This window comes from Nocardia sp. NPDC051911 (genome assembly GCF_040681035.1).
Taxonomy (GTDB): Bacteria; Actinomycetota; Actinomycetes; order Mycobacteriales; family Mycobacteriaceae; genus Nocardia; species Nocardia sichangensis.
The window spans coordinates 1-85,377 of the sequence record NZ_JBFAXY010000035.1 but is presented as its reverse complement, the minus strand read 5'-3'; the positions used below and the strand labels follow the sequence as shown (position 1 = coordinate 85,377).

Sequence of the window (85,377 nt, the reverse complement as noted above, 5' to 3'; positions counted from 1 at the left end):
GGCTCCACTTCTACAATCACCACCGAGCCCACTCCGCCATCGGCGGTCGCCCACCGGTCACCCGACTGACCAACCTCCCCGGACATCACAACTAGCCGGACGCGCTGTCGCAGTGCGGGATTCGTTTCCGCACTGCGACGGAGGTCGCTGTCACTCCCGTGATCCGGCAGCTCGCTCCCACGCACCCCGGCGGAGCAGGCGTAGCCCGTTGAGCCCGACGAGGACGGTGGATCCCTCGTGCCCGGCGACGCCGAGGGGGAGCGGCAGGGTCCCGGCGAGGTCCCAGACGACCAGCACGCCGATGCAGGTGGCGGCGATGGCCAAGTTGGCGATCACCACCCGTCGCGCCTGCCGGGACAACGCGATCACCGCCGGGATCGTGGTCAGGTCGTCGCGCACGACGACGGCGTCCGCGGTCCGCAGGGTCAGGTCGGATCCGGCGCCGCCCATGGCGATGCCGACCTCGGCCGCGGCGAGCGCAGGGGCATCGTTGATGCCGTCGCCGACCACGGTCAGTTTCCGCCCGCCGGCTTGCAACTCGCGCACCGCGATCATCTTGTCGTCGGGCAGCAGTTCCGCCCGGACGTCGGTGATGCCGACACATTCGGCGAGCCGATCGGCGGTGGCGGTGTTGTCGCCGGTCAGCAGTATCGGCGCGCTGCCGGTCAGCGCGGTCGTCGCGCGCACGGCCGCCACTGCTTCGGGCCGGAGCTGGTCGGTCAATGCGAGCACTCCGATCGGTTCGTGCTCGCAGGTCACGACCACGGCGGTGTAGCCGCTCGCGTGGAAGGCGTCGACAGTTGTGTGGGCGTCGCGGGTGGGTTCCCACGCGGCGGGGGAGCCGACGCCGATGAGACGGTCACCGACACGGGCGGTCACGCCGCGACCTGGGTGGGCCGTGAATTCGGTGACCTCGGGCAGCCGCAGCTCTCGGGTGCGGGCCGCGCGCACGATCGCCGCCGCGAGGGGGTGCTCGCTCGGGTGCTCGGCCGCGGCGGCGAGCCGAAGCACCTCGGCGTCGGTGAATCGTTGGTCCAGGCAGCGGATCTCGGCGAGTTCCGGGATGCCGCGGGTCAGGGTGCCGGTCTTGTCGAAGGCGACGTGCGTGGTGGCGCCGAGCTTTTCCATGACCACCGCGGATTTGACCAGGACACCGTGACGCCCCGCGTTGGCGACGGCCGCCAGCAGGGGCGGCATGGTGGCCAGCACCACCGCGCAGGGGGAGGCGACGATCATGAACGTCATCGCTCGCAGCAGCGCTCGCCGCACGTTGTCACCGAGCAGCAGCGGGATGGCGAACACCGCGAGGGTGACCGCGACCATGCCGACGGAGTAGCGCTGTTCCACCTTCTCGATGAAAAGCTGGGTGCGCGCTTTGGTTCGGGCCGCCTGCTCGACCAGGGCCGCGATGCGCGCTACCACGGAGTCCCGCGCGCGGCGCGCGACGCGGATGCGCAGGGCCCCCGTGCCGTTGAGGGTGCCCGCGTACACCTCGTCGCCCTGGATTTTGTTCACCGGCAACGGTTCGCCGGTGATGGTGGCCTGATCGACCTCACTGCCGCCGGAGAGGACGGTCGCGTCCGCGGCGATCCGCTCCCCGGGCCGCACCACGAGGACGTCTCCGACGCGCAGTTCGGTGGCGTGGACCGTCTCTTCCTCGCCGTCGCGCGCGACCCGGGTCGCGGTGTCGGGTGTGAGGTCGAGCAGTCCGCGCACCGAGTCCTCGGTCCGGGCGGTAGCCAGCGCTTCCAGGGCGCCGGAGGTCGCGAAGATGACGATCAGCAACGCGCCGTCGGTGATCTGGCCGATGGCCGCCGCTCCGATCGCCGCGGCGACCATGAGCAGGTCGACGTCGAGCGTCTTGTCGCGGAGAGCCTGTAAGCCGGCCCACCCGGGTTCCCAGCCGCCCGCGGCGTAGCAGGCCAGGTACATGCCCCAGCGCAGCCACTGGGGGCCATCGGTCAGCTGCACCGCCAGCCCGGCGCAGAAGAAGACCACGGCCACTGCGGCCCAACGGGCTTCGGGCAGGGTGAACAGCCGGGTCCGGCGCACGGGCACGCGACCGGATGGCGGAGTCGGACGAGTCGGCGCGAGCGTCGGCGCGGCCACGGGTCACCTCCAGAACAGCAACGGACAGACGGCCCGAACCATACCAGAACACATGAACATGTCTTCATTTGTTCCTAGAGTATGCTGTTCAGTCATGGGACACGGCGTCGAAGGCAGGGACCGCCCTGCCGTGCGCTTGGATCCCGAATCGGCCACCCATGTGGCGACCACGTTGCAGGCGCTGGCCACACCGAGCCGCTTGATGATCCTTACCGAACTGCGCCAAGGGCCGCTGCCGGTGAGCGCGCTGGCCGATGCCATCGGCATGGAACAGTCCGCCGTCTCCCACCAGCTTCGGCTGCTGCGCAATCTGGGTCTGGTCACGGGCACTCGCACCGGCCGCAGCATCGTCTACAGCCTCTACGACAACCACGTCGCCCAACTGCTGGACGAGGCGATCTACCACAGCGAACACCTGCGCCTCGGCTTGTCCGACCGTCCTGAGGCCGCAGTCTGACCGACCCCGCGCACTGGCGATCCGGCTGCACGGCAAGTCTTTCACCCGCTTCGGGTGATGTCGGCCCGGTGCGGCGGTGGCACCGTCCAGGAAATGACGGCCCCGGCGATGGTGGACAACCGGTACGAGTTCGCGAATGGCTATCCGATCAAGTCTTCCGCGACTCGGGCATGGGACGACAGCGTGTTCCAGCGCGCCGTGGTCGCGTACCGGTTCTGGTATCCGACCGTGTCGATGGAAGGAATCTTCAACGGCAACAGGGAGATCGGACTGAACGACAACCGCGCGGTCGGAATCGCCTCTACCGGGCCGCGGCATATCGGGTTCACTCTGAATTCCGATACCCCGTATGGCGCCGCGGTGCTGGATCTGTCGGCGGGGCCGATGGTGGTCGAGCTTCCGCCGGGACCGTACATCGGCCTGGTCGACGATCATCATCAACGGTGGATCACCGATCTCGGCATTCCAGGGCCCGACCGAGGGCAGGGCGGCACTTACGTCATCGTTCCTCCCGGCTACGCGGGGGCGCTGCCGGATCGGGCGCACGTCGGGCGATCCGCGTCCTTCAAAGTGCTGCTCGCCGTGCGCGCGCTGCCGCTCGGTGGCGACCTGGCCGAGGCGATGGATGCGCTGCGGGCGGTCCGGGTGCACCCGCTCGAGGAGGCGGGCGCGGTGCTGGACATCATCGACACCACCGAGTTGGCTATGGACTCCACCTGTTTGTGCTGGGAAGCCGACATCTCTTACTGGCGGGTGCTGCACGGGATTCTCGAGACGGAACCGGTGGTGCCGGAGTTCTTGCCGATGTATGGGCTGCTCGGGGCGATCGGTCTCGAGCGAGGCGTTCGGTTCGCGCCCGACCGCCGGTCCGCGGCGCTGTTGACGGCCGCGGCGCGGACCGGGCGCGGTCAATTGCTCGTATCCGCGTTCGCCAGTGGCCGGCCGGACCGCATGGCCTGGCCGGACCGTCGCTGGGAATGGGTGGGACTGGTCGCCGACAACGGCGACTTCCGGACCGCCTCCGGTCTCGACCTCGAAGCGCGCGACCGGTGGTTCGCCCAAGCGATCATCGCCTCACCGGCCATGTTCCGGCGGCAGGTGGGCGGCGGATCGCTGTATTGGCTCGCCATGCGGGACGGGCGAGGGGATTACTTGGACGGTAGTGCCACTTATACCCTCGATATACCGCGGCCGGTGCCGGCCGGGCTGTTCTGGTCCGTGACGGTCTACGACGCGCAGACTCGCTCGCAGATCCAGGCCGACCAGGGCAAGGCCGCCCTCCGGTCGCTGTTCGAGTTGTGCGACCTCCCGCCCGACGGCCCCGTGCGGCTGCACTTCGGCCCCATTCCTCCTGACGGCGACGAGACCCGCTGGCTGCAAACCGTCCCCGGCCGCGGATGGTTCGCCTATCTGCGCATCTACGGACCCGAGGAAGCGGCGTTCGACCAGACTTGGCGGCCCGGCGATTTCGAGCGCGCGAGCTGATCGAGTGTGGCGACGGCCCTCGTGGCTCGGCCTATGGGGCGGGATGGCAGCGCATGCGTCTCTGGTCCGGGATTTCCGCGCGGAGCAACTCGATCAAGCCGGGGAATCGGTGCTGGAGTTCGGCTCTGCGTAGCTGGGCCATATTGCTGTTGCCGCGATCGACCTGACGGATCAGCCCGGCCTGGCGAAGAATCCGAAAGTGATGTGTGAGTGTCGCTTTCGATACCGGGAGGCCGAACGAACTGCAATGGCGCTCGGTGCCGTCGGGCTCGGCGAGGAGCGTGAGGATCACCTGGCGGCGATGCCGATCGGCGAGCGCGGCGAACACCGAACCGAGTTCCATCTCCTCCGGTGCGGGCTGATCGCTGCCGGGCACGGCGAACCTCCTCCATAGGTACGTCTTGCATCGTACCTCAGTGGCCGCTAGCGTCCGAGGTATGAGGAATCTCGTACCTGATCACGCGCCCTACGTCCTCGTCGGTTTCGCCCACCCCAAACCGGAGCGCGCGGCGGAACTGCGTGAGTTGCTGTTGTCCTTCGTCGAGCCCACGCGCGCCGAAGAAGGTTCGTTGGAGTATCACTTCCACGAGGACAAGGACCGGCCGGGCATGTTCGTCTTCTACGAGGTATGGCGGTCCAAGGAAGATCTCGATCGTCATTTGGCCCTGCCGCACATGCGGGCGTTCTGGGACAAGCGCATGGACTACCTCGAACGGGATCTCGACATCCGCTGGCTGTCGATGCACAGCCCGTATCCGCGCCCGGTCGCAGGTTGACAACCCGATCGATCCGCTGCTTGACCTGGAGCGCACTCCAGCGCTTAGGGTGCGCTCATACAGGGTTGTCCAGCAGAAGGGATCACTTCATGGAGCTCGGTTTTCACATACCAATCTTCGATATCGACGGTGGCACCACCGCCATCGCCGGTGAGCTGGCAAGGGTGGGCGCGGCGGCGGAAGAATCCGGCGCGACGTGGCTGTCGTTCATGGACCACTACTTCCAGATAGAGCCGACCGGCCTGCCCGCGGAGGCGAACATGCTGGAGGGGTACACGACCCTCGGCTATCTGGCCGCGCACACTTCGCGCATCGACCTCGGACTGCTCGTCACCGGCGTGACCTACCGTCACCCCGGTCTGCTCGCCAAGATCGTCACCACCCTCGACGTCCTCTCGGGCGGCCGGGCGGTCCTCGGGATCGGCGCCGCGTGGTTCGAGCGCGAGCACCGCGGGCTCGGTGTGCCGTACCCGCCGACCGTCGAACGGTTCGAGCGGCTGGAGGAGACGCTGCGCATCTGCCGCCAGATGTGGGACCCGCAGGACAACGGGCCGTTCGACGGGAAGTACTACCAGCTGGCCGAGACGCTGTGCTCGCCGCAGCCCATCAACCGGCCGAAGGTGCTCGTCGGCGGCGGGGGAGAGCGCAAGACGCTGCGGTTGGTCGCGCAGTACGGCGACGCCTGCAATCTGTTCGGCTCCTCGCCCGGGGACGTCGAGCACAAACTCGACGTGCTGCGCAGGCATTGTGATGACGTCGGCCGCGACTATGACGAGATCCGTAAGACGATCATCGCCAACAACCCGCGGCCGAGCCCGGAAAACCGCGACGAATTCGTCCGGCAGATGGCCGACTACGCCGAACTCGGCATCGAGACGGCCATCGTCACTCCGACCACAGGCTCACCGGCGGCGTGGATCGACGGCATGGCGCCTGCCGTCCCGCAACTGGCGGAACTCGGCTGAGGTATCCGGCGCGGGCCCGGATCGCTTGCGGGATTCCGGGCCCAGCCGGTGCGCCGACCATCGGTGCGCGCCGTACGAACCGGCGGGGCAGCGGTCCTACAGTTTGTAGCCGATCTGACGCAACAGCTGCTTCCGGGCCGCCTGGTCGTCGGCATCTTCCACGCCGAGCGGCGGCGAACCGTCGATCACTCCGATGATTCCTCTGCCGAGTTCGGTTTCCGCGATCAGAACCTCGACGGGATTGGCTGTGGCGCAGTAGATTCCGCAGACCTCCGGGACCTGCTGCACGGCGTTCAGCACGTTGACGGGGTAGCCCTCGCGGAGAAAGACGATGAACGAGTGTCCCGCACCGATGTCGACCGCGTTCTTGGTGGCGAGCTCGACGAGTGCGTCGTCGTTGCCGGAGCGGCGGACCAGGCGCGGTCCGGAGGCCTCGCAGAACGCCAGCCCGAAGCGCAGGTGCGGACCGACTCCGACCAGCGCCTCGTGCAGGTCTTCGACGGTCTTGATGAAATGGGACTGTCCGATGACGACGTTGAGATCATCCGGTTTGTCGATGCGCACGGCTGTCAGCTCCACAGCGACATACTGCGCCCCGACGACGTCGATTCATAGCATTTCGACATTTGTTCCGCGCGTCGCGAACGGTCCCGGAATCACCCACCGTAGGTGCCCCCCGGCCGGAAAGGCAGGTCCACGACCAGTGCGGTGGCGTTGTCCCTTCCACCGGCCAGGAGGGCGGCATCCACCAAAGTGTTCGCGATCGTGGGAGCCGCGTCGCCCCGCGCGAGGATGGCTTTGACCGCGGCTATGCCGAGTGGCTTGTGTACGCCGTCGGTGCTCAGCAGCAGTCTGCCCGTGCTCGAGCCGGTGGCGGCGTATCCGATCGCGTCCGGCCGCACGGTGCGCGCCGAGGTGGTGACCAGATGATCCATTCGCGGGGTGGAGGCGAGCCCGCGGGTGCGGTACAGCTCGGCGACGGTGTGGTCCGTCGTGATCTGGTGCAACACTCGCCCGTTCCACCGATACGCGCGACAGTCGCCGACCCACGCCACCTCGCAGGGGCCATCGGGTTGATCGGCGGCCGGAAGCACCGCGACCACGAGCACGCTGTCGGCCGAAGGCTCCGGGACCTCGCGCAGGAGTTCCTCCTGGGCCGCGAGAATTCCCGCGCGCGCTCCGTCGGCGGCGGCGGAGCGCGCCGCCGCGGCGGCGACCGTGCGTGCCGCGCGGGCTCCGAGCAGATGATCTCCGACGCCGTCGGCGACGACGTACGCCCTCGCTCCGGTCACGGCGTCGGTCTCGATCGCCACCGCGTCGGCGTTGATCGACCGTGACGCGCGCCGACTGGCCGAAGCGCCGGTCGTTCCGCCCAGCCGCGGTGTCTGGATCCGCGGCATGCTCGCGGTGGTACCGGTAAACACGAACTGGTCTCCTCGTAGCTGGGCTCTGAGTGCTGCCGACCAGCACCCTTCAAGGACACCGCATCAGTATTTGGACTTGGCGAGAGTCCGTTGTGTGAACGCTGAGAATTCGCTCTCGATCAGGTCACGACGGGCGTCCCGGCTAGTGGCGCTGCCCGCCTTCCGGCCGGAGCAGACGCTGTCGCGTGCTGCCGCCGGCGGGCGGACGAAGGGCGCATTGATCGATCACCGCTGTACCTTGTGCCGCAGTCCACAGCGCGGGACGCATTTCGCAACATTGTTTCTGGATTCCGGCAATCGATCGGCTCACTGTTCGTTGCTCGGCGCATTTACGTTCTCCGCTGTGAAGCAGGGATGCACGCAGCGCGCAAATCACCGAAGCCGGTCACGTTTGTCCGATTTGTTCGGCTCTCGCCGCACAATTCGACGGATATCTGTGGCGACCGCAAATTCGGAGCCGTCGGCTCGTTACGTCCCAGCGCGGGTGCCCGACCGGTGCGTGTCCACGTCTGTTCGGCGCTGACGCAGCCGACAACCGCTCTGCCACAGATCAATCGACGCGCCGAGTCGGGCCGTGCAGCGGATCCGCCGGCGTCCGACAACGCGCGCCGCCCCGGGTACAGGCGTGTTCAGGAACGGAGTACTACGTGGTCATCAGTCCCGCCGAGGACGCCTCCCTACGATTCGCGCCGCGGCTGATCCCGCCGCGCGGAGGTGTGCCCACCCCGGTGCTCGTGGTCGCCGCGATGGTCAGCATCCAGCTCGGCGCGGTCATCGCCAAGCACCTGTTCACACTCGCGTCGCCGGTAACGGTCGCGTGCGGCCGGATCATGCTCGCGGGCGTGTTCGCCGTGCTGCTGTGGCGGCCGTCGCCGCGGCTCGAGCGCAGGGCCCTGCTGCCGGTCGCCGGGCTCGGCGTGGCCATCGCGGGCATGAACCTGTGCTTCTATGCGGCCCTGGACCGCATCCCGCTGGGCATGGCGGTGACGATCGACTTCATCGGTCCGCTCGCCGTCGCCATGATCGGGTCGCGGCGCACCCGCGACGCGCTGTGGGTGACGCTCGCCGGAGCGGGCGTTCTGCTGCTGGTCGACAGCGAAGGGCCGGTCTCGTGGAGCGGGGTGCTGTTCGCGGCGGCAGCCGGTGCGGGATGGGGCGCTTACATCACGTGCGGCGCCGTGGTGGGCAGGCACACCGCCGGACACGACGGACTGGCGTTGGCCATGGGCCTCGGCGGACTGCTCGCCGTGCCGGTGGTGATCGCGAATGACGCTGTGGCGCTGACGGATCCGGTGTTCCTGGCGGCCGCGGCGGCGTTGGCCGTGCTCTCGTCGCTGCTGCCGCATGCCATCGAGATGGCGGCCTTGCGCCGGATCACGCCCGCGGTGTTCGGCGTCATGATGAGTTTGGAACCCGTGGTGGCCGCGGGCGTCGGGCTGCTGTTGCTCGGCGAGCAGATGCGGGCGGCGCAGTGGTCGGGTATCGGCCTGGTGGTCGTGGCGTGCGCGGGAGTGGCGCGCGGTTCCCGTGCCGACGCCGTCGGCGATCGGGCGTATGCCGAAATGGCGGTGTCCAGCGCTGTAGACAAAACCACCTAGGTTTTCCGGATGTCGGCAGCGCTCACGTATTTCCGTCGCGGCTGCCGACAGACATGATGACTAGGCAGAATGCATTCCGCACGCGACGATTTCGCTAGAGGGAGAAGTTGTCGGTGACGTAGACAACATCCGAAACTCGGTTGAATTCCCCGCCTTACCGGCGGGTACGTGATCGAATGCTCTGCAACTGATGTCGCGAACCCGTGTGATGCACCGGTTCAGTAATCCGGGAGGTTGTGGCTGTGGCCGACGCAAGCGTGCCCACGCTGCGTCCGTCCGAGCTGGAGAGGTTGGCTCAGCTCGACGAACACAACGAACTCTCCGCCGACCAGGTGCGATCGAGCTCGCAGCGGATGGGCGTGCCGGAGGAGGACCTGTGGCGGTGGCTGGAGGACCGCCGCAGTGCGTCCGCGCCCACCAGACGCATCGATGTCCCCGAGCGGCCGACCGCCCACGTCGAGGTTCCCGACCCGCCGACCGCCCACGTCGATGTATCCGACCCGACCACCACACGCGTCGATGTTCCCGACCCGCCGACCACGCGCATAGATGTCCCTGATCCGCCGACCACCCGGATCGATGGCCCTGAGCCACCGACCAGGCACGTGGGGTACGGCGAGATCAACCACCGGCAGTCCCGCATCATCACGCTTCCCGAAGCGGCCGGAGGCGGGCTGCTGCCGCAGATCTCCGACGGGGACGTCACCACTTTCCGGGCCGATGCCTACCGGAGCCTGCCACCGGAAGAATTCGCGCGCATCGACGCCGTCTACGCCGACGGGATCCAGCTGGCCTGCCGGTGGCTGGCCGAACACACCGGGCGATCGTGCAGGCACGACCTGAACCAGAACGGCGTCGGCAGCTGGCTGGGGCCGCGCGGGGCAGGCCTGGCCGAATACATGCTCTCGGTGCTGCAACCTCGCCTCAGCGTGCCGGACCGCTTCCAGCAGGGCGCCGGTTTGGTGGACGAGTGGAACGACATTCTGAGCCTGTACCGATTCCTCGGCGGCCTCGTCGCCGACAGCCCCAGCCGCGGGCACACGATCACGCGCCTGCGCGGCGCCCAAGCGGCGTTCCTGCTGCACGGGATGCGCCTGGATCTGCCGCCGGACCTGGCCTACTCGGTCGGGCCGGGGCTGACGACGGTCCCGATCGATGACGACCTGGTCGCCCGGGTCCGGGCCAGGACCGCCGATCCGGTGGACGCGGCGGCGATCGTCACCGCGCTCTTCACCGGCGCCACCGCGATGGAACTCAACGCGATCCCCTGCGTCGCGCTCGCCGCGGACGCGCTGATCTTCAACGGCCCGATCGGTTACACCCACGCTCCGGACCTGTACGTGTGGGTGATTCCGCCGTCGGCGCGGCCTCTGCTGTACGAAGCCCGCGTCCACCAGGAATCACGCCCCACACCGAACACCAAGCTGTTCGCCGGCGCCATCGGCGGAGCGGGTTTCCGCCTCCGCAGGCTCGCCGCGGCGTGCGAGGTGACGCTGCCGGATCTGTACCACTGGCATCACAGCTGGATCCGCGAAGCGGGACTGCTCCGGAAGTCGGAACAATCGACACCGGTCCGCAATACCGATCTGCTCTTCGGTCTGAAACTCGCGCCACGGCCACGCCGCCGCCGCGCACGCTGACGCCGGGGCGTCGAGCAGGTCACCCGGCGTCGTCGAGCAGATGCCGTGGTGCGGCCTGCCGCCACGAGTCGTGCACGATGGCTTCGAGTTCCTCCCGGTCGTCGAGGGCGGTCAGCCGCGCACGGACCCAGGCGTTGCCTGCTTCGTGCGCGGCGATCCAGAACTTGTCCGGTTCGGCGACGACGAGTTCGTCGCGGTCGGCGATGGGGCAGCGGACCGCCATCGAGGTCTCGGACTCGGGAAGGGTGAGGAACAGCTTGCCCGCGACCCGGAAGGTCGGCATCCCCCAGGTGAATTGTTCGGATGTCTCCGGCAGCGACAGCGCAAAGGCCCGGACATCGTCCCCGGTGAAACTCATGCACCGAATCCTGCCAGCTCGCAAGGGAAGTCTCGGACCCGGTCGGATCACGGCGGAGATCGCCCACGCGATGCCGGGCCGATCCATAGGGCACCGTGCCAACGCGGCCGTCCGCGCGTTGTGAGCTACCCAGTAATCGACTCGGCGCCACGGCGTTCGCCGTCCAGCCCCCTATCGTCTGCGCAACAGCCAGTGAGGTCGAGAGGCAGTTTCGGATGGTCGGCACGCGCGAGAAGTTGGAGCAGTTGCGGGGCACCCTCGCGATCGCCGAGGAGCCTGCCGGTGCGTCCGGCATCGCGAAACGACAGAACAAAGGCATCCCCAGCGCCCGCGAGCGGGTGCGATCGCTGCTCGACCCGGGAACGTTCGTCGAGATCGGCGCACTCGCGCGCACGCCGGGAGCGCCGGACGCGAAGTACGGCGACGGAGTGGTCACCGGGCACGGTCGCATCGACGGGCGGCCGGTCGTGGTCATCGCGCACGACCAGACGGTCTACGGCGGCTCGGTCGGCGAGATGTTCGGCCGGAAGGTCGCCCACATCCTGAAGTTCGCCTTCGAGAAGGCGTGCCCGGTGGTGGCGATCAACGATTCCGGTGGCGCCCGGATCCAGGACGCGGTGACTTCGCTGGCCTGGTTCGCGCACATGAGCCGCCGCCAGGAACGGCTGTCCGGGTTCGTTCCGCAGGTCTCCATCATGCTCGGCAAGTGCGCCGCCGGTTCGGTGTACGGCCCGGTGAACACCGACGTGCTCGTCGCTACCGAGAACTCCTACATGTTCGTCACCGGACCCGAGGTGATCAAGACGGTGACCGGCGAGGACGTGACCGCGGAGGAGTTGGGCGGCGCCCACGTGCAGGCGCGCAACGGCACGATCCATCACGTGACCGCCACCGAGCAGGAGGCGTTCGACTGGGCCCGCAAATACCTGAGTTACCTGCCGTCGAGCTGCTTGGAGCAGGCGCCGATCGTGAACCCGGGTCTGGAACCCGAGATCACCGCCACCGATCTCGAGCTCGAGTCGATCATCCCGGACTCCGACCGCGAGGGATACGACATGCACGAGATCCTGCTGCGCATCTTCGACGACGGCGATTTCCACGAGATCCGTTCGGCCACCGCGGCGAATCTGATCACCGGCTTCACGCGCGTGGACGGCCGCAGCGTGGGTGTCGTCGCCAACCAGCCGCTGGTTCTCGGCGGCGCGGTCGACGCGAAATGCTCTGACAAGGCAACGCATTTCATCAGGCTGTGCAATGCCTTCGGCATTCCCCTGGTGTTCGTGGTCGACACTCCCGGCGTGCTCCCCGGCGTGGAGGAGGAGCGCAACGGTGTCATCGTCCGCGGCGGTCGCGTGTTCCGCGCGATCATCGAGGCGACCGTGCCCATCATCAACGTGGTGGTGCGCAAGTCCTACGGCGGCGCGTACGGCTTCATGGCGTGCAAGCAACTCGGCGCCGACATCAGCCTCGCCTGGCCCACCGCCCGCATCGCGGTGATCGGTGCGGAGAGCGCGGTCGACATCGCGGGCAGGCGTCAGCTGTCACAGGTGCCGGAGGAGCAGCGCGCAGCCGTACGAGAGTTCATGATCGACCAGTACAACGCTACCGTGGCGACGCCGTGGATCGCGGCGGAACGCGGATACATCGACGCCGTCATCGAACCTTCCCGGACCCGGCTGGAAATACGGCACGCGCTGCAGCTCCTGCGGGACAAAGAGGCGGCTGCCGAACACAACCCGCGCAAGCACAGCCTGTACCCGATGTAGTAGCGGTTTCCCTGCCGCCGGGCCGGGTATGCGCCCGGATGGGAACGAAGGTCCGCGGTCGGAGGAGTTGCGGGCATGGACTGGTTCACCGCATCCGAATATTGGTTGAGCAGGCAGCTGCTGACTCGCGGTGTCGCAGCCGTCTATCTGATCGGCTTCGTGGTCGCCGCCCGCCAATTCCGGGCGCTGATCGGGGAGCACGGCATGCTGCCCGTGCCGCGCTGGCTGGCCCGGCGCTCCTTCCGGCGCACGCCGAGCATTTTCCATGTCCACTATTCCGACCGGTTCTTCGCCGTCGTGTCGTGGTTCGGTGCGGCGTTGGCCGCGGCGATGGTGGCCGGCGCCGCCGATCTGGTGCCGCTATGGGCAGCGATGCTGATGTGGGCGCTGTTGTGGGTGCTCTACCTGTCGATCGTCAACGTGGGGCAGGACTGGTACGCGTTCGGGTGGGAGTCACTACTGCTGGAATGCGGGTTCCTGGTGATCTTCCTCGGCAACGACCGCACCGCGCCGCCGGTGCTGGTGCTGTGGCTCGCCCGCTGGTTGCTGTTCCGGGTGGAGTTCGGCGCCGGACTGATCAAACTGCGCGGTGACCGGTGCTGGCGCGATCTGACCTGCCTGTATTACCACCACGAGACGCAGCCGATGCCGGGGCCGCTGAGCTGGTTCTTCCACCATTTGCCCAAGCCGCTGCACCGGGCGGAGGTACTGGGCAACCACTTCGCGCAGCTCGTCGTGCCCTTCGGGTTGTTCGCGCCGCAGCCGGTGGCGAGTATCGCCGCGGCCGTCGTCGTCATCACCCAGCTGTGGCTGGTGCTGTCGGGCAATTTCGCCTGGCTGAACTGGCTGACGATCGTTCTCGCGTGCAGCGCCGTGAGTGGGTCCGCGGCCTCGGCGGTGCTCCCGGTGCCCGCAGCGCCGTCGCTGCCGGGACCGCCGGCGTGGTTCACCGGCCTGGTCATCGCGTTCGCCGCGTCGGTGGTCTTCCTGAGTTACCGTCCCGCCCGCAATCTGATCTCGAGTCATCAGGCCATGAACCGGTCGTTCGACCCCTATCATTTGGTCAACACCTACGGAGCGTTCGGCAGTATCGGCGACACCCGTTACGAGGTGGTCGTGGAAGGCACCGACGAGCCGGCCGTCACCGACCGGACGCGGTGGAAGGAATACGAGTTCAAGGGCAAGCCCGGTGATCCGCGCCGGCTCCCGCGCCAATGGGCCCCGTACCATCTGCGGCTGGACTGGCTCATGTGGTTCGCCGCCGCCTCACCGCGTTACGCGCAGTCGTGGCTGGGCCCCTTCTTGACACGACTGCTGGAAAACGACGCGGCCACGCTGCGACTGCTACGGAACAATCCGTTCCCGCAGGCCGCACCGCGCTTCGTCCGGGCGCAACTGTATCTCTACCGCTTCACCACACCTCGCGAATTGGCTCGCACCCGAGCGTGGTGGGACCGCACGCTGGTGACCCGATACGTTCCGCCCCTCTCACTGGATGACCTGCATTACCGCAGCCGTTCCGGTCGGCAATGACGCGTTGGTCGGCGCCACCGCAGGCCGAGAATCGGTGCCGGACAACGGCTTGCGCTCGAAGCACAGGCCGGGGGTGGCATTCGCCACAACGGGCGTGGCGACGATCGACGGAGAAACCGGGTATGCGCCCGAATGACGCAATCGACCGAAGGAGGATGTCATGTCCATCTCGGCCTCGCGCTCGCAGTATCGCGCCGCCCGACGCGGCGGCAGCGGCTATCCCGGCACGGAGCTGCCCGTCGAATGGACCATCGCGGCATGGGTTTTGGTGTTGACGGTGCTGAGCCTCGCGCTGGCGCTCCTGTAGGAACGCCACCCGGCGAAGAGCGGGGACCAGCTGAAGGCCCGCTTCGCTGGAGCAGGAAGCTCAGCATTGCACTCACCTACGCGGGAGCTGAGCGGCATCGTGCGCTCGAGAATACTGGCGGTGCGCTACCGATGCGGCGAAAAGTTCTGCACCGCGGCAGGGTGAGTGGACGAGGAGAAGGAGTTCGATCCGTTGGAGGAAATACTACGGCCGCTCATCGTGCTTCTCGGTACGGTGGCCATCACCGTGACGGCCGGTCTGCTGTTCGATCGCTTACTGCGTTACAGCGCCCGTAGACGCCCGGGCAACCAACTTCCCACTCTATTGCGCCGGGTGCAATTGCCTGTGCAGGTGTTGCTCGGCGCGATGGCCTTGCATGCCACCTACCCGTTGACCCACCTGGATTTGCGCCAAGACGAGATGATCAGGACCGTCCTGGCGACGGCGGCGATCATGGCAGCGGCATGGGGCGTCATCCGTGCCGCCGACGCGGTCGCGGAGAACACGCTGCGCTCGTATGCCCGGCGCACCCAGGACATCATGCGGGTTCGGCAACTGCGCACCCAGCTCGGCCTGGTGCGCCGGATCGTCACCTCGGTCCTGGTGGTCACGACCGCCGCCGTCGTGATCCTGCTGCTGGTGCCGAGCCTGCGGACCCTGGGCACCTCGCTGCTGGCCTCGGCGGGGGTGATCGGCATCATCGCCGGTGTCGCCGCCCAGTCGACACTGAGCAACCTGATCGCCGGATTGCAGATCGCGTTCGGGGACTCGGTCAAGATCGGGGACACCGTTGTGGTGGAGGGAGAGTGGGGCATCGTGGAGGAGATCACCCTCGCATTCCTCACCGTCCGGATCTGGGACGACCGCAGACTGACCATGCCGGTCTCCTACTTCAACAACAAGCCGTACGAGAACTGGTCGCGTGGCGGGGCGCAGATCACCGGTACGGTTTTCCTGTACCTGGACCACAGCACACCGGTGCCGCTTTTGCGTGAGCACTTGCAGGAGTATCTGCGAACGCGCGCGGATTGGGACGGTCGCGCCTGGGGTCTGCAGGTCACCGACAGCACGCCGACGAACATCGTGGTGCGCGCGACGATGTCGGCCGCCGACGCCGACGACGTGTGGAACCTGCGCTGCGCGGTCCGTGAGGAAATGCTCGACTGGCTCGGCCGCAACCACCCCTACGCCCTGCCCAAGATCTCCACCGCGATCACCGAGACCGCCACCGATCGTCATCTGGCGCTGGCGGGCGACCGCGGCGACTGAGCTACCGTCACCGACACGTTGCTGGCGATCGACCCGGGCGGATGTTTCATCGAACCGGTGACCCTGGAAGTGCTGACCGCGACCAGGCGCTGAGGCGAGTGCGCACCGTGGGAAGCCGGCGTTCGGAGTGCGGTGCGCCGAGAGGTCAGCGGTTCGGAACGGTGTGCAGCGTTACCCCGCTCAGCCGCCCGGACTGTATCCGCGCGGTGAGATAGGTGTGTTCCGGTTGGCGGCGGCGGTCGGTGGGCGAGCCGGGATTGAGCAAGCGCAACCCGCTGTCCGCGACGCTGTCCCACGGAATGTGGCTGTGGCCGAAGACGAGTACGTCGGTATCCGGGAAGTCCCGGGCGCAGCGTTCCTCCCGGCCCTTCGCGGGTCCGGTTTCGTGCACCACCGCCAGCCGGAGTCCGTCGAGTTCGGCGCGGGCGACCTCGGGCAGCCGCGTACGCAGCTCCGGACCGTCATTGTTGCCGTAGACACCGACGAGGCGCGCGCTACGTGCCTCCAGGCGGTCCAGCAAGGCGGCCTCCACCCAGTCGCCCGCGTGTACGACCACGTCGGCGGCGTCGATCTCGCGCCAGAGCAACTCCGGCAGATCCCGCGCACGCTTGGGCACGTGCGTATCGGAGATGATGAGCAACCGCATGGTGACCGGTCTACCACGGTTGCGGCGGAGCGCCGATTGTCCCGGTCATGGGGCAGACGACATGGCAGATTGCTTGTGTGATATCTATCACACCCCCTCGGGCTGCCCGGTCGAGATTGGACCTCCGGTCGTGGGTATGCCGGGCGTGACGGTGACGCAGTACAGCGCACCGGTGCGACAGTTTCCATCGCGTTGTCCGGGAGGGCTTGTGTCTTCGATGCTTTCGTTTCTCATGCTCATGCTGATGCTGCCGGGGATGGCGACCGTCGCTGCGTATGTGACGGTGGCGATCAGTGTGTGGCTCGAGGAGCGTCGCGACGCCGCCGACCCCGCGGTTCGGGTCGAAGCGCGCCGCTCGTAGGCCGCGGCCGGTCCGAAATCAGGGCCGGCCTATGCGCGTCACCGGCGCAACCAGCGCGTTACCCGCCGGCGGCGAGGTGCGGCCCTCCAGTCGAGACCGGTGGCGGTCGCGAAGGCGGCGGCGTCGGCGGAGGTGGTCGTCTTCGGGTGATTCCGTGCCCATGCCGTGAAACGGGCGGTGAAGTCACCCTCGCACGCGTGCACCAGCAGCGGGAAACGGCGTGCCACCTCGCCGGCGCGCTTGCGCAACAGCGCCTCCGCCGCGGCGCCGACGGCCTCGGCATCGAATCCGGGCGGCACCGTGGCTCCCGCGACGAGCGCACGCACCAGCGCTGCTTGCCGCTGGGCCAGCGTCGCGTCGTCAGGCGGCCGCGCCGGTCGGGACGCGGCGCTCACGCCAGTATCGCCCTGGCGCCCGCGGTGATCGGCGGGCGGTCGACGGCGGCCGCGATGGCGTCCAGTTCATCGAGCAATTCGGCCGCGAGCGGATAGTTGCCGTCGCGCTCCAGCATGATCGGCGCCGGACGATGCGCGGTGTATTCCGCCACGAGCGCGAGAACTTCGCCGGGAACCGGGTCGGTGTGGGTGTCGTGATAGCGGCCGCCGGATTCGTGACCGCCCGCGACGTGGCAATACGCCACGTGTTCGGCGGGCAGGCGAAGGAGCTCGGCGAGCGGGTCGCGACCGCGGTTGCGGGCGTTCGCGTAGACGTTCGCGAGATCGAGCAGCAGCCATACCCCGGTGCGTTCGACGAGTTCGGACAGGAATTCCGCTTCGGTGTATTCGTCGTCGGGCCAGTCGAACAGCGTCGCGATGTTCTCCACCGCGAGCGGGACGTCGAGCGCCGCCTGGGTTCGGGCGATATTGCGGGTGAGTGCGTCCAGCGCTTCGCGGGTCCGCGGTACCGGTAGCAGGTGACCTGCCTCCAGGCCGCCCGCGCGTACGAAAGCGATGTGCTCGCTCACCAGCGGAGCCGCCACCGCCGCCGCGCAGGCCGCCAAATGCTCGACGCGATGGCCCGCGACCGGCTCCGCGCCGCCGAGCGACAGCGAGATGCCGTGCGGCACCACGGAGACGCCGCGCGTCCGCAGAGCGGCCAGTTCCTCGGGGACGGCGAGCTGCCCGGCGTGGCGGGGGTCCCGGGGTAACGACTCCGCGATGACCTCGCAGAATCCGAGCCCCGCCAAGGCGGCTATCACCCCGCAGATCTCGGGTCGCCAGCCGATACCGAGCGCGTCCGGTGGCAGCGGGCCGGGGCGCTCATCCACCGCAGCCGCCGCAGCCGCCGCCACATCCGCCGCCACATCCGCCTCCGTCCCCGCCACTGTCCCCGCCGCTGTCGCCCCCGCCGTCCCCACCGCCCGACGCGCTCGGCGGCGCGACTGCCTGGGCAAGTCCGGGATCGAGCGCGACGAGCGCACCGATGCCGAAAACAGCTGCCGCGAGTGCCGCGCTCTCGGCGCCATAGGTCGCGTAGGAAGGCGAATTGCTCGGCCGCAGATACCGATTGCGGTCCGACGCGGCGTCCCGGGCACGCACACCCAGCGCGGTGAGCCGGGGCTTGCGCACCACCAACCAATAGCCGAGCGCCTGCGCGATCACCAGCACCACCAGCCCCCCGACCGGGTTCCCGTGCGAAGCGCCCGCGATGATCCGCACCACGCCGAGCGCGCCGGTGAGGAGAAGCGGCATGCCCGCGTCACGCAGACCGTGGCGCATGTCGGGCCCGGGGAAGTACCCGAGGTCGACCATCCTGGTGCGCAGCGCGTCGAGCGACCCGCCGACGATCGCGCCGACGGTCTTGCGCTGCCCCGCCGCCAGCCGGTCGTACACCGACACGGTGAACGGATCCAGCTGCCCACGCTCCTGCGCGGTGAGTGCGCGAACCGGCGCGGCGCCAGAATCGATCGCGTCGACGCCGCGCAACCGCGCCATCGCCGCGAGTACGGCGTTCTGGTCGCCGTACAGCATTCCCAGCTCGGGCGAGGTCAATTCCGCGCCCGGCGCGGCGACCGCGTCGGTTTCCGGATCCGCGCCCGTCACCCGCGATCGCAGCCAGATCCCCACGAACAGGGCCACCAGCACGAGCGGTATATAGACGGCGAGGAACTGCGGCCCGGAAATACCCCAGGTATCACCGGCAGCGACAAGTCCGTCCGAGCCCACCCCGATCACTTTCATGTCCCACCTCGGAATCGGTCCAACCTGCTCCAAGTATCGGGCCGCTGCGGCTCACACGCCACAGCGAATCGCCGTGGCGCGCATCGGCAGCGGTCGTGACCCGACGGCCCGGCTCACTTCACGCGGCCGAGGCCGAGTTGCTCGGCGAGCATCAGGGCGATCTCGGTCTCCAGCCGATTCACCGTCAACGGATGACCGAGCACCTCCTCGGCCCTGCGTATCCGGTAATGGACGGTGTTCTTGTGGACGTGCATGCGCGCCGCGGCGTCGGTGAGGCTGCCGCGGGCCTCCAGATACGTCTGCACCGTCTCGCGCAGACGAGCGGTGGTCTCGTCGTCGCGCATGAGATCGCCGAGCACCCGGTGGACCCACGCTCTCGTGTCGGGCAGATGGTCGATGAGCAGGCTCGCCAGCGCCACCCGGGAGTGCACGGTCAGCGGACGACCGGGGTCGGCGAGCAACGCGAGGCCACGAGCGCGCTGGGCATCGCGGAAGGTCTGCCGGAACCCGGCCAGTCCGGGGCCGGGATCGCCGATCGCGACGCGAATTCCCGGGCGGCGGCGCAGTTCTCGCTCGAGCCGGTCGGCATCCAGTGACGGTTTGCCGACCGACGATATCCACGCCCAGCAGTTCTGCTCGTCGACCAGGACCGTCAGCGGGTGTTTGCCGGTCGCGGTGGCGAGCATCGACGTACCGGCGCGCAGCAGTTCGATCGATGCCGCGCCGGGTTCGGGCACCCAGAGGACGGCGGCCATATGCCACCCCCGCAGCGAGGCGGACAACATCTCCTCCGCGGAGGCCACGTCGAGGTTCTCGGTGTCGAGCACCGCGCGGATCTGGGCCGCGCGGGTGGTGTCCGAGCGCGCGTCCCAGCGGCGTCGTTCGCTCTCGTAGATGTCGATGACACCTTCGATGACCTGGTCGATGTAGCTGTTGACCAGCACGGCGACCCGGCTGGTGGTCGCCAGGGCGAGATCGGCGGGTGTCTCGGCACGCCGGAGCGCGGCGATGGTCTGCTGCATGAACATGTGTTCGCCGAGGCGGTACGCGCGCAGCAGGGCCTCCAGGGACATCCCGTGCTGGGCGAACCGGCGAGCGTACTCGGCGGCGGCGGGCGGCACGGTGATGTCGTCGCGCGAGATGCTCAGCATGAGCATGTCGAGGATCGCGGTGAGGTTGGACGCGGTGCTGGCGATCATCAGCCGTCGCACTTCGTCGTCGTGGCGGAATTCCGGGATCACCTCGGCGAACATCGCGGTCATCTCGGCGGTCAGCCGGTCCAGATCGGCTTTGACGCGTCCGGCGACATCGCGGATGGTCGTGTCCACGTCAACGCTCATGCCGGGACCGTACCGGAACCGGCGCGGCGGCTCCGACGCATTCCGCTTTCTTTTGTGCCATCGGCACAAAGCCCGCCGAAAACTCTGGGATGCGGGCCCGTAGCCGGGTTCTCGCACCCGATCTAACTTGGATTGTAATCCCCGTCACCCCGAAGTAGGTGAGGACATAAGTGCAGCACGTTGTGGAAATTCCGGAGGTCAGGGCGACCTGGAATCCGTCCGGCCCCTGTATTGCGGACGACCGCGAGCAACTCGACAATCAGACTTTCGTGAAACGGGTACGTACGGCCGCAGCCGTCCTGTACGCGAATGGCGTTCGTGAAGGCGACGTCGTCGCGGTCGTATTGTCGAATCGACTCGAATTCGTCGTCATTCTTTTCGCGGCATGGCGGCTGGGTGCCGCGGTCAGCCCCGTGAAGCCGGATTCGACCGTCGAGGAGGTGCGTTATCAGGTCGAGGACTGCCGGGCGAAGGTGGTCGTGACCGAAGGCGGACGCGAAGGTGCGACGCTGGATGTGACCGAGGTGGCCGGACCGGGCGCCGAGGTCGCCGGGCCCGAATCGGCGCCGGCGGATCCAAGCGCCGCGGCGCTGATCATCTACACCAGTGGCACCACCGGGCAGCCGAAGGGCGTCGTGCTCGACCACGCCAATATCGCCGCCATGTGCGCGATGCTGGTCGGGGCACTGGCATTGAACGACACCGACCACAGCTTGCTGATCCTGCCGCTGTTCCACGTCAACGGGATCGTGGTGAGCGTCCTGTCGCCGCTGCTCGCCGGTGGCCGGGCCACCATCGCGGGCCGATTCTCGGCTTCGGCGTTCTTCGGCATCGTGGAACGTGTTCGTCCGACCTATTTTTCGGGCGTTCCCGCGATCTACGCGATGCTCGTCGCGCAGCCGGAGAGTTCGGCGCCGGACACGTCGTCGTTGCGCCGTGCGATCTGCGGAGCCGCGCCGATGCCCGCGGAACTGATCGCGCGGTTCGAAACGCGTTTCGGTGTTCCGATCGTCGAAGGCTACGGACTGTCCGAGGGTACCTGCGCGTCGACGCTGAATCCGCCCGGCGGACCGCGGAAGCCGGGCACGGTCGGGCGGCCACTGCCAGGGCAGACCGTGGCGATCATGGATGGCGACGGTCGGGTCGTGCCCGCCGGGACGAGCGGGGAAGTGGTCATCCGGGGTGCGAACGTGATGCGAGGCTATCTCGGCCGACCCGAGGCGACCGCGCACACGGTGGTCGACGGTTGGCTGCATACCGGTGACGTCGGCTATTTCGACCCGGACGGATACCTGGTGCTGGTCGACCGGATCAAGGACATGATCATCCGGGGTGGCGAGAACATCTATCCCAAGGAGATCGAGAACGTCCTGCACGCCCATCCCGCCGTTCTGGAAGCCGCGGTGGTGGGGGCGCCCGATCCGGTCCTCGGCGAGGTACCGGTCGCGCATGTGGTGACGATGCCCGGCGCGCGGGTCGATGCCGCGGATCTCGTCGAGCACTGCCGGAGAACTCTCGCCCGCGCGAAGGTTCCGGTGTCGATCGAACTCACCGAAGCGCTGCCACGGAATCCGGTCGGCAAAATCGACAAACGAAAGCTCCGCGCGCTGGTCGCCGACGCGATCGTCACCACCACATAGAAACAATCCGCTCGGCGGTGAGCGGAACTCCCATGATCCGAACCGCATTCGGCCGGGTCCTCGCATGCGCTTTATTCATCGGATAAGAAAGGTCCGAACAATGGGATTCAAAACAGCGGATTTCCCGCCCGTCGACGTGACGACGTTCCTCGATCAGCCGTTGCGGGAGCGGATGAGAACTTTGGCCCTGCATTGGGTCGAATTCGGTTTCGGCTCGCCGAGGATGATCCACACGATCTATCTGCTCAAGGTTCTGCTGGTCTCGGCGCTGGGCGGCGTCGCCGTGGCGACCTGGAGTTCCGGCGTCGGCCCGTTCTGGGATGTCGCGGCCTGGTGGAACGAGCCGATCGTCTACCAGAAGCTGGTGCTGTGGACCGTCTTGATCGAGGCGCTCGGCATCGCCGGGTCGTGGGGGCCGCTCGCGGGCAAGTTCAAGCCGATGACCGGCGGAATCATGTTCTACGCCCGCCCCGGCTCGATTCGCCTGCGGCCGTGGCGACGGGTGCCGTTCACCGGCGGTGACACCCGCACGGTGGCGGATGTGCTGCTGTACCTGGCGTTCCTCGGGACGCTCCTGGCGGCGATCGTGCTGCCCGGCGTGCCGAGCGCCTCGCTCAGCGCGGCGCTGCCGGACAACACCTCCGGCCTGGTGAATCCCGCGCTGCTCGTCGCTCCGATCGTGCTGTACATACTGTGCGGCTTGCGGGACAAGACGATCTTCTTGACCGCGCGCGGCGACCAGTACCTGCCCGCATTGGTGTTCTTCGCGGTGCTGCCGTTCGTCGACATGATCATCGCCGCCAAGTTGCTGATCTGCGCGGTGTGGATCGGGGCGGGCGTGTCCAAGTTCGGGCAGCACTTCACCAACGTGGTACCGCCGATGATCTCCAACAGCCCGGGCGTGCCCGCCAAGTGGATCAAGCGGCTGCACTACCGTGACTTCCCCAGGGACATCCGGCCGTCGAAGGTCGCCTCGTTCATGGCCCATGTCGGAGGCACGACCGTCGAGATCGTCACGCCGCTGGTGTTGCTGTTCTCCACCAACCACTGGCTGACCCTGGCCGGAGTGGTGCTGATGGTGGTCTTCCACGCGTTCATCACCTCGACGTTCCCGCTGGCGGTGCCGTTGGAGTGGAACGTCCTGTTCGCCTACCTGAGCATCTTCCTGTTCCTGGGCTTCCCCAACGGGGGCGGCTACGGTCTGGCCGACATCTCCTCGCCGTGGCTGGCCGTGGCGATCGTCGCGGCGCTGGTGTTCTTCCCGATCCTCGGTAATCTGCGCCCCGATCTGGTGTCGTTCCTGCCGTCGATGCGCCAGTACGCGGGCAACTGGGCCTCGGCCCTGTGGGCCTTCGCGCCCGGTGCGGAGGAGAAGCTGAACACCATCGCGCACCGGCCCACCGTGAACCAGATCGACCAGCTGCGTGCGATGGGTTACCCGCCCGAGGTCGCGGAGATCACCATGCAACAGACGATCGCGTGGCGCTCGATGCACAGCCAAGGCCGCGGCCTGTTCTCCCTGCTGTACACCCACATTCCCGACATCGATCGCTGGACCGTGCGGGAAGCGGAATTCGGCTGCAACTCGCTGATCGGGTTCAACTTCGGCGATGGTCACCTGCACAATCTGGACCTGATCGAGGCCGTGCAGTCCCGAGTGGGATTCGCTCCGGGAGAATGGATCGTGGTGTGGGTGGAATCGCAGCCGATCCACCGCGGCGTCCAGGAGTATCAGGTCATCGACGCGGCGCTCGGCGTCGTCGAACGCGGCACCTGGCGAGTGCGCGACGCGGTCGAGGCGCAGCCGTGGCTGCCCGACGGCCCGATCCCGCACGAGGTGACGTGGCGGCGCGCGGGCTACACCGTGCCGACGCCGCTGGAGGAATCGACTCGGGTGCTCGCGCCGCAGACGGTCGGCTGACGGTCGGCCACGAGGGACGGAGAGCGACATGAGCAGTGCAGTCGTGGTCGGCGGCGGCCCCAACGGTTTGGCCGCGGCCATCACCTTGGCCCGAGCCGGTTGGGACGTCACCGTGCTGGAGGCCGCCGACGAGATCGGGGGCGGCACTCGCACCGGCGAGGCGATCGTGCCCGGTCTGCTGCACGACCACTGCTCGGCCATCCACCCGATGGCGGTCGGCTCTCCTTTCCTGCGCGGTCTCGACCTGGAGCGCTACGGATTGACCTGGGCCTGGCCGGAGATCGACTGCGCCCATCCGCTCGACGACGGCACCGCGGGCGTGCTGCTGCGCTCGGTCGCGGAGACCGCGGCCGGGCTCGGCGGTGACGGCCGTGCGTGGCGACTGCTGTTCGAGCGGACGGCGGCGGGCTACGACCGGATGAGCCCCGACATCATGCGGCCACTGCTGCGTGTGCCGCGCCACCCGGTGCGGCTGGCGCGCTTCGGGATTCCCGCCGTGGTTCCGGCCACGCTGCTCGCCGGACTGTTCCGCACCGAGCAGGCGAGGGGGTTGTTCGGCGGCGTCGCCGCGCATGCCTTCCACCCGCTGCACCGGCCGCTCAGCGCGAGCATCGGCCTTGGCATCCTCACCGCGGGCCACGCCTACGGCTGGGCGGTCGCCGCGGGTGGATCGCAACGGATCACCGACGCCATGGCGGCGGCCCTCGGCGACCTCGGCGGAAAGATCGAAACGGGCGTGCGGGTGCGGTCGGTGTCCGATCTGCCGCCGGCGGAACTGACCATGTGGGACCTGGCGCCGACCGCGGTCGCGGAGATCCTCGGCGACCGCCTGCCGCCTCGAATCCGGAAGTCGTATCAAGACTTTCGTTACGGCCCGGGTGCCTGCAAAGTCGACTTCGCGGTGCACGGCGGCGTGCCGTGGACGGCGGAGGCGGCGCGCCGGGCGGGGACGGTGCACCTCGGCGGCACGTTCGCCGAGATCGCCGCCACCGAACGCGAGATCCATCGCGGTCGCATGCCCGAACGACCTTTCGTACTGGTGGGGCAGCAATATCTCGCCGATCCGCAACGTTCGGCGGGCGACATCCATCCGATCTGGGCATACGCTCATGTCCCGCACGGCTATCCCGGCGACGCCACGGCGGAGATCACCGCCCAGATCGAACGCTTCGCCCCCGGTTTTCGCGACCGCATAGTCGGAACCAGCGTGCGCAGCGCGGCGGAATTCGCCGAATACAACCCCAACTATGTGGGCGGCAACATTATGACCGGCGCGAAGGACATCACACAGCTGCTGTTCGGTCCGCGTAAGACCCTGCAGCCCTATGACGTAGGCGTGCCGGGTCACTACCTGTGCTCGGCGGCCACACCGCCGGGCCCAGGGGCGCACGGGATGTGCGGCGTGAATGCCGCGCAGCGGGCGCTCCGGCGTTGACGAGCCCGGCCATCGTCTCGATCCTCGCCCTGGCCTGACGCTGCCGCGGCGACACCACCGGCTGGTCCGGGGTGACCAGCGGTTTCCCGCGGGATCACCCGGGCAATCGGTCACCATGGATGCGGAAAACACCAATGCAGCGGACACGTCGTCGAGCAGCGCACAGCGTTTCGGCCGAGTCACGGCGGATGATCTACGCCGGTTGCTGGCCACCGGCCAACCGGACGCGTACCTGGTCCTCGAGGAGGGGCAGATCAGAATCGAAGGTGCCTTCGGGTCCGAGCCGCAAGGAATGCTCATCCTGTCGCGGGCCGAACTGGCCGCCCGGATCGGAGAGGACCCGGACGCCGCCGCACTGACCGAGACCGCCGCCGAACTGGACACCGAAGTTCGTCTCCGGGGTGCCTGAAACGTCGGCGGCCCGTGCGGCCGGCTATGGATCTGCCGGAAATCGCTTTGCACGGTCACGTGCCGGATGGCCACGATATCGGTATGAGCATCGAACCGTGCTCGGCGCTCGCACCGGGCGTCGTGCCACCGGAACGGATCGAACTGGACGAGCTGCTGTTACGGCGATGGCAGCCGGAGGACCTGCTGCCGCGACTCGAGGCGATCAACGCCTCCTTCGACGAGATCCACCCCTGGATGGACTGGCTCGCCGAACCGGCGACACTGGAGAGTCAACGCGCTTTCGGCCGGGAGACGGACGAGAGCTGGCCCAGCGCCGCGGGCAGTTTCAACTTCGGCATCTTCGCCGCCGACGGCAGCGTGCTCGGCGCGGTCGGTCTGCACGATCGGCTCGGCTCGCGAGCTGTGGAGATCGGCGCTGCCGGGCGTCGATCGTGTCGAGATCCACTGTGACGAGGCGAATGTCCGCAGTGCCGCGGTAGCCCGGCGGCTCGGCTACCGGCTGGACCGGATCGAGCCACGCGAAAAGCGTGCGCCCGCGGAGTCCGGTCGTGGGATGTACTGGGTCAAGGAGCGATGATCAGCCGCCGGTTCGCTCAGCCGGTGGCAACCGGGGCGGCGACAGGCCCGGCGGGTTCGTGGACATCCGGGCCGAGGTCAGTTGCGTAGAGTCCGGCGATTTCGGTGGCGTATTTCTCGGCGATCACCCGGCGCTTGAGTTTCATCGTAAGGGTGACTTCGTCGCCGCCCGCTTCCCAGAAGGTGGGCAAGACGCGGAACCGCTTGACTTGCTCCACCCGCGAGAGCTTCGCATTGCCCGCGGCGATGCCTGCGGCGATCTGCTCGATGACGCCGGCGTCGGCCGACAAGGCCGCTGCCGAGCAATCGGGCAGGTCGTGCCGCTCGGCGTACGGTCCGGCGGTTTCGGCATCGAGGACGAGGAGCGCGGTGTTGTAGGGGCGGCCGTCGCCGATCACCGCGATCGCCCCGATCAGCGGTGTCGCCGCCTTGATCGCGTTCTCGATGTTGGTGGGGGACATGTTCTTCCCGGCGGAGTTGATGATCAACTCCTTCTTGCGGTCCACGACCCTCAGATATCCGGCGTCATCGATGGTGATCACGTCGCCGGTGCTCAGCCAGCCCTCGGAGTCGACGGCCTCGGCGGTCTTGCCGGGCTCACCGCGATAGCCCTTCATCACGAGCGGGCCGCGGACGTGGAGTTCACCGTCGTCGGCGATCCTGGCCCGCATGCCGGGCAACAGTTTGCCCACGGTGCCGAGCCTGGCGTCGCCGGGGTGGCTGACGCTGCAGATGCAGGTGAGTTCGGACATGCCCCAGATCTCGGCGATCGGGATCCCGAGCCCGGCGAAGAATCCGAGCGTTTCGGCGGGGATCGGCGCGGCGCCGGACATCGCCCAGCGGACGCGGTCTAAACCGAGTTTCGCGCGCAGCCCGGACAGGACGAGTCGATCGGCGCGTGCCCACTCGGCGGCGACGGATTCGGGGACCGGCTCCCCGGCCGATTGATGAGCGCTGCGCTGGGCGGCGACCGCCAACGCCCACCGCAACGCGGCCTGGCGCTGCTCGCCGGGCTCGTTGGCGACCGCGAATTCGATTGCCGCTTTGAGCTTTTCCCATACCCGGGGCACGGCGCCCCAGATCGTGGGGTGCAGGTCGGCCAAGGCGGCGCTGATCCCCGTCGGATCGGCGACGCAGGTCACCTGGGTGCCGAAGACCTCCTGGAAGTACAGCGCGGTCAGCCGGTCGGCGATGTGCGCGGTGGGCATGTAGGACGTGATGGTGTCCCCGAATCGGATGCCCAGCACCTGATCGACGGCGTAGCACTCGAACATCAGGTTCGCGTGCGTGGTCTCCACCCCTTTGGGATCGCCGGTGGTGCCCGACGTGTAGATCAGCGTCGCGACGTCATCGGGCTGGACCGCGCGCCACGCGGCGTCGAAGTCGAAGTCTCGCTCACCCGCGGCGATCACGTCAGCGACCGACAAAGTGCCCTCCGGGGCGTCGTCGACGCATACGATGTGGTCGAGTTCGACGCCGCTCGCGCGGACTTGTTCGACATATCCGGGCTCGCAGATCAGCACGCGCACACCGGCGTTGCCCAGAACGTACGCGATCTGCTCCGGCGACGCGGTGTTGTACACGGAGAAACTGGTGGCGCCGAGATGCTGCGCCCCGACCTCCAGCGGATAGAACTCGATGCGGTTGGACATCATCAGGGCCACCGTGTCGCCGCGCCGGACGCCCAGTCCCGACAGCCCGGCGGCGATCAGACGGACCCGCGTCGCGTACTCGCGCCAGGTGAGGGTGGCGGCGTCGCCGGGAGTGCGGAGCGCGACCGCGTCGGGATCGACGGCCGCGTTGTGCTGGAAGGCGGCGGGGAGCGTGTCGAAGCGTGGAGTGCTCACGAAAGGGATTCCTTCGGGTCGGACGGCGCATGCTGCGGCCGGACCGTGCTGAGTGGAGATGCGATGGGCGACCTGGAGCCGTCGTGACCGGCATACGGCGACGGTGTCGTGCGCGCTTCGACCCTGCGCAGCAGGTCGTGGACGCGGCGGTCGTGAGCGAGTGCGCTGTCGAGCACGACATTGACCGCCCCGCGCAGCAGCGCGTAGGGCTCCCACCCTGCCGGTGCGATGGTGCGCGCGGCGCGACGCTCGATGCCGTCCGCGATGGTCCTGGCCGCTTGCGCCGCCGAGATGCGCGTGTTCAACGGCCACGGCAGCAGGTCGTCCAGCTCACGGCCGAGTTCGTCGTGATCGAGGGTGTCGTGGGTCATCCGGGTGTCGACGATGCCGAAATAGGCGATGCCCGCCGAAGCGCCGAACGGCGCCAGTTCTACACGCAACGCCCGACCCAGCTGTTCGACCGCGGCTTTGCTGATCATGTACGGGGCTCCCGCCATGCCGGGAGCGAACGCCGCGCACGACGACACCACGACCACATGACCTTCGGCGGCGACGACGTGATCGAGCGCCGGGCGCAGGGTGTTGAACACACCGGTGAGGTTGATGTCCATCACCCGGTCGAAGTCCTGCCCGTCGAGCGTGCGCACCGTCGCCGGGCGGGGCACCACGCCCGCATTGGCCACCACCACGTCCAAGCGGCCGAAATGATCGGCGGCCCGGTCGACGACCGCCCGCATCGCCGAGCGGTCGGCGACGTCGGCGGCGATGGCGAGGGTTCGATCGCCCAATCCGGCGGCTGCCGCGTCGACCGCGTCCCGGTCGAGATCGACCAGCACGACCGAGGCCTGCTTGTGGTGCAGCAGCGCGGCCAGTTCGCCGCCGATGCCGCGCCCCGCGCCGGTGATCAGCACGACCCTGCCCGCGACCGAATATCCGCGCCGCCCCCTGGCGATCCGGAGCATGTCGCCGATCACCGGATCACCTCGTAGGCCGCGGTGTCGAATCGGCTGGTGCGCTGCCGGTATTCGAAGCTCCAGTTCGGGTAGAGACCGGCATTGAGCCCGTCCGGCGTCTGGTAGTAGCTCTGGCATCCGCCTGTGAGCCATACCGTCGACGAACTGCGGCGAGCCATCTCCGCGACGAAATCGGCCTGCGCTGCCGGTCGCACCTCGATCCGGCGCGTTCCGCGGGAGCGCGCGTCGCGCAAGGCGTCGACGATGTAGGCGATCTGGGATTCGATCATGTAGATCGCGGACTGGTTACCGGCGGCGCCGAACGGACCGAGCGTGCAGAAGAAGTTGGGGAACCCGGACAGCGCGACACCGAGATAGCTCTGCGGTCGTTCCCGATAGAGCTGCGCCAGCGTTCGCCCGTCGCGCCCGACGTAGCGCTCGTAGGCGGTCGGGATCGAGGTGAAACCGGTTCCGAAGATGAGGGTATCCACCGCGTGCTCACTGCCGTCGCGCAGCAGAATCGAGTGCGGCCGGATCTCGGCGATCGGCTGGGTGACCACGTCGACGTTCGGCTGGTCGAGTGCCGGTAGGTAGGTGTCGGAGAAGATCGCTCGTTTGCAGCCGATGACGTAGTCGGGGGTGAGCTTCTTGCGCAGCTCCCGGTCGCGGACCTGCCGCAGCAATTGCAGTCGGCCCAGCGCCTCGTACGGGTGCCGGAAGCGCTGATCGACCAGCGAGATGAGCCCGAAGGTCTCGATCGCCGCGTAGAACCCGCCGCGAATGGCGCGCTGCGCCAGCGGGATACGGCGCAGCAGCCGTCGCTCGAGTTCGAGGGTGCGGCGATCCATGCGCGGGACGATCCAGGGGGCCGATCGCTGGAACAGCAGCAGCTGGGCCACCTTCGGCTGGATCTCCGGCACGAACTGCACCGCCGAGGCGCCGGTGCCGATCACCGCGACCCGCTCGCCGGTGAGATCGTGATCGTGGTTCCAGTGCAGCGAATGGAAGGACGTGCCCGCGAAGGAGTCGATGCCGGGCAGCCGGGGATACTTCGCCTCCGCGAAGAGCCCGGTGGCCGATAGCAGGAAGTCCGCGGTCAGCGTGCCGCGCGAGGTCTCGATCCGCCAGAGCGAACCTTGCTCGTCCCACCGGGCGTCGAGCAGTTCGGCGCCGAACCGGATGTGGCGGACGACATCGTGTTCGATGGCCACCGAGCGGATGTAGTTCAGGATTTCCGGCTGCCGTCCATAGGTGCGCGACCACTCCGGATTGGGTGCGAAGGAGTAGCTGTAGAGGTGGGACGGCACATCGCAGGCACAACCGGGATAGGTGTTGGCCCGCCAGGTGCCGCCGAGGTCGTCGGCGCGTTCGAGGACCACCAGATCGTCGAATCCGGCCTCGCGGAGTTTGATCGCCAGGCCGATGCCGCCCAGACCCGCGCCGACGATCGCGATGGGGGTGTGTTCGATCGGATCGGAGGTCACTGGCGCTTCCTTCCGTGTAGGACCGCGATGAGCAGGTCGACGACCATGTCCACGCGGTGGTCGCGCCGGAACGAGGTGAGCGGCAACGGGGACGGGAAACGCTGGCGCGTGGTGGCTTTGGCGTAGGTGAATTCCCTGAGCCCGTCCGGCCCGTGCACGCGGCCGAATCCGGAGGCGCCGACGCCGCCGAGCGGCAGCGCGGGAATGGTGGCGTGCGCGACGAACGCGTTGATGGAAATGCCGCCCGCCCGGATGCGGTCGGCGATGTCGCGCCCGTTGCGGCGGGCGAACACGGTGCCGCCCAGCCCGTAGGCGCAGCGGTTGACCAACTCGACGGCCTGGTCCATGTCCCTGACCTTGGTGACCGTCAGGGTGGGACCGAAGGTCTCCTCCGTCACCGCGGACGCGTCCTCGGGGACGTCGACGAGGATGGTCGGTTGGACGAACTGACGATCGAGGGCATCCGGGCCGCCGAGCACCGCCCGGGCACCGCGTGCGACGGCGTCCTCGATGTGGCGGCGAATGATCGCGAGTTGCTTCGGCATCGTGATGGGGCCGATCTTCGAATCCGACCTACCGGCGTCGATCTGTCCCGCCGCCGCCACCAGTTCGGCGAGGAAGTCGTCGTAGACGTCGGCGTGGACGTAGACGCGCTCCACGGCCAGACAGGTCTGCCCCGCGTTGGACAACCCGCCCCACACCGCCGCGTCGGCGGCGGCGGAGAGGTCGGCATCGGCGTCGACGATCAACGCGTCCTTGCCGCCGCACTCCATCAGCACCGGCGTGAGGTTCTCCGCGCACGCCGCGAGGACGAGTTTGCCGGTGGCCGTGGATCCGGTGAACCCGATTTTGCCGACGCCGCTGCGGCACAGAGCGTTTCCGGTGTCGCCGAGCCCGGTGATCACTTGCAGCACCGGCTCGGCGGGCATGGTGCGTGCGAACGCCTCCGCGAGCCACAGCCCGACGCCGGGGGTGTACTCGCTGGGTTTGAACACCACCGCGTTCCCGGCGGCCAGCGCGAAGGAGATGGAGCCGAGCGGAGTGAAGACCGGGTAGTTCCACGGTCCGATCACGCCGACCACGCCGAGGGGAAGGTATTCGACCGTGGCCGCGTGGTTGAGCGTCAGCATGCTCGACGGCACGGAGCGACGGCCGAGCACCTTCTCGGCGTTGCGGGCCGCCCATCGCAAGTGTTCGAGGGCCATCGCGATCTCGAGTTTGGCGTCGGAGACCGGCTTGCCCATTTCCCGGTGGATGATCTGGGCCAGTTCGTTACGGCCGGTGGCGATCTGGGCGCGCCAGGCGCCCAGATGCCGAGCGCGTCCGGCGAAGCCGAGATCGTGCCACCAGGTCGCGGCCTCGTGGGCGGCGGCGACGGCGGTGTCCACGGCATGGCGGTCGTGGACCGGGTAGGTTCCGACCACCTCGCCGGTGGACGGATCGTGCACGTCGAAGGTCGACACGACCGACGGTGCGTGATTGTCGGTGGAGACGCTCATCGGGTCGTCTCCCTCGATCGGCAACGCATAGACAACGCTGTCCCTTTCCTATGACGGTCTCAGAGGTCGACCACGAGGTGTTCGCCCGCGGCGCGGGAGACGCAGACCAGCATCTGGCTCTCGCGTTCGGCCGCGGTGAGCACGCGATCACGGTGGTCGACGGCGCCGGAGACGACCGCGACTTTGCAGGTGCCGCAGAATCCCTGCCGGCAGGAGTAAGGGGTGTCCGGCAGTGCGCGATGAATCGCGGTGAGCGCCGTTTCGTCGGCCGCGACCCGGACGGTGGTCGCAGTGCGCGCCAGAGTGAGGTCGAATTCCGCGCCGTCGACGACCGGCAGCGCGGAGAACCGTTCGGTGTGCAGCGAGGCCGTCGGGTTGAGTGCGAACAGGCACCGCCGCGCCGCATCGAGCATCGGCGGCGGCCCGCATACGTACACCGCCGCACCGGGTTCTGCGCGCGCCAGCAGTGCGGCGACATGCGGAGGGCCGAATTCGTCGTCCGGCCTGACGTCGGCGTCGGGCAGGTCGGCCAGGAACGGCATGGTCTCGCGTGAGCGGCCGACGTACACCAGGCGTCCACGCGCGCCCGCGGCCTCGATCATCGGGATGATCGGGGTGATGCCGATGCCACCGGCCAGGAACAGATACGACGGCGCCTCGACGAAGGTGAACGCGTTGCGCGGCCCGCGAATGCGCAGACGGTCGCCGACTCGCAGCGAATGATGGATCTCGCGCGATCCGCCGCCCCCGTCGGGAATGAGCCGCACCGCGATGCGATACCGGAACCGGTCGCTCGGGTCGCCGCACAGCGAGTACTGGCGCTGCCGTCCCGAGGGCAAGAAGACATCCACGTGCGCGCCCGGCCGCCAGGTGGGCAGCGGACTGCCATCGGCCGCGCGCAGTGTCAGGCTCACCACGTCGGCGGCTTCGCGTTCGATCCCGGCGATCGTGACGTCCGTATCGAAGCCCTTGCGGCGCACCGTGTTCGGGCGGGACAGGAGCGCGGCGGTGCGTCCGGTGACGAACACCTTCCGATAGATGTCCATGACATCGCCGATCAGGCGCAGTCCCCCGGGCGCCGAGCGCTCGGCCAGGGTGGGTGATCCGTTCATCGGTGCGCCGCCCGCGCGGCAGGCGAGTGCGCCAGATAGCGCAGGGCCTTGTCCATCGGACCCAGCTGGGACGGATGGAAACCCGGCCGCAGGTACCGCGGCATCTCGGTGACGAAGACCGTCCACTTCGGGATGACGCCACGCCGGGTCGCGCTCCAGAACTGCAGGCCCCAGAACCGGCCCTTCTGCGGCGACGGATCCTTCCGGTAGAGATAGGCGGTGGAGACGATGAACAGCGGAAGCAACGTCGCGCTGGCCAGGATCGCCGTGCGGGCTCTCCGTGCGTAGCTGCCGTCGATATGCATGAAAGCGTCGTAGACGACGCTGCGGTGCTCCACCTCTTCGGCGCCGTGCCACCGGACCAGGTCCAGCATCGCCGGATGCATGCCCTTCTCCTCGAGGATGTCCGCGTTGAGCAGCCATTCCCCGAGCACCGCTGTGTAGTGCTCCATGCCCGCGAACAGACCCAGCCGTTCCTTGAGCCACTCCTCTCGCGCCCGGCCGGTCAAGCCGTGGTCACCGAGGATGCGATCGACCAGCCAGGCGACTTTGCCGACGTAGGAGTCGACGTCCAACCCGATCGATCGCAGGTGGGCGCGCGCGGCTTCATGACTGTTCGCGTGCATGGTCTCCTGCCCGATGAACCCCGTCACCTCCTCCCGCAATCGTTCGTCGTCGATGTGCGGCAGGGCTTCGGCCAGTGCCTGCGCCATGGCTCGTTCCCCTTCGGGCAGCACCAGGTGCATCACATTGACGATGTGGGTGGCCAAGGCCTCGCCCGGCACGTAGTGCATGGGCACGGAGTCGAAATCGAAATGGACGTCGCGCGCATGGATGGCATGCGCTTCGTCGCGATACCGGCGCTGCGTCGCGCCTGCCTGCTCAGCCATGACCCGACCGTACAGAACAACAAATCGCATTGCAATGTTGCAGCAACAACTCGGGCTGAATGTTGCAGGATGGATCCGTTTTGCTAGCGTTGGCCCATGCCCACCGCGTCGAAGGCCACTGCGAGCAGCGAGAATGTCGCCGGTACCCTCGTCACCCGGATCCTGGACGCGGCTCTGGTCCTCTTCGAGCAGGTCGGCGTCAAGAAGACGACGATCGAGGAAGTGGCGCGGAAGGCGGGCGTGGACCGGGTGACGGTCTATCGCCATGTCGGTGGCCGCGACGACCTGGTGCAAGCCGTGATCAGTCGAGAGGTGGCCGCGGTGCTCGCCGAGATCACCCAGATCGCCGACCGGCACGACGAACTCGGCGATCTCGTCGCCGACATGTTCGTCACCGTGATCACCCGCTGGCGCACGAATCCGCTCGTCGACCGCATGCTGGCGCTGGAACCGGCGCGCGTTGTCCTGAAACTCACCGTCGATGGCGCGGGCCCGTTCGCGATGTCCGTCCACGCGACGGTCACCGCGCTAGAGCGCGCTGTCGAACGGGGAATCCTGCCGCCCGCAACGGATCTGACCACTCGTGCGGAAATCGTGTGCCGGATCGTCCACTCGCTGATCCTCGCGCCGCACGGGCTCACCGAACTCCGGACCGACGGGCAACTCGACGATTTCGCGCGCACATACCTGGTACCGGTGGTGGCCGGACCGAACGTCGCGCCCCGCTGACACCGGACGCACCGGACCGGTCGCTCCGTGGAATGCCGCGCGCGGATGTCCAACGGGCGAACGCTCGGTTGTACCGCGGCAACCGCTGTCGATTTCGTCCGGTGTTCCGCGAAAAACGCTGCGCCGGAATTCGTTCAGAAGACGCCTTCGTCCACTTGGCGATCCCGGATGTGCCGTTGACCAGCGCCACGTCGAATCCGTCGCGTTCGGCGAAACGGTCCTCGGCATCTCCCCGCGCTCTCGTTGCGACGAGACGATCGGCCGTACCTGCGACAAGGCCCGGCAAAATAGCGGAGAGTGTGCTATTTGGCAGGCGATCGATCGCGACTGACCGCGTGGTGAATGGGGGACCGCGACCGTCAGCGGATCGTCGAACATCGTCCCGTTGATCATGTGATGCGCGGTGTTTCACTGTGGCTCCGTACTTCTGGCCTACACCGTCCAGCGGTCAGCCACTCGGAAGTGTTTCCATCCAGAAGCCTTCAGCCAACGAAGAGATGAGGTAGCTGCATGTTGACTGTGTGATGATGAAGGAGGAGGGGTGGCGATCTCGATGACCTACAAGGTGGCTGTCGTCGGAGCGGGTTTCGGCGGCATCGGGATGGGAGTCGGGTTGCGGCGAGCCGGGATCACGGATTTCGTGATCTTCGAGCGGGACGGCGACGTCGGCGGGGTTTGGCGAGACAACACCTATCCGGGCTGCTCCTGTGATGTGCCGTCCCACTTGTATTCGTTCTCGTTCGCGCCCTACCGAAGTCGGCGCATCCGATATCCGCGCCAGGCGGAGATCCTGGAGTATCTGCGCGGGGTCGCCGCCGACCACGGTTTGGTTCCGCATCTGCGATTGGGCACCGCGATCAGGGAAGCCAGCTATCTGGAAACCGAGGGCGGGTGGGAACTGACCACCTCCGACGGGCGGCGTGTGGTCGCCGAGGTGGTGATCTTCGCCGTGGGCCAGCTGCACCGGCCGAGCATTCCCGATCTCGCGGGCCGGGCGGATTTCGCCGGACCGTCGTTCCATTCCGCGCGCTGGGACCACGACCAGGACCTGCACGGCAGGGACGTGGCGGTGATCGGCACCGGCTCCAGCGCGGCACAGATGTTGCCGACCCTGGCCACGAGAGCCCGGCGGGTCCGCGTCTTCCAGCGCACGCCGCACTGGGTACTGCCCAAACCACCCGCCGACTTCGGGCCGCTCGCTCGAACGGCGCTGCGGCTGCCCGGCGCTCACCATCTCTATCGCCGAGTCCTGTACTACGGCTCCGATGCCGTGCTCGCGCCGATCATGCGCCGAGGTTGGTCGGCGCGGCCCGCCGAATGGGCTGCCCGGCGGTACCTGCGCAGCCGGATCGCGGACCCGCGGCTGCGGGCGAAACTCACCCCCGACTATCCGATCGGGGGCAAGCGCATCATCTTCGACAGCCACTATTATTCGGCCTTGGCCCGCGAGAACGTCGAGCTGATCACCGACCCGATCGCCCGGATCACCCGCGATGGAGTGCGCACCGCCGATGGTGCACACCATCCCGCGGATGTGATCATCTACGCCACCGGTTTCCGTGCTCCGGAGTTCCTGGTCCCGATCACCGTGCGTGGACGCGGGGGCGTGCTGCTGCACGACCAGTGGCGTTCCGGAGCGACCGCGCTATTGGGCATGGCGGTTCCCGGCTATCCGAATGCCTTCCTGATCGCCGGGCCGAACAGTTTCAACCCCGCGGGCAGCAATCCGGGAATGAAGGAGTGTCAGGTGGACTACATCGTTCGTTGCCTGCACTGGCGTGATCGGATCGGCGCGTCCGCCATCGAGGTCAGGGAAACCGCGATGCGGGAACATCAGCAGTGGCTCGAGCAAGCGGTCACCAAGACGGTGTGGCCCGCGATGGGATCGAACTGCTGGTACAAACACGACAGCGGGCGCGTCACCAACCCGTGGCCCGCCTCGGCGCGTGCCTTCGATCGCGCCTTACGGCGACCGCCGTCCGAATCGTTCCGTGCGGTTCCCCCCGATCCGGCGAACCCGACAGATCCGGCCGCATCGGAACCGGCCGCCGGAATCCACTCCGAGTGACAATGCCGGCCGCGCCGTATTTCGTTGCTACTCGGATGTTTCCGCTCGCTGGGCCGGATTCGCACCCGAGATCGGTTCATAGAGGGCGATGTGCCAGGCGGAGCCGGGCGTCGGCCGTATCACGGCGCGGCGTTCGTGCGGTCCGATGACCGGCTGCGCGGCTTCGAAACCTCCGGCGCGCAGCCGGTTCAACGCGGCATCCAGGTCGTCCACCTTGATCGCGAGGAACGGGCTGTCGTCCTCGCGGTCGGTGCCCGCGAGCATCACGCGGACGCCATCGCTGTCGAACTGGGCCCAGCGGTCGCCGTCGACGACGGTGGGTTCGGTAGCGAGGACGGCGGCCAGCAGTGCCACCGTGGCGGGCAGGTCGTCGGTGGGGTAGGCGGGGCCGATCCGTTGGATCGTCATGGGTGGGTCCTAACAGTGCGTGGTGCGGGCTCGTTCAGGAACGCCGCTCGGCGTGGGCGGCGCGTACGACCTCGTAGGTGGCGGTGTTGGCCCGGACCGCCTCGGGCAGGTCGTCGGCCATGCTCAGGAAGCCGTGGAACATGCCGTCGCAGCGGTGGATCGCCGCCGGGACACCGGCTCGCCGCAGCCGCTGCCCGTAGTCCTCGCCCTCGTCGCGCAGCGGATCGAACTCCGCGGTGACGATGTGTGCGGGCGGGAGCCCGGCCAGGTCGGCGGTGAGTGGGTTGGCGTACGGATCGGCGCCGTCGTGCGAGCCCAGGTACTGACGCCAATACCAGCGCAGGTGGGCGGCGGTGGTGAAATAGCTGTCGGCGTTGTCGCGGTAGGACGCCGTGGCGCAGGCCGGATCGAGCATGGGATACAGCAGCAGTTGCCGGGCGATCTCGGGGCCGCCTCGATCGCGTGCCATCAACGTGGTCACCGCGGCGAGGTTGCCGCCCGCGCTGTCCCCGGCCACGACGAGGCAGGCGGGATCGCCGCCCAGCGATTCGGCGTGGTCGGCGACCCAGCGCAGCGCCGCGTACGCGTCCTCGGCCGCCGCGGGGAACCGGTGCTCGGGCGCCTGCCGGTAGTCCACCGACACCACGATCGCCTCCGCCCCGACGGCCATGGCCCGGCAGAACCGGTCATGGCTGTCGAGGCTGCAGATCACGAATCCGCCGCCGTGGCAGAAGATCACGATCGGAGGCGGCTGCACCGCCGCGGCGGGACGATAGACGCGGACGCGGATCTCGGGTGCGCCCGGCGGGCCGGGAATCAGTCGATCCCACACCTCGGCGACGGGAATCGGATCGATGACCGGCGCGGGACGGGCGGCGAGCAGCCGCCGGGCCTCGGCGGCATCGAGCACTTCGGTGCCCAATTTCGGGAACGCGGCGCCCGCGGCCTCGACGATCGCCCGCGCCTGTGGTGTCAGCGGCATCGCGGCTCGCCCCTTTCGCTACTGCTCGAGGTCCGGTGGCAGGAACTTGCCCGCCGCCAGGCCGCCGTCGATCGTCACCTCGGCGCCGGTGATGTAGGCCGAGGCGTCGGAAGCAAGGAACGCGACCAGCTCGGCGACCTCCTCCGGCGCGCCGGTGCGTTGCAGCGGCAGGGAGGGGAAGCTGCCGGGGCCGGTGGTCAGGTACGGGACCATCGGGGTCGCGATCGGGCCAGGATGCACCGAGTTGACCCGGATTCCGGCCGGGCCCAGTTCGAGCGCGGCGGTCTTGGTCAGCCCGCGCAGGCCCCATTTCGAGGAGCCGTAGGCGGAGTGACCCATCAGCCCTTCGAGGCCCGCCTGCGAGGAGATGTTGACGATCGAGCCGCCGCCCGCCCGCGTCATCGGCCCGATCGCCGCCTGGATGCCGCGGAACGGACCGACCAGATTCACCCGCAGGATTCGCTCCAACTCCTCCGGCGCGGTGTCGCTCAGCGGCTTCGCGGTGTAGATGGCGGCGTTGTTCACCAGGACGTCCAGCGTGCCGAACGCCGAAACCGCCGTGCCGACGGCGGCCTCCCAGTCGTCACCGCTGCCGACGTCATGCCGGACGAAACGTGCGGCGGCGCCCAACGATTCGGCCAGTTGCGCGCCTTCGGCTTCCAGCACGTCGGTGATCACCACCCGGGCGCCGCGCTCCACGAACAGCCGCGCCTCGGCGGCGCCCTGTCCTCGGGCGGCGCCGGTGATCAGGGCGACCTTCCCACTCAGGTCAACCATGTCGAACTCCTCGTTGTCTTGCGGGGTCAGCTGTTGCGGAAGTGGGGGATGACCTTCTCGCCCCAATGCCGGATGGTCTCCAGGCAGGCCTCCTGCGGCACGGTGCCCATCTGGATGAGGCAGAGGATCTCGTCGGCGCCCGCCGCCTGCAGACGCTCGACGTAGGCGATGGCGTCCTCGGGGCTGCCGTAGGCGTGCTCGACGTTGAAGACCGAGGTGGCGCCGGTCTTCACGGGGATCTTGGCCTCGTGCAGGTAGGCCACGTGGTCGTCGGCGGCCTGCTTGATGGCGGCGACTTCGTCCGCGTTCGGGTCCACGGCCTCGTCGGGAGCCGGACCCGCGCCGTAGTAGTGCTTGATGGACTGGGCGAAGAAGCGCTGTCCGCGGGCGCCGATCTGCTGGGCCTTCTCCCGGTCGTCGAGGACGATGGTGGGGCACAGCGCCGCGAAATGATCGTTCACGACGGTCGAGACGAAACGCTCACCGGTGCGCGCGGCGATCGCCTCGTCATAGGTGCGCCGCAGTTCGGCGATCTCCTCCACGCCCGCGAAACCCAGCACGAGCGCGCCGATTCCGTAGTCGGCGGCCATTTTCAGCGTGTCCTTCTTGGTGCACGCCATGAACAGCGGCGGATGCGGCAGCTGCTCCGGCCGCGGCAGCAGCGAATGCGGCGAGACCTGCAAGAGTTCGCCGTTGTACTCGAATTCGGCCTCGGGATCCTGCCATGCCTTGCCGATCATGCGCAGCGACTCCTCGACCTCCTGGTAGGTGCGCTCGGGGTCGACACCGCACATGGAGGTCTCCACCGGCGTCGCGCCGCGGCCCGCGCCGAGGTTGAGCCGGCCGCCGGACAGCACGTCGAGCATCGCTGCGCGTTCGGCCGCCCGCACGGGGTGGTTGAAGTTGAACGGCATGCACACCACGCCGTGCCCGATCCGGATCCGTTCGGTCTTGGCGGCCACCCAGGTCAGGAAGACCTCAGGGGCGCTCATGTGCGCGTACCACTTCAAGCCGTGGTGCTCGACCGCCCAGACGGTGTCGAATCCCATCTCGTCGGCGAGTACCGCCTGCTCGACACAGTCGCGCAGCACCTGGTGCTCGTGCTCACGCGAGGGGTTGGCCATCTGGGCCTCGAAGATCATCGAGAACTTCATCCGGTCTCCTTCTCGACGCCCGATCGGGCGTTTCCGGTTTCGTCGGGGTGATTCGTCCCGCTGCGGGACAGTCGGAAGCTGTATGCCTAATCGAAATATGACCGCTGGAATTTCTCAGGTCAGGAGCTAGTCCCGGTGGGCGGGACCATCCGGTGCCGTGCCCCGGTGGGCGACCTAGCGTCGGTGCGCAAGGGACGGTCAGAGAGGACGGAAATCGGTGGGACAACTCGACGGCAAGGTGGCGCTGGTCACCGGCGGGGCGCGCGGGATGGGCGCCGAGCACGTACGGCAGTTCGTGGCCGAGGGCGCGCGGGTGGTGTTCGGTGACGTGCTCGATCACGAGGGAACGGCGCTGGCCGCGGAACTGGGTGACGCCGCGCGGTACGTGCACCACGATGTGACCAGCGAGGCCGATTGGTCCGCTGCGGTGTCGGAGGCGGTCGGCCACTACGGGCGGCTGGACGCGGTGGTGAACAACGCGGGCATCCTGCGGTTCGTCCCGATCGCCGAAATGGCTCTGGCGGATTTCACCGCGATCATGTCGGTCAACGTGACCGGCACCTGGCTGGGCATCAAGACCGCCGCACCGGCGCTGGCCGAGACCGGCGGCGGTGCGGTCGTGAACGTCTCCTCGGTGGAGGGGTTCGTCGGCGCCGCGGGCCTGTCCGCCTACAGCGCGAGCAAGTTCGCGATCCGCGGCATCACCAAGTCGGCCGCCCGCGAGCTCGGCCATCTGGGTATCCGAGTCAACTCGCTGCACCCGGGCGGCATCGCCACGACCATGACCGCGGCGGTGTCCGGTGCGTCCGGCGTCGACGGCGACGGTTTCTTCGCGAGCCTGCCGATCCCGCGCTGGGGGCAGCCCGTCGAGGTCTCCCATGTGGCGGTGTTCCTGGCCTCGGACGCGGCGAGTTATTGCACCGGAGGCGAATTCGTGGTCGACGGCGGCATGCTCACCGGCTGCGGCTACTGACGGGAAGCGACGCGATGACTCAGGAATTCGAATTCGACGTGGTGGTCGTCGGTTCCGGCGCCGCGGGCATGACCGCCGCCCTCACGGCCGCCTACCGTGGACTTTCGGTGACGCTGATCGAGAAAGGCCGAGCGTTCGGCGGCTCCACGGCACGGTCCGGCGGCGGCATCTGGATCCCGAACAACCCGGTACTCCAGCGCGAAGGCGTGCCCGACAGCCCGGAACTTGCCCGCACCTATCTCGCGGCCGTGGTGGGCGATCGGGTACCGGAGGCCAGGCAGCGGGCGTTTCTCGAGCGCGGACCGGAGATGATGCGCTACCTCGGCGCTCGCAGCAAATATTGGGAATTCGTCTACGACCGTGGCTATTCCGACTACCACCCCGAGTTCCCCGGTGGTCTCGCCCAGGGACGCAGCATCGAGCCGGCCCCGCTGGACGGACGGCTGCTCGGCGGCGACCTGCACAAGATCAACCAGCCGACCATGTCCGGTCCCAAGGGCATCGCCTTCACCGTCAGCGACTTCCACGATCTGAACATGATCGCCCGCACCTGGGCCGGGAAGCGCACCGCGATCAAGGTCGGTATCCAAGCGGTGGGGAACAAGCTGCGCGGACGGCTGCCGCTGAGCCTGGGCAAGGCCCTCGCGGCCCGGCTGTGGCTGTCGCTGCGCGACGCCGGGGTGCCGGTGTGGCTGAACACGCCGCTGACCGAACTGATCACCGAGGGCAACGCGGTGGTCGGCGTACGCGCCGAACGCGACGGGACGCCGGTGGTGATCAAGGCGCGCCGCGGCGTGGTGCTGGCGGCGGGCGGCTTCGAGCACAACCTGGAGATGCGTCGGCAGTACATGAGCGGCCCCCAGTCCACCGAATGGACGGTGGGCGCCACCGAGAACGTCGGTGAGGGCATCGTCGCGGGCCAGAAGGCCGGCGGCGCGGTCGATCTCATGGACGACGCCTGGTGGGGACCGTCCGTGCGCAATCCCGACGGGCCGCCGTTCTTCTGCCTCGCCGAGCGCTCCCAGCCCGGCGGCATCATGGTGAACCACGCGGGCGAGCGGTTCGTCAACGAATCGGCCCCCTACGTGAACGTCGTGCACAAGATGTACGAGCAGGAAGCGGCGGGCGTCGGGCACATCCCGGCGTACTTCATCATGGACCAGCGGTTCCGGGACCGGTACCTGTTCCTGGGCAACTTCCCGAAGCGTCCGCTTCCGCAGAAGTACCTGGATGCCGGGATCATCCAGCAGGCAGACACTTTGGCCGAGCTCGCGGCGAAGATCGGCGTGCCGCCCGCGGCGCTCACCGCGACGGTGGAGCGCTTCAACGGTTTCGCCCGTGCCGGTCGCGACGAGGACTTCCGCCGTGGTGATTCCGCGTACGACCGCTACTACGGCGACCCGACGGTGCGGCCCAATCCGTGCCTGGCACCGATCGAGCAGGGGCCGTTCTACGCCGTCGAGATGGTGCCGGGTGATCTGGGCACCAAGGGCGGTTTGGTCACCGACGAGCACGCGCGCGTCCTCGACAGCGACGACCAGCCCATCCCCGGCCTGTACGCGGCGGGGAACAACTCGGCCTCGGTGATGGGCAACGACTACGCGGGCGCGGGCGCGACCATCGGTCCCGCCATGGTGTTCGGCTACATCGCGGCCGGTCATATCGCAGGGAACCAGCCGGGAACGACCGAACGTCGGGCGCAGACATCGGAAGGAGCGCGTTGATGGGACGCGTCGAGGGTAAGAACGTGATCGTCACCGGCGGCGCCCGAGGAATGGGTGCGGCCTTCGCGCGGCGGCTGGTCGCCGAGGGCGCCAGAGTGTTGATCAGCGACGTCCTGGTGGACGATGGCGTGGCTCTGGCCGCCGAGCTGGGCGACGCGGCGACCTTCCTCCCGCTCGACGTCACCGACGAGTCGGCCTGGAACGACGTGGTCACCTACACCGAGAAGGTCTTCGGGCCGGTCTCGGGCCTGGTCAACAACGCGGGCATCGTCCACGTCGATCCGATCGAGAAGCTGTCGGAAGCCGATTTCCGCAAGGTGATCGACGTCAACCAGGTCGGGGTGTTCCTCGGCATGAAGACGGTGCTGGGGTCGATGCGCCGGGCCGGAGGCGGCTCCATCGTCAATATCTCCTCGATCGGCGGCATCATCGCCTTCTCCAACATCCTCGGCTACACCGCGTCCAAATGGGCCGTGCGCGGCATGACCAAGACCGCCGCCCAGGAGTTCGCCGCCGACGACATTCGCGTCAACTCGGTGCACCCCGGTGTCGTAGTCACCGAGATGACCGCGGAATCGGCACGCTCGCAGGGCATGTCGGGCAATCAGCCGATCCGCAGGGCCGGCCGTCCCGAGGAACTGGCGAACCTGGTGCTGTTCCTGATCAGTGACGAGTCGAGCTTCAGCACCGGCTCGGAATTCGTGGCGGACGGCGGCTACACGTGCCTGTGAGGACCACCGGCAGAGCAAACCGGCGGGCCGACCGCCGAGCGAGACAAGGAAATCGACCGTGAAGAATTTCGAGGGCAGGACCGCGGTGATCACCGGCGCGGGCGCGGGCATCGGCCGGGCGTTGGCGGTCGAACTCGCCCGCCGCGGTGCACGGCTGGCGCTGTCGGGCCGCAACGTGGAGAACGTCGCCGAGACCGCGGCGCTGTGTGCCAAGGAAGGCGCGCAAGCGCGCGCGTACAAGCTGGACGTGACCGACCGGGCGGCGGTGTACCGCCACGCCGACGAGGTGGCCGAGGACTTCGGCGGGATCAATCTGGTGGTCAACAACGCCGGAGTCTCGCTGACCGCGAATGTGGAAGAACTCGGCTGGGCCGACTTCGAATGGATCGTCGGCATCAACTTCTGGGGCGTCGCCTACGGCACGAAGGCGTTCCTGCCTCATGTCATCGCCTCCGGTGACGGCCATATCGCGAACGTGTCGAGCATGTTCGGCCTGGCCGCCTGCCCAAGCCAGGGCGCATACAGTGCGACGAAATTCGCCATTCGCGCCTTCACCGACGCGCTGCGGCAGGAGATGAACATCGCCGGGCACGCGGTGGGCGTCAGCAGCGTGCATCCGGGCATGATCAAGACCGAGATCGCCTGGAAGGCGCGGGCGGGCGGCGATCGCGATCGCGACGCGCTGGCCGCCAACTTCGACCGCCTGGCCAAGACCACCCCGGAGCACGCCGCGCGGGTCATCGTGAACGGTATCCGCAAGAACAAGGCGAAGATCTTGATCGGCGCGGACGCCCACGTCATCGATTGGCTGCCAAGGGTTTTCGGATCCGGATACCAGAAGATCCTCACCGCGCAGATGAAGAACGAGGTCGCCTGACACGCGGCGCGCAGATCCTGTGGGCGGCAGGTGCTTGTCAGCAGCCGGACGCGTTCTCGCTGATTACCCACTACACAAGGTGGTCCTAACCGAACCGGGTCCTTCGCGACCTGGCGGGGTAGGACCGCCTTGCTCGTTTCCGGCGCTTCGACAAGAAGGACGGCCCATGCTGAGGAGATGGCAATGGAGCGGGCTCGAGGCGGTGGCGCTCCAAGAGGCGATGCAGCGGTCTCCTGACCCATATAGCTATCCTGCCGCGTGGGGGGTGGTGCAACGGTGAATTGGGGTCGCCTACAGGTTCACCGGCGGCCCGGGAGGCGATCACCGGGGTAGAGCCGGGAAGTACTCAGGGCTGGGCACCCTGCGAACGCAGGATCCGTTTGAGGACCTTGCCTGCAGCGTTTCGAGGTAGTGCCGCTACGACCTCGATGCGACGCGGGGCCTTGTAACCGGCGATACGGGTCCGGGCCCAGGCGAGAATCTCTGTCGGGTCGATTTCGACGGGGCCGTCGGGGACGACGAAGGCGTGGCCGACTTCGCCGAGACGAGCGTCGGGGACACCGACTACTGCGGCTTCGGCGATCTCGGGATGGTCGAGGAGGATTCGCTCGATCTCGGCGGGGTGGACGTTGAACCCGCCCACGATGAACATGTCCGCGCGGCGGTCGGCGACGCGCAGGTAGCCGTTGGTGTCGAGGGTGCCGATATCGCCGGTGTGCAACCAGCCGCCGGAATCGATGGCCGCTGTTGTCGCTGCGGGGTCGTCGAGGTAACCGTGCATCACGTTGGAACCGGAAATCACGATCTCGCCGGGCTCACCCGCCCGCACCCGTCGCCCGGAATCGTCCACAACCCGAATCAGCGTGCCGGGCAGCGCTTTTCCTACGGTGTGCGCCAGGAGGTGTGCCGGTGCGTCGGGTGCGCAGATCGTGGCGACGCCGGTCGACTCGGTCAGTCCGTACCCGGTGAAGATGTTCTCGGCACCCAGTTCACAGCGGATCCGCTCCACCAATTCGGTCGGCACGCTCGAACCACCCGTGCCCGCCAGCCGCAGGGAACTCAGATCGTGGGCGGCGCGTCGGTGCGTGAGCAGGTCGTGGAAGAGGGTCGGTGGGCCGGTCAGCACGGTGATCCGCTCGCGCTCGATGGCGCTGAACACACGCTGCGGATCGAATCGGTCCACCGGCACCATGGTGGCGCCGCGTAACAGGCACGCGATGATCCCGGCCTTGTAGCCGAAGGTGTGGGAGAACGGGTTCACCAGCAGATACCTGTCGTCGCCGGAGAGAGTGACCGCATCGGCCCAACGGCTGAACGCCTCGATCGTCTGCCGGTGGGTGGACGGCACGCCTTTCGGCACTCCCGTGGTGCCGGAGGTGAACAGGATGTCGGAGACCGACTCCGGGTCCACGGACGCGATCCGCGCGTCGGCGTCCGCGACGGGAACTTCGGCGCCGAGTGCGAGAAATCGGGACCACGAGAGTTCCGCGGCGGTGTCGTCGAGCACGACGGTGGTGTGCAACTCCGGCAGCGCGCACCCCGACTCCCGCAGCATCCCCGGGTAGTCGGTGCCGAGGAATCCGGCCACGGTGAGCAACATGCGGCACCGGCCGCGAGCGAGGATGTCGGCCGCCTCGCGACCGCGCAGCCGAGTACTGATCGGGACGAGCGTCGCGCCCGCACCGAGCACGCCGAGCGCGGCGGTCACCCATCGCGCGGTGTTGGGCGCCCAGATCGCCACCCGATCGCCGGGCCGCACCGATCGTGCCAGCAATGCCCGTGTGACCCGCCGCGCCGCGACGGCGAGTTCGGCGTAGGTGAGCTGACCCTCCGGCGCCACCACCGCGATCCGCGCGCCGTGCCGCCGTGCCCGGTCGGCCAGTACCGCCGGAATGGTCGCGAGCTCACCGGTCGCCGCGCGCCGTCGATCCATGCCCCGATCGTGCCGCACCAGCCGTTCGCTTCGGACCGATCGCCGCCGAACATCCCGCTGACCGGGAATTCTCTCCCGGTCAGGAGTTCGCAGGTACCGCGTATCGCCCATCGGTACCGGGCGCGGTCGCGATATGGTACGTCGAGCGGTCGAGGGCGGCGACGACCGCATGCCGCCATCAGGTCGGCTCACGCGGGATCACTGGTCCTGCTCAGCGGGACCACGGGTACGGCAGGTGACCAGTGGCACGGCAGGCTCGAAACGAGCGACAGGTGTGTGCGCCGCGGTTCGCGCCGCGCACGGCCCGGTGTACGAGATCCGAATCGCGCTGAGGCGCGGAACGTTCAGTGATTGCCAAGGAGTGACATGACGGCCGGAGCAGAGCTAGTGGAGCGAAACGACGAGGCAGCGGGCGCGGGGCCGGTCGTCGAACTCGACGGCGCCTGTTCGCTGTCCCGGGAACGCATCGGCGGCAAGGCGTGGAGCGTCAACCGCATGCGCGCGCTCGGCCTCTCGGTGCCGCCCGCGTTCGTGATCACCGTCGAGGGCTGGGCCGACTTCTCCGCGCGCGGGGAGATCGGCGAGGACATCTGGCACGGTGTCCGGGCGGGCATCGCCGCTGTGGAGCGCGGCACCGGCCGCATCTTCGGATCCGGCACCCGCCCGCTGCTGGTGTCGGTCCGCTCGGGCGCGGCGGTCAGCATGCCGGGGATGATGGACACGGTACTCAACCTCGGCATGAACGAGGCGGTCGAGCGAGCGCTGGCGGCGGAGACCGGGAATCCGGGCTACGCGGCCGATACGCGGGAGCGGTTCCGTACCCAGTATCGCGAAACGGTGCTGGGTGATCCCGCCGGTGCGGTGCCGGAGGACCCCTGGGAGCAGTTGCGGGCGGCCATCAGTGCGGTGTTCCGGTCCTGGGATTCGCCCCGGGCGCAGACGTATCGGCGCAATCGCGGCGTGTCCGCAAGCCTCGGCACGGCGGTGACGGTGCAAGCCATGGTGTTCGGCAATCTCGACGAGAAGTCCGGTACCGGTGTGCTGTTCAGCCGCAACCCGAACACCGGAGAGCGCGCGACGTTCGGCGAGTGGCTGGTGGGCGGACAGGGTGAGGACGTGGTGTCCGGCCGGACCACTCCCCGGCCGCTCGACGAACTGGCGACGCTGTCACCGCAGGTGCACGCCGAACTCATCGCGGCGGCCGACCTGCTGGAACGCGACGGTCGCGATATCCAGGACATCGAATTCACCGTCGAGTCCGGCACCCTGTGGCTGTTGCAGTCGCGGTCGGCCAAGCGCTCGGCGCGGGCGGCGGTGCGTGCCGCGGTCGCGATGGCCGAGGAAGGGCTCATCGGCACCGACGAGGCGCTGAACCGGGTCACCGCCGACCAGGTGCGCACCGTGCTGCGCCCGGCGACCGGGGAGTACACCGGGACACCGCTCGCACGCGGCGAAGCGGCGTGTCCGGGCCTGGCCTCGGGTGTCGTCGTCACTGATCCGCACGAGGCCGAGCGTAGGGCGGAGACGGGCGAGGACGTGATCCTCGTCCGCCCGACCACCAGCCCCGACGACCTGCACGGCATGATCGCCGCCCGCGCGATCGTCACCGAATTGGGCGGCGCCACTTCGCATGCCGCACTGGTCGGCCGCGAGATCGGCAGGCCCTGCGTGGTCGGCTGCGGCCCCGGCGTCGTCGCGGCCCTCGCCGGTCAGGTGGTGACCGTGGACGGCGGTGCGGGCAGCGTCTGGCCGGGCCGGGTCGAAGGCAAACCCGTCGATGCGAGCACCCTCGCGGACGTCGGCCGATTGGCCGGGTGGGCGGGCACCGACGCCGACCGGTTGGCGGCGTGGCTCGACGCGCGCGCGACCGATGTCTCGGTGAAAGTAGATGTGGCATCCCCGGCGACCGTGACGGATATTCCCGACCTCGATTTGCTGCGGCTGATCGGGATCAAAGGCCGGGCCGCCCATGACGCGCTGGCCGCGGGCGTAGCTGCGTCTGCCGAGACGGTCGCCGCTCGATGCGAACAGCTGGTAACCGCGGGATGGTGCGCCGCGACACCGATCGGAGTGCGGCTCACACCCGAGGGCAGACAGCACCTGGACGGCCTGCTGGCGGCGGAGCGACGGACCGTCGACCGTGCCGCGATCGCCTCTGTCTACGCCGAATTCTGCGATTTCAACGGGGTTTTGAAAGAAGTCGTCACCGCCTGGCAGATGAAGGACCCGGCCACCGTCAACGATCATGCCGACGCCGACTACGACGGTGCGGTGCTGACCCGGCTGACCGACCTGCACGGCGCCGTGCAGCCGCTGCTGCGGCGGATCGGCGACGTCGCGCCCCGGCTGGCACGGTACGGCGTCCGCTTCGCACACGCCGTCGAGCGGATCGCCGATGGTGACCACGCTTGGGTCGCACGGCCGGTGCTCGACAGCTACCACACCGTGTGGTTCGAGTTGCACGAAGACCTGATCGGACTGTGCGGCCTGAGCCGCGCCGACGAGGCGGCGGCCGGCCGTGCCCACTGACAGCACGGGCGAAGCCACCGTGCCCGGTGACCGGTGGGTCGAGTTCGCCCAGATCGACAACGTCCGCGACCTGGGCGGGTTGCCCGTGCAGAACGGCGGCACAACCCGTTTCGGCGTCGTCTACCGTTCCAGCACGCCGCAGAATCTCACCGAGTCCGACATGGCGAAGCTGCTCGGACCGATCGGTCTGCGCACACTGATCGATCTCCGGCTGCCCGACGAGGTGGAGCGCGAGGGCTACGGCCTGCTGGCCACCGCCGACGTCCGGCGGGTCTGCCTCCCGGTGCGGAAATCGCCGCAATCCTCGCTCGCCGCACGAGATCTGGTCCCCGACTCGAGCCGGGTGGATCTGGTCGACTTGTACGACAAGCTGCTGGCGGGCAGCGCCGAGTCCATCGTCGCGGCGGTCCGGCTCGTCATCGACGCAGGCCACCACTCGGTGCTGTTCCACTGCGCCGCGGGCAAGGATCGCACCGGAGTGCTCGCAGCGGTGCTCCTGGACGCGGTGGGCGTGCCGCCGGAGGCGATCGCGGCCGATTACGCCCTGACCGGCGAACGCATGCACCGGGTCCGTGACCGGCTCGACGCGCTTCCGTCCTACACGGGGCTGCCCCCGGTCAGCACCGGCATTCTCGGCGTCGAGGCCGAAGTGATGCGGCGTTTTCTCGCGAAACTGTCCGCGGACCACGGCGGCGCGGCCGAGTGGTTGCTGGCCTGCGGGCTCACCACAGGGGAGCTGGCACGACTGCGTGCCGTGCTGATCGCGCCGGAATAGGACATCGCGGCCCGGTCCGGCGCGCTCACCGAGCCGCTCCGGCAGGTCAGTCCTTGACCGGGTCGGCTCCGGCCCGCTTGATCACCGAGTCGCCGACCTCCAGCACCTTCCACAACGTCCGGTCCACGCGGATCTTCATCGTGCTGCCATCCTGCAACCGGACGTGCAAGCGCCGATACAGATTCGCGCCGTCCAGCAACCCACGCGACTTCTTCACGACCGTCCCGCGCCACTCCTGCTGTGTCACTGATCGACTCCTCACTCGACTGGACGCCGACGCCGTAGCGATTCCCCGACCGGCGTGGTTCCAGTGTCGCCACCCACCGCGCTGGAAACATCGCCATTCAGAAGTAAGTCCGCTGTGCCGAAAGTCGCACACCCCGTCGGGCGGTCGGTTGATGCCGCATGCCACCGGAGGGTGATTATGGGTCCGGCGGACACCTCTGCGTGCTGACGGCGGCCCGATCCTCGAGCGCGAATTCGTGACCCGCATCCGCTCAGCGGCGCGGTCGTCCGGTGGGTCCCGAAACGACTGAGCGGGTCGGGTGGATCACGATCCACCCGACCCGCTCCGGTCGTCGACTACCGCGGCAACAGTTCGGCTTTCAGCGCTTCCAGCGTGGCACCGTCGACGCCGAGTCCGTCGGTGACGAACCGGTCGAACGATCCGAAGGACGCGGCGGCCTGGTCGAAAGCAGCGTCGAGGTATTCGGCGCGCACGCCGAGGATCGGATCGAACAGCGCCGGATCGGTGACCAGCCCCTTGGCCACCAGCCCGTCCATCGTCGTCTTGTTGCTCGCGGCCAGGTTGTCGTTCGATTCCAGATAGTCCTTGTACACCTGGCCTTTCGGCACACCGAGCGCCGTCATCAAGATCGCGGTCATCCAACCGGTGCGGTCCTTGCCCGCGGTGCAATGGAACAACACGGGTCCGTTCGCGTTCACGATGTCCCGGATGGCGGCCCCGAACTGCGCGCGAGCCGCGGCGTCGGTGACCAGCCAGCGGTAGTAGTCGCGCATGATGCCCGCGGCCTTGCCGTCGCCGAACATCTGCTGCTGCACGGCGGGACCGCCCTGCACCGCCTTGCCCACCATCAGGTAGAAGTCGTTGCCAGGGTCGTACACCGGACGCGCGAGCGCGGGAATCGACGCCGGAAGCTTGTCGGGGTTGGCCCCGGACTCGTTCGGGCTGCGGAAATCGATCACCGCGGTGATGCCCGATGTGACCAGCTTCTGCTGGTCGGCGGCGGTGAGTTTGTCCAGGGCGTCGGTGCGGAACACCACGCCGGTACGGAGTTTGCCGTTGCCCTGGGTGGGATAGTCACCGATGTCCCGCGCATTCGGCGCCGACGACAACTGCATGGAGCGGTCGTGCACAGTGTGCACCAGTCCGGGCCCCGCCAATGCGGTGGTGGTGGACGGGAACACGGCGATCAATGCGGCGGCGACACCGGTCACCGCCCCGCGAACAACACGCGAAATCGTCACTGGCTCATTCCTTCCATAGAGTCGCGGCCCGGCGACGCCGAGCCGGCAAGTGGGCCGGAGTGTGCGACCCCGGCCACGGCTCAGGCGTCGGCGAGCAGGGTGACCGTGCCGGCCGCCCCGTCGACCCGCACCCGTTGCCCATCGGCCAGCCGGGTGCTGGCGGTCTTGGTGTCCACGACGCAGGGGATGCCGAATTCCCGGGCCACGATGGCCGCGTGCGAGGCGGAGCCGCCGATGTCGGTGACCACCGCGGCGGCGTAGGCGAACATCGCGGTGTGCCCGGTGTCGGTGACCGATGCCACCAGGATGTCGCCCGGCTCGATGTCGTCGTCCAGGGACAGGACGCGTTTCACCGTGCCTTCCACGACGCCGGGGCATACCCCGATGCCGGTCAGGCCGTCTCCGGGCGTCAACGCGTCCGCGTTCGGCAGCGGCTCCCAGTCACCTGCGATCACATCCGGCATGCGGACGCCGCGCAACCGGCTCAGCTCGGCTCGGCGGCGTGCTACCCGTTCGGTCAGATCGGCTGGCGCCCAGAGGATTTCGTCGAGCGTGAGAAAGCAGGCGTCCTCGGCCTGCTGTAGCAGCCCCTGCCGGATCAGCCGTTCCGCCCGCTCCCGCACGGCGAGGCGCAGGCAGTGGGTGTACCGGACCACGGCGTCGCGGACGCGTTCGCGCGCCATCGTCGCTCCTGCCGCCATCCGTGCGGTGCGGCTCGGCGCCGGGTCGACCGGTTCCCGCTTGGGCGCGGGCATCCGAGCGGCGCGTGCGGCGGCGGTCACCAGCAGCTCCGGCCGGTCGCCGAAGGTCGGGTTGAGCAGCTCGCACTCGCCCGGTCCGCGATGTCCGATCCGCCGCAGCTCCTCCTCCAGCGCGGCGGCGAACGCCGGGGAGATCGTCCGCGCCGCGGTGACGTCGCCCGCGTGCGCCGCGTCGTGCAACGCGGTGTCGGCCCGGCACAAGGCGGCGAGCCGTTCCACCGCGAGCATGGTCCTGGCCGACTCCAACCGCTCCAGATCGATGGGCACGGTCGCCGCTTCCTTGCCGCGGGAGTGGATGGCGGTGGCCGCGCCGGTCATCATCACCCCGATGGACGCCGCCGCCCAGGACTGATTCAGCCGATCCCGCCACAGCAGGGCGCGGGCGTGCAGTTGTTCATCGGTGAGCTCGCGAATCGCCGCGGCGCCAAGGGATTCCTGATGCGCGGCGGCATTGATGCCGTCGGTGGTCTCGCGGTAGCGCAGCGCGGTGCGCAGCACCCGGCCCGCCGCGCGCCAGGTGGCGCGGGTACTGGCGAATCCCGTCGGTGTGGGTGGCTTGCCGTGCGGGGTCAGCGAGATCTCGGGCGGGATGTTGCCGTAGACGTCGCGGCGGATGCTCTGCTCGTCCCAGCCCGGCATGTTCTCCGCGGCCAGCACGCCGATGGAGGCGTTGATGTAGATGTGGTGCCCGAGCACCGTGGTGACCCGGCTGGTCCAGTGCTCCAGCGCGATGCCGTCCAGCGCGATCATGGTGCCCATCGCGGCATTGGCCAGCCGGATAGCGCCCGCTTGGAGATCCACCGTCAGCGGGGTGAGCGGTCCGGGCAGCGCCTCGGATGTATTGGTCGCGGTGTGCACCGGATAGGCCGGGTCGACACGATCGTCGAACTCGCCCTCGAGACCTTCCGGCGCGACCGACACCAGCGCGTGTCCGTCCGAGGTGGCCGCGCGGGTGGGTATCAGGTAGCCGGGCAGCGGGATGGCGCCGGGCCCGGCGACGAACTCGTCGCCGTCGAGTCTGCGACCGGTCAGTCCGCGGACGAGGTCGGCCGCCACTTCGGACGCGGTCCAGCCGCACCGGAATCCCCATTCGTCGCGGGCCACCCTCGAATCCACCTGCGGTGGCGTGCCGGACGTCCGCCGCGACTGCCGTGTTCGGGCCGCCTGGCGGATGCGATGCGCGTCCGCACTCGAGACCACCCCGGGCGCGGCCAGTTCGACCAGGCCGGTGCGCTCGGATTGCGCGGCCAGCACCAGGAAACGTTCGAAGTCGTCGGTGTGCAGCACCTGGAATCCGCCCGCTCGGCGGGAACCGAGCAGCCCGCGCAGGATTCGCCAACTCGCGCCATCGACGCGCCTGCCCGCGACCGGCGCGGTGCGCACGATCAACGCCGCCGCCCCGCTGGACCGCACGACGTCCTCGGCGATCGATTCCGGCCCCGCGATCACCGGAACGACGATTCGCGCCCCGGCCGCTCGGGCCGCCGTCGCGATGGCGGCGAGCGAACCGCCCAGATGCACTACCGACGCGCAGTCGGCGACAGCCCGTGCGCACAACGCGGGCTCGGCGGGGTCACCGGTGATCACCTCGACCCGAGGGTCGACGTACCGGTGCCGCGCGCGGTCCAGCCCGACCACGTCGTGGCCCGCGGCCAGCAGCATGCGCGCCACCGCGCGACCGGTCGGATCGGAAACTCCGGTGACCAGGACCCGCATGAAATCTTCCTCCTCGCTGGCGCCCATACAGACGTGACGCCGTTCACACACCATCGCCATACGGCGAGCCTGCGGCCGACCACAGTCCCGATGAACGGGACCGGCGGGTCGCTCACCAAGACGGGCGGCCCGCCATCGCGACCGGCGCGGGAAGGTCGACCCCATGAGTGATCGGTATTCGGTCGCGCCTCGGGAGGCCGCCGACGTGCGCGCCTACGACCTCGAGACCGATGTGCTGGTGGTCGGTTACGGATGCGCCGGAGCGGCGGCGGCATTCGAGGCGGCGGCGAGCGGCGCGCAGGTGCTGGTGCTGGATCGGATGAGCGGTCCCGGCGGCGCATCCGCCCTCTCGGGCGGTGAGATCTATCTCGGCGGCGGCACACCGATCCAGCGGGCCTGCGGATTCGACGACGACCCGGGAGCGATGGCCGCGTTCCTGTCCGCCGCGCTCGGTCCGGGGGCGGATTCGGCCAAGATCTCTCGCTACAGCGAGGACAGCGTCGCGCACTTCCACTGGCTCGCCGACCGCGGCGTGCCGTTCAAGCCCACACTGTGGGACGCGCCGACGTGGGTACCGCCGACGGATGACGGGCTGATGTGGCTGGGAGAGAACAGCAAGCCGTTCTCCGACCTCGCCGATCCCGCGCCCCGCGGGCATCGCCCGGCCGCCGCCGACTTCGGCGGCAAGCTGCTCATGGACTGTCTGGCCGAGGCCGCGCGATCCGCCGGCGCGACAGCGCTTTTCGATACCAGGGCGACCTGCCTGGTCCTGGCGGCCGACGGCACCGTCGTCGGTGTGGTGGCCCGGCGGTACGGCACCGAGCTGACCATCCGGGCACGTCGCGGCGTCGTGCTGACCACCGGCGGATTCGTGGACAATGACGCCATGCTCGCCGCTCACGCACCGAAACTGCTGGGGCACACCAAGGTCAGCGCGGGCACCGACGACGGAAGCGGGATCCGGATGGCGCAGGCGCTCGGCGCGGCCGTGCGGCACATGTCCACGGGCCAGGTCGGCATCTCGCTCGTTCCCGGCCTCGCCGCGCGCGGCATGGTGGTCAACAGGCACGGGCAGCGGTTCGTCAACGAGGACACCTATCCCGGCCGGATCGGCCAGGCGGCGCTGTTCCGGCACGGCATGCGGACCTGGGTCGTGCTGGACGAACGAGCCTTCGAGGAAGTGCCGGAACCACAGCGGTGGGGTGTGCAGCCGACCCATGTGGCGGAGACCGCCGAGGAACTCGCCGACCTGATGGGCGTACCGGCGGCCGCGCTGGCCGACACCGTCCGCCGGTACAACGACTTCGCCTCGGGCGGGGTGGATCCCGAGTTCGGGAAAGCGCCGCGCTGGGTGCGGCCCCTCACGCCGCCGCTCGCCGCGATCGACGTGCGGGCGGGGGTGCGGCCACCGTCGGAATCCGGTGATCGCCGTGGGACCGGTGCGTCCGTGTTCACCCTCGGTGGTCTGCACACCTCGCTCGACGGCGCCGTACTCGATGTCGACGGCGCCCCGATCCCCGGTCTGTTCGCCGCGGGCCGTGCCGCGAGCAACCTGCACGGCGAGGGCTACATCAGCGGCACTTCGCTCGGCGACGGCACCTTCTTCGGCCGCCGCGCAGGTACCGCCGCGGCCCGCACCAGCTGATCCGGACGGCGGGTTCCGGTCATCGGGATGGATCGGACCGGACGGCGCCGCACCGGCCTAGCGTCGAAAGACGGCACTACCAGGAGGACTACCGCATATGACCAACAAGGTGCTCGATCGGGTACGGGATCTGCTGCCCGCGATCCGGGAGCGAGCCGCCGACGCCGAACTGCAGCGCAGAGTGCCCGACCAGAGCATCCGGGAGCTGACCGAGGCCGGGGTGTTCCGCATGCTGCAGCCGTCCCGTTTCGGCGGCGACGAATCCTCACCGGTCGCGTTCTATGAGGTGATCCGCGCCATCGCGACCGCCTGCCCGTCCACGGCCTGGGTGTCCTCGGTGCTGGGCGCGCACCCGTGGCAACTGGCGTTGTTTCCGCTGCGGGCACAGGAGGACGTCTGGAGTGCCGATCCGGACACACTGGTCTCGTCGTCGTACGCGCCGACCGGCAAGCTGACACCGGTCGAGGGCGGCTTCGAGATCAGTGGTCGGTGGAGCTTCTCCTCCGGGTGCGATCACGCCCGCTGGGCCTTCCTGGGCGCGGTCGTGCCGAACGACGAAGGCGGAGCGGAGTATCTGACCGTTCTGGTGCCGCGTGCCGATTACCGCATCGAGGACGTCTGGCACGTGTCGGGGCTGTCCGGCACCGGCAGCAACGACATCGTCATCGAGAAGGCGTTCGTACCCGCCCACCGGACCTACAGCGCGAGTGAGCAGGCCGAGCTGCGCGGACCCGGACAGGAGGTCAATACCGCTGCACTGTACCGGATTTCGTTTGGCGCGGTGTTCTCCAACACCATCACCGCACCGATCATCGGCGCCGCCCAAGGCGCGTACGAAGCGCACATCGAGCGCATGCGCGAGCGGGTGCGGATCTCCTACGGCGGGCAGAAGGCCGCCGAGGATCCGTTCGCGCACGTCCGCGTCGCTCGCGCCGCCTCCGAGATCGACGCCGCCGTCCTGCAGATGGAGCGCAACATCGGCGAACAACTGCGCTACGCCGAGGCGGGGGAGGAGATCCCTCTCGAACTGCGGGTCCGCAGCCGCCGCGACCAGGTGCGCGGCACCGAACGCGCCATCGAGGCCATCGACCTGCTGTTCGACAACTCCGGCGGTCATGCGATCCGCAAACCCAATCCGATCGAACGGCACTGGCGTGACGCGCACGCCGGGAGCGTGCACGTGATCAACGACGTGGAGCGCGCGCTGGTCCTGTACGGCCGGGACGCGTTCGGCCTGCCGGTCACGGATCGGATGATCTGATGACGCTCACCGCGGAGAACACCACGCGCCGGAGCACGACGGGCGGGCTGGAACTGCGCTACCACGAAGCGGGGTCGGGCGCGCCGCTGGTGCTGTTGCACGGCTCCGGACCGGGCGTCTCGGGATGGGCCAACTTCGGCGCCAACCTGCCGGTGCTGGCCGAGCGTTTCCGTTGTCTGATCGTGGATCAGCCTGGCTTCGGCGCCAGTGGCCGCCCGCCGGTGTACGAACGCAACTATCTGCGCATCTCCGCCGACGCGGTGCTGGGCCTGCTCGATGACCTCCACCTGGAACGGGTGCACCTGCTCGGCAATTCGATGGGTGGCGCGGTCGCGACGCTACTGGCGCTGGAACATCCCGACCGGGTCGATCGGCTGGTGCTGATGGCGCCCGGCGGCGTCGGGGTGAACGTGCTGGGGCCCGAGCCGTCCGAAGGCATCACGCGCTTGCTGGAGTTCAGCGCCGCTCCCACCCGGGAACGGCTGCTGCCCTGGCTGCGTGCCATGGTGTCGAATCCGGCGACCCTCACCGAGGAGTTGATCGAGACCCGGTCGGCCGCTGCCTCCGATCCCGCCGCTATCACCGCGCTGCGCGACGCGTACGCGACCTTCGCCGATCCCGCTCTCGCAGAACCGGTTCCGCTGTGGGCCCGGCTGCGCGGCCTGCGCGCCGAGACGCAGATCCTGTGGGGGCGTGACGACCGGGTGACACCGGTGGAGGCGGCGTTGTTCCCGGCACGGCAGATCCCGAACGCGGATCTGCGCGTCTTCGCCCGGTGTGGTCATTGGGTGCAGATCGAACGCAAGTCGGCGTTCGAGCGCGCGGTCGTCGATTTCCTCACCGCCGGTCTCTGACCGCCCGCCGCCCGCGTCGATCACACCTCGTGATCGCGGACCCACCCCGCGATCTGGGTTCGGGAGGTGAAACCGAGCTTGGTGAGAATGTGCTCGACGTGGGTCTCGGCGGTGCGCACCGAGATCACCAGCTCGGCGGCGATGCGTTTGTTGCTGTGCCCCGCCGCCACCAGCCGGGCGACGTCCTTCTCCCGGCGTGTGAGGACGTCCGCCGCCTGTGCCTCGACCGGCGCGGCCTGCGGCGGTCGCGCCGTGGCGGGCGCGCGTCCCAGCGCGTAATCGATCGCCTCGCTCAGCGACAGCGTCGCGCCGCTGTGGAAGATCTCCTCGAACTTCCGCTCGCCCAGTTCTTCTCGCACGCGACCACGCATCCTGTCACCGAGTACGCCGGTGATGGCGTGGGCGAGGCGTACCGTGCTGCGCGCCAGGATCTCCGCGGCGCCGAGCAGACGGGCGGCTCGCTCGAAGTCGGCGCGCGCGACCGCCGACCACGCCAGCCCTTCGAATCCGGAGGCAAGCCAGACGCATCGGTCGAACAGGCTGAACATCTCGACGGAGCGGGCGAGATATCCGGTCGCGGCACGCTGATCGCCGCGCCGCCAATGATCCAGCCCCATCGACCACTGCGCCAGCCCGCCGAGCAGATACGGTCCGCGCTCTGTGGTGACCTTCAGCAGCCGCTCGGCGAAGGCGGTCGAGCGTTCGTCGGCGAGCACCAGCGCGCACACGAACGCGAACGCGAGGCTGTCCATCTCCATCGCGTGATGGCCGCATTCGGCTGCCAGATGCGTGGCGGTCTCGGCCAATTCGAGCGCGCGAGCGGTGTCGCCGTCGTTGAAGGCGAGCAGCGCCGAATCGAGCATCGCCTCCGCGAGGATGTCGGGGGCATTGACCCGGCGCGCCAGGGCAACGCATTCGTCCACCAACTGGCGCGCCGACCCGCGATCGGACAGCAACGCCGCGAGCGAGGCCGCCGCGGACAGCCCGCGTGCGCGCAGCTCGGTCGGTTCGCTCGACCTCGCCAGCGCGTCGGTCAGCCATCGGTAGCCCTCGGTGAGGAAGCGATTGTGCTCCCAGAACGGCCGCAGCACCGCCGCCATCTCGAGCGCCGACTCGGGTGCGTCGGTCAGGCCGAACTGTAGCGCCGCGCGCAGATTCGCGTGCTCGCGGTTCAGTTCGCGGAACCAGGCGACGTCATCGGAACTCCAATACGCGGTGCGGCCGCGCAGTGCCAGCCGCCGGTAATGATCGCGGTGGCGGCCGCGCACCTCGGGCTCCTCGCCCCGCTCGGCCAGCCGGTCGCGGGCGAACTGCCGGATCGGCTCCAGCATCGAGTACCGCCCGACATCGCCGTCGTAGCGCAGACTCAGCACCGACTTGTCGACCAGGCCGGTCAGCGCGTCGATCACCGTGCGCCCGTTCGGTGCGGGCAGGCACACGGCTTCGGCGGCGTCGATGTCGAAGCCGCCGGAGAACACCGACAGCTGCTCCCACAAGCGCTGTTCGGCCGGGATGCACAGGTCGTAGCTCCAGCGGATCGCGCCCTCGATGGTCTGCTGTCGTTCCGGCGCGAGTCGCGGTCCCGCGCTGAGCAGGCCCATGGTGTCGTCGAGCCGGGTGAGGATCTGTTCCGGAGTGAACACGCGGAACCGCAACGCGGCCAGCTCCAACGCGAGCGGAATGCCGTCCAGCCGGCGGCAGATCGCGGCCAGCGCATCGCGATTCGCGGGGGTGGCCGCGAAGCCGGGGTTGGCGGCGCCGGCCCGCTCGGCGAGCAGTCGCATCGCATCGCTGTCGGTGGTCCCCGCGTCCGGTAGCGGCAAGGGCGCGACGGGCATGACCTGTTCGCCCTGCACGCCCAGCACCTCCCGGCTGGTCGCCAGCACGCGGACCTCCGAGGTGGTGGCCACGATCCTGCCCACCAGCCGCGCGCAGGCGTCGATCAGGTGCTCGCAGTTGTCCAAGATCAGCAGCAGCCGCTTGGCCGCGAGGAAGTCGGTGAGCCGCCGCAGCGGCGCCGCCGTGTCATCGCGCAACGCGAGGGCCTCCGCGACGGTCACCGTGACCAGATCCGGGTCCTGGACGTCGGCTAGCTCGACCAGCCACACCCCGTCCGGGAACGCGCGTGCGACCGCGACGCCGACTTGGCGGGACAGCCGGGTCTTGCCGACGCCGCCCGGACCGAGCAGGGTCAGCACGCGTGTCGTGGGCAGCAGCCGCTTCGCGGCGGCGAGTTCCTCCCGGCGCCCGACGAAGCTGGTGACCTCGGCAGGGAGGTTGCCGATGGGACGCCGCGCCATGGGTGTCAACCCTAGGTACCGCGCGGGGCGCGGAAGAGCGTTCTGGACAAATTCAACTCCGATGAACGTGCCCGCGGGCCCGGCACGCGCAGGATCGGCGGCGTTCCGGTGACCGCGGAGGGATCGAACCGGCGCCGCTCACCGAGCGGCGGCAGCGGCGTCGACGTCGCTGAGCTGATGGCGCATACGGTCGCGCTTGGCGCGCAGGTACCGCACGTTGTGCTCGGTCGGACTGGTCTGCAGCGGAATCCGTCGTTCGACGGCGATGCCGTATTCGGTCAATCCCGCCTGCTTGGCCGGATTGTTGCTGAGCAAGTGGACCGACCGCACTCCCAGGTCGGCCAGGATCCGCGCCGCGGCGCCGTAGTGACGGGCGTCGACGGGCAGCCCGAGTCGCAGATTCGCGTCGACCGTGTCGGCGCCCTCGTCCTGGAGCGCGTAGGCGCGCAGCTTGTTCAGCAGTCCGACACCGCGCCCCTCTTGTCCGCGCAGGTACACCACGACCCCGCGGCCCGCGGCGGCCACTGCCCGCAAGGCGGCGTCGAGTTGCTCGCCGCAGTCGCAGCGCAGCGAGCCGAACGCGTCGCCGGTGAGGCATTCCGAATGCACCCGGGTCAGTACGTCGCGCTCGCCCGGCGCGCCGAACACCAACGCGAGGTGTTCGGCGTGGTCGGTCGTGTCCCGGTAGCCGATGAGCCGGAACTCGCCGAAGCGGGTGGGCAGCCTGGTCTCGACGACGCGCACGACGCCCGGCTCCAGCCTGCGGCGATGGTCGATCAGGTCGGCGATGGAAATGATCGGTATTCCGTGCACCCTGGCCATGGTCAGCAGGTCGGGGAGCCGGGCCATCGAGCCGTCGTCGCGCACCACCTCGGCGATGACCGCGGCGGGGCGCAAGCCCGCCATCCGCACCAGGTCGACCGCCGCCTCGGTGTGTCCTTGCCGACCGAGCACGCCACGCGGGTGCGCTCGCAGGGGGAACACGTGCCCGGGGCGAGTGAAATCCCGGGGTGTGGCGTCGGGATCGGCGAGCAAGCGCATGGTGTGCGCGCGGTCGGCGGCCGATATGCCGGTGGTGATGCCCGCCGCCGCGTCGACCGAGACCGTGTACGCGGTGCCCTTCGGGTCCTGGTTGATCGCCGTCATCGGCGGCAGCTCCAGCCGGTCCAGGTCGCTGCCCGTCATGGGCACGCACAGCACGCCGCTGGTGTGCCGCACCAGGAACCCGATGTTCGCCGCGGTCGCCTGCTCCGCGGCGAGCACCAGATCGCCTTCGTTCTCGCGGTCCTCGTCGTCCACGACGAGGACCATGCCGCCGTTCGCGATGGCCGCCACCGCGGCAGGCACCGAGTCCAGTTCACCGGTCATCATCCGCCACCTCCATATGCCTAATAGAAATATGGCGGGGCCGGAACAGCCAGGTGGCGTCTCACTGAGTGAGGCGGTCGATATCCGCCAGCAGCTCGCGGGCGAAATCGCGCTCCGCCTCGTAGTGCCGCACGCACCAGCGCAGCACCAGTTCGGGATAGGCCCAGTCCGGATTCGCCTCGGCGCCCTGCGCGTCGGCCTCGGCGCGCCTGCGCATCTTCTCGGCGTACTCGATGTGCTCGGTGAGTATGTCGCGCATCCGGTCGGGTTCGGCGAGGTTGCCGAGCCATGCGCGCAGCATCACGCTGTGCTTGAGCACCGGCGCCTCCACCGGTGCGTGATTGACCCAGTTCGCCGCGGCCGCACGGCCTTCCGGCGTGATGGCGTACATCCGCTTGCCGCGCACGCCGTCCTCGTGCACCACCGTGCGGGAGCTGGCGTAGCCGTGCTTCTCGAGGCGTTTGAGTTCGGCGTAGATCTGGCTGAACGACGGGCTCCAATAGAAGAACTGCAGACTCCAGTCGGCCCATTTCTTGAGGTCGTAGCCGGAGAGTTCGTCGGCGTGCGAGAGCATGCCGAGTACGGCCCACGCGGTGGTCGGCAGGTCGGGCACCGCGGGTGTGACGCCATCGGTCATGGTCGGACTGTACCGCTCAGGCATATTCGGATTCGAACTATCGCCAGCGCGCCCGGCGCCCGAACAGCGTCCGTCCGGCCTCGTGGGAGATCTCGAGCAGCACCCGCGCCAGCTTGTCGAAGCTCATCGCCTCGGCTCGACCGGACAGCGACAGGGCTGCGGGGGCGGTGCCGCGGCCCCGCAGGGGCGCTGCGACACAGGCGATTCCGTCCATCGCTTCCTCGCGGTCCAGCGCCACGCCCTGGCGCAGCCGGACCTGGGCCAAGGCGCGATGCAGCGCGTCGGGCTCGGTGATGGTGTGCGCGGTCCGTCGCGGCAGCCGGGAATGGAACGCGGCTTCGGCGATGGTCGGCTCGAGCGTGGCCAGCATGGCCTTGCCGAGCGCGGTGCAGTGCGCGGGCATGCGGCCGCCGAGGCGGGTCGGCAGCATCGCGGCCAAGCGGCCGCCCGCCTTGTCCAGGTACACCACCTCGCGCCCGTCGAGCACCGCCAGGTGTCCGACCATGCCGGTGCGCTGGCACAACTCGTGCAGCAGCGGGCTGACCGCGTCGCGGATCTCGTTGTGGTCGGCGGTGAGCCCACCCAGTTCCAGGGTTCGCATGCCGAGCCGGTATCCGCCGGACGTGTGGGCCAGCCACCGGAGCCGGATCATCTGGTCGAGGATCCGATGGACGGTCGAGCGCGGCAGGCCGGTGCGTTCCACCAAGCCGAGCAGCGTCAGCGTCGGGGTGGCCGCGTCGAACGCGTCCAGGATGAGGGTCATCCGCTCGATCATCGACACCGGCACCTCGGCTTCCACCCCCTTGGCGCGGGTCCGCCGCGGGACCCGGTCGGTGCGCGGCTCGCTGTCGGGCAGCAGGGTGACGGTCATTCGAACCTCCGTCGGTCACAGTCGGTCAACGTCGACCAGGCATTACGTGCTCGATCGTTTGTGTCTCCCATCACACTGACGACTTCGCAGCCGAGATGAATCGGGAGAACTACGTAGCTTCTACGGATCCGCATCTCGGTGACCGGACTCCGATCTTGACGACCCTCGGGCGAGCGCTGTTGTCATAGCTGACAGGTATATGCCTGATCGAAATAGGAGGCCCGATGGAACCGGTGCTCGAGATGGACGGATCGCCACTGGACGTGCGCGACTTCAAAGCGGTGCTGGGTCGCTTCTGCACAGGCGTTACGGTGATCACCGCGCACGCGGAGGACGGGCCGGTCGGATTCACCTGCCAGTCGTTCTCGGCGCTGTCGCTGGAGCCGCCCGCGGTCTGCTTCTGCCCCGCGCGCACGTCCACATCGTGGCCGCGCATCCGGGCCGTTGGCCGGCTCTGCGTCAACATCCTGGCCCACGACCAGCAGGAGATCTGCCGCCGTCTCGCGCGCAGCGGCACCGACAAGTTCGCGGGGGTCGACTGGGAGCCCTCGCCCAACGGCTCGCCGCGGCTGGCCGGAGCCATGGCCTGGCTCGACTGCGAGATCGAGCAGGAGGTCGACGGCGGCGACCACACCATCGTCATCGCACGCGTCACCGCGCTGTCGGAGCATCGCGAGGCGCCTCCGCTGCTGTTCTACCGCTCCGCCTTCGGGCGGCTCGATGAGGCCTGAGCACCTCCCGACCAGTGGGACTGCACATTTCCGGGGCGGGACGGCGAACCGAAATATCGAAGTGACAACCGTGCGCGAATCGTGGAGGAACCGATGACTACCGACACCGAGGTCCGAGTGATCGACGCGGGCGCTCCGCCCGCCCGCTACGCGCGCGGCTGGCACTGCCTGGGGCTCGCGCGGGACTTCCGGGACGGGAAACCGCATACCGTCGAGATCTTCGGCACCGAACTGGTGGTCTTCGCCGGTGCGGGCGGAGAGTTGTACGTGCTGGACGCCTATTGCAGGCACATGGGCGGGAACCTCGGGGACGGCCGGATCAAAGGTGACTCCATCGCCTGTCCTTTCCACGACTGGCGGTGGGGCGGCAATGGACGCTGCACCGGCATCCCCTACGGCCGCCGAGTTCCACCCCGGGCTCGGACTCGCTCGTGGCCGACGTTGGAGCAGAACAAGCAGCTGTTCGTGTGGAACGACCCGGAGGGCGATCCGCCCCCGGCGGAGGTCACCATCCCGCGCATCGACGGGGCGTTCAGCGACGAGTGGACCGACTGGACCTGGAACACCATGACGATCGACGGCGCGAATTGCCGCGAGGTCATCGACAACGTGGTGGACATGGCGCACTTCTTCTACGTGCACTTCGGGTTCCCGACCTACTTCAAGAACGTCTTCGAGGGTCACATCGCCAGCCAGTACATGACCTCGGTGTCGCGCGAGGACATGATGGGGGAGACCGCGAAGGCGTTGGGCGGCAAGAACGTCCTGCACTCTGATGCCTCTTACTACGGCCCGTCCTACATGATCGATCACCTGCGCAGCGAGAGTGCGGGCCTGACGGTGGAGGGCATCCTCATCAACTGCCACTACCCGGTGTCACCCACGAAATTCGTGCTGCAGTACGGCGCGATCGTGAAGAAGCCACACGGCGTGCCCGCGGAGCAGGCCGAGGAGATCGCGGCGAAGTTCGCCGGTGGCCTGGGCCGCGGCTTCGAACAGGATGCCGCGATCTGGCAGCGCAAGACCCGCATCGACAACCCGCTGCTGTGCGAGGAGGACGGACCCGTCTACCAGCTGCGCCGCTGGTACGAGCAGTTCTACACCGACGTGGCCGACATCGATCCGAAGATGACCGACCGCTTCGAGTTCGAAGTGGACACCACCAGGGCGGTCACGGCGTGGGAGGCGGAGGTCGCCGAGAATCTCGCCGAGCAGCGCGCCGCCGCCGGAGCCTGAGCGGGGCCGCGATGGAACGGGTTACCTGCCGTATCTGCGCGACGTGTGTGCTCGTCGAGAAGTTCAGTCCGCAGCACACCAGCGTGCAGTGGAGCGCGGGCGCGGTGGCGGCGTGCGCCGAGTTCGCCGGCGCGGACAGTGCGCGGGTACGGACCTGCGTCGCGCTGCGCGACAGCATCGATGCCGCCGTCGCGGGCGGTCTCATCGACGTCAGCACCCGGGACGGGGACGTGCCGTGACAGCCGTGGAGGACCGAAGAGGAGACGCAGCAGTGGATCGAGCCCGAGCGGCCGTGGTGCCGGGGACCCGGGCCGAGGTTCCCGACGACTCCGAGACCCGCCCCGGCGCATTCCTCACCCTGCGTGTGGCGCGGGTGATCCGGGAGACCCACGACGCGGTATCGCTGGAGCTGAGTCCGACCGCGGAGCAGTCGAATGCGATCGACTATCGGCCGGGCCAGTTCCTGACCCTGCGGATTCCGAGCGAGCTGACCGGCTCGGTGAGCCGCTGCTACTCGTTGTCGAGCGCGCCGCACGAAGCGGGGCCGCTGAAGGTCACGGTCAAGCGAACGCCCGACGGCTACGCGTCGAATTGGTTGTGCGACAACGCGGTCGCGGGCATGGATTTCCACGCGCTGCCGCCCGCGGGTGTCTTCACCCCGGCATCGCTGGACGAGGACGTGCTGTTGTTCGCGGCGGGCAGCGGGATCACCCCGGTGCTGTCGATCCTGAAATCGGTGCTGGCAGACGGAGCCGGGCACTGCGTGCTGATCTACGCCAACCGCGACGAGCGCTCGGTGATCTTCGCCGATGAACTCGCCGACCTGTCCGCCCGGCATCCCGGCCGCCTGGTCGTGGTGCACTGGCTGGAGAGCGTGCAAGGGCTGCCGTCGCGGCCGCAGCTCGCGGCGCTGGCCGGACCGTGGCGCGAGCGCGAGGCGTTCGTGTGCGGACCCGGCCCGTTCATGGACGCCGTCTCCGCCGCACTGATCGGGTCGGGCGCCGACCGCAAGCGCGTGCACGTCGAGAAGTTCGTGTCGCTGAACGGCGATCCGTTCGATACCGCCACGCCCGATGTCGTCGACTCCATCGACTCCGGCGACCACGCGGCGGTCGAGGTGGAACTCGACGGCGAGACGCGCGCACTTCCGTGGCCCCGCCACCAGGTCCTGCTCGACGTCCTGTTGGCCAACGGGCTGGAGGCGCCCTATTCCTGCCGCGAGGGCGCGTGCAGCGCCTGCACCTGCCGGGTCGTCTCCGGTCAGGTGGCGATGCGGCACAACGAAATTCTCGACGAGGCCGATCTGGCCGAGGGATACGTGCTGGCCTGCCAGGCGGTCCCGGTCACCGACACGGTGCAAGTCACCTATTCCTGAGGAGTACGACGAATCAATGGCTGACATCGCCTCGCTCGGCTACGTCCGAGTCGCCATCGCCGATGTGGCGGCCTGGCGCGCCTTCGCCTTCGACGTGATGGGTTTCGCGCAGGCCACCGGGCCGAATCCGGACAGTCTGTACCTGCGCATGGACGAGCACGCCTACCGTTTGGAACTCGTCCCGGCGGAACAGGACCGGGTGCTCGCCGTCGGCTGGGAGGTGCGCGACTACCGCGCGCTCGCCCGGGTGCGGCAGGCGCTGGAGCAGGCGGGCGTGGCGGTCACACCGCTCGCTCAGGAGCAGGTCGACGCACTACGCGTCGAGGAAGCCTGCACCTTCACCGACCCCGCCGGGTTCACCGTCGAGGTCTTCCACGGCCCGGTGCTCGACCACAGCCCGGTCGTCACTCCCCACGGAAACCGTTTCGTCACAGCGGGATCGGGACTCGGCCACGTCGTGCTACCGGTGCCCGATCTCGAGGAGGCGAACCGTTTCTACTGCGAGATACTCGGATTCCTGCCACGCGGCTCCTTCCGAGTGCCCACCCCACCCGGTGTGGGACCGGTGCGCGTACGGTTCCTCGGCGTCAACCAGCGTCACCACAGCCTCGCCCTGATCCCCGGCACCCGTCTCGACGGCCCTGGCCTGGTGCACATCATGGTCGAGGTCGACGAACTCGACGCCGTCGGCCGGGCGCTCGACCGCGTCATGCGGGCGGGTCTCCCGTTGTCGTCGACCCTCGGCAGGCACACCAACGACAAGATGATCTCCTTCTACGTCCGCACGCCCGGCGGCTGGGATCTCGAATACGGCACCGAAGGTCTGCTGGTCGACGAGTCCACCTACAGCGCGGAGGAGATCACCGCCGACAGCTACTGGGGCCACGAATGGTGGCGCGGTTGACGCGGTGCGGCCCCGGGGTGACCGGCTGACTCGCGCTCGATCACCTCGGTGTGCATAGACTGTCGGATCGAGGAGGAAGGACGCTGATGAAGCGAAAGCTGAACTGCCCCTGCGGAGAACTGATCGTCGGAACCGACGAGGATGATCTCGTGGCCAAGACGCAAGCCCATCTGGCCGAGAACCATCCCGGCCACGACTACTCACGCGACGAGATCCTGTTCATCGCGTACTGACGAACACCTGCGTGGACGCAACCGCGGCGCATCACGGGCGGGGGCGCAAGCCTTCGATCATGTGTGTGGTTGTCTCGTCCACCAATTCGTCGGCGGTCTCGGCGGCGATCACGCCCGAGCCGACGAAGGTGGCCAGACCTTGTAGCGCGGCGACCGCGGACAACGCGATCCGGCGCGGGTCGCCGTCGATCACCTCCCCCCGCTTCTGTGCTTCGGTGATGAGCGCGACCGGCGTCGCGAACGCCGCGTCCACGGCCCGGGACATCGCATCGCCCGCGGCGGGGCTGTGCCTGCGCGCGAACATCAACGCGACGAGCGCCGAGTTCTCGGTCGCGAAATGGAGATAGGTGCGGGCCAGGGCGCGGATGTGCCCATCGGCCGAGTCGGCGGCCGCGGTCTGTGCCAAGGCGGCGGCGAGGCGTTGGAAGCCGGATACCGCGATGGCATCCAGTAGCGCCTGCTTGTCCTTGAAATGCCGGGTCGGAGCGGCGTGACTGACTCCGACGTCACGCGCCAGTCGGCGTAGCGACAAGCCGTCGACGCCGGACTCGCGCAGCGTGGCCTCGGCCCGCTGCAACAACTCGGCGCGCAGGTCGCCGTGGTGATAGGACCGGCTTCGAGTGATCGGCATGGTGTAGGCAGGATAACAAAATGTAGTCATTGCCTACTTTGTAGGCGGTGACTACATTGACTCGCATGACGGTTCGGACCTTCACCGCCCCGATCGCAGTGCTGACGGTCTTCGCGGCGCTGCTCGCCACCATGTATCTCGGCTACGCCGGCAATACCGAGAAGAACCTGCACGACTTCCCGGTGGCCCTGGTGAATCAGGACGTCGGCGACACGCTCGACGGCAAACCCGCCAATTTCGGCGCCCAGGTCAGCGACGCGCTGGTCGCGGGCATCCCGGCGGAGAAAATCGACCTGCGCGTCGTCGGCATCGCCGAAGCGCGCAAACAATTGCAGAACGGTGAGGTCTACGGCGCGATCGTGATCCCGTCCGACTTCACCAAGCGGCTCGCCATCCTCGGCGCCGCCGCCGTGGTGCCCGGTGCGGTCGAGCGCCCGGTGATCACCATCCACACCAACCCGCGAATCGGCCCCTACACCACCGGCATCATGCAGCGCATCGCCGACCGCGCGTTGCGTCAGGTGGACGAGACCGTCGGCAAGAGCCTGACCGATCAGGTGAACGCCGCCCTCGCCGCCGGGCCGGGCGCGCCGGTCGAGCCCAGCGGGGCCGCCCGGCTGATGCTCACCGATCCCGTGCAGATCGTCACCGCGCCCTACCGGCCGATGGACGACGGCGCCGGGCAGGGCCTCGTCGCGTTCTTCTACACCTTGATCCTGCTGCTGGCGGGCTTCACCGGCGCCATGATCATCCACACGCTCGTCGACTCGGTGCTCGGTTTCACGCCCACCGAATACGGCCCGTGGTTCGTGCACCCGCCGTCCACCGGCATCTCCCGGTTCCGCACGCTGCTGATGAAATGGGCGGTCATCGTCACCGCGGCTCCGGTTCTGTCGGGGATATTCCTCGGGGTCGCCTCGGCATTGAATGTCCCACTGGGCAGTCCGCTGCTGTTGTGGCTCTACGGAACACTGGCCATCGTCGCGGTCGGAGTGACCGCGCTCGCCGTGCTCGCCACCTTCGGCACCGCGGGGCTGCTGGTCAATCTGATCCTGTTCGTCGTCCTGGGCCTGCCCTCGTCGGCCGCCACGGTCCCGCTGGAGGCGACGCCCGCCTACATCGCGAACCTCGCCGCCTTCGAACCGATGCACCAGATCTACCTCGCCGTTCGCGCCATCCTGTTCTTCGACGCCCACGCCGAAGCCGGTTTCGGCCAGGGCTTGTGGATGACGGTGCTGGGCCTCGGGATCGGCCTGCTGCTCGGTGTGACCGCGACCTACGCCTATGACCGCCGCGGCCTGCACCGGGCTTCGGCTCCGACCGAGAACGCGCCGGTCATCGCGGTACCCGCCCTAGCTCGATAAAGCGCGCCGCGCGGTGGTCAGCGTGGGCTACCGCAGGTGTGAACCTCCCCGGCTCCTTGATCAGCAGAAGATCGAGCGTCGTGCGGATACCGGGGCTGGGCGGCCACCACCGTCAGTGGTCACCGGCCGCCAGCAGCGCGTCCAGCTTCTCCGGGTCGACGCCGAAACCGGCGAGGCGGTTCAGCGGGATGGAGCACCCGGCCCACGAATACTTCTGCGACCGCTACCGCACTGCCCGGGACGCTCTCACCCGCGCCATCGCCGACCTTTGCGAATCCTGCCGCGTACCGGCCGATCTGGATCCCGACCGCTTCGCCGTCCTCGCCATGGCCGTCCTCGACGGCCTGCAGACGCAGTGGCCGTACCACCCGGCCGATCACGTGGCGTACCTGTGGGAGCTGATCGAGCGCTCCGGGACGTCGTAGTATCGAGCTTGGTAGTCCGCCCCGGCCGTCCATCGTCCAGCCGGGCGGCAGCCACGGGGAGTGCAAGATGAGCGCACGCGAGGGCCTCCGCCCGCGACGGTTGCATCGCAGCACCCGGGTGCTGGTGGTCGCCGCCACGGTGTTCGTCGTGTCGCTGTTGGTGGTGCCTCGGCTGATCCGAGGCTACGTCAGCTGGCTGTGGTTCGGCGAAGTCGGCTTCCGTGGTGTCTGGCTGACCGTGCTGTTCACCCGGCTCTCGCTGTTCATCGCGGTCGCGCTGATCATCGGTGGCGTCCTTTTCGCGGTGCTGTGGCTCGCGTTCAGGTTCCGCCCGCTCTTCGTTCCCGAGTCCGAAGAGGAGAACAGTCTTCGGCCGTATCGGGCGGCGGTGCTCCGGCATCCGGTGCGGTTCGGTCTCGGCATCGCGACCTCGCTGGGGCTCGTCTGCGGCCTTGCCGCGGAGTCGAACTGGATGACCGTCCAGCTGTTCGTCCACGGCGGGTCCTTCGGCGTGTCCGACCCGCAATTCGGGCACGATGTCGGGTTCTTCGTCTTCGACCTTCCCTTCTATCGATTCGTACTCAACTGGCTGTTCATCGCCGTGGTCCTCGCCTTTGTCGCGAGCCTCGCCGCGCACTACCTGTTCGGTGGCCTGCGGCTGTCCAGAAAGACGGGCGGCCTGACGCACGCGGCCCGCGTCCAGCTCGCGATACTGGCCGGCTCGTTCATCCTCTTGAAGGCTGCCGCCTATTGGCTCGACCGGTACTCGCTGCTATCCAGCCGCAGCAAGGAACCCACTTTCGCGGGCCCTGGCTACACCGACATCAACGCGGTGCTTCCCGCCCGCCTCATTCTCTTCGCGATCGCCGTGATCTGCGCCGTGGCGGTCTTCGCCGCCATCGTGGTGCGGGACCTGCGAATCCCGGCGATGGCCGCCGCGCTTCTGCTGCTGTCGTCGATCCTCGTCGGAGCCGTCTGGCCATTGGCCGTCGAGCAGTTCTCCGTCCGCCCGAACGCCGCCGACATGGAGCGTGTCTACATCCAACGCGACATCGCGGCCACCCGCCAGGCGTACGGGATCGGCAGCGACCGGGTCGAGTACCAGCCCTATCCCGGCGTCGGCACCAGGTCGCCGCCCGAGGTCCCCGCGGACGTCACCACGATCGGTGACGTCCGCCTGCTGGACCCGAGCGTGCTATCGCGGACGTTCACCCAGCAACAACAGCTGAAGAATTTCTACAGCTTCCCACCGCATCTGGACCTGGATCGCTACCGGGTCGGTGGGCAACTGCGCGACTACGTGGTGGCGGCGCGCGAGCTGACCCCGACCGCGCTGAGCGGCAACCAGCGCCATTGGGTCAATCGGCACACCGTCTACACGCACGGCAACGGGTTCGTCGCCGCACCGGCCAACCGGGTGAACGCGGCGGTCCGCGAGGCCGCGGGCGATGCCGCGAGCAGCAACAGCGGATATCCGATCTACGCGGTCGGTGACATCGCGTCCCAAGCCTCCGGGCACCAGGTGATCCGAGTGGATCAGCCGCGCGTCTACTTCGGCGAAGTGATCGCCCATGCGAGCCCGGACTACGCCATCGTGGGCGGCGGCACCGAGCCCCGCGAGTACGACACCGACACCACCACCTACACCTACGCCGGCGCGGGCGGCGTCCCGATCGCCAACTGGGTCAACCGCCTCGCCTTCGCGGTGACCTACACCGAGCGCAATATCGTCTTCTCGAAGGCGATCGGTCCCGGTTCGAAGATCATCTTCAACCGCGATCCCCGCCATCGTGTCGAACTCGTCGCACCGTGGTTGACCACCGACAACGACCCCTACCCGGCGGTCGTGAACGGCCGGATAGTCTGGATCGTCGACGCGTACACCTCGATCGACGGCTACCCCTACGCCAAGCGCAGTTCGCTCGAAGCCCTCGAGCCGGGCGACGAGACCCAGCGGGAGTCGCCGCGAGAGATCTCCTACGTGCGCAACTCCATCAAGGCGACCGTCGACGCATACGACGGCACGGTCACCCTCTACCAGGTCGACCGGCAGGATCCGGTGCTGGCGGCCTGGATGAAGGTCTTCCCCGGCACGGTCCGACCGGAGGAGTCGATCAGCCCGGAGCTACGGGCGCACTTCCGGTATCCCGAAGACCTGTTCACGATCCAGCGCGAGATGCTCGCCAAATACCACGTCGACGAACCGCGCGAATTCTTCACCACCAACGCGTTCTGGTCGGTGCCCAGCGACCCCACCGTGGAGTCCAATCCGCATCAGCCTCCGTTCTACGTCCTGGTCGGCGACCAGGCCGGCGCGGAACCGTCGTTCCGGCTGGCCAGCGCGATGGTCGGCTACAACCGGGAATTCCTCTCCGCCTACGTCTCCGCCCGCTCCGACCCGGAGGGCTACGGCAAGATCACCGTCTCGCAGTTGCCCACCGACACCCTCACTCAGGGTCCGCAACAGATCCAGAACTCGATGATCTCCGACACCAGAGTCGCTTCCGAGCGCACCCTGCTCGAGCGCTCGAACCGGATCCAGTACGGCAATCTGCTCACCCTGCCGATCGCCGACGGCGGCGTGCTATACGCCGAGCCGCTGTTCACCGAACGGATCTCGACGGCACAGAACGCGTCGACATTCCCGCAATTGGCGCGAGTGCTGGTCAGTTACCGCGATCCCGGCACCGGCGGTGTCCTCGTCGGCTACGCGCCGACCCTCGCGGAGGCGCTGGAGCAGGTGTTCGGTCCGGCCACCGGCAGACTCGCCACGCCGCCCGGCGGCGGACCCGGCGCCCCACTGCCGCCGGGTCAACAGCCCGCCGCGCCACCACCGGTCGCGTCACCGCAGGCACAGCCCCCGCCGGTGGATCAGGCGAAGATCGCCGAACTCAACGCGCAGATCGACCAGATCCGGGCCGCACTGGAACGTCTGCAGAAACAGCTGGGCGAACTCGAACGCAACGGTCGCTGACGCTCGCGTCGTCGGCCGCCAGCTACTAGTCGGATTCCGCTGCTGCCGAGTCACTTTCGAGGACCGCGCTGCGTTGCGAGTCCGGCAGGTGAACCAGAATCAGGCCGACGCCCGCGATGAGGAAGTTCTGCAACGCGGCCGACGAGGCGTTCACGTCGTCATTGGCCCACATGCGGAACCATTCGCCGCCGATGGTCAGGAACCCGCCCAAGAACAGCAGCACCGCCATGGTCCAGCCCAGACTCGACAGTTTCACGGCCGCGTCCAGACCGGCTCGCAGCCTGCGCGGCCGTCCGGTCAGCACCCGGCCCCATACGGCTCCCGCCGTGAGGAGCACGAAGGCGATCAGGAATTCCCAGATCACCACGAGGATGTAGGCGACGAGCGCGACATTGCCATTGGTGATCGCGCGCCAGTCCGTGCCCGGATTGTGGATCGTCGCTTTCATCGACAGCACAGCGGCCACGCCGTTGCGATTGGTGTCGGTGTCGACGCAATTGGTGAACGCGACGAACAGATAGTAGAAGCCGGTGATGGTGGCCAGCGTCGCCACCGCCATCCGGCGACTGCCCACCACATCGAGAATCTTTGTGCCGCTGCGCGTCATCTGCCTACCTCGGGTCGACCGGCCAGGAGCTCCAAGCGTCGACGATCATATCGGTGCCCGATCACGCATTCTCCCCACAGTGGGGAGCCCGGCACGGCCGGGGACGAGTCGAAATGTTGTCTACCGCATGAGGTTCCGTTTTGTATCGCCCGGAGTCTGTGCGCGAGGCTTCCGGCTGTACGACCGGCGGCGGCGGGCGGGGGACGTCGTGAAACGCGGCGACTGCGCCACCCGGGTGTGGTGGCGCAGTCGTCAACTGTGCGCTCCGAAGGCTCGGCGGAAGTGCCGAACCCACCGGCTTCTACTGGGCGGTGGTCTGCCGCTTCGGCAGCTTCCACCCCGGCCGGGGGAAGTGGCAGGTGTAACCGTCCGGGTAACGCAGCAGGTAGTCCTGATGCTCCGGCTCGGCCTCCCAGAACTCACTCGCCGGGGTCACCTCGGTGACCACCTTGCCGGGCCACAGACCGGAGGCGTCCACGTCGGCGATGGTGTCCAGGGCGACGCGCTTCTGGTCGTCGTCGAGATAGAAGATCGCCGAGCGATAGCTGCTTCCGATGTCGTTGCCCTGGCGGTCCTTCGTCGTCGGATCGTGGATCTGGAAGAAGAACTCCAGCAGTTGCCGGAAGTCCGTCCGGGCCGGGTCGTAGACGATCTCGATCGCCTCGGCATGGCCAGGGTGGTTCCGGTACGTGGGATGGTCGTTGCGTCCACCGGTGTAGCCGACGCGTGTCGATATCACTCCCGGCTGCTTGCGGATCAAGTCCTGCATGCCCCAGAAGCATCCACCGGCCAGAATCGCCTTGCGCGTGTCGGTCACGCCTCCTCCTTCGCGAAGAGAGTCCTGTACTGCCCATAGCCTTCCGCCTCGAGGTCGTCGAGGTGGATGAACCGCAGCGCAGTCGAATTGATGCAGTACCGCAAGCCGCCCGCCGCGCGGGGACCGTCGGTGAACACGTGCCCGAGATGGCTGTCGCCGTGTGCCGAGCGCACCTCGGTGCGGACCATCAGATGGCTGAAGTCCCGCTTCCGCACCACGTTCCCGGCTTCGATCGGCTTGGTGAAACTCGGCCATCCACTTCCGCTGTCGAACTTGTCGACCGAGGCGAACAACGGCTCACCCGACACCACATCCACATAGATGCCCGGCTCGTGGTTGTCCCAGTACTCGCCCGTGAACGCCCGCTCCGTGCCGTTCTCCTGAGTGACGTGGTACTGCTCAGGCGTCAAGGCGGCGACCGCCGCGGGATTCCGGTTGTACTCCCGTGCCACATGACCTCCTCATATCGGCCCCTGGTACAACCAGGGCACCGGCATGGAAAATCCCGTGCGAGCCGGGCGTCACACTCCGGTCCGGGCAGCCGGGCCCACGGCGGCCGCCCGTCGTCACCGACGGCGTCGGTCGTCCCGCTATACCGTGGAACTCGCGGTGGCTTCCGGGGCGGGAGGGGCGACGCTCGGGGGCGCCTTTCTCCGGGGCACCGTGAATACGGCGACCAGGCAGAGAACCGCGACAACGAAGCACGCGAGGGTGTACCACAGATTCCCGATCGGGTCTCCTTCGCTGGTCACACCGTCGACGGCGGCGAAGAAATCGGGCAACGCGGTCGCCCAGAGCAATGCCATCACGCCCAGGTACACCACGCCGTAAATGCGGACGAAGTCGTTCGTATAGGGCGCCGCGTCCGAGTCGCCGCGCCGCAGCCGGAGCCACTGGCGGGTCAAGATCACCACGGCGGCAATGGAGAGGACGGCCAATTCGGCGGCGTAGAGCACGCCACGCACCGTGGTGCTACCCATGCCGAAGACGGTCGCGGGGATGGGCAGCACCGCTGTGCCCAACGAGGCGAGAATGCCGATGACGATCGTGCGCCCGACCAGCTGCCCTCCGGAGAAATTTCGGCCCTGGTCGATGTGGCGGCCGACGAACGATTGGACGCAGAAGGCGAGCGACATCGGCCACAGAGCGGCGAAGACGACCACGCTCGGAAGCGGTACCGAATCGAACATCGGTTGATTGATCGGGTTGTCGACCGACCATTCCCACCAGCGCAGCTGCGGGCCGAGATGATCGAAGATCTCGTAGAAGGCGTGGTGGACGAAGCCCACGCACACCGATCCGGCGAGCACCCCGTAGTGCCGGAAGACCCCGAGAATCCTGACCAATTCGAACGCGAGGGTGGCCATGAACGGGTAGATCGCGATGATGTAGAGCGGTAATCGGCCCCAGAGGAATTCCACGGTGAACAGGTTGTGCGCGAACATCGTGTCGACGTGCGCGTCGATGCCGAACGCCGCGGGGAAGTACAGCGGCGGCTCGATGATGAACAGATACGCGGTCGCCCCGAACCAGAGCACCAAGTTGGTGGGATCGCCGTGGCGGCGCAGCCGCACGATCGCGTAGATCAGGGCCAGGACCGCGCCGAGGACGATCGTGAATTCGAGGACGGGCAGGGTCCAGTTCTCCAACGCGAAAGGGTTCCGCACCTCGACCGGCCCGCCCGCCTCCTCGCAGGAGAAGCCGAGCGCGGTCGCGAGACGGTCGAAGGTGGGTGCGCAATGATCAGCCATCGGTCCGGCTCCTAGCGTGCGACCGTGTCGGCGGTGTACCAGTGCGAGACGTCGTAGCCGGCGTCATAGCGTTCGAACCACACGGCGGCCAGTTCGGGTAGTTTCTCGTGGTCCGGATTGTGCTTCGGCAATTGACTGCGGATGACGCCCACCAGTGCGACGAGTTGTTCACCGAGCGGCAGGTGGTCGAACGCGCGCGGCATCGGGCCGTTGTCCTCGGCCTGCAGAAACGGCAACCATTTGCGCAGCTTCTGCCTCCGCCGGTAATTCGCGAACATGGACAGCGCGTCGACCTTTCGCTCCTCCAGCGGGACATGCTTGTTGAAGCCCGCGCAGGCCAACCGGATCACCTTCATCACGTGACGGAAGATCGACGGCGCCATACGCATCCGATACACATCGCTCCCGACGACGGAATCGAAGATGATCAGCGCGGAACTGCGATGTTCGACCTCTTCGACGAAGTGCCAGATGAACAGCGACGCCACTCGGTCGTCGCCCGGCCGGAACAAGGTCGAGTCGTTGTCGAGCATCAGTTTGAACACCGGAGTGAACGTCGCTTCGAGATCGGCGGTGTAGGCGAGGCGGTATTCGACCGAAGTGTTCACGGTGAGGCGGTCGAATTCCGCGATCACTTCGTTGAGCGTCTCCTGGAGTCCCGGGTGGCGCCGGATCAAGGCATTGGCGTGCTGGCGATGGGCGGTGGAGTGCTGCCCCTCCTGGCGCACGAACGCGTCGGCTTCCTCGGCGACCTCGGGATCGGTGATCAGGGGCATGGCCTCGCGGATCATGTTGACGATCATCTTCTCGAAGCCGATCGCCAGGAAGGACACCGCATTGGCCATGGACGAGAAGGCCGGATTCTCCTCGTTCCACAAGAAGGGCACGTCGTAGTCCGCGAATGCGAAGCGCATCTTCCGTACTTGAAGATCGGTCACTGGGCTATACCTCGACTTTCCGAAAACGAACCGGTCCGGCGGCACCACCCGATGCGCCGAGCCGCGTTGCAGTGATCATACATACGACTGTCCAAGTGTATGATCAGAATCGCGTCAGAACCGGGTCTACGGCACCCTTGTGATACGGTCGAACCCTTGATCCGGAGGGTCGGCAGGCTTTCCATCAGGGGGTTCGCAAGCGACGGGCTTCGAGTCGAGGAAGCGGGCAGTGGCAGGAAGGCGCGGGTGGGGCGGGAGTCCGCCGAAGGACGACGAGGAAGCCTCGCGTCGCATCGTCGCCGCCGCGGTCGAACTGATCGGACGGACGGGTTCGGAGATCGGCATCGCCGACGTCGCCGAGTCGCTCGGCGTCATCCGGCAGACGGTCTACCGGTACTTTCCCAGCGCGGACGCGCTGATGACCGCGGCGGCGATCGCCTCCGTCGACGGGTTCCTCGATCGGCTGACACAGCACGTCAGCGGGTTGGAGGACGCCGTGGAAGCGATGACCGAGGGGGTGGTGTACACCCTCGCCGAGGTCCGTCGAACACCCCACCTCGGCATCTTGCTGTCGAGCACGTACTCGAACGTCCATCCGGAGAGCCTGACCTCCGAAGAGGCGCAAGCCTTCGGCATGACGATGATCAAGCGCTTCGACGTCGACTGGGCGCGTTACGGATACGACGACGAGTCGCTGCACGAGCTGGTCGAATACGTCCTGCGCACGATGCAGTCGTTCTTCATTTCCCCGGGCAATCCACCGCGCGGCGAAGATGACCTGCGACGGTATCTACGGCGCTGGATGGGCGCAGCGATCATCGCCCAGACGAAGCCCTCCGCCAGCGTCCAGGGGTTTGCGCCGTAATCGGTTGCGGCACTTGTGGTGTGGCGCCGATGCGGATGAGGCGAGTGGGATCAGCTCGCGTCGTCGAGCCGTACCGTCACGAAGACGCGGCCGCGTTCGTCGCGTCGCGCTACCGCGTGCCCGGGCCGGTCGGCGCCGTTCAGATGGAGCGTGATGGGGCCGCCCTCGCCCAAGAAGTTCCGCCACCACGTCTTCCGGTCCGGCAACGCGACTCCGATGACGAACTCGTCCGCTTTTCGCCAGTAGTTGACCGGTGTGCTGAACGTCCGCCCGGACCGTCGCCCCACATAGGTGATCACCACGAATCCTCTGCCCAGCAGGCGCCCGAGTACCGGCGCGTCGAGCATGCCTGCCACCCCGGCGTTCATCGCTCGCACGACGCGTCCCAGCACCGTCTTCAGTTCCACGAATTCCTCCAGCCACCCACGGACATCTCCCGAACCCTAACCGTTTTCGCGGTGACGAGCCCGCCGCGGTGGGCCGGACGGTCACCGAAATGTCGTTTTGCGACGCTCGACTTCCGGTTGTGGGCAGGATTCGCCAATTGACCGGCACCTCGAACGGACCCGCTTCGATACTCGTGCGACGACCGTCATCACGGCGGCCGGAGGGTTCATGCGCAGAAGGGAAACCGATGACAACCAGCCTGCCCGCATTCCCCGCGGCGAACGAGGATCTGCTGGACACCTGCATCCGGCTCCGGGAGATCGCGCCGGTGGTCGAGGTGGAGTTCCCCGGCGGCGTGCCCGCCTACCTGGCCCTGACGCACGACGCGGTGCGTGAGATCCTCGCCGGGGACAACAAGACCTTCGCGCGGGATCCGAAGCATTGGCCGGCCCTGCACGACGGTTCGATCGCGGAGGACTGGCCGCTGCGCGCCGTCGTGCAGGGCGATCACCTGTCCACCAAGGACGGTGACGACCACCGGCGGCTGCGGGGTCTGATCAGCAAGGCGTTCACGCCGGGCCGGGTGCAGGCGCTCGAGCCGCGCATCCAGGCGATCATCGACCGATTGCTGGACGACGTGATCGCCGCCGGTGACGGCGTCGATCTGGTGCCCACCTTCACCGAAGCGCTGCCGATGGCGGTGATCTGCGAACTGTTCGGGGTGCCTGAGCCGGAGCGGGACCGGCTGCGACGCTGGACCGCAACCCTGCTGGCCCACACCACACCGCCGGAGGAAGCATTCGCGACGCAGAACTCGCTGATGACGTACCTGTACGAACTGGCGGACCGGAAACAGGAAAAGCCCGGCGACGACCTCACCACCGGTCTGGTCCAAGCTCGCGATCGGGACGACAAACTCACGGCCGACGAACTGGTCGCCGTTCTGTGGATCATGCTGGTGGCCGGGCACGAGACCACGGTGCATCTGCTCGGGCACGCCATTCTGGCGCTGTCGCGACACCCCGAGCAGCTCGCCCTCGCGAAGGCGGAAGACCGCTGGGGTGATGTGGTCGAAGAGACTGTGCGCTACCGCCATTCGGTGATGATGACGAGCTGGCGATTCACACTGACGGACGTGACCGTGGCCGGAGTCGCCATACCCAAGGGCCAGGCGGTCGGTGTCGCGTACCAGGCCTGCGGGATCGACCCGGCCGAATACGGCGAGACCGCGAACGAGTTCGACATCACCAGGGAGCAGCGCGGCGGACATCTCGGATTCGGTCACGGGCCGCGGTACTGCATCGGCGCGGGCCTGGCCCGCCTGGAGGGCCGTCTCGCGCTCGCCTCGCTGTACCGTCGGCTGCCGAACCTGGAACTCGCCATCGACCCCGACGAAATCCCGTACTCGCCGTCGTTCTTCACCGTCGGACCCCTGTCCATTCCGGTGAAACTGGGCGCCGAGAAGCAGTAACCCTTGCCCGGCGCGGCAGCCGAACCACGAGGTCTCGGGTCCCGACTTTCGTGCCGGTTGCCGCGCCGGTCGACCCGCAATTGCCGATAATCGGTCAGCGTGGTGAACGACTCGCTGGGCGCCGGCCACGGCGCACTCGATGCATGTTCACATGGTCGGCAAATTTGCGCGGATGGTGCCCGGGCCGTTCGCGATGGTCGCGGCGGATTGTCGAATCTTGCAACGTTTCCGCTGTTCAACGGTCTATTGCGAACGGGAAACGCATTGTCGGATCTGGCGAGATCTGATCATGTGTCGTGTCACGCTGCTGCGGTCCGCAGTTCCGTAGCAACTGGCAGGAAGGATCGATGACGCCGATGTCACAAGGAGATCCGATCGTCGGGACCACGTCCGAACAGCTCGCCCGGATCGCAGTCCAGGGGCCCTGGGACGCCCAAGGGCAGGTGCGCCCGGAAGCGGTGCAGTTCGCGTCGAACTTGGTGAGCGCCGTGCGTAAGCGCAGTGGCAAGGGGCTGGTGCCCGATGACGTGGACGACCTGGTGAACCGGGCGCTGAACGTCGCCGTGCCGACGTTCCCGCGCATCGAAGGGGCGGGCGGGATCGGTCTGTCGGCGCACATGCTGCGTCAGACCACCACCCGGCCGTGCCCGCTGGTGGTCTTCCCCGCCGGGTGGACACCCGTCGGCTGGCCCTTGTTCGAGTACGCCTATCTCACCCTCGCGTGGAAGGGCTATCACGTGCTGGCCTACACGCCGCGCGGAATCGGCTGGACCGCCACACCAGGAACGAACCTGCCGTGGTTCGGCACGTCCGAAGGCACCGTCGATGTCGCTGGTCCATGGGATCGGGCCGACGGCAAGAAGGTGCTCGACTACGCGATAGACGAACTCGCCCCCAGCGGCATCGCCTTCATGGGTGAGTCCTATGGCTCGGGCATCAGTCAGCTCGTGGCCGCGCACGATGACCGGGTCGACGTCGTCGTCGCGCTGAGTACCTGGGGCAACCTCGCCACCAGTCTGTACGACAACGGCACCCGCCATCTGAAGGCCGTCGAGGCACTGATCGGCCTGACCGGTGGCGAGCAGGCGGAGAAGTTCGACGAAGAAGCATTGGAGATCCTGGCGAAGTTCGCCGAGGGTGTGGACATGGATCCGGTTGTCGAGTGGGGCACCGAACGCGCACCGGAACGCTATGTCGGCTCCCGTGATATTCCGACCTTCTTCTCGAATACCTGGCACGAGGGGCTTTTCCCGGTGAACCAGGTGCTGGAGACCTTCGAGAAGCTTCCGCGCCCGAAACGGCTGAACATGTGGATCGGCGACCACGCGGCGCCGGAAGGCCCCGGCCTGATCGCTCCACCCATGCCCGGTGCGGGCCCGAACGAGCCGCTGCGCGAGGCATACGCCTGGCTCGATCACTACCTGAAGGACGAGGACAACGGCGTCGACGCGTGGCCGGAGATCAGCAATCAGGTCATGTTCACCTACGTGACCACTCCAGGCGCCGGGAACGGCCAGAACGTGATCGTCGAACCGGCGCGGCGCGAGGAGAAGGCCTCGTGGGCGGACGTCACCACCGATACGGAAGTGCTGGTCTTGACCGATGAGCGTGAGGGCGGCGACGGTGTGCTGACCCCCGATTCCACGGGCGGTTGGCAACGCAGTTTCACGGTGGGCGAGGAGCCCGAGGTCGTCGCCATGGACAAGCTCATGACGACGGGCCAGGAGGAGTGGTCGGGCAATCCCAAGGTCTACCGGATCGATGAGATCGACCGCGGTCATGCCCTCGTCTGGTCGACGGGGCCGCTGCTCGCAGCACGAGGCGGCGTCGCCAGGCAGATCCGCGGGATCCCGCGGTTGCAAGTGACCATCGACAGCACCCACGAGTCCGCGACGGTGGTCGCCTATCTGCTCGATGTCGACGAGAACGGCTCGGCGAGAATCATCACCCACGAACCGAAGACGACGGAGTCCGGTCTGCCCGCGACCGTTTCGTGGGAGCTGCAAGCAGCCGCCTACGATCTCCCCGACGGTCATCGGTTGATGCTCGTCCTCGACGGCATGGATCCGCTGTATTCCAGCGCGAACAAGGTCGGTTCGACGATCACCGTCAGTGCACCGGATGGCGCCCCGTCCTGCCTGGAGTTGCCGCTCGGCTGACCGTTGCGCGTGGCCCGGGCAGGCAAACCATCCGGGCCACGCCATGGTCGACGACGGATCGGGCCATGACCACGATTCGGCGGTCTTCAGCCCGGCGCGAACGTCACCACCAAGACATCGCGATAGGCGGGGCGGCTCCGATCCACCGGACGCACCGGCGAAACACTGTGCAAGGTGCGGCGGTCATCGCCGAGCAGCAGCGTTCCCGGCCGATCGAGGGTGGTCCGCAGCAGTCGTCGTCCGCTCGGATCGAACACCGAACTCGCGCCGCCCAGGGCATTCTGCCGTCCAACCAGAAGCGAGGAGACCAAGGTGACGCCGTCGCGGTGGCGGCCTTCCGGTGTAGGCAGGCCGTCCGCGTCCGCCGAGGCGATGACCCGGAAGGGATGTACTTTCGCGCTCCACCGCGCCGGGCCGTCCAGCGCCGTCGCCAATCGCGCGAGCAGTCGCAGCACCGCCACGAAAACAGGGTCGGTCACGAATGCATCGGTCAAGGGCTCGAAAGTGCGGTCCACGCCGATATAGAGCGGGTTGGATTCCTCGGGCTGCACGAACGAATCCGACGACAGCAGGCCGATGCGACCGGCCGAACCGGTGAGCGAGAACCGGCCGTACCGGCGCAGCCTGCGCGTGCCACGGGCGTCGGCGTAGACGTCCGGGTGCAAGTCTTCCCAGTGTCGGCGAAATCGTTCCCAGTCGGCCGGCTCCAGGTCGAGGCTCGCGGTCGTGACGTCAGCGGGCAGGAGGTGCACGCCGTCGGCGACCAAGGCGTCGCTCGCGGTCCGTTGTACCTGCTCCGCCGTCTGCCCTTCCGGATTCAACGGACGTGGGGCCGGGTGGGCGCGGAGATGGCGTCGTCCTCCGCCGCGATCACGACGTCGTAGTCGTGTTCGGTGAACCGCCGGGCCAGTTCCAAACCGATACCGCTGGAGGCTCCCGTGACGAGTGCGAGTGGTGTGTCGGTCATGTGCTGGGGCTACCCACTGAAGCCGCACCCATACCCGGGTCCGACCGGCTCGGTAGTCTGCAGGGGTGTCCGCCGCGCCCGCCGACGCTGACGCACCGATCGTTCCGGTGCGAGACGGAGTGTTCTTCACACTTCCCGCCGCGTTGCCGCGGGGGCGCCACAATCTGGGGCGGGAGCAGGTGATGGCGGCGCAGCGGGAACGGTTGCTGGTCGCCGTGACCGAACTGCTCGCCGCCCGCGGTTACGCCGGATTCGGTCCCACCGATGTCGCCAAGCGGGCCGGAGTGTCCTTGGCGGCGTTCTACGACGCTTTCGCCAACAAGGACGAGTGCGTATTCGCGGGCTACGACCGCTTCATCCAAGTGCTGCTGACCCAGCTGACCGCCGCGGACCTCAAGGGCCGGGATCGCAGATCCATCGTCGCCGACGCCCTCGGCCAGTACCTCGGCTCCCTGCAGAACGACCTGGTCGTAGCGCGCGCCTACCAGGTGGAGATCGACGGGCTCGGGCCGGCCGCCCGGCGACGCAGGCGCAAGTCGATCCGGCTGTTCGCCGAGTACATCCGCGGTCTGGTGCAGAGCGCCAGCGGGAATCGGCAGCCACTGTTGTCCGTCACCGCGTACATGGGCGTCGTCTACGCCGTACGCCAGCTCACCGCCGATGCGCTCGACGAGTCGGGCGAGCCGGATCTGACCGCACTGAGCGCCGACCTGGAGCCCTGGCTCACCGATCTGTTCCGCGAACACTGATCCGGCGCGCGGCCGCGAGCCCGACTTGACATGACAGCCGCCGTCGCGCAGCATTGGCGTAAAGCTCGTTACTTCGATACCGCCCGCATCGGCGTGGCACGCCGCCGAATGTCCGATTCGCCGTCGTCGATCCCGCGACGGATGCCTGTCGTCGAAAACCTCGAATGGCCGTAACAATCGCACTCTTCACCCGTGACCTGCGCGTCCACGACAACCCGGCCTTGTTGGCCGCCGTACACGAGGGCGCGGCAGTGGTTCCGCTGTTCGTCGTCGACGACCGGCTCGTCGGCAGCACTCGCCCGGCCGCCAACAAACTGCGTTTCCTCTCCGCCGCGCTGGCCGAACTCGATGCCGAGCTTCGCTGCGCCGGTGGGCAGCTGGTGATTCGGCACGGTGACTACGTCGAGGCGGTGGATCGGGTGGCGGCACAGGTGCACGCCGACAGCGTCCACATCGCCGAGGACGTCACCTGGTACAACCGATGCCGACTTCGGGCACTGGGCGAACGGCTGGCGCGGCGCAGCTGCCTGCTGCACACCCATCCCGCCACCCTCACCGCCGTGGATCCCGCCGATTGCGGACCGTATCGGCCGGACGACGAGGTTCCGGACTTCGCGACCTATTTTCGCCGATGGTTGTCGGCGCCGAAGCGACGACCGCTGGAAAAGCCCACGGAATTGATCGTTCCTCGCATCGAGAGTGATCCCGTGCCGAGATTCGACGAACTCGGCGACGCGGCCGTTTCACCGCAGTTGGCGGTCGGAGGCGAGATCACGGGTCGTGCGCTGTGGCGAGGCTGCACCGCCGACCGGCGACAACCACGCGGCCGGTCCAAGGGTGACCTCACGGGCGAGGGATGCTCCCGGCTGTCGCCGTACCTGCATTTCGGTTGCCTGTCGGCCGCCGAAATGGCGTACCACACCGACATGGCGACGCCGGATGGCCGCGCTTTCGTCCGGCAGCTCGCTCGGCGCGACTTCCATCTCCAGTTCCTCGTCGCCCGGGCCGATCTCGCGCGGTCCGGCGCTGGTACGGATGTGCGGCAGGCGCACGATCCGGTCGTCGTCGGCGCCTGGCGCGACGGCCGCACCGGATACCCGATCGTCGACGCGGGCATGCGGCAGCTGGCCGCGCAAGGGTGGATGCCGGAGCGGGCACGGGTGATCGCCGCCAGTTTCCTCACCACGACACTGCAGGTGGACTGGCGGGTCGGCGCCGAGCATTTCCGCCGGTGGCTGCTCGACGACGCGGCGAGCGACCGCTTCACCTGGCAGCAGGCGGGCCGTTTCGACCCGAGAGCGGTCGGCACCGCCGAACGCTACGACCCCGAGGGGAACTACGTGCGGCGTTGGATACCGGAACTGGCTTCCCTGCCGGGTTCGGAGATCCATCGCCCGTGGTGCCACAGCGTGCCGCCCTCGGTATATCCCGCTCCCATCGCGGGCAGCGCGAGCACGTAACCGGCCTGCCGGGCGGTTTCGCGGGCTCGCTGCCGGGTACCGCGGCGACGGACGTAATTCGTCAGTCCGTCCCGATTGCCCGAGGGAGGTCAACCATGGCAACCACGATCGACTCGACCACCGACGCCGTCGATTTCCTCATCGACCAGCACGGCCGGATCCGGCAACTGTTCATCGAGACCGCCGACACCTCCGACCCTGTTGAGCGCGAAAGCAAGTTCTTCGAATTGCGACGCCTGCTCGCCGTGCACGAGACCGCCGAAGAAGAGATCATTCACCCGCGCGCCCGGCGTGAACTGGGCGATGGCGCGTCTGTCGTCGACGCGCGGCTGGAGGAGGAGAACAAGGCGAAAAAGCAGCTCGCCGAAATGGAGTCGCTCGACATCAGCTCGATGGAATTCCAGGTGAGACTGGCCAAGCTGCGCGAAGCGGTGCTGGCCCATGCCGACCATGAGGAACGCGAGGAATTCAACCGGCTGCGCGAGGAACTCGACGACGAGACGCTGCGACGTCTGCGCAAGACCGTCGAGCTCGCGGAGGCGATGGCGCCGACCCGGCCGCATCCCGGCGTGGAATCCGCCGCCGCGAACGTTCTGGTCGGCCCGTTCGCCGCGATGATGGATCGTGCCAAAGACATGATCAGCAAGCCGCGGCATTGATCCATGCGGCAGTGCAAGACGCGCGGCGCGCGGCATGCTGCGGGGGTGATCCGATCCAGAACAACGTAAATCCGCACCGGCGCAAGCCGGTGTGCCCCGCCTCGCGCGGGGATGATCCCGGAAGGAACCAC

General features: G+C 68.2%; 78 protein-coding genes and 1 pseudogene. 42 read left to right on the top strand and 37 right to left on the bottom strand.

The genetic code is table 11. The features are described 5' to 3' along the window. Positions 1-150: 150 nt before the first annotated feature. Entirely contained in the window at positions 151-2,109 is a 1,959-nt protein-coding gene (locus AB0L97_RS31965; protein ID WP_364436888.1) for a heavy metal translocating P-type ATPase, read from the bottom strand. Between the two features lie 94 nt (positions 2,110-2,203). On the opposite strand from AB0L97_RS31965, the gene AB0L97_RS31960 reads away from it, so the two are divergent. Both AB0L97_RS31960 and AB0L97_RS31955 read left to right on the top strand, forming a co-directional pair. Then, positions 2,204-2,566: a metalloregulator ArsR/SmtB family transcription factor gene (locus tag AB0L97_RS31960; protein ID WP_355075358.1), complete on the top strand. Its 363-nt coding sequence runs from the start codon at positions 2,204-2,206 to the stop codon at positions 2,564-2,566. Between the two features lie 93 nt (positions 2,567-2,659). Beyond that, positions 2,660-4,051, top strand: a complete 1,392-nt coding sequence (locus AB0L97_RS31955) for a DUF1214 domain-containing protein (protein WP_364436884.1) — start codon at positions 2,660-2,662, stop codon at positions 4,049-4,051. 31 nt (positions 4,052-4,082) lie between these two features. Here the strand turns inward: AB0L97_RS31955 and AB0L97_RS31950 are convergent, their stop codons facing one another. Continuing rightward, on the bottom strand, positions 4,083-4,427 hold the full coding sequence (locus AB0L97_RS31950) for a helix-turn-helix transcriptional regulator (protein ID WP_364436881.1): 345 nt from the start codon (positions 4,425-4,427) through the stop codon (positions 4,083-4,085). A gap of 61 nt (positions 4,428-4,488) precedes the next feature. Here AB0L97_RS31950 and AB0L97_RS31945 point away from each other — a divergent pair, with 61 nt between their 5' ends. Next, positions 4,489-4,827: a putative quinol monooxygenase gene (locus AB0L97_RS31945; RefSeq protein WP_364436878.1), complete on the top strand. Its 339-nt coding sequence runs from the start codon at positions 4,489-4,491 to the stop codon at positions 4,825-4,827. 89 nt (positions 4,828-4,916) lie between these two features. Next, entirely contained in the window at positions 4,917-5,792 is an 876-nt protein-coding gene (locus tag AB0L97_RS31940; RefSeq protein ID WP_364436875.1) for an LLM class F420-dependent oxidoreductase, read from the top strand. Positions 5,793-5,888: 96 nt separating this feature from the next. Here AB0L97_RS31940 and AB0L97_RS31935 read toward each other — a convergent pair whose 3' ends face one another. Further along, positions 5,889-6,371 (bottom strand): adenosine-specific kinase, encoded by a 483-nt coding sequence (locus AB0L97_RS31935; RefSeq protein ID WP_355075368.1) that lies wholly within the window; start codon positions 6,369-6,371, stop codon positions 5,889-5,891. A 77-nt stretch (positions 6,372-6,448) separates the two neighbouring features. Then, entirely contained in the window at positions 6,449-7,216 is a 768-nt protein-coding gene (locus AB0L97_RS31930) for a serine/threonine protein phosphatase (RefSeq protein ID WP_364436871.1), read from the bottom strand. Between the two features lie 647 nt (positions 7,217-7,863). On the opposite strand from AB0L97_RS31930, the gene AB0L97_RS31925 reads away from it, so the two are divergent. Both AB0L97_RS31925 and AB0L97_RS31920 read left to right on the top strand, forming a co-directional pair. Further along, on the top strand, positions 7,864-8,814 hold the full coding sequence (locus tag AB0L97_RS31925; RefSeq protein WP_364436868.1) for an EamA family transporter: 951 nt from the start codon (positions 7,864-7,866) through the stop codon (positions 8,812-8,814). A gap of 242 nt (positions 8,815-9,056) precedes the next feature. Next, on the top strand, positions 9,057-10,454 hold the full coding sequence (locus AB0L97_RS31920) for a hypothetical protein (protein WP_364436865.1): 1,398 nt from the start codon (positions 9,057-9,059) through the stop codon (positions 10,452-10,454). Positions 10,455-10,473: 19 nt separating this feature from the next. Here the strand turns inward: AB0L97_RS31920 and AB0L97_RS31915 are convergent, their stop codons facing one another. Beyond that, complete coding sequence (locus AB0L97_RS31915; RefSeq protein ID WP_355075375.1) at positions 10,474-10,812, bottom strand: MmcQ/YjbR family DNA-binding protein; 339 nt, start codon at positions 10,810-10,812, stop codon at positions 10,474-10,476. A gap of 215 nt (positions 10,813-11,027) precedes the next feature. On the opposite strand from AB0L97_RS31915, the gene AB0L97_RS31910 reads away from it, so the two are divergent. The 4 genes from AB0L97_RS31910 to AB0L97_RS31895 all read left to right on the top strand — a co-directional run bounded on the left by AB0L97_RS31910 (position 11,028) and on the right by AB0L97_RS31895 (position 15,687). Beyond that, entirely contained in the window at positions 11,028-12,578 is a 1,551-nt protein-coding gene (locus AB0L97_RS31910; protein WP_355075377.1) for an acyl-CoA carboxylase subunit beta, read from the top strand. Positions 12,579-12,653: 75 nt separating this feature from the next. After that, a complete protein-coding gene (locus AB0L97_RS31905; RefSeq protein ID WP_364436860.1) occupies positions 12,654-14,111 on the top strand; it encodes a lipase maturation factor family protein in 1,458 nt (485 codons plus the stop codon). 160 nt (positions 14,112-14,271) lie between these two features. Continuing rightward, positions 14,272-14,418 (top strand): hypothetical protein, encoded by a 147-nt coding sequence (locus AB0L97_RS31900; protein WP_355075381.1) that lies wholly within the window; start codon positions 14,272-14,274, stop codon positions 14,416-14,418. Positions 14,419-14,583: 165 nt separating this feature from the next. Beyond that, positions 14,584-15,687, top strand: coding sequence for a mechanosensitive ion channel domain-containing protein (locus AB0L97_RS31895; RefSeq protein ID WP_364436855.1), 1,104 nt, complete (start codon positions 14,584-14,586; stop codon positions 15,685-15,687). 145 nt (positions 15,688-15,832) lie between these two features. On the opposite strand, the gene AB0L97_RS31890 is transcribed toward AB0L97_RS31895, so the two are convergent. Next, positions 15,833-16,333 carry a metallophosphoesterase gene (locus tag AB0L97_RS31890; RefSeq protein ID WP_364436852.1) on the bottom strand — a complete coding sequence of 167 codons (501 nt, stop codon included), beginning with the start codon at positions 16,331-16,333 and terminating at the stop codon, positions 15,833-15,835. A 208-nt stretch (positions 16,334-16,541) separates the two neighbouring features. Between AB0L97_RS31890 and AB0L97_RS31885 the strand changes: the two genes are divergently transcribed. After that, positions 16,542-16,694: a hypothetical protein gene (locus tag AB0L97_RS31885; protein ID WP_355075386.1), complete on the top strand. Its 153-nt coding sequence runs from the start codon at positions 16,542-16,544 to the stop codon at positions 16,692-16,694. A 38-nt stretch (positions 16,695-16,732) separates the two neighbouring features. Here the strand turns inward: AB0L97_RS31885 and AB0L97_RS31880 are convergent, their stop codons facing one another. The 4 genes from AB0L97_RS31880 to AB0L97_RS31865 all read right to left on the bottom strand — a co-directional run bounded on the left by AB0L97_RS31880 (position 16,733) and on the right by AB0L97_RS31865 (position 20,214). Further along, on the bottom strand, positions 16,733-17,089 hold the full coding sequence (locus AB0L97_RS31880) for a hypothetical protein (protein ID WP_364436849.1): 357 nt from the start codon (positions 17,087-17,089) through the stop codon (positions 16,733-16,735). Beyond that, positions 17,086-17,940 carry a DUF692 domain-containing protein gene (locus tag AB0L97_RS31875; RefSeq protein WP_364436903.1) on the bottom strand — a complete coding sequence of 285 codons (855 nt, stop codon included), beginning with the start codon at positions 17,938-17,940 and terminating at the stop codon, positions 17,086-17,088. Before AB0L97_RS31875 ends, AB0L97_RS31880 begins: the two co-directional genes overlap by 4 nt. A gap of 13 nt (positions 17,941-17,953) precedes the next feature. Continuing rightward, on the bottom strand, positions 17,954-18,874 hold the full coding sequence (locus tag AB0L97_RS31870) for a TIGR04222 domain-containing membrane protein (RefSeq protein WP_364436846.1): 921 nt from the start codon (positions 18,872-18,874) through the stop codon (positions 17,954-17,956). Between the two features lie 113 nt (positions 18,875-18,987). Next, the gene (locus AB0L97_RS31865; protein ID WP_364436843.1) at positions 18,988-20,214 is read right to left on the bottom strand and encodes a helix-turn-helix domain-containing protein; all 1,227 of its coding nucleotides are present in this window, start codon (positions 20,212-20,214) and stop codon (positions 18,988-18,990) included. Positions 20,215-20,384: 170 nt separating this feature from the next. Here AB0L97_RS31865 and AB0L97_RS31860 point away from each other — a divergent pair, with 170 nt between their 5' ends. The 5 genes from AB0L97_RS31860 to AB0L97_RS31840 all read left to right on the top strand — a co-directional run bounded on the left by AB0L97_RS31860 (position 20,385) and on the right by AB0L97_RS31840 (position 26,071). Beyond that, positions 20,385-21,854: an AMP-binding protein gene (locus tag AB0L97_RS31860; protein ID WP_364436840.1), complete on the top strand. Its 1,470-nt coding sequence runs from the start codon at positions 20,385-20,387 to the stop codon at positions 21,852-21,854. A 100-nt stretch (positions 21,855-21,954) separates the two neighbouring features. Continuing rightward, the gene (locus tag AB0L97_RS31855; protein WP_364436837.1) at positions 21,955-23,775 is read left to right on the top strand and encodes a DUF3556 domain-containing protein; all 1,821 of its coding nucleotides are present in this window, start codon (positions 21,955-21,957) and stop codon (positions 23,773-23,775) included. Between the two features lie 28 nt (positions 23,776-23,803). Beyond that, positions 23,804-25,210: an NAD(P)/FAD-dependent oxidoreductase gene (locus tag AB0L97_RS31850; RefSeq protein ID WP_364436834.1), complete on the top strand. Its 1,407-nt coding sequence runs from the start codon at positions 23,804-23,806 to the stop codon at positions 25,208-25,210. Between the two features lie 115 nt (positions 25,211-25,325). Beyond that, a complete protein-coding gene (locus AB0L97_RS31845) occupies positions 25,326-25,619 on the top strand; it encodes a hypothetical protein (protein WP_356965813.1) in 294 nt (97 codons plus the stop codon). 83 nt (positions 25,620-25,702) lie between these two features. Continuing rightward, complete coding sequence (locus AB0L97_RS31840) at positions 25,703-26,071, top strand: GNAT family N-acetyltransferase (protein ID WP_364436830.1); 369 nt, start codon at positions 25,703-25,705, stop codon at positions 26,069-26,071. Between the two features lie 143 nt (positions 26,072-26,214). Here AB0L97_RS31840 and fadD11 read toward each other — a convergent pair whose 3' ends face one another. The 6 genes from fadD11 to AB0L97_RS31810 form a co-directional block, all read right to left on the bottom strand. Then, on the bottom strand, positions 26,215-28,044 hold the full coding sequence (gene fadD11, locus AB0L97_RS31835; RefSeq protein WP_364436827.1) for a fatty acid--CoA ligase FadD11: 1,830 nt from the start codon (positions 28,042-28,044) through the stop codon (positions 26,215-26,217). After that, entirely contained in the window at positions 28,041-29,006 is a 966-nt protein-coding gene (locus AB0L97_RS31830) for a short-chain dehydrogenase/reductase (RefSeq protein ID WP_364436900.1), read from the bottom strand. The genes fadD11 and AB0L97_RS31830 overlap by 4 nt, the downstream gene beginning before the upstream one ends. An 8-nt stretch (positions 29,007-29,014) precedes the next feature. Continuing rightward, positions 29,015-30,481: an NAD(P)/FAD-dependent oxidoreductase gene (locus AB0L97_RS31825; protein ID WP_364436824.1), complete on the bottom strand. Its 1,467-nt coding sequence runs from the start codon at positions 30,479-30,481 to the stop codon at positions 29,015-29,017. Then, positions 30,478-31,980, bottom strand: coding sequence for an aldehyde dehydrogenase family protein (locus AB0L97_RS31820; protein WP_364436821.1), 1,503 nt, complete (start codon positions 31,978-31,980; stop codon positions 30,478-30,480). The genes AB0L97_RS31825 and AB0L97_RS31820 overlap by 4 nt, the downstream gene beginning before the upstream one ends. 59 nt (positions 31,981-32,039) lie before the next feature. After that, positions 32,040-33,026: a PDR/VanB family oxidoreductase gene (locus AB0L97_RS31815; RefSeq protein WP_364436897.1), complete on the bottom strand. Its 987-nt coding sequence runs from the start codon at positions 33,024-33,026 to the stop codon at positions 32,040-32,042. Between the two features lie 62 nt (positions 33,027-33,088). Continuing rightward, positions 33,089-33,982, bottom strand: coding sequence for a metal-dependent hydrolase (locus AB0L97_RS31810; RefSeq protein WP_364436818.1), 894 nt, complete (start codon positions 33,980-33,982; stop codon positions 33,089-33,091). 96 nt (positions 33,983-34,078) lie between these two features. On the opposite strand from AB0L97_RS31810, the gene AB0L97_RS31805 reads away from it, so the two are divergent. Next, the gene (locus AB0L97_RS31805) at positions 34,079-34,711 is read left to right on the top strand and encodes a TetR/AcrR family transcriptional regulator (protein WP_364436815.1); all 633 of its coding nucleotides are present in this window, start codon (positions 34,079-34,081) and stop codon (positions 34,709-34,711) included. Positions 34,712-35,252: 541 nt separating this feature from the next. Continuing rightward, complete coding sequence (locus AB0L97_RS31800; RefSeq protein WP_364436812.1) at positions 35,253-36,779, top strand: NAD(P)/FAD-dependent oxidoreductase; 1,527 nt, start codon at positions 35,253-35,255, stop codon at positions 36,777-36,779. Positions 36,780-36,806: 27 nt separating this feature from the next. Here AB0L97_RS31800 and AB0L97_RS31795 read toward each other — a convergent pair whose 3' ends face one another. The 4 genes from AB0L97_RS31795 to AB0L97_RS31780 are packed head-to-tail and all read right to left on the bottom strand — an operon-like array spanning position 36,807 to position 40,100. Beyond that, a complete protein-coding gene (locus AB0L97_RS31795) occupies positions 36,807-37,187 on the bottom strand; it encodes a hypothetical protein (protein ID WP_355075416.1) in 381 nt (126 codons plus the stop codon). Between the two features lie 34 nt (positions 37,188-37,221). Further along, positions 37,222-38,169, bottom strand: a complete 948-nt coding sequence (locus AB0L97_RS31790) for an alpha/beta hydrolase (RefSeq protein ID WP_364436808.1) — start codon at positions 38,167-38,169, stop codon at positions 37,222-37,224. A gap of 18 nt (positions 38,170-38,187) precedes the next feature. Further along, positions 38,188-38,946, bottom strand: coding sequence for a glucose 1-dehydrogenase (locus AB0L97_RS31785; protein WP_364436805.1), 759 nt, complete (start codon positions 38,944-38,946; stop codon positions 38,188-38,190). A 26-nt stretch (positions 38,947-38,972) separates the two neighbouring features. Continuing rightward, positions 38,973-40,100 carry an LLM class flavin-dependent oxidoreductase gene (locus AB0L97_RS31780; protein ID WP_355075421.1) on the bottom strand — a complete coding sequence of 376 codons (1,128 nt, stop codon included), beginning with the start codon at positions 40,098-40,100 and terminating at the stop codon, positions 38,973-38,975. 217 nt (positions 40,101-40,317) lie between these two features. On the opposite strand from AB0L97_RS31780, the gene AB0L97_RS31775 reads away from it, so the two are divergent. The 4 genes from AB0L97_RS31775 to AB0L97_RS31760 are packed head-to-tail and all read left to right on the top strand — an operon-like array spanning position 40,318 to position 44,405. Continuing rightward, positions 40,318-41,073: a glucose 1-dehydrogenase gene (locus AB0L97_RS31775; protein WP_364436801.1), complete on the top strand. Its 756-nt coding sequence runs from the start codon at positions 40,318-40,320 to the stop codon at positions 41,071-41,073. A gap of 14 nt (positions 41,074-41,087) precedes the next feature. After that, positions 41,088-42,797: a 3-oxosteroid 1-dehydrogenase gene (kstD, locus tag AB0L97_RS31770; RefSeq protein WP_364436798.1), complete on the top strand. Its 1,710-nt coding sequence runs from the start codon at positions 41,088-41,090 to the stop codon at positions 42,795-42,797. Next, positions 42,797-43,528, top strand: coding sequence for a glucose 1-dehydrogenase (locus AB0L97_RS31765; protein ID WP_364436795.1), 732 nt, complete (start codon positions 42,797-42,799; stop codon positions 43,526-43,528). The genes kstD and AB0L97_RS31765 overlap by 1 nt, the downstream gene beginning before the upstream one ends. A gap of 58 nt (positions 43,529-43,586) precedes the next feature. Then, entirely contained in the window at positions 43,587-44,405 is an 819-nt protein-coding gene (locus tag AB0L97_RS31760; protein ID WP_364436792.1) for an SDR family NAD(P)-dependent oxidoreductase, read from the top strand. Positions 44,406-44,751: 346 nt separating this feature from the next. Here AB0L97_RS31760 and AB0L97_RS31755 read toward each other — a convergent pair whose 3' ends face one another. Next, positions 44,752-46,338 carry a FadD3 family acyl-CoA ligase gene (locus tag AB0L97_RS31755; RefSeq protein ID WP_364436789.1) on the bottom strand — a complete coding sequence of 529 codons (1,587 nt, stop codon included), beginning with the start codon at positions 46,336-46,338 and terminating at the stop codon, positions 44,752-44,754. 366 nt (positions 46,339-46,704) lie between these two features. On the opposite strand from AB0L97_RS31755, the gene AB0L97_RS31750 reads away from it, so the two are divergent. After that, positions 46,705-48,867: a pyruvate, phosphate dikinase gene (locus AB0L97_RS31750; RefSeq protein ID WP_364436786.1), complete on the top strand. Its 2,163-nt coding sequence runs from the start codon at positions 46,705-46,707 to the stop codon at positions 48,865-48,867. Further along, a complete protein-coding gene (locus AB0L97_RS31745; RefSeq protein ID WP_364436783.1) occupies positions 48,857-49,642 on the top strand; it encodes a tyrosine-protein phosphatase in 786 nt (261 codons plus the stop codon). The genes AB0L97_RS31750 and AB0L97_RS31745 overlap by 11 nt, the downstream gene beginning before the upstream one ends. A gap of 46 nt (positions 49,643-49,688) precedes the next feature. Here the strand turns inward: AB0L97_RS31745 and AB0L97_RS31740 are convergent, their stop codons facing one another. The 3 genes from AB0L97_RS31740 to AB0L97_RS31730 all read right to left on the bottom strand — a co-directional run bounded on the left by AB0L97_RS31740 (position 49,689) and on the right by AB0L97_RS31730 (position 53,607). Beyond that, on the bottom strand, positions 49,689-49,889 hold the full coding sequence (locus tag AB0L97_RS31740) for a hypothetical protein (protein WP_364436780.1): 201 nt from the start codon (positions 49,887-49,889) through the stop codon (positions 49,689-49,691). A 335-nt stretch (positions 49,890-50,224) separates the two neighbouring features. Beyond that, positions 50,225-51,130, bottom strand: a complete 906-nt coding sequence (locus AB0L97_RS31735; RefSeq protein ID WP_364436777.1) for a tyrosine-protein phosphatase — start codon at positions 51,128-51,130, stop codon at positions 50,225-50,227. 80 nt (positions 51,131-51,210) lie between these two features. Beyond that, on the bottom strand, positions 51,211-53,607 hold the full coding sequence (locus AB0L97_RS31730; RefSeq protein ID WP_364436774.1) for a PEP-utilizing enzyme: 2,397 nt from the start codon (positions 53,605-53,607) through the stop codon (positions 51,211-51,213). Between the two features lie 163 nt (positions 53,608-53,770). Between AB0L97_RS31730 and AB0L97_RS31725 the strand changes: the two genes are divergently transcribed. The 3 genes from AB0L97_RS31725 (at position 53,771) to AB0L97_RS31715 (ending at position 57,367) form a co-directional block, all read left to right on the top strand. Beyond that, a complete protein-coding gene (locus AB0L97_RS31725) occupies positions 53,771-55,252 on the top strand; it encodes an FAD-dependent oxidoreductase (protein ID WP_364436771.1) in 1,482 nt (493 codons plus the stop codon). A gap of 97 nt (positions 55,253-55,349) precedes the next feature. Next, positions 55,350-56,513, top strand: coding sequence for a 3-hydroxy-9,10-secoandrosta-1,3,5(10)-triene-9,17-dione monooxygenase oxygenase subunit (gene hsaA / locus AB0L97_RS31720; RefSeq protein ID WP_355075442.1), 1,164 nt, complete (start codon positions 55,350-55,352; stop codon positions 56,511-56,513). After that, positions 56,513-57,367 (top strand): alpha/beta fold hydrolase, encoded by an 855-nt coding sequence (locus AB0L97_RS31715; protein ID WP_364436767.1) that lies wholly within the window; start codon positions 56,513-56,515, stop codon positions 57,365-57,367. The genes hsaA and AB0L97_RS31715 overlap by 1 nt, the downstream gene beginning before the upstream one ends. A 20-nt stretch (positions 57,368-57,387) precedes the next feature. Here AB0L97_RS31715 and AB0L97_RS31710 read toward each other — a convergent pair whose 3' ends face one another. From AB0L97_RS31710 to AB0L97_RS31695, 4 genes are all read right to left on the bottom strand, one after another. Further along, positions 57,388-59,667, bottom strand: coding sequence for a LuxR C-terminal-related transcriptional regulator (locus AB0L97_RS31710; protein ID WP_364436764.1), 2,280 nt, complete (start codon positions 59,665-59,667; stop codon positions 57,388-57,390). Positions 59,668-59,805: 138 nt separating this feature from the next. Next, entirely contained in the window at positions 59,806-61,035 is a 1,230-nt protein-coding gene (locus tag AB0L97_RS31705) for a bifunctional 3,4-dihydroxy-2-butanone-4-phosphate synthase/GTP cyclohydrolase II (protein WP_364436761.1), read from the bottom strand. A 61-nt stretch (positions 61,036-61,096) separates the two neighbouring features. After that, positions 61,097-61,672: a PadR family transcriptional regulator gene (locus tag AB0L97_RS31700; protein ID WP_364436758.1), complete on the bottom strand. Its 576-nt coding sequence runs from the start codon at positions 61,670-61,672 to the stop codon at positions 61,097-61,099. A gap of 37 nt (positions 61,673-61,709) precedes the next feature. Continuing rightward, positions 61,710-62,543 (bottom strand): IclR family transcriptional regulator, encoded by an 834-nt coding sequence (locus AB0L97_RS31695; protein WP_355075451.1) that lies wholly within the window; start codon positions 62,541-62,543, stop codon positions 61,710-61,712. Between the two features lie 224 nt (positions 62,544-62,767). Between AB0L97_RS31695 and AB0L97_RS31690 the strand changes: the two genes are divergently transcribed. The 6 genes from AB0L97_RS31690 (at position 62,768) to AB0L97_RS31665 (ending at position 67,022) form a co-directional block, all read left to right on the top strand. Further along, entirely contained in the window at positions 62,768-63,274 is a 507-nt protein-coding gene (locus AB0L97_RS31690; protein ID WP_364436753.1) for a flavin reductase family protein, read from the top strand. Positions 63,275-63,367: 93 nt separating this feature from the next. Then, a complete protein-coding gene (locus tag AB0L97_RS31685; protein ID WP_364436750.1) occupies positions 63,368-64,510 on the top strand; it encodes a Rieske 2Fe-2S domain-containing protein in 1,143 nt (380 codons plus the stop codon). Positions 64,511-64,521: 11 nt separating this feature from the next. Continuing rightward, complete coding sequence (locus AB0L97_RS31680; protein ID WP_355075456.1) at positions 64,522-64,749, top strand: hypothetical protein; 228 nt, start codon at positions 64,522-64,524, stop codon at positions 64,747-64,749. Positions 64,750-64,868: 119 nt separating this feature from the next. Further along, positions 64,869-65,885 carry a ferredoxin--NADP reductase gene (locus AB0L97_RS31675; RefSeq protein WP_364436894.1) on the top strand — a complete coding sequence of 339 codons (1,017 nt, stop codon included), beginning with the start codon at positions 64,869-64,871 and terminating at the stop codon, positions 65,883-65,885. A gap of 16 nt (positions 65,886-65,901) precedes the next feature. Beyond that, a complete protein-coding gene (locus AB0L97_RS31670) occupies positions 65,902-66,789 on the top strand; it encodes a VOC family protein (RefSeq protein ID WP_364436746.1) in 888 nt (295 codons plus the stop codon). Between the two features lie 86 nt (positions 66,790-66,875). Further along, the gene (locus AB0L97_RS31665) at positions 66,876-67,022 is read left to right on the top strand and encodes a DUF1059 domain-containing protein (protein ID WP_355075467.1); all 147 of its coding nucleotides are present in this window, start codon (positions 66,876-66,878) and stop codon (positions 67,020-67,022) included. 31 nt (positions 67,023-67,053) lie between these two features. Here the strand turns inward: AB0L97_RS31665 and AB0L97_RS31660 are convergent, their stop codons facing one another. Beyond that, a complete protein-coding gene (locus AB0L97_RS31660) occupies positions 67,054-67,653 on the bottom strand; it encodes a TetR/AcrR family transcriptional regulator (RefSeq protein WP_355075468.1) in 600 nt (199 codons plus the stop codon). Between the two features lie 65 nt (positions 67,654-67,718). Between AB0L97_RS31660 and AB0L97_RS31655 the strand changes: the two genes are divergently transcribed. From AB0L97_RS31655 to AB0L97_RS31645, 3 genes are all read left to right on the top strand, one after another. After that, complete coding sequence (locus AB0L97_RS31655; protein WP_364436742.1) at positions 67,719-69,017, top strand: DUF3533 domain-containing protein; 1,299 nt, start codon at positions 67,719-67,721, stop codon at positions 69,015-69,017. Positions 69,018-69,097: 80 nt separating this feature from the next. Continuing rightward, positions 69,098-69,442 carry a TetR family transcriptional regulator C-terminal domain-containing protein gene (locus AB0L97_RS31650; protein WP_364436740.1) on the top strand — a complete coding sequence of 115 codons (345 nt, stop codon included), beginning with the start codon at positions 69,098-69,100 and terminating at the stop codon, positions 69,440-69,442. Between the two features lie 67 nt (positions 69,443-69,509). Then, positions 69,510-72,416, top strand: a complete 2,907-nt coding sequence (locus tag AB0L97_RS31645; RefSeq protein WP_364436737.1) for a UPF0182 family protein — start codon at positions 69,510-69,512, stop codon at positions 72,414-72,416. Between the two features lie 25 nt (positions 72,417-72,441). On the opposite strand, the gene AB0L97_RS31640 is transcribed toward AB0L97_RS31645, so the two are convergent. The 5 genes from AB0L97_RS31640 to AB0L97_RS31620 form a co-directional block, all read right to left on the bottom strand. Continuing rightward, entirely contained in the window at positions 72,442-73,023 is a 582-nt protein-coding gene (locus tag AB0L97_RS31640) for a DUF2165 domain-containing protein (RefSeq protein ID WP_356965886.1), read from the bottom strand. Positions 73,024-73,324: 301 nt separating this feature from the next. Further along, positions 73,325-73,840 (bottom strand): peptide-methionine (S)-S-oxide reductase MsrA, encoded by a 516-nt coding sequence (gene msrA / locus AB0L97_RS31635; RefSeq protein WP_356965888.1) that lies wholly within the window; start codon positions 73,838-73,840, stop codon positions 73,325-73,327. Continuing rightward, positions 73,837-74,292 carry a peptide-methionine (R)-S-oxide reductase MsrB gene (gene msrB, locus AB0L97_RS31630; RefSeq protein ID WP_355075479.1) on the bottom strand — a complete coding sequence of 152 codons (456 nt, stop codon included), beginning with the start codon at positions 74,290-74,292 and terminating at the stop codon, positions 73,837-73,839. Before msrB ends, msrA begins: the two co-directional genes overlap by 4 nt. 138 nt (positions 74,293-74,430) lie before the next feature. Next, on the bottom strand, positions 74,431-75,591 hold the full coding sequence (locus AB0L97_RS31625) for a hypothetical protein (RefSeq protein WP_364436732.1): 1,161 nt from the start codon (positions 75,589-75,591) through the stop codon (positions 74,431-74,433). A gap of 11 nt (positions 75,592-75,602) precedes the next feature. Next, complete coding sequence (locus tag AB0L97_RS31620) at positions 75,603-76,529, bottom strand: metal-dependent hydrolase (RefSeq protein ID WP_355075483.1); 927 nt, start codon at positions 76,527-76,529, stop codon at positions 75,603-75,605. A 229-nt stretch (positions 76,530-76,758) separates the two neighbouring features. Here AB0L97_RS31620 and AB0L97_RS31615 point away from each other — a divergent pair, with 229 nt between their 5' ends. Further along, entirely contained in the window at positions 76,759-77,394 is a 636-nt protein-coding gene (locus AB0L97_RS31615; RefSeq protein WP_356965893.1) for a TetR/AcrR family transcriptional regulator, read from the top strand. 50 nt (positions 77,395-77,444) lie between these two features. Here AB0L97_RS31615 and AB0L97_RS31610 read toward each other — a convergent pair whose 3' ends face one another. Further along, positions 77,445-77,762, bottom strand: a complete 318-nt coding sequence (locus tag AB0L97_RS31610) for a hypothetical protein (RefSeq protein WP_364436891.1) — start codon at positions 77,760-77,762, stop codon at positions 77,445-77,447. A gap of 266 nt (positions 77,763-78,028) precedes the next feature. Here AB0L97_RS31610 and AB0L97_RS31605 point away from each other — a divergent pair, with 266 nt between their 5' ends. Together AB0L97_RS31605 and AB0L97_RS31600 are read left to right on the top strand one after the other, a co-directional pair. Next, on the top strand, positions 78,029-79,252 hold the full coding sequence (locus tag AB0L97_RS31605) for a cytochrome P450 (protein ID WP_355075486.1): 1,224 nt from the start codon (positions 78,029-78,031) through the stop codon (positions 79,250-79,252). Positions 79,253-79,608: 356 nt separating this feature from the next. After that, positions 79,609-81,411 carry a CocE/NonD family hydrolase gene (locus tag AB0L97_RS31600; RefSeq protein WP_364436727.1) on the top strand — a complete coding sequence of 601 codons (1,803 nt, stop codon included), beginning with the start codon at positions 79,609-79,611 and terminating at the stop codon, positions 81,409-81,411. 86 nt (positions 81,412-81,497) lie between these two features. Here AB0L97_RS31600 and AB0L97_RS31595 read toward each other — a convergent pair whose 3' ends face one another. Beyond that, positions 81,498-82,232: a 2OG-Fe dioxygenase family protein gene (locus AB0L97_RS31595; RefSeq protein WP_355075489.1), complete on the bottom strand. Its 735-nt coding sequence runs from the start codon at positions 82,230-82,232 to the stop codon at positions 81,498-81,500. Between the two features lie 9 nt (positions 82,233-82,241). After that, a pseudogene (locus AB0L97_RS31590) lies at positions 82,242-82,378 on the bottom strand (SDR family NAD(P)-dependent oxidoreductase); the annotation flags it as partial. Between the two features lie 65 nt (positions 82,379-82,443). Between AB0L97_RS31590 and AB0L97_RS31585 the strand changes: the two are divergent. The 3 genes from AB0L97_RS31585 to AB0L97_RS31575 all read left to right on the top strand — a co-directional run bounded on the left by AB0L97_RS31585 (position 82,444) and on the right by AB0L97_RS31575 (position 85,246). Beyond that, a complete protein-coding gene (locus AB0L97_RS31585; RefSeq protein ID WP_355075491.1) occupies positions 82,444-83,127 on the top strand; it encodes a TetR/AcrR family transcriptional regulator in 684 nt (227 codons plus the stop codon). A 164-nt stretch (positions 83,128-83,291) separates the two neighbouring features. Continuing rightward, positions 83,292-84,587 carry an FAD-binding domain-containing protein gene (locus tag AB0L97_RS31580; protein ID WP_355075493.1) on the top strand — a complete coding sequence of 432 codons (1,296 nt, stop codon included), beginning with the start codon at positions 83,292-83,294 and terminating at the stop codon, positions 84,585-84,587. A gap of 95 nt (positions 84,588-84,682) precedes the next feature. After that, positions 84,683-85,246 carry a hemerythrin domain-containing protein gene (locus AB0L97_RS31575; protein ID WP_355075494.1) on the top strand — a complete coding sequence of 188 codons (564 nt, stop codon included), beginning with the start codon at positions 84,683-84,685 and terminating at the stop codon, positions 85,244-85,246. Positions 85,247-85,377 lie beyond the last annotated feature (131 nt).

Excerpts from the sequence above, each read along its gene's own strand:
- AB0L97_RS31960 (WP_355075358.1), top strand. The coding sequence starts at position 2,204 with ATGGGACACGGCGTCGAAGGCAGGGACCGCCCTGCCGTGCGCTTGGAT.
- AB0L97_RS31955 (WP_364436884.1), top strand. The coding sequence starts at position 2,660 with ATGACGGCCCCGGCGATGGTGGACAACCGGTACGAGTTCGCGAATGGC.
- AB0L97_RS31945 (WP_364436878.1), top strand. The coding sequence starts at position 4,489 with ATGAGGAATCTCGTACCTGATCACGCGCCCTACGTCCTCGTCGGTTTC.
- AB0L97_RS31940 (WP_364436875.1), top strand. The coding sequence starts at position 4,917 with ATGGAGCTCGGTTTTCACATACCAATCTTCGATATCGACGGTGGCACC.
- AB0L97_RS31915 (WP_355075375.1), bottom strand. The coding sequence starts at position 10,812 with ATGAGTTTCACCGGGGACGATGTCCGGGCCTTTGCGCTGTCGCTGCCG.
- AB0L97_RS31910 (WP_355075377.1), top strand. The coding sequence starts at position 11,028 with ATGGTCGGCACGCGCGAGAAGTTGGAGCAGTTGCGGGGCACCCTCGCG.
- AB0L97_RS31905 (WP_364436860.1), top strand. The coding sequence starts at position 12,654 with ATGGACTGGTTCACCGCATCCGAATATTGGTTGAGCAGGCAGCTGCTG.
- AB0L97_RS31900 (WP_355075381.1), top strand. The coding sequence starts at position 14,272 with ATGTCCATCTCGGCCTCGCGCTCGCAGTATCGCGCCGCCCGACGCGGC.
- AB0L97_RS31890 (WP_364436852.1), bottom strand. The coding sequence starts at position 16,333 with ATGCGGTTGCTCATCATCTCCGATACGCACGTGCCCAAGCGTGCGCGG.
- AB0L97_RS31870 (WP_364436846.1), bottom strand. The coding sequence starts at position 18,874 with ATGAAAGTGATCGGGGTGGGCTCGGACGGACTTGTCGCTGCCGGTGAT.
- AB0L97_RS31865 (WP_364436843.1), bottom strand. The coding sequence starts at position 20,214 with ATGAGCGTTGACGTGGACACGACCATCCGCGATGTCGCCGGACGCGTC.
- AB0L97_RS31855 (WP_364436837.1), top strand. The coding sequence starts at position 21,955 with ATGGGATTCAAAACAGCGGATTTCCCGCCCGTCGACGTGACGACGTTC.
- AB0L97_RS31850 (WP_364436834.1), top strand. The coding sequence starts at position 23,804 with ATGAGCAGTGCAGTCGTGGTCGGCGGCGGCCCCAACGGTTTGGCCGCG.
- AB0L97_RS31845 (WP_356965813.1), top strand. The coding sequence starts at position 25,326 with ATGGATGCGGAAAACACCAATGCAGCGGACACGTCGTCGAGCAGCGCA.
- AB0L97_RS31840 (WP_364436830.1), top strand. The coding sequence starts at position 25,703 with ATGAGCATCGAACCGTGCTCGGCGCTCGCACCGGGCGTCGTGCCACCG.
- AB0L97_RS31830 (WP_364436900.1), bottom strand. The coding sequence starts at position 29,006 with ATGCTCCGGATCGCCAGGGGGCGGCGCGGATATTCGGTCGCGGGCAGG.
- AB0L97_RS31820 (WP_364436821.1), bottom strand. The coding sequence starts at position 31,980 with ATGAGCGTCTCCACCGACAATCACGCACCGTCGGTCGTGTCGACCTTC.
- AB0L97_RS31815 (WP_364436897.1), bottom strand. The coding sequence starts at position 33,026 with ATGGACATCTATCGGAAGGTGTTCGTCACCGGACGCACCGCCGCGCTC.
- AB0L97_RS31810 (WP_364436818.1), bottom strand. The coding sequence starts at position 33,982 with ATGGCTGAGCAGGCAGGCGCGACGCAGCGCCGGTATCGCGACGAAGCG.
- AB0L97_RS31805 (WP_364436815.1), top strand. The coding sequence starts at position 34,079 with ATGCCCACCGCGTCGAAGGCCACTGCGAGCAGCGAGAATGTCGCCGGT.
- AB0L97_RS31795 (WP_355075416.1), bottom strand. The coding sequence starts at position 37,187 with ATGACGATCCAACGGATCGGCCCCGCCTACCCCACCGACGACCTGCCC.
- AB0L97_RS31790 (WP_364436808.1), bottom strand. The coding sequence starts at position 38,169 with ATGCCGCTGACACCACAGGCGCGGGCGATCGTCGAGGCCGCGGGCGCC.
- AB0L97_RS31785 (WP_364436805.1), bottom strand. The coding sequence starts at position 38,946 with ATGGTTGACCTGAGTGGGAAGGTCGCCCTGATCACCGGCGCCGCCCGA.
- AB0L97_RS31780 (WP_355075421.1), bottom strand. The coding sequence starts at position 40,100 with ATGAAGTTCTCGATGATCTTCGAGGCCCAGATGGCCAACCCCTCGCGT.
- kstD (WP_364436798.1), top strand. The coding sequence starts at position 41,088 with ATGACTCAGGAATTCGAATTCGACGTGGTGGTCGTCGGTTCCGGCGCC.
- AB0L97_RS31765 (WP_364436795.1), top strand. The coding sequence starts at position 42,797 with ATGGGACGCGTCGAGGGTAAGAACGTGATCGTCACCGGCGGCGCCCGA.
- AB0L97_RS31755 (WP_364436789.1), bottom strand. The coding sequence starts at position 46,338 with ATGGATCGACGGCGCGCGGCGACCGGTGAGCTCGCGACCATTCCGGCG.
- AB0L97_RS31750 (WP_364436786.1), top strand. The coding sequence starts at position 46,705 with ATGACGGCCGGAGCAGAGCTAGTGGAGCGAAACGACGAGGCAGCGGGC.
- AB0L97_RS31730 (WP_364436774.1), bottom strand. The coding sequence starts at position 53,607 with ATGCGGGTCCTGGTCACCGGAGTTTCCGATCCGACCGGTCGCGCGGTG.
- AB0L97_RS31725 (WP_364436771.1), top strand. The coding sequence starts at position 53,771 with ATGAGTGATCGGTATTCGGTCGCGCCTCGGGAGGCCGCCGACGTGCGC.
- hsaA (WP_355075442.1), top strand. The coding sequence starts at position 55,350 with ATGACCAACAAGGTGCTCGATCGGGTACGGGATCTGCTGCCCGCGATC.
- AB0L97_RS31715 (WP_364436767.1), top strand. The coding sequence starts at position 56,513 with ATGACGCTCACCGCGGAGAACACCACGCGCCGGAGCACGACGGGCGGG.
- AB0L97_RS31710 (WP_364436764.1), bottom strand. The coding sequence starts at position 59,667 with ATGGCGCGGCGTCCCATCGGCAACCTCCCTGCCGAGGTCACCAGCTTC.
- AB0L97_RS31705 (WP_364436761.1), bottom strand. The coding sequence starts at position 61,035 with ATGACCGGTGAACTGGACTCGGTGCCTGCCGCGGTGGCGGCCATCGCG.
- AB0L97_RS31700 (WP_364436758.1), bottom strand. The coding sequence starts at position 61,672 with ATGACCGATGGCGTCACACCCGCGGTGCCCGACCTGCCGACCACCGCG.
- AB0L97_RS31695 (WP_355075451.1), bottom strand. The coding sequence starts at position 62,543 with ATGACCGTCACCCTGCTGCCCGACAGCGAGCCGCGCACCGACCGGGTC.
- AB0L97_RS31690 (WP_364436753.1), top strand. The coding sequence starts at position 62,768 with ATGGAACCGGTGCTCGAGATGGACGGATCGCCACTGGACGTGCGCGAC.
- AB0L97_RS31685 (WP_364436750.1), top strand. The coding sequence starts at position 63,368 with ATGACTACCGACACCGAGGTCCGAGTGATCGACGCGGGCGCTCCGCCC.
- AB0L97_RS31680 (WP_355075456.1), top strand. The coding sequence starts at position 64,522 with ATGGAACGGGTTACCTGCCGTATCTGCGCGACGTGTGTGCTCGTCGAG.
- AB0L97_RS31670 (WP_364436746.1), top strand. The coding sequence starts at position 65,902 with ATGGCTGACATCGCCTCGCTCGGCTACGTCCGAGTCGCCATCGCCGAT.
- AB0L97_RS31665 (WP_355075467.1), top strand. The coding sequence starts at position 66,876 with ATGAAGCGAAAGCTGAACTGCCCCTGCGGAGAACTGATCGTCGGAACC.
- AB0L97_RS31660 (WP_355075468.1), bottom strand. The coding sequence starts at position 67,653 with ATGCCGATCACTCGAAGCCGGTCCTATCACCACGGCGACCTGCGCGCC.
- AB0L97_RS31655 (WP_364436742.1), top strand. The coding sequence starts at position 67,719 with ATGACGGTTCGGACCTTCACCGCCCCGATCGCAGTGCTGACGGTCTTC.
- AB0L97_RS31645 (WP_364436737.1), top strand. The coding sequence starts at position 69,510 with ATGAGCGCACGCGAGGGCCTCCGCCCGCGACGGTTGCATCGCAGCACC.
- AB0L97_RS31640 (WP_356965886.1), bottom strand. The coding sequence starts at position 73,023 with ATGACGCGCAGCGGCACAAAGATTCTCGATGTGGTGGGCAGTCGCCGG.
- AB0L97_RS31625 (WP_364436732.1), bottom strand. The coding sequence starts at position 75,591 with ATGGCTGATCATTGCGCACCCACCTTCGACCGTCTCGCGACCGCGCTC.
- AB0L97_RS31610 (WP_364436891.1), bottom strand. The coding sequence starts at position 77,762 with ATGAACGCCGGGGTGGCAGGCATGCTCGACGCGCCGGTACTCGGGCGC.
- AB0L97_RS31605 (WP_355075486.1), top strand. The coding sequence starts at position 78,029 with ATGACAACCAGCCTGCCCGCATTCCCCGCGGCGAACGAGGATCTGCTG.
- AB0L97_RS31600 (WP_364436727.1), top strand. The coding sequence starts at position 79,609 with ATGTCACAAGGAGATCCGATCGTCGGGACCACGTCCGAACAGCTCGCC.
- AB0L97_RS31580 (WP_355075493.1), top strand. The coding sequence starts at position 83,292 with ATGGCCGTAACAATCGCACTCTTCACCCGTGACCTGCGCGTCCACGAC.
- AB0L97_RS31575 (WP_355075494.1), top strand. The coding sequence starts at position 84,683 with ATGGCAACCACGATCGACTCGACCACCGACGCCGTCGATTTCCTCATC.